General features: G+C 71.9%; 106 protein-coding genes and 1 pseudogene (1 of these 107 cut by a window edge). 64 read left to right on the top strand and 43 right to left on the bottom strand.

Annotated elements, in window-relative coordinates; translation table 11 throughout:
- The 11 genes from AMY39116_RS0321435 to AMY39116_RS0321385 all read left to right on the top strand — a co-directional run.
- A protein-coding gene (locus AMY39116_RS0321435) for an anthranilate synthase component I (RefSeq protein ID WP_020419685.1) crosses the window boundary here: on the top strand, positions 1 to 379 show its 3' end. It extends 1184 nt beyond the left edge of the window; 379 of the gene's 1563 nt are visible here — the last part of the coding sequence; its start codon lies beyond the left edge, outside the window; it ends in the stop codon at positions 377 to 379.
- Positions 357 to 908: a Trp biosynthesis-associated membrane protein gene (locus tag AMY39116_RS0321430; protein ID WP_020419684.1), complete on the top strand. Its 552-nt coding sequence runs from the start codon at positions 357 to 359 to the stop codon at positions 906 to 908. Before AMY39116_RS0321435 ends, AMY39116_RS0321430 begins: the two co-directional genes overlap by 23 nt.
- Positions 909 to 1053: 145 nt before the next feature.
- Complete coding sequence (trpC, locus tag AMY39116_RS0321425) at positions 1054 to 1863, top strand: indole-3-glycerol phosphate synthase TrpC (RefSeq protein ID WP_020419683.1); 810 nt, start codon at positions 1054 to 1056, stop codon at positions 1861 to 1863.
- Positions 1842 to 3077, top strand: coding sequence for a tryptophan synthase subunit beta (gene trpB, locus AMY39116_RS0321420; protein ID WP_020419682.1), 1236 nt, complete (start codon positions 1842 to 1844; stop codon positions 3075 to 3077). Before trpC ends, trpB begins: the two co-directional genes overlap by 22 nt.
- Positions 3074 to 3865 carry a tryptophan synthase subunit alpha gene (gene trpA, locus AMY39116_RS0321415; RefSeq protein ID WP_020419681.1) on the top strand — a complete coding sequence of 264 codons (792 nt, stop codon included), beginning with the start codon at positions 3074 to 3076 and terminating at the stop codon, positions 3863 to 3865. The genes trpB and trpA overlap by 4 nt, the downstream gene beginning before the upstream one ends.
- Before the next feature lie 52 nt (positions 3866 to 3917).
- Complete coding sequence (locus AMY39116_RS0321410; protein ID WP_020419680.1) at positions 3918 to 4421, top strand: DUF3291 domain-containing protein; 504 nt, start codon at positions 3918 to 3920, stop codon at positions 4419 to 4421.
- Positions 4418 to 5095 carry an MOSC domain-containing protein gene (locus AMY39116_RS0321405; RefSeq protein ID WP_020419679.1) on the top strand — a complete coding sequence of 226 codons (678 nt, stop codon included), beginning with the start codon at positions 4418 to 4420 and terminating at the stop codon, positions 5093 to 5095. The genes AMY39116_RS0321410 and AMY39116_RS0321405 overlap by 4 nt, the downstream gene beginning before the upstream one ends.
- Positions 5096 to 5152: 57 nt before the next feature.
- A complete protein-coding gene (locus AMY39116_RS0321400; RefSeq protein WP_039791676.1) occupies positions 5153 to 5704 on the top strand; it encodes a Uma2 family endonuclease in 552 nt (183 codons plus the stop codon).
- Positions 5705 to 5727: 23 nt separating this feature from the next.
- Positions 5728 to 5895: a hypothetical protein gene (locus tag AMY39116_RS46850; RefSeq protein WP_020419677.1), complete on the top strand. Its 168-nt coding sequence runs from the start codon at positions 5728 to 5730 to the stop codon at positions 5893 to 5895.
- A gap of 37 nt (positions 5896 to 5932) precedes the next feature.
- The gene (gene lgt / locus AMY39116_RS43365; RefSeq protein WP_235716186.1) at positions 5933 to 6874 is read left to right on the top strand and encodes a prolipoprotein diacylglyceryl transferase; all 942 of its coding nucleotides are present in this window, start codon (positions 5933 to 5935) and stop codon (positions 6872 to 6874) included.
- A gap of 45 nt (positions 6875 to 6919) precedes the next feature.
- Positions 6920 to 7234 carry a hypothetical protein gene (locus AMY39116_RS0321385; RefSeq protein WP_020419675.1) on the top strand — a complete coding sequence of 105 codons (315 nt, stop codon included), beginning with the start codon at positions 6920 to 6922 and terminating at the stop codon, positions 7232 to 7234.
- Here the strand turns inward: AMY39116_RS0321385 and AMY39116_RS0321380 are convergent.
- The 6 genes from AMY39116_RS0321380 to AMY39116_RS0321355 all read right to left on the bottom strand — a co-directional run bounded on the left by AMY39116_RS0321380 (position 7227) and on the right by AMY39116_RS0321355 (position 12417).
- On the bottom strand, positions 7227 to 8294 hold the full coding sequence (locus tag AMY39116_RS0321380; RefSeq protein ID WP_020419674.1) for a diacylglycerol kinase: 1068 nt from the start codon (positions 8292 to 8294) through the stop codon (positions 7227 to 7229). The genes AMY39116_RS0321385 and AMY39116_RS0321380 overlap by 8 nt on opposite strands.
- The gene (locus AMY39116_RS0321375; RefSeq protein ID WP_020419673.1) at positions 8291 to 9073 is read right to left on the bottom strand and encodes an SDR family oxidoreductase; all 783 of its coding nucleotides are present in this window, start codon (positions 9071 to 9073) and stop codon (positions 8291 to 8293) included. Before AMY39116_RS0321375 ends, AMY39116_RS0321380 begins: the two co-directional genes overlap by 4 nt.
- Before the next feature lie 20 nt (positions 9074 to 9093).
- Complete coding sequence (locus AMY39116_RS44755; protein ID WP_020419672.1) at positions 9094 to 9507, bottom strand: hypothetical protein; 414 nt, start codon at positions 9505 to 9507, stop codon at positions 9094 to 9096.
- A gap of 192 nt (positions 9508 to 9699) precedes the next feature.
- Complete coding sequence (locus AMY39116_RS0321365; protein WP_020419671.1) at positions 9700 to 10476, bottom strand: ABC transporter ATP-binding protein; 777 nt, start codon at positions 10474 to 10476, stop codon at positions 9700 to 9702.
- Positions 10473 to 11501, bottom strand: a complete 1029-nt coding sequence (locus tag AMY39116_RS0321360) for an iron ABC transporter permease (protein ID WP_020419670.1) — start codon at positions 11499 to 11501, stop codon at positions 10473 to 10475. Before AMY39116_RS0321360 ends, AMY39116_RS0321365 begins: the two co-directional genes overlap by 4 nt.
- A complete protein-coding gene (locus AMY39116_RS0321355; protein ID WP_235716185.1) occupies positions 11494 to 12417 on the bottom strand; it encodes an ABC transporter substrate-binding protein in 924 nt (307 codons plus the stop codon). The genes AMY39116_RS0321360 and AMY39116_RS0321355 overlap by 8 nt, the downstream gene beginning before the upstream one ends.
- A 521-nt stretch (positions 12418 to 12938) precedes the next feature.
- Here AMY39116_RS0321355 and gltB point away from each other — a divergent pair.
- From gltB to AMY39116_RS0321335, 4 genes are all read left to right on the top strand, one after another.
- On the top strand, positions 12939 to 17513 hold the full coding sequence (gene gltB, locus AMY39116_RS0321350) for a glutamate synthase large subunit (protein WP_020419668.1): 4575 nt from the start codon (positions 12939 to 12941) through the stop codon (positions 17511 to 17513).
- Positions 17506 to 19014, top strand: coding sequence for a glutamate synthase subunit beta (locus tag AMY39116_RS0321345; protein WP_020419667.1), 1509 nt, complete (start codon positions 17506 to 17508; stop codon positions 19012 to 19014). The genes gltB and AMY39116_RS0321345 overlap by 8 nt, the downstream gene beginning before the upstream one ends.
- A 134-nt stretch (positions 19015 to 19148) precedes the next feature.
- Complete coding sequence (locus AMY39116_RS0321340) at positions 19149 to 20078, top strand: serine protease (protein ID WP_020419666.1); 930 nt, start codon at positions 19149 to 19151, stop codon at positions 20076 to 20078.
- Between the two features lie 47 nt (positions 20079 to 20125).
- Positions 20126 to 20662, top strand: a complete 537-nt coding sequence (locus AMY39116_RS0321335) for a GNAT family N-acetyltransferase (RefSeq protein WP_020419665.1) — start codon at positions 20126 to 20128, stop codon at positions 20660 to 20662.
- 57 nt (positions 20663 to 20719) lie between these two features.
- Here the strand turns inward: AMY39116_RS0321335 and AMY39116_RS47600 are convergent.
- Positions 20720 to 21296, bottom strand: a pseudogene (locus AMY39116_RS47600) (IS5 family transposase); the annotation flags it as partial.
- Positions 21297 to 21389: 93 nt separating this feature from the next.
- Here AMY39116_RS47600 and AMY39116_RS0321320 point away from each other — a divergent pair.
- The gene (locus AMY39116_RS0321320; RefSeq protein ID WP_020419662.1) at positions 21390 to 23558 is read left to right on the top strand and encodes an MMPL family transporter; all 2169 of its coding nucleotides are present in this window, start codon (positions 21390 to 21392) and stop codon (positions 23556 to 23558) included.
- A gap of 70 nt (positions 23559 to 23628) precedes the next feature.
- Positions 23629 to 25020 (top strand): class II 3-deoxy-7-phosphoheptulonate synthase, encoded by a 1392-nt coding sequence (locus AMY39116_RS0321315; RefSeq protein ID WP_026153352.1) that lies wholly within the window; start codon positions 23629 to 23631, stop codon positions 25018 to 25020.
- 224 nt (positions 25021 to 25244) lie between these two features.
- On the opposite strand, the gene AMY39116_RS0321310 is transcribed toward AMY39116_RS0321315, so the two are convergent.
- The 3 genes from AMY39116_RS0321310 to pknB form a co-directional block, all read right to left on the bottom strand.
- Positions 25245 to 25823 carry a 2'-5' RNA ligase family protein gene (locus AMY39116_RS0321310; protein ID WP_020419661.1) on the bottom strand — a complete coding sequence of 193 codons (579 nt, stop codon included), beginning with the start codon at positions 25821 to 25823 and terminating at the stop codon, positions 25245 to 25247.
- A gap of 32 nt (positions 25824 to 25855) precedes the next feature.
- On the bottom strand, positions 25856 to 27175 hold the full coding sequence (locus AMY39116_RS0321305) for a wax ester/triacylglycerol synthase family O-acyltransferase (RefSeq protein ID WP_255346856.1): 1320 nt from the start codon (positions 27173 to 27175) through the stop codon (positions 25856 to 25858).
- 167 nt (positions 27176 to 27342) lie between these two features.
- Entirely contained in the window at positions 27343 to 29328 is a 1986-nt protein-coding gene (gene pknB / locus AMY39116_RS0321300; protein WP_020419659.1) for a Stk1 family PASTA domain-containing Ser/Thr kinase, read from the bottom strand.
- Between the two features lie 125 nt (positions 29329 to 29453).
- Between pknB and AMY39116_RS0321295 the strand changes: the two genes are divergently transcribed.
- A complete protein-coding gene (locus tag AMY39116_RS0321295; RefSeq protein ID WP_017983985.1) occupies positions 29454 to 29822 on the top strand; it encodes an Rv2175c family DNA-binding protein in 369 nt (122 codons plus the stop codon).
- 45 nt (positions 29823 to 29867) lie between these two features.
- Here AMY39116_RS0321295 and AMY39116_RS0321290 read toward each other — a convergent pair whose 3' ends face one another.
- Positions 29868 to 30653, bottom strand: a complete 786-nt coding sequence (locus AMY39116_RS0321290) for an LLM class F420-dependent oxidoreductase (protein ID WP_017983984.1) — start codon at positions 30651 to 30653, stop codon at positions 29868 to 29870.
- A gap of 109 nt (positions 30654 to 30762) precedes the next feature.
- Positions 30763 to 31833 (bottom strand): polyprenyl synthetase family protein, encoded by a 1071-nt coding sequence (locus tag AMY39116_RS0321285; RefSeq protein ID WP_020419658.1) that lies wholly within the window; start codon positions 31831 to 31833, stop codon positions 30763 to 30765.
- 78 nt (positions 31834 to 31911) lie between these two features.
- Here AMY39116_RS0321285 and AMY39116_RS0321280 point away from each other — a divergent pair, with 78 nt between their 5' ends.
- Together AMY39116_RS0321280 and AMY39116_RS47595 are read left to right on the top strand one after the other, a co-directional pair.
- Positions 31912 to 32706, top strand: coding sequence for a PIG-L family deacetylase (locus AMY39116_RS0321280; protein ID WP_020419657.1), 795 nt, complete (start codon positions 31912 to 31914; stop codon positions 32704 to 32706).
- 396 nt (positions 32707 to 33102) lie between these two features.
- Positions 33103 to 33417 carry a transposase gene (locus tag AMY39116_RS47595; RefSeq protein ID WP_020419656.1) on the top strand — a complete coding sequence of 105 codons (315 nt, stop codon included), beginning with the start codon at positions 33103 to 33105 and terminating at the stop codon, positions 33415 to 33417.
- 20 nt (positions 33418 to 33437) lie between these two features.
- Here AMY39116_RS47595 and AMY39116_RS0321270 read toward each other — a convergent pair whose 3' ends face one another.
- Positions 33438 to 33875 (bottom strand): VOC family protein, encoded by a 438-nt coding sequence (locus tag AMY39116_RS0321270; RefSeq protein ID WP_020419655.1) that lies wholly within the window; start codon positions 33873 to 33875, stop codon positions 33438 to 33440.
- Between the two features lie 9 nt (positions 33876 to 33884).
- Between AMY39116_RS0321270 and AMY39116_RS0321265 the strand changes: the two genes are divergently transcribed.
- A complete protein-coding gene (locus AMY39116_RS0321265; protein ID WP_020419654.1) occupies positions 33885 to 34637 on the top strand; it encodes a helix-turn-helix domain-containing protein in 753 nt (250 codons plus the stop codon).
- Here the strand turns inward: AMY39116_RS0321265 and AMY39116_RS0321260 are convergent.
- The 3 genes from AMY39116_RS0321260 to AMY39116_RS0321250 form a co-directional block, all read right to left on the bottom strand.
- A complete protein-coding gene (locus tag AMY39116_RS0321260; RefSeq protein WP_020419653.1) occupies positions 34634 to 35410 on the bottom strand; it encodes an alpha/beta fold hydrolase in 777 nt (258 codons plus the stop codon). The genes AMY39116_RS0321265 and AMY39116_RS0321260 overlap by 4 nt on opposite strands.
- On the bottom strand, positions 35407 to 35925 hold the full coding sequence (locus tag AMY39116_RS0321255) for a PadR family transcriptional regulator (protein WP_020419652.1): 519 nt from the start codon (positions 35923 to 35925) through the stop codon (positions 35407 to 35409). Before AMY39116_RS0321255 ends, AMY39116_RS0321260 begins: the two co-directional genes overlap by 4 nt.
- Before the next feature lie 806 nt (positions 35926 to 36731).
- On the bottom strand, positions 36732 to 37289 hold the full coding sequence (locus AMY39116_RS0321250) for a helix-turn-helix domain-containing protein (protein ID WP_020419651.1): 558 nt from the start codon (positions 37287 to 37289) through the stop codon (positions 36732 to 36734).
- A gap of 69 nt (positions 37290 to 37358) precedes the next feature.
- On the opposite strand from AMY39116_RS0321250, the gene AMY39116_RS0321245 reads away from it, so the two are divergent.
- Entirely contained in the window at positions 37359 to 38021 is a 663-nt protein-coding gene (locus AMY39116_RS0321245) for an AzlC family ABC transporter permease (RefSeq protein ID WP_027936111.1), read from the top strand.
- Complete coding sequence (locus AMY39116_RS0321240) at positions 38018 to 38329, top strand: AzlD domain-containing protein (protein ID WP_020419649.1); 312 nt, start codon at positions 38018 to 38020, stop codon at positions 38327 to 38329. Before AMY39116_RS0321245 ends, AMY39116_RS0321240 begins: the two co-directional genes overlap by 4 nt.
- Here AMY39116_RS0321240 and AMY39116_RS0321235 read toward each other — a convergent pair.
- Positions 38326 to 39078, bottom strand: a complete 753-nt coding sequence (locus AMY39116_RS0321235; protein ID WP_020419648.1) for a group II truncated hemoglobin — start codon at positions 39076 to 39078, stop codon at positions 38326 to 38328. The two genes, AMY39116_RS0321240 and AMY39116_RS0321235, sit on opposite strands and share 4 nt — an antisense overlap.
- 53 nt (positions 39079 to 39131) lie before the next feature.
- On the opposite strand from AMY39116_RS0321235, the gene AMY39116_RS0321230 reads away from it, so the two are divergent.
- Positions 39132 to 39479, top strand: a complete 348-nt coding sequence (locus AMY39116_RS0321230) for a helix-turn-helix domain-containing protein (RefSeq protein ID WP_020419647.1) — start codon at positions 39132 to 39134, stop codon at positions 39477 to 39479.
- Positions 39480 to 39491: 12 nt separating this feature from the next.
- On the opposite strand, the gene AMY39116_RS0321225 is transcribed toward AMY39116_RS0321230, so the two are convergent.
- Entirely contained in the window at positions 39492 to 40346 is an 855-nt protein-coding gene (locus tag AMY39116_RS0321225; protein ID WP_027936110.1) for a LysR family transcriptional regulator, read from the bottom strand.
- An 84-nt stretch (positions 40347 to 40430) separates the two neighbouring features.
- Between AMY39116_RS0321225 and AMY39116_RS0321220 the strand changes: the two genes are divergently transcribed.
- The 4 genes from AMY39116_RS0321220 to AMY39116_RS0321205 all read left to right on the top strand — a co-directional run bounded on the left by AMY39116_RS0321220 (position 40431) and on the right by AMY39116_RS0321205 (position 45389).
- On the top strand, positions 40431 to 41438 hold the full coding sequence (locus tag AMY39116_RS0321220) for a bile acid:sodium symporter family protein (protein WP_020419645.1): 1008 nt from the start codon (positions 40431 to 40433) through the stop codon (positions 41436 to 41438).
- A 59-nt stretch (positions 41439 to 41497) separates the two neighbouring features.
- Positions 41498 to 42382, top strand: coding sequence for a methylenetetrahydrofolate reductase (locus AMY39116_RS0321215; protein ID WP_020419644.1), 885 nt, complete (start codon positions 41498 to 41500; stop codon positions 42380 to 42382).
- Positions 42383 to 42413: 31 nt separating this feature from the next.
- Positions 42414 to 44075, top strand: coding sequence for a DUF885 domain-containing protein (locus AMY39116_RS0321210; RefSeq protein WP_020419643.1), 1662 nt, complete (start codon positions 42414 to 42416; stop codon positions 44073 to 44075).
- A gap of 420 nt (positions 44076 to 44495) precedes the next feature.
- Positions 44496 to 45389, top strand: a complete 894-nt coding sequence (locus tag AMY39116_RS0321205) for a DMT family transporter (RefSeq protein ID WP_020419642.1) — start codon at positions 44496 to 44498, stop codon at positions 45387 to 45389.
- Here the strand turns inward: AMY39116_RS0321205 and AMY39116_RS0321200 are convergent.
- Together AMY39116_RS0321200 and AMY39116_RS0321195 are read right to left on the bottom strand one after the other, a co-directional pair.
- Positions 45374 to 45943 (bottom strand): GNAT family N-acetyltransferase, encoded by a 570-nt coding sequence (locus AMY39116_RS0321200; protein WP_020419641.1) that lies wholly within the window; start codon positions 45941 to 45943, stop codon positions 45374 to 45376. The genes AMY39116_RS0321205 and AMY39116_RS0321200 overlap by 16 nt on opposite strands.
- Positions 45940 to 46440 (bottom strand): YbaK/EbsC family protein, encoded by a 501-nt coding sequence (locus tag AMY39116_RS0321195; RefSeq protein ID WP_020419640.1) that lies wholly within the window; start codon positions 46438 to 46440, stop codon positions 45940 to 45942. Before AMY39116_RS0321195 ends, AMY39116_RS0321200 begins: the two co-directional genes overlap by 4 nt.
- Before the next feature lie 170 nt (positions 46441 to 46610).
- Here AMY39116_RS0321195 and AMY39116_RS0321190 point away from each other — a divergent pair, with 170 nt between their 5' ends.
- Complete coding sequence (locus AMY39116_RS0321190; RefSeq protein ID WP_020419639.1) at positions 46611 to 47195, top strand: DUF5134 domain-containing protein; 585 nt, start codon at positions 46611 to 46613, stop codon at positions 47193 to 47195.
- A 43-nt stretch (positions 47196 to 47238) separates the two neighbouring features.
- Positions 47239 to 48141 carry a DUF2268 domain-containing protein gene (locus tag AMY39116_RS0321185; RefSeq protein ID WP_020419638.1) on the top strand — a complete coding sequence of 301 codons (903 nt, stop codon included), beginning with the start codon at positions 47239 to 47241 and terminating at the stop codon, positions 48139 to 48141.
- Here AMY39116_RS0321185 and AMY39116_RS0321180 read toward each other — a convergent pair.
- Entirely contained in the window at positions 48110 to 48664 is a 555-nt protein-coding gene (locus AMY39116_RS0321180; protein ID WP_020419637.1) for a copper resistance CopC family protein, read from the bottom strand. The genes AMY39116_RS0321185 and AMY39116_RS0321180 overlap by 32 nt on opposite strands.
- Positions 48665 to 49087: 423 nt before the next feature.
- On the opposite strand from AMY39116_RS0321180, the gene AMY39116_RS0321175 reads away from it, so the two are divergent.
- The 4 genes from AMY39116_RS0321175 to AMY39116_RS0321160 all read left to right on the top strand — a co-directional run bounded on the left by AMY39116_RS0321175 (position 49088) and on the right by AMY39116_RS0321160 (position 52325).
- Positions 49088 to 49597 carry an SAV_6107 family HEPN domain-containing protein gene (locus AMY39116_RS0321175; protein ID WP_020419636.1) on the top strand — a complete coding sequence of 170 codons (510 nt, stop codon included), beginning with the start codon at positions 49088 to 49090 and terminating at the stop codon, positions 49595 to 49597.
- The gene (locus AMY39116_RS0321170) at positions 49594 to 50358 is read left to right on the top strand and encodes a maleylpyruvate isomerase family mycothiol-dependent enzyme (protein ID WP_020419635.1); all 765 of its coding nucleotides are present in this window, start codon (positions 49594 to 49596) and stop codon (positions 50356 to 50358) included. Before AMY39116_RS0321175 ends, AMY39116_RS0321170 begins: the two co-directional genes overlap by 4 nt.
- A gap of 44 nt (positions 50359 to 50402) precedes the next feature.
- Positions 50403 to 51131 carry a VOC family protein gene (locus AMY39116_RS0321165; RefSeq protein WP_020419634.1) on the top strand — a complete coding sequence of 243 codons (729 nt, stop codon included), beginning with the start codon at positions 50403 to 50405 and terminating at the stop codon, positions 51129 to 51131.
- Between the two features lie 117 nt (positions 51132 to 51248).
- Positions 51249 to 52325, top strand: a complete 1077-nt coding sequence (locus AMY39116_RS0321160) for a GNAT family N-acetyltransferase (RefSeq protein ID WP_020419633.1) — start codon at positions 51249 to 51251, stop codon at positions 52323 to 52325.
- A 284-nt stretch (positions 52326 to 52609) separates the two neighbouring features.
- Here AMY39116_RS0321160 and def read toward each other — a convergent pair whose 3' ends face one another.
- Both def and AMY39116_RS0321150 read right to left on the bottom strand, forming a co-directional pair.
- The gene (gene def, locus AMY39116_RS0321155; RefSeq protein WP_020419632.1) at positions 52610 to 53110 is read right to left on the bottom strand and encodes a peptide deformylase; all 501 of its coding nucleotides are present in this window, start codon (positions 53108 to 53110) and stop codon (positions 52610 to 52612) included.
- 81 nt (positions 53111 to 53191) lie between these two features.
- Positions 53192 to 57808 carry an ATP-dependent helicase gene (locus AMY39116_RS0321150; RefSeq protein WP_020419631.1) on the bottom strand — a complete coding sequence of 1539 codons (4617 nt, stop codon included), beginning with the start codon at positions 57806 to 57808 and terminating at the stop codon, positions 53192 to 53194.
- A gap of 112 nt (positions 57809 to 57920) precedes the next feature.
- Between AMY39116_RS0321150 and AMY39116_RS0321145 the strand changes: the two genes are divergently transcribed.
- On the top strand, positions 57921 to 59771 hold the full coding sequence (locus AMY39116_RS0321145; protein WP_020419630.1) for an Hsp70 family protein: 1851 nt from the start codon (positions 57921 to 57923) through the stop codon (positions 59769 to 59771).
- On the opposite strand, the gene AMY39116_RS47875 is transcribed toward AMY39116_RS0321145, so the two are convergent.
- Positions 59772 to 59897, bottom strand: a complete 126-nt coding sequence (locus tag AMY39116_RS47875) for a hypothetical protein (RefSeq protein WP_020419629.1) — start codon at positions 59895 to 59897, stop codon at positions 59772 to 59774.
- 42 nt (positions 59898 to 59939) lie between these two features.
- Here AMY39116_RS47875 and AMY39116_RS0321135 point away from each other — a divergent pair, with 42 nt between their 5' ends.
- The 3 genes from AMY39116_RS0321135 (at position 59940) to AMY39116_RS0321125 (ending at position 61919) form a co-directional block, all read left to right on the top strand.
- Positions 59940 to 60134, top strand: coding sequence for a DUF3046 domain-containing protein (locus AMY39116_RS0321135; RefSeq protein ID WP_017983957.1), 195 nt, complete (start codon positions 59940 to 59942; stop codon positions 60132 to 60134).
- A 204-nt stretch (positions 60135 to 60338) separates the two neighbouring features.
- Positions 60339 to 61379 (top strand): recombinase RecA, encoded by a 1041-nt coding sequence (gene recA / locus AMY39116_RS0321130; protein ID WP_017983956.1) that lies wholly within the window; start codon positions 60339 to 60341, stop codon positions 61377 to 61379.
- A 3-nt stretch (positions 61380 to 61382) separates the two neighbouring features.
- Complete coding sequence (locus AMY39116_RS0321125) at positions 61383 to 61919, top strand: regulatory protein RecX (RefSeq protein WP_020419628.1); 537 nt, start codon at positions 61383 to 61385, stop codon at positions 61917 to 61919.
- Between the two features lie 375 nt (positions 61920 to 62294).
- Here AMY39116_RS0321125 and AMY39116_RS47590 read toward each other — a convergent pair whose 3' ends face one another.
- Entirely contained in the window at positions 62295 to 63893 is a 1599-nt protein-coding gene (locus tag AMY39116_RS47590; protein WP_020419627.1) for an ArsR family transcriptional regulator, read from the bottom strand.
- A 66-nt stretch (positions 63894 to 63959) separates the two neighbouring features.
- Here AMY39116_RS47590 and AMY39116_RS0321115 point away from each other — a divergent pair, with 66 nt between their 5' ends.
- The gene (locus AMY39116_RS0321115; protein ID WP_020419626.1) at positions 63960 to 65102 is read left to right on the top strand and encodes an MFS transporter; all 1143 of its coding nucleotides are present in this window, start codon (positions 63960 to 63962) and stop codon (positions 65100 to 65102) included.
- Here the strand turns inward: AMY39116_RS0321115 and AMY39116_RS0321110 are convergent.
- The 5 genes from AMY39116_RS0321110 to edd all read right to left on the bottom strand — a co-directional run bounded on the left by AMY39116_RS0321110 (position 65091) and on the right by edd (position 71668).
- Complete coding sequence (locus AMY39116_RS0321110) at positions 65091 to 66140, bottom strand: pyridoxal phosphate-dependent aminotransferase (protein WP_020419625.1); 1050 nt, start codon at positions 66138 to 66140, stop codon at positions 65091 to 65093. The two genes, AMY39116_RS0321115 and AMY39116_RS0321110, sit on opposite strands and share 12 nt — an antisense overlap.
- Entirely contained in the window at positions 66082 to 67599 is a 1518-nt protein-coding gene (locus AMY39116_RS0321105) for a PLP-dependent aminotransferase family protein (RefSeq protein WP_020419624.1), read from the bottom strand. The genes AMY39116_RS0321110 and AMY39116_RS0321105 overlap by 59 nt, the downstream gene beginning before the upstream one ends.
- A 10-nt stretch (positions 67600 to 67609) precedes the next feature.
- Positions 67610 to 69046 carry a lipase maturation factor family protein gene (locus AMY39116_RS0321100; protein WP_020419623.1) on the bottom strand — a complete coding sequence of 479 codons (1437 nt, stop codon included), beginning with the start codon at positions 69044 to 69046 and terminating at the stop codon, positions 67610 to 67612.
- A 121-nt stretch (positions 69047 to 69167) separates the two neighbouring features.
- Positions 69168 to 69791, bottom strand: coding sequence for a bifunctional 4-hydroxy-2-oxoglutarate aldolase/2-dehydro-3-deoxy-phosphogluconate aldolase (gene eda, locus AMY39116_RS0321095; protein WP_027936108.1), 624 nt, complete (start codon positions 69789 to 69791; stop codon positions 69168 to 69170).
- A gap of 8 nt (positions 69792 to 69799) precedes the next feature.
- Complete coding sequence (edd, locus tag AMY39116_RS0321090; RefSeq protein ID WP_020419621.1) at positions 69800 to 71668, bottom strand: phosphogluconate dehydratase; 1869 nt, start codon at positions 71666 to 71668, stop codon at positions 69800 to 69802.
- A 235-nt stretch (positions 71669 to 71903) separates the two neighbouring features.
- Here edd and AMY39116_RS0321085 point away from each other — a divergent pair, with 235 nt between their 5' ends.
- The 4 genes from AMY39116_RS0321085 to AMY39116_RS0321070 are packed head-to-tail and all read left to right on the top strand — an operon-like array spanning position 71904 to position 75698.
- Positions 71904 to 72194, top strand: coding sequence for a hypothetical protein (locus AMY39116_RS0321085; protein ID WP_017983947.1), 291 nt, complete (start codon positions 71904 to 71906; stop codon positions 72192 to 72194).
- Positions 72191 to 72997 (top strand): hypothetical protein, encoded by an 807-nt coding sequence (locus AMY39116_RS0321080; RefSeq protein WP_020419620.1) that lies wholly within the window; start codon positions 72191 to 72193, stop codon positions 72995 to 72997. Before AMY39116_RS0321085 ends, AMY39116_RS0321080 begins: the two co-directional genes overlap by 4 nt.
- Before the next feature lie 38 nt (positions 72998 to 73035).
- Positions 73036 to 74946 (top strand): fumarate reductase/succinate dehydrogenase flavoprotein subunit, encoded by a 1911-nt coding sequence (locus AMY39116_RS0321075; protein ID WP_020419619.1) that lies wholly within the window; start codon positions 73036 to 73038, stop codon positions 74944 to 74946.
- The gene (locus tag AMY39116_RS0321070; RefSeq protein ID WP_020419618.1) at positions 74943 to 75698 is read left to right on the top strand and encodes a succinate dehydrogenase/fumarate reductase iron-sulfur subunit; all 756 of its coding nucleotides are present in this window, start codon (positions 74943 to 74945) and stop codon (positions 75696 to 75698) included. Before AMY39116_RS0321075 ends, AMY39116_RS0321070 begins: the two co-directional genes overlap by 4 nt.
- On the opposite strand, the gene AMY39116_RS0321065 is transcribed toward AMY39116_RS0321070, so the two are convergent.
- Together AMY39116_RS0321065 and AMY39116_RS0321060 are read right to left on the bottom strand one after the other, a co-directional pair.
- Complete coding sequence (locus AMY39116_RS0321065; RefSeq protein ID WP_020419617.1) at positions 75699 to 77411, bottom strand: P-loop NTPase fold protein; 1713 nt, start codon at positions 77409 to 77411, stop codon at positions 75699 to 75701.
- 16 nt (positions 77412 to 77427) lie between these two features.
- Positions 77428 to 78591, bottom strand: coding sequence for an ROK family transcriptional regulator (locus AMY39116_RS0321060; protein ID WP_020419616.1), 1164 nt, complete (start codon positions 78589 to 78591; stop codon positions 77428 to 77430).
- Positions 78592 to 78669: 78 nt separating this feature from the next.
- Between AMY39116_RS0321060 and AMY39116_RS0321055 the strand changes: the two genes are divergently transcribed.
- Genes AMY39116_RS0321055 through AMY39116_RS0321035 form a run of 5 tightly spaced genes read left to right on the top strand, consistent with a single transcriptional unit; the run spans position 78670 to position 84207 of the window.
- Positions 78670 to 79989: an ABC transporter substrate-binding protein gene (locus AMY39116_RS0321055; RefSeq protein WP_020419615.1), complete on the top strand. Its 1320-nt coding sequence runs from the start codon at positions 78670 to 78672 to the stop codon at positions 79987 to 79989.
- Position 79990: 1 nt separating this feature from the next.
- Positions 79991 to 80884, top strand: a complete 894-nt coding sequence (locus AMY39116_RS0321050; protein ID WP_020419614.1) for a carbohydrate ABC transporter permease — start codon at positions 79991 to 79993, stop codon at positions 80882 to 80884.
- Positions 80881 to 81729 (top strand): carbohydrate ABC transporter permease, encoded by an 849-nt coding sequence (locus tag AMY39116_RS0321045; RefSeq protein ID WP_020419613.1) that lies wholly within the window; start codon positions 80881 to 80883, stop codon positions 81727 to 81729. Before AMY39116_RS0321050 ends, AMY39116_RS0321045 begins: the two co-directional genes overlap by 4 nt.
- Positions 81730 to 81738: 9 nt before the next feature.
- Entirely contained in the window at positions 81739 to 82815 is a 1077-nt protein-coding gene (locus tag AMY39116_RS0321040; RefSeq protein WP_020419612.1) for an ABC transporter ATP-binding protein, read from the top strand.
- Positions 82816 to 84207 (top strand): glycogen debranching protein, encoded by a 1392-nt coding sequence (locus AMY39116_RS0321035; RefSeq protein WP_020419611.1) that lies wholly within the window; start codon positions 82816 to 82818, stop codon positions 84205 to 84207.
- A 5-nt stretch (positions 84208 to 84212) separates the two neighbouring features.
- Here AMY39116_RS0321035 and AMY39116_RS0321030 read toward each other — a convergent pair whose 3' ends face one another.
- The 5 genes from AMY39116_RS0321030 to AMY39116_RS0321010 form a co-directional block, all read right to left on the bottom strand.
- Positions 84213 to 85619 carry a hypothetical protein gene (locus AMY39116_RS0321030; RefSeq protein WP_020419610.1) on the bottom strand — a complete coding sequence of 469 codons (1407 nt, stop codon included), beginning with the start codon at positions 85617 to 85619 and terminating at the stop codon, positions 84213 to 84215.
- 123 nt (positions 85620 to 85742) lie between these two features.
- Positions 85743 to 86603, bottom strand: coding sequence for an amino acid ABC transporter permease (locus AMY39116_RS0321025; protein WP_020419609.1), 861 nt, complete (start codon positions 86601 to 86603; stop codon positions 85743 to 85745).
- On the bottom strand, positions 86600 to 87247 hold the full coding sequence (locus AMY39116_RS0321020) for an amino acid ABC transporter permease (RefSeq protein WP_020419608.1): 648 nt from the start codon (positions 87245 to 87247) through the stop codon (positions 86600 to 86602). The genes AMY39116_RS0321025 and AMY39116_RS0321020 overlap by 4 nt, the downstream gene beginning before the upstream one ends.
- Positions 87248 to 87333: 86 nt before the next feature.
- Entirely contained in the window at positions 87334 to 88245 is a 912-nt protein-coding gene (locus AMY39116_RS0321015) for a glutamate ABC transporter substrate-binding protein (RefSeq protein WP_020419607.1), read from the bottom strand.
- A 57-nt stretch (positions 88246 to 88302) separates the two neighbouring features.
- Positions 88303 to 89031: an amino acid ABC transporter ATP-binding protein gene (locus AMY39116_RS0321010; protein WP_193354374.1), complete on the bottom strand. Its 729-nt coding sequence runs from the start codon at positions 89029 to 89031 to the stop codon at positions 88303 to 88305.
- Between the two features lie 258 nt (positions 89032 to 89289).
- On the opposite strand from AMY39116_RS0321010, the gene AMY39116_RS0321005 reads away from it, so the two are divergent.
- From AMY39116_RS0321005 to AMY39116_RS0320995, 3 genes are all read left to right on the top strand, one after another.
- Complete coding sequence (locus AMY39116_RS0321005; RefSeq protein WP_020419605.1) at positions 89290 to 89526, top strand: hypothetical protein; 237 nt, start codon at positions 89290 to 89292, stop codon at positions 89524 to 89526.
- Between the two features lie 482 nt (positions 89527 to 90008).
- A complete protein-coding gene (miaB, locus tag AMY39116_RS0321000; RefSeq protein ID WP_020419604.1) occupies positions 90009 to 91493 on the top strand; it encodes a tRNA (N6-isopentenyl adenosine(37)-C2)-methylthiotransferase MiaB in 1485 nt (494 codons plus the stop codon).
- On the top strand, positions 91490 to 91951 hold the full coding sequence (locus AMY39116_RS0320995) for a membrane protein (protein ID WP_020419603.1): 462 nt from the start codon (positions 91490 to 91492) through the stop codon (positions 91949 to 91951). The genes miaB and AMY39116_RS0320995 overlap by 4 nt, the downstream gene beginning before the upstream one ends.
- Here AMY39116_RS0320995 and AMY39116_RS45575 read toward each other — a convergent pair.
- Positions 91838 to 92833, bottom strand: a complete 996-nt coding sequence (locus AMY39116_RS45575; RefSeq protein WP_084506130.1) for a LysR family transcriptional regulator — start codon at positions 92831 to 92833, stop codon at positions 91838 to 91840. The genes AMY39116_RS0320995 and AMY39116_RS45575 overlap by 114 nt on opposite strands.
- 688 nt (positions 92834 to 93521) lie before the next feature.
- Between AMY39116_RS45575 and AMY39116_RS0320985 the strand changes: the two genes are divergently transcribed.
- Both AMY39116_RS0320985 and AMY39116_RS0320980 read left to right on the top strand, forming a co-directional pair.
- Positions 93522 to 94706 carry an MFS transporter gene (locus AMY39116_RS0320985; protein WP_051123576.1) on the top strand — a complete coding sequence of 395 codons (1185 nt, stop codon included), beginning with the start codon at positions 93522 to 93524 and terminating at the stop codon, positions 94704 to 94706.
- A gap of 4 nt (positions 94707 to 94710) precedes the next feature.
- Positions 94711 to 95442 (top strand): DinB family protein, encoded by a 732-nt coding sequence (locus AMY39116_RS0320980; RefSeq protein WP_020419600.1) that lies wholly within the window; start codon positions 94711 to 94713, stop codon positions 95440 to 95442.
- Here the strand turns inward: AMY39116_RS0320980 and AMY39116_RS0320975 are convergent.
- On the bottom strand, positions 95415 to 95993 hold the full coding sequence (locus AMY39116_RS0320975; RefSeq protein WP_020419599.1) for a TetR/AcrR family transcriptional regulator: 579 nt from the start codon (positions 95991 to 95993) through the stop codon (positions 95415 to 95417). The genes AMY39116_RS0320980 and AMY39116_RS0320975 overlap by 28 nt on opposite strands.
- Positions 95994 to 96055: 62 nt before the next feature.
- On the opposite strand from AMY39116_RS0320975, the gene AMY39116_RS0320970 reads away from it, so the two are divergent.
- A complete protein-coding gene (locus tag AMY39116_RS0320970) occupies positions 96056 to 97060 on the top strand; it encodes a hypothetical protein (protein WP_020419598.1) in 1005 nt (334 codons plus the stop codon).
- 70 nt (positions 97061 to 97130) lie between these two features.
- Here AMY39116_RS0320970 and AMY39116_RS0320965 read toward each other — a convergent pair whose 3' ends face one another.
- On the bottom strand, positions 97131 to 98441 hold the full coding sequence (locus tag AMY39116_RS0320965; RefSeq protein ID WP_020419597.1) for a DUF349 domain-containing protein: 1311 nt from the start codon (positions 98439 to 98441) through the stop codon (positions 97131 to 97133).
- A 247-nt stretch (positions 98442 to 98688) separates the two neighbouring features.
- Here AMY39116_RS0320965 and AMY39116_RS0320960 point away from each other — a divergent pair, with 247 nt between their 5' ends.
- The 3 genes from AMY39116_RS0320960 to dapF are packed head-to-tail and all read left to right on the top strand — an operon-like array spanning position 98689 to position 101111.
- Positions 98689 to 99372 carry a class III extradiol dioxygenase subunit B-like domain-containing protein gene (locus AMY39116_RS0320960; RefSeq protein WP_020419596.1) on the top strand — a complete coding sequence of 228 codons (684 nt, stop codon included), beginning with the start codon at positions 98689 to 98691 and terminating at the stop codon, positions 99370 to 99372.
- Positions 99369 to 100268 carry a tRNA (adenosine(37)-N6)-dimethylallyltransferase MiaA gene (miaA, locus tag AMY39116_RS0320955; RefSeq protein ID WP_020419595.1) on the top strand — a complete coding sequence of 300 codons (900 nt, stop codon included), beginning with the start codon at positions 99369 to 99371 and terminating at the stop codon, positions 100266 to 100268. Before AMY39116_RS0320960 ends, miaA begins: the two co-directional genes overlap by 4 nt.
- A 9-nt stretch (positions 100269 to 100277) precedes the next feature.
- Positions 100278 to 101111, top strand: a complete 834-nt coding sequence (gene dapF / locus AMY39116_RS45570) for a diaminopimelate epimerase (protein WP_084506129.1) — start codon at positions 100278 to 100280, stop codon at positions 101109 to 101111.
- Here the strand turns inward: dapF and AMY39116_RS0320945 are convergent.
- A complete protein-coding gene (locus tag AMY39116_RS0320945) occupies positions 101017 to 102336 on the bottom strand; it encodes an MFS transporter (protein WP_020419593.1) in 1320 nt (439 codons plus the stop codon). The genes dapF and AMY39116_RS0320945 overlap by 95 nt on opposite strands.
- Before the next feature lie 103 nt (positions 102337 to 102439).
- Here AMY39116_RS0320945 and AMY39116_RS0320940 point away from each other — a divergent pair, with 103 nt between their 5' ends.
- From AMY39116_RS0320940 to AMY39116_RS0320930, 3 genes are all read left to right on the top strand, one after another.
- Positions 102440 to 102895 (top strand): transcriptional regulator, encoded by a 456-nt coding sequence (locus AMY39116_RS0320940; protein WP_084506133.1) that lies wholly within the window; start codon positions 102440 to 102442, stop codon positions 102893 to 102895.
- Positions 102896 to 102938: 43 nt separating this feature from the next.
- Entirely contained in the window at positions 102939 to 104378 is a 1440-nt protein-coding gene (gene hflX / locus AMY39116_RS0320935; protein WP_020419591.1) for a GTPase HflX, read from the top strand.
- 76 nt (positions 104379 to 104454) lie between these two features.
- A complete protein-coding gene (locus AMY39116_RS0320930; protein WP_020419590.1) occupies positions 104455 to 105426 on the top strand; it encodes a hypothetical protein in 972 nt (323 codons plus the stop codon).
- A gap of 25 nt (positions 105427 to 105451) precedes the next feature.
- Here AMY39116_RS0320930 and lexA read toward each other — a convergent pair whose 3' ends face one another.
- The gene (gene lexA / locus AMY39116_RS0320925; protein WP_017983913.1) at positions 105452 to 106153 is read right to left on the bottom strand and encodes a transcriptional repressor LexA; all 702 of its coding nucleotides are present in this window, start codon (positions 106151 to 106153) and stop codon (positions 105452 to 105454) included.
- A gap of 246 nt (positions 106154 to 106399) precedes the next feature.
- Here lexA and AMY39116_RS0320920 point away from each other — a divergent pair, with 246 nt between their 5' ends.
- The 4 genes from AMY39116_RS0320920 (at position 106400) to AMY39116_RS0320905 (ending at position 111300) form a co-directional block, all read left to right on the top strand.
- The gene (locus tag AMY39116_RS0320920) at positions 106400 to 106864 is read left to right on the top strand and encodes a LysM peptidoglycan-binding domain-containing protein (RefSeq protein WP_020419589.1); all 465 of its coding nucleotides are present in this window, start codon (positions 106400 to 106402) and stop codon (positions 106862 to 106864) included.
- A 259-nt stretch (positions 106865 to 107123) separates the two neighbouring features.
- Entirely contained in the window at positions 107124 to 107606 is a 483-nt protein-coding gene (nrdR, locus tag AMY39116_RS0320915) for a transcriptional regulator NrdR (RefSeq protein ID WP_027936105.1), read from the top strand.
- A 29-nt stretch (positions 107607 to 107635) separates the two neighbouring features.
- Entirely contained in the window at positions 107636 to 110455 is a 2820-nt protein-coding gene (locus AMY39116_RS0320910) for a vitamin B12-dependent ribonucleotide reductase (protein WP_020419587.1), read from the top strand.
- Between the two features lie 80 nt (positions 110456 to 110535).
- Complete coding sequence (locus AMY39116_RS0320905; RefSeq protein WP_020419586.1) at positions 110536 to 111300, top strand: SDR family oxidoreductase; 765 nt, start codon at positions 110536 to 110538, stop codon at positions 111298 to 111300.
- On the opposite strand, the gene AMY39116_RS0320900 is transcribed toward AMY39116_RS0320905, so the two are convergent.
- Positions 111282 to 112109 carry a LysR family transcriptional regulator gene (locus AMY39116_RS0320900; RefSeq protein WP_020419585.1) on the bottom strand — a complete coding sequence of 276 codons (828 nt, stop codon included), beginning with the start codon at positions 112107 to 112109 and terminating at the stop codon, positions 111282 to 111284. The genes AMY39116_RS0320905 and AMY39116_RS0320900 overlap by 19 nt on opposite strands.
- Between the last annotated feature and the right edge of the window lie 185 nt (positions 112110 to 112294).

Genomic DNA, 112294 nt, shown 5'->3' with positions numbered 1-112294 from the left:
GGCCGAGGACAAGACCGCGTTCGACGCGGTGGCCGCGTGCTTCCCGGCGGGCACGCTCTCCGGCGCCCCGAAGGTGCGCGCGATGGAGCTGATCGAGGAGCTGGAGCCGACCCGCCGCGGCCTCTACGGCGGCGTCGTCGGCTACCTCGACTTCGCGGGCGACGCCGACACGGCCATCGCGATCCGCACCGCCCTGATCCGGGACGGGATCGCGTACGTGCAGGCGGGCGGCGGCGTGGTGGCCGACTCGGTGCCCGAGTACGAGGACAACGAATGCCTGAACAAGGCCCGCACGGTGCTCTCCGCGGTCGCCGCCGCGCAGACCATGGCGCCGCCGCGGAAGCTGGACCCGGCCGATGACGTCGCCAGCGTCCAGTAAGCGTCCACTGTGGATCGTCGCGGCCGCGCTGCTGCTGGCCGCGGCCGCGCTGTGGGGTTCCTCGCGGCTGGTCTGGGCGGCCGAGCTGCGTGACGCGGGTGTGCGCGGGATGGTGCTGGACAAGCACACCGGCGAGCAGGAGTCCGTGGCGCTGGTGCCGCTGGCCGTGCTCGCGCTGGCCGGGGTCGCCGGGCTCATCGCCGCGGGCGGCTGGCTGCGGCGCGTGCTGGGCGTGCTGGTCGCGCTGGCGGGGATCGCCGCGGGCTGGATCGCGATCGACGGCTGGCGCTTCGGCGGCTTCCCCGAGGGCGCGCCCACCGGGCAGATCTTCGCCGGGCGCGGACTGGCGCTGCTGGCGGGAATTCTGATGCTCGTCGCGGGGTTGTTGGCGATCAAGGGTGCGGGCCGCATGGCGAAGCTGGGCGCGCGCTACGAGGCCCCGGCCGGCCGGAAGAAGGCCGCGAAGGATCCGGACGCGGAGCTGTGGGAGGCGCTGTCGGAGGGCGAAGACCCGACTACTGATCGGTAGGCGGCGATTTCCGCTGCCGGACAAGGCAAGTCCGACCCGGAACCGGTCCGCACAGGTGGGCGGGTTAGCATCTTTTCTGCGGGAAGGGGAAGGTGTTTGTGAGCCAGCTTTCGAGTGAATGTGCGACAACCGGTGAGGTTGCGCCGTGACCGTTCTCGAAGACATCGTCGCCGGCGTCCGGGAAGATCTCGCCGAGCGGGAGAAGGCGCTCCCGTTCGACGAGCTGAAGCGGATCGCCGCGCAGGCGCCGCCGCCGCGGGACGCCATGTCCGCGCTGCGTGACTCGTCGATCGGCGTCATCGCCGAGGTCAAGCGCCGCAGCCCGTCCAAGGGCGCGCTGGCCGACATCCCCGACCCCGCCGCGCTGGCCAAGGACTACGAGGCGGCAGGCGCGCGGGTGATCAGCGTCCTCACCGAGGAGCGCCGGTTCGGCGGCTCGCTGGCCGACCTGGACGCCGTCCGCGCCGCGGTCGACATCCCGATCCTGCGCAAGGACTTCATCGTCACCCCCTACCAGGTCCACGAGGCCCGCGCGCACGGCGCCGACCTGGTCCTGCTGATCGTCGCCGCGCTGGAGCAGAACGCCCTCATGGCGCTGCTCGACCGGGTGGAGTCGCTGGGCATGACCGCGCTGGTCGAGGTGCACAACGCCGAGGAGGCCGACCGCGCGCTGGAGGCCGGCGCCAAGGTCATCGGCATCAACGCCCGCAACCTGCACACCCTCGAGGTCGACCGGGACGTCTTCGGCCGTCTCGCGCCGGGCCTGCCGTTCGACACGGTGAAGGTCGCCGAGTCCGGCGTCCGCGGCCCCGGCGACCTGATGGCCTACGCCGGTCACGGCGCCGACGCGGTGCTGGTCGGCGAGGGCCTGGTGGCCTCGGGCGACCCGAAGGGCGCCCTGATGAAGCTGGTCACCGCCGGATCGCACCCCGCATGCCCGAGGCCGAGCCGATGAGCGAGCACGAGCAGCACGACGCGCACGACCCCGACGAGCGCGGCTACTGGGGCCCCTACGGCGGCCGGTTCATGCCGGAGGCGCTGATCGGCGTCGTCGACGAGGTGTCCGCCGAGTACGACAAGGCCCGGGTCGACCCGGAGTTCCAGGCCCAGTTCAAGCGCCTGCTGCGCGACTACGCCGGACGGCCGTCGCTGCTCACCGAGGCCGAGCGGTTCGCCGAGCACGCGGGCGGCGCGCGGATCTTCCTCAAGCGCGAGGACCTCAACCACACCGGCTCTCACAAGATCAACAACGTGCTGGGCCAGGCGCTGCTCACCAAGCGGATGGGCAAGAAGCGGGTCATCGCCGAGACCGGCGCGGGCCAGCACGGCGTCGCCACCGCCACCGCGTGCGCCCTGATGGGCCTCGAGTGCGTGGTCTACATGGGCGAGGTCGACACCGAGCGGCAGGCGCTGAACGTGGCGCGGATGCGGCTGCTCGGCGCCGAGGTCATCCCGGTCAAGACCGGTTCGCGCACCCTCAAGGACGCGATCAACGAGGCGCTGCGCGACTGGGTCGCCAACGCCGACACCACGCACTACCTGTTCGGCACCGCCGCCGGGCCGTACCCGTTCCCGATGATGGTGCGCAACTTCCACAAGGTCATCGGCGAGGAGGCCCGCGCGCAGATCCTCGAGCAGACCGGGCGGCTGCCGGACGCGGTCGCGGCCTGCGTCGGCGGCGGGTCCAACGCGATCGGCATCTTCCACGGCTTCATCGACGACCCGGACGTGCGGCTCGTCGGCCTGGAGCCGGGCGGCGAGGGCATCGACGGAAACCGCCACGGCGCCACCCTGACCAAGGGCACGCCGGGCAACCTGCACGGCGCGATGTCGTACCTGCTGCAGGACGAGGACGGCCAGACGGTCGAGTCGCACTCGATCTCGGCCGGCCTGGACTACCCGGGCGTCGGCCCCGAGCACGCGTGGCTCAAGGACAGCGGCCGGGCCGAGTACCGGCCGGTCACCGACGCCGAGGCGATGGACGCGTTCGCGCTGCTGTCCCGCACCGAGGGCATCATCCCGGCGATCGAGTCGGCCCACGCGCTGGCCGGCGCCATCCAGCTCGGCAAGGAGCTGGGCCGGGACGGGCTCATCGTGGTGAACCTGTCGGGCCGCGGCGACAAGGACATGGACACCGCCGCGAAGTACTTCGGATTGGTGGAGAAGTGACCGGGCTGCAGGATCTGTTCGCTCAGACGAAGAGCGAGGGCCGCGCCGCGCTGGTCGGCTACCTGCCCGCCGGGTACCCGACGGTGCCGGGCTCGAAGGACCTGCTGGCGGCCCTGATCGACGGCGGCGCGGACCTCGTCGAGGTCGGCGTGCCCTACTCCGACCCGGTGATGGACGGCCCGACGATCCAGCTCGCCGCGGACGCCGCGCTGAAGAACGGCTTCCGGCTGCGGGACCTGTTCGAGGTCGTCGAGTCGGTGTCGGCCCGCGGTGGCCGCGCGGTCGTGATGACCTACTGGAACCCGGTGCGCCAGTACGGGGTGGAGAAGTTCGCGCGCGACCTCGCCGCCGCCGGTGGCCTCGGGCTCATCACGCCGGACCTGATCCCGGACGAGGCGGGCGAGTGGATGGCCGCGTCCGAGCAGCACGGCCTGGACCGGATCTTCCTGGTCGCGCCGTCCTCGTCGGAGGAGCGGATCGACCTGACCGTCAAGGCGTCCTCCGGGTTCGTGTACGCGGCCGCGGTCATGGGCGTCACCGGCGCGCGGGACCAGGTCAGCAGCGGCGCGGCCGAGCTGGTGGCCCGCACCAGGGCGCACACGGACCTGCCGATCGGCGTCGGCCTGGGTGTCCGGTCGCGTGAGCAGGCGGCCGAGATCGCCGGGTTCGCGGACGCCGTGATCGTGGGGTCGGCGCTGGTGTCGGCCGCCGCGGGCGGCACCGAACCGGTGCACGCGCTGGCGGGTGAGCTCGCCGAGGGCGTGCGCCAGGCCGTCGCCACGGCGTGAGCCCGGGCTAAAACACGTGGCCGCCGGGCCCGCTGATCGGCAGACTGGCGGCATGGCCTATGAACTCGCGCAGGTGAACGTCGGCCGCTTGGTCGCCCCGCTGACGTCGCCCCAGCTCAAGGACTTCGTGGGCGCGCTCGACCCGATCAACGCCCTCGCCGACGCCGCCCCCGGTTTCGTGTGGCGCATGCAGACCGAGGACGGCAACGCGACCGCGATCCGCGCCTTCGAGTGGGACACGGGCACCAGCGCGGGGGTCATCGTCAACATGTCGACCTGGCGCTCGGTGGAGGACCTGGCCGCGTACGTGTACTCGGGCGAGCACCGGGCCGTGCTGAAGCGCCGCCGCGAGTGGTTCGAGCGGATGCCCGAGGCGTTCACCGCGCTGTGGTGGGTGCCCGAGGGGCACCGGCCGGGCACCGCCGAGGCCGAGGACCGGATCCGGCACCTGCGGGCGCACGGGCCGACGCCGTACGCGTTCACCTTCCGCGAGACGTTCCCGCCCGGCGGCGCCGTGCCCGAGCCCGGGCAGGCCGACTGGTTCTGCAAGGCATGAGCATGGCGAAGGTGCTGTCGGTCAACATCGGGTCGAAGCGCGAGGTGCGGGAGGCCGATCTCGGGGTCACCGGGATCGACAAGCGTCCCGTCGACGGGCCGGTGGCGGTGGCCGCGCCCGGCCCGCGCGGGGTCGGCGCGAGCGGCGTGGCCGGTGACGTGATCTGCGACCTGCGCCACCACGGCGGCGACGACCAAGCGGTGTACGCGTACGCGCGGGAGGACCTGGACGTCTGGGCCGCGGAACTGGGCCGCGACCTGCCGCCGGGCGTGTTCGGCGAAAACCTGACCACGGTGGGCGTCGACCTGACCGGGACGCTGATCGGGGAGCGGTGGCGGGTCGGGTCGTCGCTGGTGCTGGAGGTGACGTCGCCGCGCATCCCGTGCCGCACGTTCGCCGGCTGGCTCGGCGAACGCGGCTGGGTGAAGACGTTCACACAGCGTGCGCTGCCCGGCGCGTACTTCCGGGTGCTGGAGCCGGGCCCGGTCCAGGCCGGCGACGCGGTGACGGTGCTGTCGCGGCCGGACCACGGGGTGACGATCGGGACGGCGTTCCGGGCGTTCACCACGGAGCCCGCGCTGCTGCCCGACCTGGCCGCCGTGGAGGCCCTGCCGGAGTACGACAAGCGCAAGGTACGCCGCGCCCTCGAGCGGCGAGGAGCGTCCGCGGGCTAGGGCGGCCGGCGCCGGGTGGAAGGGTGCCCTCGCGTTTCGGATGAACCGGGGGACGATATGCCACACTGGCCTGCCGAACCGGGCCACCTCGTGTTGCGGGTCGAGCCGTGGACGGTCGAGGACGTGCTCGACTTGCCCGAGGATCGCGGCTGCCGGATCGAGCTGGTCGATGGTGCTCTGCTGGTGAGTCCGGCACCCCGGTCCGGACACCAGCGCCTCCTGCAACGGTTGCTGATCGGATTCCCGCCGGTGCTTCCGGCGGGAACCGAACTGCTGCCGGGGGTGAACGTCCGGTTGGGCGGGCAGCGGTTGCTCATCCCGGACTTCGTCGTCATGAACCGGAGCGGGCACAGCGGCCTGTATTGCCAGGCTCAGGATTTGCTGCTGGCGGCGGAGATCGTCTCGCCGTCGAGCCGGGTGCAGGACCGGGTGCTCAAGCGGCAGCTCTACGCGGAGGCGGGCGTCCCGTTCTACCTTCTCGTGGAGACCGACGGCCCGGCGGTGCTGTTCGAGCTCGCCGACGGCGAGTACCGCGAGAGCGCGCGCAGCGAGGGCGGCAAGCTCACCTTCTCCCAGCCCTTCGCGGCCACCCTCGACCTCACCCGCTGATCGGGGCATGGCAGGCTGTCCGCATGGCCCGGCCTTCTCCCCTGCAGGTGCGCAGTCTCGTCATCGCCGTGGTGGCGGCTCTCGTGGCGGTCTGGAACGTCACCCAGGGTGGCCCGTGGTACCTCACGGCCATCTTCGGCGTCGGGTGTGTGCTCGCGATCGGGTCGGCCGTCCTCAACCGCGCGGGCTGACCCACGCACTTCACACCGCGCACGTTACGGTGAGCGCGTGAATTCCGCCTCGGCTGTGTTCCTCGCGACGATCCCGAGCCCGGACCGCGGCGTCTGGCACCTGGGACCGATCCCGATCCGCGCCTACGCGCTGTGCATCATCGCCGGCATCATCCTCGCCATCTGGTGGGGCGACCGCCGCTGGGTGCAGCGCGGCGGCACCAAGGGCACGGTGGTCGACATCGCCGTGTGGGCCGTGCCGTTCGGTCTCGTCGGCGGGCGCCTCTACCACGTCATCACCGACTGGTGGCGTTACTTCGGCGAGGGCAAGGACCCGGTCAAGGCGCTCTACATCTGGGACGGCGGCCTCGGCATCTGGGGCGCGATCGCCCTGGGCGCGGTCGGCGCGTGGATCGGCTGCCGTCGCAAGGGCGTGCCGCTGCCCGCCATGGCCGACGCGATCGCCCCCGGCATCATCGCCGCGCAGGCCATCGGCCGCCTCGGCAACTACTTCAACCAGGAGCTCTACGGCGCGCACACCACGCTGCCCTGGGGCCTGGAGATCTACCAGCGCTTCGACCCGAACAACCCGACGATCCCCGACCAGGGGCCCAACGGCATCGCGTTCGGGCACATCCCGCTCGCCGACAGCCCGGTGCACCCGACGTTCCTGTATGAGCTGATCTGGAACCTGCTCATCGCGGCGCTGGTCGTCTACGCCGACCGCAAGATGCGCCTCGGCCACGGCCGCGCGTTCGCCCTGTACGTCGCCGGGTACACGCTGGGCCGCTTCTGGATCGAGCTGATGCGCAGCGACGACGCCACCCACATCCTCGGCCTGCGGGTCAACACCTGGACGTCGATCCTGGTGTTCGCCGGCGCGATGGTGTACTTCTTCCTCGCCAAGCGCCGGGGGCCGCGCGAGGCGCCGGAAACGTTGCGCAGCAAGGACGACGATTCGGCCGACGACACCGAGAAGGTGTCCCCGGAACGCGAGTAGTTCTACTCAGGCGCGCGACCGGCCGGGCGCGGCAGACTGGCGATCATGACCGCGCCCGACCCGCTCCGGCCCCGGCCGGGAGTCGCCTTCCTGGGGTTCGCGCTCGCGACCGGACTGCTGATCGGGGTCGTGGTCGCCCTGGCCCGGGACGCGATCACCGGCTGGCACGCCGGCGAATACACCTACGCGTTCATCGGGGTCACCTTCGGCGCGATCATCGGCGGGTGCCTGTGCCGGCTCGCTCGGCCGCCGTGGCGTTCCCTGGGCAGCGGACTGCTCCTCGGCGGCGCGCTCGGGTTCGCCGCCCTCGCCGCGGTGGGTGTGGTGCTCTACATCGGCTTGACGCAGTGGTCTAGCTGACCAGGCCGCGCCCCGTCACCAGCGGCAGATCCAGCGCCGTCAGCAGCCCGGGCGGTGCCGCGACCACCGCGGGGATCGCGTTCACCAGGCGCATCGCGGTCGCCTTGAGGCCGGCCGTGTTGTGGTCGCCGTCCGTGCCCACCAGCCGCAGGTCCAGCGTGTAGTTCGGCTCGCCGGTCACCTGCACCCGGTAGCAGCCCTGCCCGGACGGCTGCGGCCAGTCCGGCCCCAGGTCCGGCCGCAGCCGCGTCACGTGTTCCAGCACGCACACCGGCCGTCCGCCACGCATGCCGCGCACCTCGAACCGCAGCGCGGCCGCCGTGCCCTCGGCGATGGTGCCGCACGAGATGTCGAACGTCGCCGGCGCGGGAAGCCGTTCGTAGCTCTCCTCGACCGCGTCCAGCTCCACGCCCAGCCCGGCCGCCAGCTGACGCACCACGCTGCCCCACGCCAGCGACAACACGCCGGGCTGCAGCAGCATCGGCTTCTGGTCCAGCGGGCTGCCGAAACCCATGATGTCGAAGACGACCTTGCGGTTGTCGTAGGTCGAGTAGTCGAGGATCTCGAAGCAGCGCACCTCGTCGATCCGCTCGCACACGCCGGTCAGCACCAGTGGCAGCCAGTCGTTGGCGAATCCGGGGTCGACGCCGTTCACCCACAGGGACGCGCCGCCCTCGGCCGCGGCCGCACGCACGGGCGCGGACACCTCCTCGGGCACCACGCCGTCCGGGAACTGCAGGAACACCGGGCTGCTCGACACCACGTTGACGCCCGCCCGCAGGATCCGCTGCAGGTCGGCCAGCGCTTCCATCAGACGGTCGTCCGCCATCGCCGTGTAGACCACGCAGTCCGGCTTCAGCGCCAGCAGCGCGTCGGCGTCGGTGGTCGCCTCGACGCCCAGCGTCCGGCCAAGGCCGGCCAGCTCACCGGCGTCGCGGCCGGCCTTGTCCGGGTTCGACACCCAGACGCCGGCCAGTTCCAGCTCCGGATGCGCGTCGATGCCCGCGATCGCGTGCCGCCCCACGTTGCCGGTGCTCCACTGCACCACCCGGTGGGTCACAGGTCCGGCAATCCGAGTTCGAGGTTGGGCGCCTGCAGCCCACCGTCCACTTCCAGCACCTTCCCGGTGACGAACGAGCCGGCCGGGGAGGCCAGGTAGACGATCGCGGCCGCGATGTCCTCGACCTCGCCGAGCCGGCGCAACGGCGTGTCCGCCTCCATCTTCCCCTTGATCTCCGGGTTGTTCACCACCACTTCGAGCGCCGAGGTCGCCACCGACCCGACGGCGATCGCGTTGACCCGGATCCGCGGCGCGAGGTCGTAGGCGGCCAGGCGCGTGTAGTGGGCGAGCGCGGCCTTGGCGGTGCCGTAGGCGGCGAACCCGCGCCCGGCGACACGGCCCATGTTCGACGAGATGTTGACGACCGCGCCGCCGTCGGTCATGAACGGCACGGCCGCGGTGGTGAGGGCGTGCGCGGTGGAGACGTTGAAGCGGAAGGCTTCCTCCAGGAACTCGGGTGTGGTCTCCAGCAGCGGGCGGGGGTAGGTGCCGCCGACGTTGTTGACCACGATGTCCACGCGGCCGAACTCGCCGACCGCGGCCTGCGCGAGTGCGGCGGCCGCGGCGGGATCGCTGAGATCGGCAGGCACGACGTGCGCGCGCCGCCCGGCGTCGGCCACGCGCGCGGCGACGGCGTCGAGGTCGGTCTTCGTGCGGGAGGAGATCACCACGTCCGCACCGGCTTCGGCCAGCGCCACGGCGGCTCCCGCGCCGATGCCGCGCCCGGCCCCGGTGACCACGGCGACCCTGCCGGTCACGCGGAAACGATCGAGGATCATGCGCCCGACTGTAACAGGTTCTAGTTCTGTGCGGGGTGGAAGAACCGGTCGATCCAGGGGCCGAACTCCCGCGTGCAGTCGGCGCGCAGCGCGTCCACGAACGCGTCGATCGCCGAGTCGATCTCCGCGAGCGGGCGAAGGGCGCCTTGCGCGCCGGTCACGTCGTCGACCACCCGCCAGCGGTCCCCGGCGGCCACGATCCGGACCTGCCACCGGTCCTCCAGCGACAGGGACGTGAGCTCGAAGTCGCCCCGCGCCGGGCTGGTCTGCCATTCGCGCAGGGCGGCGGCGAGCTCGACCACCGGGAAGGCTCCCTCGGAGTAGATCTCCGCGCCGTCGCGCACCACGAGGTCGGCTTCGACCTGCACGAACACCTCGGCCTCCGAACGCCCGTGCAGGTCGGGCGCGGCCAGCGCCGAATACCGCAGTTCCACCACGTTCTCCCGTCTGGTCCCGGCCGGGACGGACCGGGAGCCACCGCCAGTTCACCATGGTCGCCGACGCGGACTTCCGCTGCCGTGCCAGCGCTTCCCCGGGTCAGGGTCGCGTCGGGCGGATCGGCAGTACGGCTAGTTCGCCATGGTCGCCGACGCGGACCTCCGCTGCCGTGCCAGCGCTTCCCCGGGTCAGGGTCGCGTCGGGCGGATCGGTAGCACCGCCAGTTCGCCACGATCGCCGACGCGGACTTCCGCCGCTGCGCCGTAATGCCGGGCCAGCGTCTCCGTGGTGAGCACCTCCGCGGGCGGCCCGGCGGCGACCGCCCGGCCGTCGTCGAGCAGGAGGAGCTGCTCGGCGTACTGCGCGGCGAACGTCAGGTCGTGCAGCGTCGACACCACGGTGATCCCGTCCTCGTGCCGCAGCCGGTCGATCAGCTCCAGCAACGCCTGCGCGTGCCCGATGTCGAGGCCGGTGGTCGGCTCGTCGAGCAGCAGCAGGCTCGCCCGCTGCGCCAGCACCCGCGCGAGGACCGCCCGCTGGCGTTCGCCGCCGGAGAGCATGTCCATTCGCCTGCCCGCCAGCGCACCCAGATCGAGCCGGGCCAGCACGTCCTCCACAATGGACAAGTCCGCGCGGCTTTCCCGTGCCAGCAGGCCCAGGTGCGGCGTCCGGCCGAGCAGCACGTAGTCGGTCACCGTCAGGCCCGCGGGCACGGCCGGGTCCTGGGGCGCGTAACCGACCACGCGCGCCAGTTCCTTGCGCGGCAACCCCGACCTGCCGTCGATGAGCACTTCCCCTTGCGGCGGCAGGAGTCCCGCCACCGTTTTGAGCAAAGTGGACTTCCCGGCGCCGTTCGGGCCGACGATCGCCAGCCACCCGCCGGGCGGCACCTCGACCGACACCCCGTGCACCACCGGGCAATCGCCGTAGCCTGCCCGCACCGAGCGCAACGACAACGCGGTCACGAGAACCTCCTCCGCGACGAGCGCAGGATCCAGGCGAAGAACGGCGCCCCGGTGAACGCGGTGACCACGCCCAGCGGCAGCTCGCCCGGCATGACCGTGCGCGCCAGCTGGTCGGCCAGCACCAGGAACGCCGCGCCGCCGACCAGCGACAGCGGGATCACCACCCGGTAGCTGGCCCCGGCGAGCATCCGCACCACGTGCGGCACCACGATCCCGACGAACCCGATCAGCCCGCTCACCGACACCGCCGCCGCGGTCGCCAGGGACGCCGCCGCCAGCACGACCAGCCGGATCCGGCCTGGCCGCAGCCCCAGCGACGCCGCCTCCGCGTCGCCGAGCGCGAGCACGTCCAGCAGCCGCGCCGACAGGCACAGCACGACCGCGGCGACCGCCACGTACGGCACCGCGATCAGGACCTCCCGCCACCCGCTCACGTTCAGCCCGCCCAGCATCCACGTGTAGACCTGCCGGATCGTCTCCGTGTTCAGCTGCTGCGCGAACGTCTGGATCGCGGTGAGGAACGACGCCACCGCGACCCCGGCCAGCAGCAGCGTGCTCGTGCTGCCGCCGGCCGAGCGGCCGACCAGCCAGCTCAGCCCGACACCGCCGAGCGCGCCGGCGAACGCGGCCAGCGGCAACGGGCCGACGACCCAGCCGCTGACCGCCGGGGCGAACACCACGACGAGCGTGGCCGCCATGCCCGCCCCGGCCGCCGCGCCCAGCAGGTACGGGTCGGCGAGCGGGTTGCGGAACACGCCCTGGAACGTCGCCCCGGACACCGCGAGCGCCGCGCCCACGATCCCGGCGAGCAGGACCCGCGGCACGCGCAGCTGCCACACGATCGCGGCCTCTCGCGCGGACAGCGGCGACTGCCCGCCGGTGACCTGCGCCCAGATCTCGGCGAGCACCCGCTGCCAGCCGAGGTCGCTCGCCCCGACGAGCACGGCGAACAGCAGGACGGCCACGAGCACCACGAGCCCGGCGACCAGGACCGGGGCTCGCAGCCGCGTGCGGGTGTCAGGCACCGGCCTTGGTGATCACGTCGGCGACCGTGCGGACGAGCTCGACGATCCGCGGGCTCCAGCGCGAGGCGATGTCGTCGTCGAGGGCGATCACCTGTCCGCGTTGCACAGCGGTCAACGTGTTCCAGCCCGGCCGGGCGGCGACGGTCTGCGCGTTCTGCCCGCAGCACTTGCTGTCCGCGAGGAAGATCAGGTCCGGGTTGGACTGCAGGATGCGTTCGGCCGACAGCTGCGGGTAGCCGCCGGAGGCGTTCGGATCGGTCCCGTCGGCGATGTTGGTAAGGCCGAACCGGGTGAGAACCTGCCCGACGAACGTCGCCGAGGTCACGCTGTAGAACGTCTGGTCCAGCTCCCAGTAGTAGGTCAGCGACCGCTTCGGGGTGTCCGCGACGATCTTGTCGATGTCGTCGCGGGTCTGCCGGGCCAGGCTCTCGCCCTCGGCCTGGTGCCCGGTCGCCTTGCCCAGCACCTCGAACTGCGCGTAGGCGTCGTCGAGCGTCTTCGCGTCGGGCATCACGAGGGTCTTGGTGCCGGTCCTGGCCAGCGCGTCGGCGAGGCCGGTGGTGTCGGCGTAGACCACGACGAGGTCGGGCCGGTAGGCGGCGATCGCCTCCGGATCCGGGCTCAGGCCGGACAACTGGGTCCGCGGCGCCTGCTCCGGGAAGTTCGACGCCGAGTCGACGGCGACCACCTGCGGTCCCGCGCCGAGCGCGAACAACGTCTCGGTGGCGGCGGGCGACAACGACACGATCCGCTGCGGCTGCCGGTCGAGCGTCACCGCCGGTGCGCCGGGCGCGGCGACCGTGACCGGGAAGGCGCCCTGCGTTTCGGGCGGGGCGGTCGAATCCTCGGACGGCCGGGTGGCGCACCCGGCGAGTACGAGTAGAACGGCGAACAACGGTGCGATACGACGGAACACGGGAAGACCTCGGTTTCCGGCCGGCGTCCCGGGGCCCCGTCCCGCACCCAGGCGTAACGGACGCCGCACCCCTGAGCCGGAGGCGAAAGGCGTCGGCGCGGCGGCAGGCGACCTGGCTCGACCGGGTGAGCACGGAGCGCACCCGAGTCATCACAGTTGCGGCACAGCACCGGGTTCCCACCGGTTTCGCGGCCGCCGCGTCACTGGTCGGCAAGCCGCTGACCAGCGTGAGGAACGCTACCACCGCCGAATCTGGCCGCCGGGCGGGATCCTCGCGTAATCTTGATGGGATCGCGCGACGCGTATGCTCGGTAAGCAGAACCGAACCAGCCCATCAAGAACGACGTCGTTCCTCGCAGCCAGATCGTTACCGATCGGATGAGAAAATCCACACTCCGAGAGGGTGCCGTCATGTTTCCTGGGTGTTAAGGTCGCGCTAATCCAAGGGCCATCGTCGTCCCTGCAGCAGTACCGGGGGAACTTTCCGAACTGAGCATTGAGACGACGAAGGAGGTCCCCGCATGATCTTCTCCGCCAACCCGGGCAAGCAGGGCCTGTACGACCCTGCCATGGAGCAGGATTCCTGCGGTGTGGCGATGGTGGCCGACATTCAGGGCCGGCGCACGCACGCCATCGTCACGGACGGGCTGACGGCGCTGATCAACCTGGACCACCGGGGCGCCGCGGGCGCCGAACCGACTTCCGGCGACGGCGCCGGGATCCTCGTGCAGCTGCCCGACCAGCTGCTCCGCGAGGAAGCCGGCTTCGAGCTGCCCGAACCCGACGCGCAGGGCCACCACCGCTACGCGGCCGGCATCGCGTTCCTGCCCGCCGAGGAGGAGGCGCGCGGCAAGGCCGTGGCGCTGATCGAACGCCTCGCCGACGAGGAGAGCCTCGAGGTGCTGGGCTGGCGCGAGGTCCCGGTCGACGCCGACGGGGCGGACATCGGCCCCACCGCGCGTTCGGTGATGCCGCACTTCGCCATGCTGTTCGTGGCGGGCAGGCCGGACGCCGAGGGCGTGCGGCCCTCCGGCCTCGCGCTGGACCGGCTCACCTTCTGCCTGCGCAAGCGCGTCGAGCACGAGAGCGTCGTGGCCGAGTGCGGCACGTACTTCCCGTCGCTGTCCTCGCGCACCTTGGTCTACAAGGGAATGCTCACGCCCGAGCAGCTCCCCGCGTTCTTCGGCGACCTGCGCGACCCGCGGCTCACCAGCGCGATCGCACTGGTGCACAGCCGCTTTTCCACCAACACGTTCCCGTCGTGGCCGCTGGCGCACCCGTTCCGGTTCGTCGCGCACAACGGTGAGATCAACACGATCCGCGGCAACCGCAACCGCATGCGGGCCCGCGAGGCGCTGCTCGAATCGGGCCTGATCCCGGGCGACCTGACCCGGCTGTACCCGATCTGCTCGCCGGAGGCGTCCGACTCGGCGTCCTTCGACGAGGTGCTCGAACTGCTGCACCTGGGCGGTCGCAGCCTGCCGCACGCGGTGCTGATGATGATCCCGGAGGCGTGGGAGAACCACTCGACCATGGACGCGCAGCGCCGCGCGTTCTACCAGTTCCACGCCAGCCTGATGGAGCCGTGGGACGGCCCCGCGTGCGTCACCTTCACCGACGGCACGCTCGTCGGCGCGGTGCTGGACCGCAACGGCCTGCGCCCGTGCCGCTGGTGGCGCACCGCCGACGACCGCGTCGTGCTGGCCAGCGAGGCCGGCGTCCTGGACGTGCCGCCGGACCAGGTGGTCGCCAAGGGCCGCCTCAAGCCGGGCCGCATGTTCCTGGTGGACACCGAGGCAGGCCGCATCGTCGCCGACGACGAGGTCAAGTCGGAGCTGGCGAAGCAGCACCCGTACGAGGAGTGGCTGCACGCCGGCCTGCTGCAGCTGGCCGACCTGCAGGACCGCGACCACGTCACGCAGAGCCACGACTCGGTGCTGCGCCGCCAGCTCGCCTTCGGCTACTCCGAGGAGGAGCTGAAGATCCTGCTCGCGCCGATGGCCGAGAAGGGCGCCGAGCCGCTGGGCTCGATGGGCACCGACACCCCGCCCGCCGTGCTGTCCAAGCGCTCGCGGCAGCTCTACGACTACTTCAAACAGGCCTTCGCCCAGGTGACCAACCCGCCGCTGGACGCGATCCGCGAGGAGCTGGTCACCTCGATGAGCCGGATCATGGGTCCCGAGCGCAACCTGCTCGACCCTGGCCCGGCCTCGTGCCGGCACATCCAGCTGCCGTACCCGGTCATCGACAACGACGAGCTGGCCAAGCTCATCCACATCAACGACGACGGTGACCTGCCCGGCTTCGCCTGCACCGTCCTGTCCGGACTGTTCGAAGTGGACGGCGGCGGCAAGGCGCTGGCGGAGGCGATCGAGCGGGTGCGCCGCGAGGCGTCCGAGGCGATCGCGGCGGGCGCGCGCACGCTCGTGCTGTCCGACCGGGACTCCGACCACAAGATGGCGCCGATCCCGTCGCTGCTGCTGGTTTCCGCGGTGCACCACCACCTGGTGCGCACCAAGGAGCGGCTGCGCGTCGCGCTCGTCGTCGAGACCGGTGACGCCCGCGAGGTGCACCACATCGCGCTGCTGCTCGGTTACGGCGCGGCCGCGGTGAACCCGTACCTGGCCTTCGAGACGATCGAGGACATGATCGCGCAGGGCGCGATCACCGGCATCGAGCCGCGCAAGGCCGTGCGCAACTACGTCAACGCGCTCGTCAAGGGCGTCCTGAAGATCATGTCCAAGATGGGCATCTCGACCGTCGGCGCCTACACCGCGGCGCAGGTGTTCGAGTCCTTCGGGCTGTCGCAGGAACTGCTCGACGAGTACTTCACCGGCACGGTGTCCAAGCTCGGCGGCGTCGGTCTCGACGTGCTCGCCGAGGAGGTCGCCGTCCGGCACCGCCGGGCGTACCCGGACAACCCCACCGACCGGGTGCACCGCCGCCTGGACAGCGGCGGCGAGTACGCCTACCGCCGCGAGGGCGAGCTGCACCTGTTCACCCCGGAGACCGTGTTCCTGCTGCAGCACGCCAGCAAGACGCGCCGCGACGAGGTGTACCGCAAGTACACCGAAGAGGTGCACCGCCTGTCCCGCGAGGGCGGTGCGCTGCGCGGGTTGTTCAAGTTCCGCAAGGAAGGCCGCGCCCCGGTGCCGATCGACGAGGTCGAGTCGGTCGAGTCGATCTGCAAGCGGTTCAACACCGGCGCGATGTCCTACGGTTCGATCTCGGCCGAGGCGCACCAGACGCTCGCGATCGCGATGAACCGCATCGGCGGCCGCTCCAACACCGGTGAGGGCGGCGAGGACCCGGAGCGGCTCTACGACCCCGAGCGGCGCAGCGCGATCAAGCAGGTCGCCAGCGGCTGGTTCGGCGTGACGAGCGAGTACCTGGTCAACGCCGACGACATCCAGATCAAGATGGCGCAGGGCGCCAAGCCCGGCGAGGGCGGCCAGCTGCCGCCGAACAAGGTGTACCCGTGGATCGCGCGCACCCGGCACTCCACGCCGGGCGTCGGCCTCATCTCGCCGCCGCCGCACCACGACATCTACTCGATCGAGGACCTGGCGCAGCTGATCCACGACCTGAAGAACGCCAACGAGCAGGCCCGCATCCACGTGAAGCTGGTCAGCTCGCTCGGCGTCGGCACGGTCGCGGCCGGCGTGTCCAAGGCGCACGCGGACGTCGTGCTGATCTCCGGCCACGACGGCGGCACCGGCGCCTCGCCGCTGAACTCGCTCAAGCACGCGGGCACGCCGTGGGAGATCGGCCTTGCCGAGACCCAGCAGACCCTGATGCTGAACGGGCTGCGCGACCGCATCACCGTGCAGGTCGACGGCGCGATGAAGACCGGCCGCGACGTCGTGGTCGCCGCGCTGCTCGGCGCCGAGGAGTACGGCTTCGCGACCGCGCCGCTGATCGTGGCCGGCTGCATCATGATGCGCGTCTGCCACCTCGACACCTGCCCCGTCGGTGTCGCCACCCAGAGCCCGGAGCTGCGCAAGCGCTACACCGGGCAGGCCGAGCACGTGGTGAACTACTTCCGGTTCGTCGCGCAGGAGGTCCGGGAACTGCTGGCGGAGCTGGGTTTCCGCACCCTGGACGAGGCGATCGGCCGGGCCGACGTGCTGGACACCGACGACGCCGTCGACCACTGGAAGGCCAGCGGCCTGGACCTGTCGCCGATCTTCCAGATGCCGACCGACACCCCGTACGGCGGCGCCCGGCGCAAGATCCGCGAGCAGGACCACGGCCTCGAGCACGCTCTGGACCGCACGCTGATCCAGTTGTCCGAGGCGGCGCTGGAGGACGCGCACCCGGTCCGGCTGGAACTGCCGGTGCGCAACGTCAATCGCACCGTCGGCACACTGCTGGGCTCGGAGATCACCCGCCGCTACGGCGGGGAGGGCCTGCCCGACGGCACGATCCACATCCGGCTCACCGGGTCGGCGGGGCAGTCGCTGGGCGCGTTCCTGCCGCGCGGCGTCACGCTGGAGATGGTGGGCGACGCCAACGACTACGTCGGCAAGGGCCTGTCCGGCGGCCGCATCATCGTGCGGCCGCACCCGGACGCGACGTTCGCCGCTGAACGTCAGGTCATCGCCGGCAACACGCTGGCCTACGGCGCCACCGCGGGGGAGATGTTCCTGCGCGGGCATGTGGGCGAGCGGTTCTGCGTACGCAACTCGGGCGCCACCGTCGTCGCCGAGGGCGTGGGCGACCACGCCTTCGAATACATGACCGGTGGCCGTGCCGTGGTGCTCGGTCCGACCGGCCGCAACCTCGCCGCGGGCATGTCCGGCGGTATCGGCTACGTCCTCGACCTCGACCAGGGCAGCGTCAACCGCGAGATGGTCGAGCTGCTCCCGCTCGAGCCCGAGGATCTGAACTGGTTGAAGGACATCGTGACCCGTCACCACGAACTCACCCGCTCGGCGGTCGCCGCCTCGCTGCTCGGCGATTGGCCGCGCCGGTCGGCGAGCTTCACGAAGGTCATGCCGCGCGACTACAAGCGCGTGCTGGAGGCGACCAAGGCCGCGAAGGCCGCGGGCCGCGACGTCGACGAGGCGATCATGGAGGTGGCGTCTCGTGGCTGACCCCAAGGGCTTCCTGAAGTACGAGCGGGTCGAGCCGCCCAAGCGCCCCAAGGAGCACCGCGCCGAGGACTGGCGCGAGGTCTACGTCGACCTCGAACCGGCCGAGCGCGACCAGCAGGTGCGCACCCAGGCCACCCGCTGCATGGACTGCGGCATCCCGTTCTGCCACTCGGCCGGTTCCGGCTGCCCGCTCGGCAACCTGATCCCGGAGTGGAACGACCTGGTGCGCCGCGGTGACTGGACCGCGGCCAGCGACCGGCTGCACGCCACCAACAACTTCCCGGAGTTCACCGGGAAGCTGTGCCCGGCGCCGTGCGAGGCGGGCTGCACGCTGTCCATCTCGCCGCTGTCCGGCGGCCCGGTCGCGATCAAGCGCGTCGAGGCGACGATCGCGGAGAAGTCGTGGGAGCTGGGCCTGGCCCAGCCGCAGGTCGCCGAGGTGGCCAGCGGTCAGCGCGTCGCCGTGGTCGGGTCCGGCCCGGCCGGTCTCGCCGCCGCCCAGCAGCTCACCCGCGCCGGGCACGACGTGACCGTCTTCGAGCGGGACGACCGGCTCGGCGGGCTGCTCCGATACGGCATCCCCGAGTTCAAGATGGAGAAGAAGCACCTCGACAAGCGCCTGGCCCAGCTCAAGAAGGAGGGCACGCAGTTCGTCACGGGCTGCGAGGTGGGCGTCGACATCACCGTCGAGGAGCTGCGGGCCCGCTACGACGCGGTCGTGCTCGCCGTCGGCGCGCTGCGCGGCCGCGACGACACCACCACGCCCGGCCGGGAGCTCAAGGGCATCCACCTGGCGATGGAGCACCTGGTGCCGGCCAACAAGCAGTGCGAGGGCGACGGCCCGTCGCCGGTCCACGCGCACGGCAAGCACGTGGTGATCATCGGCGGTGGTGACACCGGCGCCGACTCCTACGGCACCGCGATCCGCCAGGGCGCGGCCTCGGTGGTCCAGCTGGACCAGTACCCGATGCCGCCGACGACCCGCGACGACGAGCGGTCGCCGTGGCCGACCTGGCCGTACGTGCTGCGCACCTACCCGGCGCACGAGGAGGGCGGCGAGCGGAAGTTCGGTGTCGCCGTGCGGCGGTTCGTGGGCGACGAGAACGGGCACGTCCGCGCGATCGAGCTGCAGCAGGTCAAGGTCGTCAAGGACCCGGAGACCGGGCGCCGCGAGGTGCTGCCGGTGTCGGACGAGATCGAGGAGATCCCGGCCGACCTGGTGCTCTTCGCCATCGGGTTCGAGGGCGTGGAGCACATGCGGCTGCTCGACGACCTGGGCATCCGGCTGACCCGGCGCGGCACCATCTCGTGCGGCCCGGACTGGCAGACCGAGGCCCCGGGCGTGTTCGTCTGCGGTGACGCCCACCGCGGCGCGTCGCTGGTCGTGTGGGCGATCGCGGAGGGCCGCTCGGTGGCCAACGCCGTCGACGCCTACCTGACCGGCGCGTCGGACCTGCCGGCCCCGGTGCATCCGACGGCTCTGCCGCTCGCTGTGGTGTAACTCTCCGGGTAACGCAACCAAATAACGCGCATCGGCCGTTCGGGCTCACCCTGGGCCCGAACGGCCGATTGTTCACCCCGTCGCGCCCGCCTAACTTTCGGTGACAACGGATCGACCGGCAGACGGGTGGCGTCATGAAGCGAACAGGTATCCGGGCACTGGTCCTCGCGGCGGTCGCCGCGGTCACCACGGCCGTGTTCAACGCGCCGGCCACGGCGGCGCCCGGCCCGGCGGTCCACTTCCACGGCGCCGGTGCCGCGGAGTACTGGACGCCGGAGAAGATGCGCTCCGCCAAGCCGCTCGACGGCCTGGTGACCGCCGCCCGCGACCTCGGCGCCGACGTCCGCGCCGCGGTGCCGCGCCTGCTCCCGTCGCGGACCTCGAAGGTCAGCACCGGCGACCCGTGGGCCGGCGGCGGCGCGGTCACGCGCACCGCGGGCCGGGTGTTCTTCACCTTCAACGGTTCCCCAGCCTCGTGCAGCGGCGACGCGGTCACCAGCGCCAACCGCAGCGTCGTCATCACTGCCGGGCACTGCGTGAAGTTCGAGGGCAGCTGGCACACCAACTGGGTCTTCGTGCCGGGCTACGACAACGGCAACGCCCCGTACGGCGAGTGGGCCGCCACCACGACCCTCACCACGCCGCAGTGGCAGGCGAACGAGGACCTCAACTACGACGTCGGCGCCGCGGTGGTGGCCCCGCTCAACGGCCAGTACCTGACGGATGTCGTCGGCTCGCAGGGAATCGCGTTCAACCAGCCGCGCGGCCAGGCGATGCACAGCTTCGGCTACCCCGCCGAGCCGCCGTACGACGGCAGCGAACTGACCTACTGCGCCGGCCGGACCTTCAACGACACGTTCGGCAGCAACGACCTCGGAATGCGCTGCGACATGACCGGCGGTTCCAGCGGCGGCCCGTGGTTCCTCAGCTTCGACGAGGCGACCGGGACCGGCATCCAGAACTCGGTGAACAGTTTCGGTTACACCTTCCTGCCCGGCGTGATGTTCGGCCCGTACTTCGGCGCGGACGCGGAGGCGCTCTACAACGCGGCGGTTGCGCGGTAGTTCATATTCGGTTGCCGCGGCCCGGCCCGGTCGGATAGGAAGCCCGCATGCTGAAGGGCGAGAAGGTCGGGCTGCGGGCCCGGTACGAGGAGGACATCCCGATCCTGCGGACCGAGCTCTACGACGACGTGGAGGGCGGTTCCCGGGCGGAAAGCCGGCCGTGGCGGCCGATCTCGCCGAGCTCGAAGGACCGGCGGCTGCACGTCGACGACAGCGTGGCGGAACACGTCCCGTTCTCGATCGTGGAGCTGGCGGGCGACACGCTGATCGGCACCGCGAACCTGTGGGGCATCGACACGCACAACCGCACCGCGCACATCGGGCTGGGACTGCTGCCGTCCGCGCGCGGCAAGGGTTACGGCAGCGACGTGGTCGCGGTGCTGTGCCACTACGGCTTCGTGGTGCGCGGCCTGCAGCGGCTGCAGATCGAGACGCTGGCGGACAACTACGCGATGCTGCGCGCGGCGGAGCGCAACGGCTTCGTGCGGGAGGGCGTGCTGCGCAAGTCGGCCTGGGTGATGGGCGAGTTCCTCGATGAGGTGCTGCTCGGGCTCCTGGCTCATGAGTGGAAAGCGATGTCCTAGGACGTGTCCTCAAATCCAGATGAGCAGTGTGGCCAGGTCGATCATGCTCCGGTAGGGGGTGGCGGTCTTGCCTGGGCCTGGCCGGTGGAACTCGATGCCCGCCATGACATGCGTGAACATGGCGCAGTCGTTGACGTTGCCGCCGGTCAACAGGGTCGACAAAGGGCCGTCCGTGGCCGTCGCGGGCGAGGTGGATCTTGGTGGTTGGTCCGCCGCGGGACCGGCCGATGGCATGATCATGTGGTTCGCTGTGTCCGCCGCACGAGTGCGCTTCCCCCTGTGTGGGGCGCGGTCATGCGGCGGGCGCCGGCAGCGTCCTGATGCGCCCGCGCGATGCTGGAATCGACCGAGACTTCGCGGTCGAGTTCGTCGATCGCCTCGGCGATCACACGAACCGTGCCACCAACGCGGACAGAGTGCCGGTACGTGACCAGCGCCAGAACCGGTTGTAGACCGTCTTCCACGGCCCATACCGCCCCGGCAAGTCACGCCAAGCCACCCCGGTCTTGGCCTTGAACAACATCCCGTTGATCACCCGGCGGTCATCGACCCGCGGACGTCCCTTCGTCCCCGACGCCGGCAGCAATGGCTCGATCACCTGCCACTGCTCATCAGTCAGCTCGTGCCTACGCACCGCAACCCAAGATCAAACCAGGTCGAATCTCCAACTTTGAGGACACGTCCTAGGGCTCTTCCCGGTTCTCAGCTTCGCGGGGGTTGAATGGGCATGACCTCCGCGAGGCAAGAACCCGTCATCGAACGTGGCGTCTTCGCCCGGCTGGGGCGGTTGGTCGTACACCGGCCCTGGTGGGTGATCGCCGCCTGGGTCGTGCTGGCCGTGGTGGTGATCTTCACCGCGCCGGCGCTGCCCCGCAGCACGGACGAGAGCGACGCACTGCCCAGGGACTACGAGTCCATCCAGGCGATGACCCTGGGCCAGGAAGCGTTTCCCACCGCGTTCACCCCGTCGATGCTCGTCGTGTTCTACCGCGGCGACAACGCTCCGCTCACCGCGGCGGACACCCAGAAGACCGGCGAAGTACTGGCCGGCCTGACCGCGAAACGCCTGCCGGACGTCGAGCTGATCTCGCCGCCCACCCCGGCGCCCAACAACGTCGTGCAGATCTCCGCGGTGAAGATGCCGCAGCTGTCGTCCGGCAACGCCGAGCAGCTGACCGCGTCGGCCAAGCAGTTCCGCACGGAGCTGCAGGCGTTGCTCGGCGGCGGCGACCTGAAGGCCGCCACCACCGGCACCGTCGCGCAGCAGCTCGACGTGCAGGAGGCGTCGGGCAGCGCGGACGCCGTGGTCGGCATCGCGACCGTGCTGCTGATCCTCGTGCTGCTGCTGGTGATCTTCCGCAGCCCGGTGATCGCGTTGCTGCCGATCGTGCTGATCGGCATCGTGTCGCAGATCGCGAACGGCCTCATCTCCTGGGTGGTGAAGCTGTTCGGGATGCAGACCGACGCGTCGATCTCGTCGATCCTGATCGTGGTGCTGTTCGGCGTCGGCACCGACTACATCCTGTTCCTGATGTTCCGGTTCCGCGAACGCCTGCGCGCCGGGGACGAACCGAAACAGGCGATGGTCACCGCGGTGAGCCGCGTCGGCGAGGCGATCACGTCCGCGGCGGCCGTCGTGATCATCGCGTTCCTGTCGATGGCCCTGTCGTTGTTCGGGTTCTTCCGCTCGATGGGCCCGTCGTTGGCGATCGCGGTCGCGGTCACGCTGCTGGCCGGGCTGACCCTGGTGCCCGCCGTGGTGTCCCTGCTGGGCGCCAAGGTGTTCTGGCCGTCGAAGTCGTGGCGCGCCGAGCCGAAGGGCGCGCGGTTCGCCGCGATCGGCCGGGGTCTCGGGCGCAAGCCGGCGATCTTCGCGGCCGTGTCCGGCGTGGTGATGGCCGCGCTGGCCGCCGGGCTGGTCAACTTCAACCCGACCTTCGACCTGGCGTCCGGCTCGATGCCGGACACCGCCGAATCGCAGGTCGGGCTGCGGCAGCTGGAGCGCGGCCTGCCACCGGGCACGACCTCGCCGACGAACGTCTACCTGCACAGCGACAGCGGGGCGCTGGACGTCTCGGCGCTGCCGTCGTTCGGGGAGCGGCTGCGAGCCGTGCCGAGTGTCGGGCAGGTCGGGCAGCCGCAGGTCAGCGCCGACGGCGCCACGGCCAACTTCGCGGTCACCCTGACCGACGACCCGAGTTCGGACGCCGCGATCGACACGGTGTCGGGCCCGCTCCGGACGGCCGCGCACGACGGCGCCCCGCCGGGCGCGCGGGCGCTGGTCGGCGGCGAGACGGCGGTGTACGTCGACATCCAGGACACGATGAACCGCGACTACCGGGTGGTGTTCCCGGTGGCGGCGGTGCTGATCATGCTGGTGCTGGCGTTGCTGCTGCGCAGCGTGGTGTCGCCGTGGTACGTGATGGCGTCCGTTGGCCTCGGCTTCGCGGCGACGCTGGGCGCGACGACGCTGCTGTTCCAGAACGCGATCGGCGAGACCGGGCTGATCTTCATGATCCCGCTGATCATCTACATGTTCGTGGTCGCGCTGGGGACGGACTACAACATCCTGATGATGGCCCGGCTGCGGGAAGAGGCGAAGAACGGTCATTCCCCGCGTGAGGCGGCGGCGCTCGCGGTGCGTCACACGGGCCCGACCATCGCCGCGGCGGGCGTCATCCTGGCGGGTTCGCTGGGTGCGCTGATGCTGGCCGGCAACGCGCTGCTGGCCGAGATGGGGTTCGCGTTGTCGTTCGGGATCCTCGTCGCGGCGTTCGTGATGGCGATGTTCTTCGTGCCCAGCCTGACGGCGCTCATCGGCCGCGCCGCGTGGTGGCCGGGCCACGGCGACCGCGCGAAGCCGGAACCCGAGCCGGAGCGCGTGCAGCAGGGCTGAGGGCGCCGCCCCGGGGTGGCCCCCACCACCTCGGGGCGGATCGTCCCAGCGCACCCCATATCCTGGGGTGGTGAACTGGACCGTGGACGTGCCCGTCGACACCCTTCCCGAGCTGCCGCCCCTGCCGCCGGAACTGCGTGCCCGGCTGGACGACGCCCTGTCCCGCCCCGCCGCCCAGCAGCCGGAGTGGCCCGACGCCGACGCGGTCGGCCGGGTCCGCCACCTGCTCGAGGCCGTGCCGCCCATCACCGTGCCCGCCGAGATCGACCGGCTCCAGGACCGCCTCGCCATGGTCGCCCGCGGCGAGGCCTTCCTGCTCCAGGGCGGCGACTGCGCCGAGACGTTCGAGTCCAACACCGAGCCGCACATCCGCGCCAACCTGCGCACGCTCCTGCAGATGGCCGTCGTCCTCACCTACGGCGCCAGCCTGCCCGTCGTGAAGGTCGGGCGCATCGCGGGCCAGTACGCCAAACCGCGCTCCAACAGCACCGACGCGCTCGGCCTGCCCGTCTACCGCGGCGACATCGTCAACTCGCTCGTCGCCAAGCCCGAGCTGCGCGTCCCCGACCCGGGCCGCATGATCCGCGCCTACGCCAACTCCGGCGCGGCGATGAACCTGGTCCGCGCCCTCACCGGCGCCGGCATGGCCGACCTCGCCCAGGTGCACGACTGGAACAAGGACTTCGTCCGCACCTCGCCCGCGGGCGAGCGCTACGAGGCGCTGGCCGGCGAAATCGACCGCGGCCTGCGGTTCATGTCCGCCTGCGGCGTCAGCGACACCTCGCTGCACTCCACCGAGATCTTCGCCAGCCACGAGGCCCTGCTGCTCGACTACGAGCGCGCCATGCTGCGGATGGACAACGCCAACGCGGCCAACCCGAAGCTGTACAACCTCTCGTCCCACTTCCTGTGGATCGGCGAGCGCACCCGCCAGCTCGACGGCGCCCACATCGCCCTCGCCGAACTGCTGGCCAACCCCATCGGCGTGAAGATCGGCCCGACCACCACGCCCGAGCAGGCCGTGGAGTACGTCGAGCGCCTCGACCCGCGCAACCAGCCCGGCCGCGTCACCCTCATCTCCCGCATGGGCAACGGCAAGGTCCGCGACGTCCTGCCCGCCATCGTGGAGAAGGTCGAGGCCACCGGCCACAAGGTGATCTGGCAGTGCGACCCGATGCACGGCAACACGCACGAGTCGTCCAGCGGCTACAAGACCCGCCACTTCGACCGCATCATCGACGAGGTCCAGGGCTTCTTCGAGGTGCACCACAAGCTCGGCAGCTACCCCGGCGGCATCCACATCGAGCTCACCGGCGAGGACGTCACCGAGTGCCTCGGCGGGGCGCAGGAGATCTCCGACTCCGATCTGGCCGGGCGGTACGAGACGGCCTGCGATCCGCGGCTGAACACGCAGCAGTCGCTGGAGTTGGCGTTCCTGGTGGCGGAGATGTTGCGGGGTTGATTTCCGGCCCTCCCGAACCCGATCTTTCAGTGTTCGGTTGCCGAGAAGCGGCGTCAAGGCGGGAAAGAGTACCTTGACCCCGCTGCTCGGCAACCGATTTGGCTGGGGATCGGGTTGCGGGAGAGGGGTGGCTCGGGGGTTGGTTGCGTTTCGTTGCCGGGTGGCGGTTGGGGTGCTCCGTGCTGGTGCTCTGCGTTGCCGGGTGGCGGTTGGGTGGTTGGCTGCTAGCTAGCGAAGTAGTCTTCGGCGGCTTCCCGGGGCCGCTGTAGCGGCGCCGGCAGCTCGAAGGCCGCCACCGTGCGCCACGGGCCGTGTTCGTCCTCGCCCGCCACCAGGTGCACGCGGTCGATCCACGCCCGCACCGGGAGCGCCGCGGCCAGTTCTGCCGCCGCGCGTCGCCGGGTGTGGGCGTCGCCCGTTCGGTGGTCCACCACTGTCAGGTGGGGGACCGTGTCCGGGTGCTCGCCGCCGTAGGGTGGGTGCGCCGGGAAGCGTTCGCACACCGCCTGCGTCAGCGCCCGGAAGTGCTCGTCCGGCTCCGGCGCCAGCCACACCACCTCCGAGCCGAACCACCCCACCTGCGAAAACTCGCACTCGAACGCCTCGATGCCGACCAGCGCGGCCTCCAGATCGGCCACCGTCCCGGCGTCGATGTCCCGCGGCGCCACGAACGGGTACAGCACGGTCACGTGCGCCGGCACGGTCCGCCGGTGCCGGGTGACCAGGTGGTCCGTCTCGGGGACGGGGACGACGATGGCACTCTTCGTGGCACGGCGAAGCCACTGCGCGTCGGGGACCGGCATGGCTTCATCATGACTGAAGCCGCGCCGGATGTTTAGATCGACCGCTCGTACAGAGCAGCGGCGGACTTCAGCACGGCGTCCCGCAGCGAACCGGTGTCGGACACCGCGTCGCCGTTCATCTGCAGTCCGATGTGGACGTGGTCGGCGTACGTGGCCGCCGCGATGCCCACCGCGTGCCGCGGCGCCAGCGGCACGAACGGGTAGATCTCGCACAACCGCGCGCCGTCCAGGGTCAGGTCCAGCTTCGGCAACGGCACGTTCGTGATCACCGTGTCGAACAGCGCCCCCGCGGCCTTCCCGGCCACCTTCGTCGCCAGCCGGTGCAGCCCCGGCGGCAACCGGTCGGCCAGCACCGGCAGCGCACCCGCCCCGCGCTGTGGCCCCGCCGCCTTGTTCCGGTTCATCGACCAGCGGATCTCCCGCAACCGCCGCACCGGATCGTCCAGGTGCACCGGCAGGTCGCACAGGTAACCGGACAGCTGGTTGGCGCCCCAGCCGCCCTCACGCGCCCGCATGCTCACCGGGATCAGCGCCCGCAGCGTGCGGGCGTCCGGCCGCTGACCGCGGTTGATCATCCACTCCCGCAGCGCGCCAGCCAGGACGGCCAGCACGACGTCGTTGGGCGTGCCGCCGTGCGTGCCGCGGATGGTGCGGATGTCGGCGAGCGGCAACCGGACGAACCCGAGCCGCCTGCTGGCCGAATCCGGCGCCCCCAACGGGGAGAACGGGTACGGCCGCGCGGCACGCAGCACCGCCGCCGCGATCGCCGCGTTCTCCCCGGCCTGGCTGAACGCCTCCGCGACCCCGTCCCGCAGCGCCTCCAGCGGCGAACGCGGATCGGCCGGCCGGTCGGCCGCCTCGATGAGCATGCGCGTGATCGGCAGCTCGTCCAGCAGCCCGGCGGCCACCGCGAACGCGCCGGCGCCGTCGGTGAACGCGTGGTGCAGCTTGAGCAGCAGCGCGAACCGGCCGTCCGCCAGGCCGGTCACCACGTGCAGGTCCCACAGCGGCCGGTCCATCGGCAGCGGCTGCTCCATCCACTCGGCCGCGTGCGTGGCGAGCGGGTCGTCGGCGTAGAACCCGGCCAGCCGGTGCACGTGGATGTGCCGGCGCGGATCGAATTGCGGGTCCTCCACCCAGGTCGCTCCGCCCGGCGGGAACAACGACGAACGGAACCGCTGGCGCAGGCGCGGGATCCGTCTCGCGCGCCGGGCGAGCAGATCGGCCAGCCGGTGCGGATCAACGGGGTCATCCGGTTGGAAGATCACCGCCGCCCCCATGTGCATGGGGGTGGATTCCCCTTCCAGGCAAAGGAAAGCCACGTCCAGCCCACTGAGCTGACGGCCAGCCATAGACGACCCCTCTACGGTCGGTGACACGGGATTGCCTGCTACTTGAGCAAACGGACGTGACGAAACGGTAGTCCATTTGTTTCCGCAGCGCTAACGGCTCCCGATTCTCACTCGAATGGGGTATCGGTCCTTTGTGGACGTGAAAATCGCGCGGATCTCCTTGTCGATCAAGGAAATACTTGCAATTTCACCTTCTTGCCGCGTTCGACCTGCTCGCCGGGCTCGGGATCCTGCCCGACGACGATGGAGAAGTTCCGCGTGCGGCCCTGCACGTCGGCCTGCAGCCCGGCGTCGGTGAGCAGCTGGATCGCGTCCTGCACCGGCCGTCCGAGCACGGACGGGACCTGGACCGCGGTGGAGGTGAACACGCCGACCCGCTTGTCGCCATGGCCGTCGATGGTGGTCCCTGCTGCCGGCGTGGTGCGGGTGACGCTGCCGCTCGGCACGTTCTCGGAGAACTCGGTGCCGGCATCGTAGGGCTCGAATCCGGCCTCCCTCAACCGCTGGAAGGCCTCATTCCGGCTCAACCCGACGACGCTGGGCACCGGCGACGGCGGCGGGCCCTGCGACAGGCCGATCCGCACCGGCGAGCCGATGGTGAGCTGCGTGCCGGGCTTCGGGTCGACCACGAGCACCTTCCCGGCAGGCACCGTGCTGCTGTAGGTGTCGATGCTCTCGTCCCGCCGCGGCGTGAGCCCGGCCGCCTTGACGGCCGCCTCCGCCTGCGCCAGCTCGGTGCCCGGGCTGATGTCGGGCACCGTCGGGCGGCCCGAGGACAGCACCAGGGTGACCGAGCTGCTCTTCTGCACCGACGTCCCGGCTTGCGGATCGCTGCCGATCGCCTTGCCGGCCGCGACGGTGTCGCTGAACTGGCGGGTCACGGTCACCGACAGGCCGGCGTCGTGCAGCGTCTTCTCCGCCGTGGCCTGGTCCAGGCCGGCCACCGGCGGGATCGAGATCGAGTCCGCGGCGTCCTCGCCGACGCTGAACCACCACACGCCGGTGCCGACCAGGGCCACCACGAGCGTGGCGATGACGGCCCACAGCACCACCGGGCGGCGCTGCACGAACGTCTTCAGGTCCTCCCGCGGCGGCGCGGGCGGGGGCGGCGGTACGGGCGCGGCCTGCGGGCGGACCATCGCGCGGGTGCCGCGCGGGCCCGCGATCGGGTCCGTGGTCGCGACCGGCGCGAACGCGGGCACGGTCTTCTCCGGGTCCACGGGCGGCGCGGGCGCGGCGGGCACCTCCTTCGGCGGCAGCACCGGGATCGGCGCGGGCGCGATGCCCAGCGCCGCCCGCACGCGGCGCAGCTCCTGCAGGAACGCGGCGGCATCCGCGGGCCGCGCTTCCGGGTCGCGCCGTGTGGCGCGCAGCACCAGGTCGTCCAGCACCGCGGGCAGGCCGGGCTCGACCGTGCTGGGCGCCGGGACGTCGTCGTTCACGTGCCGGTAGGCGACCGAGATGGCGGTGTCGCCGGTGTAGGGCACCTGGCCGGTGAGCATCTCGTAGAGCACGATGCCGGCCGAGTAGACGTCGCCGCGCTCGCCCGCCATGCCGGTGGTGACCTGCTCGGGCGCCAGGTAGGAGACGGTGCCCAGGATGATGCTCGAACTGGTCGTGCCCGCGCTCGCGACGGCACGCACGAGGCCGAAGTCGGCGACTTTCACCACCCCGGTCGGCGGGTGGCCGGTGGCGCCGATCAGCACGTTCTCCGGCTTCACGTCGCGGTGCACCAGGCCGGCCTGGTGCGCGGCCGACAACGCGGCGAGCATCTGCTCGGCCACGCTCAGCGCCAGCGGCACGTCGAGCTTGCCCCGCTGCTCCAGCAGGTCGCGCAGCGTGCCGCCGTCGACCAGCTCCATCACGAGGAACACGTGCGAGCGGTCGCCTGCCACGTCGACGCCCTGGTCGTGCACCGTGACCACGTTCGGGTGGTGCAGCTTCGCGGCCAGCCGCGCCTCGCGCTCGAAGCGCTCGACGAACGACCGGTCGTCGGCGAAGCGCGGGTCCATGACCTTGATGGCGACCGGACGGTCCAGCCTCGTGTCCGACCCCCGGTAGACGGCCGACATGCCGCCCCGCGCCAGGAGGCCGTCGACCCGGTAACGCCGCTCCAGTAGCGTCCCGGCCAGGCTGGTTTCCGTGCTCGTCACGCGCCCGATCGTACGGACTTTGCCGGAGTCCGTGGAGCCGCCCCGGGACTGCCGTGGTGGAGCTTTCGTTACGCCGTTCGCGCGACATTGCGGACAACCAGGCCTGATGTGGCACCCTGTCTTGCGTGAGTGCGATCCCAGTCGCTGATGACATCCTCGACGCCGACGTGGCCGTGCTGTCGCTGGCGCAAGTGGCGGAGCAGATCGGCCTTTCGGTGAACAAGGTCCGGCAGCTGCTGCGGGACGGTCAGCTGCTCGCCGTGCGGCGCGACGGCGACCTGATGGTCCCGGCGGACTTCTTCGTCGGCGGTCAGCCGGTGAAGGGGCTGACCGGACTGCTGACGGTGCTCGCCGACGCCGGGTTCAGCCGCACGGAGATGCTGCGCTGGCTCTACGAGGCGGACGAGACGCTGCCCGGCAGCACCCCGATCAACGCCCTGCGCACCAACCACGGCACGGAGGTGAAGCGCCGCGCCCAGGCCATGGCGTTCTAGCGAAGAGGCGGGTGCGGAGTCGCACCCGCCTCCGCCCGGCAGGTGTCAGCCGTTCTGCGCGTCGCGCCAGGAGATCCACTTCTTCAGCAGGCCCAGGTCGTAGTCGGGGCCGCCGACGCCGACGGTGAACAGGCTCACGCCCAGCCCCCGCAGCTTCGGGCCCAGCTCATCCGGCTCGCCCTGCACGCCGGTGGAGATCTCGATCTCGCCTGCGTCGCGGCCGACGTCCGCGCAATGCTGCTTCAGGATCCCGACCTTGCGCTCGACGGTCTCCGGGTCGCCGAAGCCGTGCCAGATGTCGGCGTGCTTAGCGACCAGCTTCAGCGTCTTCTTCTCGCCGCCGCCGCCGATCAGCACCGGGATCTTGCGGGTGGGCGCCGGGTTGAGCTTGCCCAGCCGCGACTCGATGCGCGGCAGCGCCTCGGCCAGGTCGTCCAGGCGGCCGCCCGCGGTGCCGAACTCGTAGCCGTACTCGTCGTAGTCCTTCTCGAACCAGCCGGAGCCGATGCCGAGGATCAGGCGGCCGTCGCTGATGTGGTCGACCGTGCGCGCCATGTCGGCGAGCAGTTCGGGGTTGCGGTAGCTGTTGCAGGTGACCAGCGCGCCGATCTCGACCCGCGACGTCGACTCCGCCCAGGCGCCGAGCATGGTCCAGCACTCGAAGTGCTTGCCGTCGGGGTCGCCGTAGAGCGGGTAGAAGTGGTCCCAGTTGAAGATGATGTCGACGCCGAGGTCTTCGGCGGCGGAGGCGGTTTCGCGGATGGTCCGGTAGTCGGCGTGCTGCGGCTGGAGCTGCAGCCCGATCCGGATCGGCCTGGTGGTGTCGGTCATACCGCCAGCCTAGCCACACTCAGGACCCTCGCGCAGGGCGGCGGAAGTGCTTGCCCCGCATGGACTTCCACCTGGATCGCACTCCAGGTGGAAGTCCACTGTGTACGACTCAGAAGGTGCGCTGGGTGGCGAGCTCGGCCAGCTCGGCGAGCCGGGTCGCCGCGGGTTCGGCCAGGCGGGCGCGCTCCAGCGCGGCCAGCGCGGTGCCGGTGAGCGCGGTGATGCGCTGCTCGACCGCGTCCACGGCGCCGACCTCGGTCAGCGTCCGGCGCACCGTGTCCACCTCGTCGTCGGCGAGGTCGGCGCCGATCGCGTCGGCGATGAGCTTGTGCTGCTCCGGGTCCTCGGCCAGCTGCAGGCCCAGCGCGACCAGCAGCGTGCGCTTGCCCTCGCGCAGGTCGTCGCCCGCCGGCTTGCCGGTGACCGACGGGTCGCCGAACACGCCGAGCAGGTCGTCCCGCAGCTGGAACGCCACGCCGAGGTCGTCGCCGAACTCGCGCAGCGTCGCGATGCGCTGCTCGTCCGCGCCGGCCAGCGCGGCGCCCAGGTGCAGCGGGCGCTGCACGGTGTAGGCGGCGGTCTTGAGGCGCGACACCCGCAGCGCGGCCTCCGGCGAGGTGTCGCCGGTGGCCTGCGTGCGCACGTCCAGGTACTGGCCGGCGAGCACCTCGGTGCGCATCGCGCGCCACGCCGGGCGCGCGGCGTCGAGTGTCGCGGCGGGCAGCGGGGCGCTGTTGAACATGTCGTCCGCCCAGGCCAGCGCCAGGTCGCCGATCAGCACGGACGCGGCCAGGCCGAACGTCTCGGGGGCGCCGAGCCAGCCGTTCGCCCGGTGCTCGCGGGCATAGGAGACGTGCACGGTGGGGCGGCCGCGGCGCGAGTCGGAGGAGTCGATGAGGTCGTCGTGGATCAACGCGCACGCCTGCACCAGTTCGAGGCTGGCGACGGCCTGCAGCACGCCCTCGGCGTCGGGGCCGTCCGGGTCGCCGCCCGCGCCGCGCCAGGCCCACCACGCGAACGTCGGCCGCAGCCGCTTGCCGCCGCCGAGCACGAAGCCGGTGAGCGTGTCGACGCCGGAGCCGAACACGGGCTGGGCGGCCCGGACGGTCGCGCCCGCCTCGGTGAGGAACGCGGCCAGGTGGCGTTCCAGGTGCTGGGGCAGGTGGGCGTCGAAGTCCATGCGCCTATCGTCGACGACATGCGCCGGGCGCGCTTGGCGGGGTGGCCGCGATGTGATCGGCGCCCGTAGGCTCGGCTCGTGGCGACCTTGGTGACGTTTCACGCCCATCCCGACGACGAGTGCATCGCCTGCGGCGGGATCATGCGCAAGGCCTTCGAGGAGGGGCACCGGGTGGTGCTCGTGGTCGCGACCCGCGGCGAGCACGGCGAGGTGCCGCCCGGCTTCCTCGCCGACGACGAGCCGCTGTGGCGGCGCCGGGTCGAGGAGACCAGGGCGGCGGCCGAGATCCTCGGCGCGAAACGGCTGGAGTTCCTCGGCTACACCGACTCCGGGATGATGGGCACGCCGGAGAACGACCTGCCCGGCTCGTTCTGGCGGGCGCCGGTGGAGGAGGCGGCGGCGAAGCTCGCGGCGATCCTGCGCGAGGAGCAGGCGGACGTGCTGACCGTCTACGACGACCACGGCACCTACGGCCACCCGGACCACATCCAGGTGCACCGCGTCGGGATGCGCGCGGCCGAGCTGGCCGGCACGCCGCGGGTGTACCAGAGCACGGTCAACACCGACCACATGCGGGCCGGGCTGGCGGAGTACGCCGCACGGGCCGCCGAGTCCGGCATCACGATCCCCGGTGTCGACGGCCTCGCCGAGCTGGGCAAGCCGGCCGCGGAGATCACCGCCGCGGTCGACGTGCGGCCGTGGCTGGAGACCAAGCGCGCGGCGATGCGCGCGCACGCCAGCCAGATCAGCGAGCAGTCCCTGTTCCTGGCGATGCCCGACGACGCGTTCACCCACGCCTTCGGCACCGAGTGGTTCATCCGCGCGGGCCAGGGGCCGGGCATCACCGAGACCGACCTGATGGCGGGGCTCTAGACGAGTAATGCGGAAGTCTGGGTGGTGTCTGGAGACGGACGAAGGGTGTTCAAGATCCGTTTGTGACGACAGACCTGAACACGACCGCTTGGCTGGCCGGCGTCGGCTGGCCGGCCACCGAAGCTGACCGACGCCGAGTTGGTCACCCTGTCCGTGGCTCAGGCGTTGCTGGGGTTCACCTCCGAGGCCCGGTGGTCGCGGTTCCTGCCCGCCCGGATGCCCGGCGTTCCGGTACTTGCCCGGCCAGTCCGGCTACAACCGTCGCCTGCGTGCCGCGTCGCCACTGGTCAAACAGGTGATGCGCTGGTTGGCGGCGGACACCGACCTGTGGACCGACACCACTTGGATCGTCGACTCGACCCCGGTGGAGTGTGGCCGCTCCCTGCCCAGGTACTCATGGCGATCTGCGACCACGAACCCCACCTGCTCGCCGAGGGCCCCGGACTGCTGATCATCGCCGGCAAGGGCTACGTCTCCCGCGAACTCGACCACTACCTCACCGAGCGCGGCGTCCGGCTGATCCGCCAGCTCATCGAATCGGTCAACGACACCCTCAAAGGCCAACTGAACCTGGAACAGCACGGCGGACGCACCATCGAAGGCGTCGGCATCCGCATCGCCCAACGCCTCCTGGCCCTCACCGCCGCCATCTGGCACCACCGCGCCACCGGCCAACCCACCACCCGCTCCCTGACCGCCTACGACCACTGACCGAGTTACGCATCGCTCGTCTAGGCGTCGATGAGACCGATCCGCACCGTGCCGTCGGGGTCCACGGCCCAGCCCGAGTTGTGCGCGATCTCCCAGATGAGGCCGATCGGGTCGCGGAAGTGGCCGTGGTAGCCGCCGAACGCGGCCCGCTGGCCGGGTTTCAGGATCTCCGCACCGGCCCGCTCCGCGGCCTCCAGGCAGCGGTCCACCGCGTCCGGGCCGGGCAGGTTGTGGGACAGCGTCAGCCCGGCCGGGCCGGTGACGTCGGTGGTGTTGAGGTCCTCGGCGAACTTCACTGCGTCGAACAGGCCGAGCGCGACCCCGTGGGCGACCTGGAAGAACAGGATCTCGCCGGGCACGTCCAGCAGGGGCTTCCAGCCGAGCCCGTCCACGTAGAACGCCCTCGCGGCGTCGAGGTCCCGGGTGGACACCGTGATGATCTGCAGGCTTTGTTCCATACTCGGAGCATGGCAGCCGAGCCCGGGGAGGGCTTGAACGAAACGGACACCTACCGCGAACGGGTGGGTTCCGGTGTCGTGCGCTGCTGGTGGGCGCAGCGGGTGCCGGGCGAGTTCGTGCAGCGGGTGGTGCCGGACGCGGCGGCGGACGTGATCGTCGCGTCGACCGGCGCGGCCTACCTGGTGGGGCCCACGCTGGCGCCCGCGCTGCACCTGCTGCCGCCCGGCGCGGAGCTGCGCGGGCTGCGGCTGCGCACCGAGGCGACCGCGGCGGTGCTGGGCCTGCCGGGCGACGAGGTGCGGGACGCGGTGGTGCCGTTGAGCGCGGTGCTGCCGGACGCGGCCGCCCGCACGGTCGCGGAATCGGTGTGGCGCGGTGTTTTCCCGTCGGAGCTGCGGCCTCGGCCGGGTGATCCGCGGGTGCGGCACGCGGTGAGCCGGATCTGGCGGGGCGCGCCGCTGGACGCGGTGGCGGACGAGGTTTCGCTGACGGGCCGCCAGTTGCGTCGGCTGTTCACCGAGCAGGTCGGCCTCGGGCCCAAGGCGCTGCAGCGGATCGTGCGGTTCCAGCGTTTCCTGCGCAGCGCGGACGCCGTGCGCCCGTCGTCGCTGGCCGACTCCGCGGCGGCCGCCGGGTACGCCGACCAGGCCCACCTGACGCGCGAGACGCGTGACCTGGCCGGGGTCACGCCCGCGGTGCTGGTCCGGGAACGACACGGCCTGGCCGCGCCGGACGCCGCGGGCGCGGTGGCCGTCTTCTAACGCGCCGGGAGGAGCCGCGGGTCGGTGGCGCCGTCCAGCCAGGCCCGCAGGACGTCGTTGAACAGGACGGGGTCCTCGACGTTCCAGACGTGGTGCATGCCGGGCGCGAGCCGGACCTGGGCCTGTGGCGCGATCCGCGCCAGCGTCGCCAAGGAGCGCCGCACCACCGGGTCTTCCTTCTCGCCCGCGACGGCCAGCAGCGGTCCCGTGTAGCGGCCGAGTTCCACCGGCACGCCGCCCGCGTACACGTCGGCGAACATCGCGGACGCGGTCTCGCGGCGCACCGACAACCCGTGCGCCACATAGCGTTCCCGGGCGTCGGCAGGCAGCCCGAAGCTCGTGGCCAGCGCCCGCCAGAACCACGGCGCCCGCCAGAACACCAGTTGCAGCCGGGCGATCAGGCGCACCGCGGCGCCGGGCCGCGCGAGCGGCGCCCCGGTCAGGAACGCCGAGCGGACGCGGCCGGGATGCCGGGCCAGCACCCGCACCGCCGTCACCGCGCCCAGCGAGAGCCCGACCAGGTCGAAGGGGCCGTCCACGCCACACGCGCGCACCCGGTCCACCACGTCGTCGGCCACCGCGTCCAGCCCCGGCCAGTCCTCGTGGACCCGCTCGCCGAAACCGGGCAGGTCCGGCGTGAGCACGGTCCGGTCGGTCAGGGCGGGCACCTGCGGCTCCCACATCCAGTTCGCCGCGTTGCCGCCGTGCAGCATCACCAGCGGCGGGTGCGCCGCGGCCGTCCGCGCGTGGTGCACTTCGGGGAAGCCGGTCACGCGAACTCCTCCTCGACCTCATCCAGCCAGGCGAGTTCGGCGCGCAGGTGCGCGAGGCCGTTGTCCAGCGTGGCCAGGCGGAGCCGGGCGGCGCGGTCGGGCGCGGCGGCCTCGGACCGCATGCCCTCGAACCGCTCCAGCCGCGCCTGCACCTCGTCCCGGCGCCGGGCGAGCAGCGACCGGAGGCCGTCGTCGTCGAGGCCGTCGCCGAAGAACACGCGCGCCAGGAACGGATCCCGCTCGACGTGGCGCTCCGGCTCGCCGGCGAGCCATTCGGCGAGAGCCGCCCGGCCCGCCGCGGTGATGCGGTGCTCCTGCCGGTCCGGCGCCCGTTCCCCGGGCACCTTCTCGACCTCGGCGTGGCCGTCGGCGACGAGCCGGGCCAGCGTCCGGTAGATCTGCGCCCGGTCGGCCGACCAGAAGTGCCCGACGGTCGAGTCGAAGTGGCGTTTGAGGTCGTAACCGGTCATGGGCGCGATGGCGAGCAGGCCCAGGATGATGCGGGAGAGAACCACGCACCTAGCAGACAACTCACCTATTCGACTTGTCAAACTAGGGCGTGTCTGGCAAAGGTGCTGGCTGGTTGCTGGAATGGTGGACTTGCTGCCGGTGCGGACCGGTAAACCGGGGCGGCCGTTCTCCGACGCCCGGCGATGGCGGAGGGAATCATTTACCGCTACCGGTGCGGGATCGCGTGGCGGAATGTGCCTGCGGTGTTCGGGCGCCTGGCAAACAACCTGGACCTGGCACCGCCGCCTGGCCGCCCAGGGCGTCTGGGATGCGGTGCTGGCCCGGCCGCTGGCCACCCGCGGACGCGGCCGGGCAAGATCGACTGGGCGATCTCGGTGGATTCCACGATCGCCCGCGCCCACCAGCGCGCCACCACCATCACCCGCCACGCAGGGGGCTGGATCGAACTACACGAAACCCGGGATCGAGCCGCCCGACCACCAAGATCCACCGGCTGGCCGACGGCCACGGCCGCGCCTTGGTCACCCTGCTCACCGCCCGGTCGGCCGGGGACTCGCCGATGTTCGAACCGCTCATGGCCCACCTGCAGGTCCCCCGGCTGGGCGGCGGCCGACCCCCGCACCAGACCCGATCTCGTGCGCGGCGACAAGGCCTACTCCTCCCGCGCCATTCGCCAACACCTGCGCCGCCGCGGAATTCGCGCGATCATCCCCGAACCCGCCGACCAGATCGGGCGCCGCAAACGCCGCGGTTCTCGCGGCTGACGCCCACCCACCTTCAGCGCCCACGACTACCGCGGCCGCAACGTCATCGAACGCTTCGACGAACTCGCCACCCGCTACCGCGCCGCCTAGGTGTGCTCGGAGATCAGCACCGCGCGGGTGCCCGGCTCCAGGGCCTGGAAGATGTGCTCCACGTCGCCCGGGTAGGCGATGTAGTCGCCGGGGGCGAGTTCCACCGGCTCGTCGGTCAGGCCCACCAGGGCGCGGCCCGCGCTGAGCACTACATGCTCGACCACGCCGGGCATGTGCGGGTCCGAGCGGCGCGGCGGGCCCGGCTCGGCGGCGATGCGGAAGATGTCGCGGCGCGCGTTCGGTGGACAGGATGCCACGAGCGTTGCCACGTAGTCCGAGCGCTCCGAGTAGAACGTCGGCCCCTCGTCGGCGCGGATGACCTGCACCTGCGGCCGCACCGGTTCGACCAGTCGCGCGAACGGCACGTCGAGCACCACGCTGAGCGCCCACAACGTTTCCACGCTCGGGTTGCCGCTACCGGATTCCAGCTGGGACAACGTCGACTTGGCGATACCCGCCCGCTTGGCGACCTCGCTGAGGGACAGCCCGGTGCGGGCGCGTTCCCGTCGCAGGGAAGCCGCGATGACGTCCAGTGGTGCGCCGCGCTCAGCCATGCGTGTTCGCTCCAGAAGTCCGGTTGTTCGCCTTGACGAACGCTTTGTCGGTGTTCAGCATGGAAGGTGATGCGTACGATATACCGAACACTCGACCGTCGCCTGCTGCGTGACGTCGCCCTGGTGGCGCTGGCCGACGGGGTCGTCGGCGTCTCCTACGGCGCCATCAGCACCGGGTCCGGCTTCGGCGCCTGGCTGCCGGTGGTGATGTCGTTGCTGGTGTTCGCCGGCGCGGCCCAGTTCCTGTTCGTCGGGCTGGTGGCCGCGGGCGGCAGCCCGTTCGCGGCCGCGGTCGCCGGGCTGCTGGTCAACAGCAGGCACCTGCCGTTCGGCATGGCGGTCAGCGAGGTGCTCGGCCGCCGCGGGCGCATCCTGGGCAGCCACCTGATGACGGACGAGAACGTGGCGTTCGCGCTGGCACAGGAGGACGCCGCGCGTCGTCGCACCGCCTACTGGGCCTGCGGGATCGCCATCTTCGTGGCCTGGAACCTTGGCGTGGTCGCGGGCGCCTTCGCGGGCACGGTCATCGGCGACACCGACGCGTTCGGGCTGGACGCCGCTTTCCCGGCCGTGCTGCTCGCGCTGGTGCTGCCGTCGCTGAAGGACCGCGGCACCCGGCACGCGGCGCTGGCCGGCGCGGTGGTCGCGCTCGCGGCCACCCCGTTCCTGCCCGCGGGCCTGCCGGTGCTGCTCGCGCTGGCCGGGGTGCTGGTCCTGGTGGTGCGGCGATGACCCTGCTGATCGCGATCGCGGTGCTCGCCGCCGGCACTTTCGCGTTCCGGTTCGCCGGGCCGTTGCTGCAGTCGAGGATCCAGCTCTCGCCCAGGGTGCAGAACCTGATGGCGGTCTCGGCGACGGTCCTGCTGGTCGCCGTGGTGGCGACGAGCGCACTCGCGGAGGGCCACGGTTTCGCCGGGTTCGCCCGCCCGATCGGGGTTGCCGTCGGCGGCGTGCTCGCCTGGCGGAAGGCGCCGTTCCTGGTGGTGGTCGTCGTCGCCGCGGCGGTCACCGCGCTGCTGCGGCTGGCCGGCGTGCCCTAGCCCTGCCAGGGACGCACGGAACCCCAGCCCCACACCGGCATCGGCTCGTCGACGGCGGGGCGCGCGCCGGGACGCGAGAAGAACACCGCCAGCCGGGTGCCCCACTCCAGGTAGGCGACGAACGCCGAGCGGAACTCCGGGTCCGACGGCAGGCCCACCTCGTCCGCGGTCTCCAGCAGCAGGTCGACCCAGCGGCGGCGCTGCTCTTCGGTGATCGCCTTGCCGAGGTGCTTCGACACCATGTGGCGGTGACCGCCGCGGCGCGTGCTGTAGTCCTTCGGACCGCCGAACACCTCGCCGACCCACTGCGCGACGTGCTGCGCGTGCTCGGCGTCCATGCCGGCGAACAGCGGCGCGAGCAGGTCTTCCGCAGGCACTTTCCGGTAGAAGGCGGTGAACAGCTTCTCGAACGCCTCGGCGCCGCCCGCCCACTCGTACAGGCTCGGCAGCGGACTGCCGATGTCGACGGGTTCGTAGTGGCGCATTTCCTCGATGGCGTCGACGAAACCGCGGACCTCGGCGAAGAAGGGCGGGAAGTGCGGGCCCTTCCGGAAGCCGGTCAGGTGCGCGTCGGCGGAGGTCCAGGTCAGCCGGACGACGTAGCACTGCGGTTCGTCCACGCAGCGGGTCATCTCGAAGTCGTGGCACTCGGGAGCGGCGGCCAGGTGCGCGGACGCGCGCCGGTAGGCGTCCTCGAATTCCGCGCCCTGCCCGGCGGGAATCCGGTACCGGATGTATTCGGTGAGCATCGGTCAAGTCGAGCACCTGTGCGGTGGCCCGGCAAGTACGTACTTTGTGGTGCGTGGACACGACTCGCACGCGCTACCACTGCCCGGTCGAACTCGCCGTCGACGTCATCGGCGGCAAGTGGGCCGTGGTGGTGCTGGCGTACCTGAAGGAGCGCGACCACCGATACGGCGAGCTGCGCAGGCGGATGCCGGGGATCAGCGAGAAGGTGCTGACGACGCGGTTGCGGGAACTGGAGGCGGCCGGGCTGGTGGAGAGGTTCGTGCACGACGGCGGGGTCCGTTCGGTCACCTACCGGCTCTCCGCGGAGGGCGCCGAGCTGGCTCCGGCGCTGCAGATCCTGCACGACTGGGGACAGCGCCGGGCCGAACGGGAGGGGGTGCGCATCGAACCGGCCGGGTAGCGGCGGTTCCGGTCAACCGTGCAGCCGGTTGGCCTCCGCGCGGATCGCTTCCGACAGCGCCGCCGTGGGGCCGCGTGGTGTGGTCGAGCGGGTGGTCAGCAGGAACTGCACCTCGCCCGGGTCGGGCAGTCCGTGGCCGGCCGGCAGCTCCACCAGCCCGGCCGGGATCAGGCTCCGCGCGAACACCACGACACCGAGACCGGCGAGCGCCGCGGCGCGGAGGCCGTTCAGGCTGCCGCTCGTGCAGACGATGCGCCACGGCTTTCCGTTGTCCTGCAACGACTCCAGCGCTCTGGCGCGGGTGATGCTCGGCGGCGGGTACGCGATCAGCGGCACCGGCGCGCCGGGCTCCAGCTCGAACCCCTCGCGCCCCACCCACACCAGCGGGTCCGTCCACAACGGACTTCCGGCCTCGTCGCCCGCGCGGCGCTTGCCCAGCACCAGGTCCAGCTCGCCCGCGCGCAGCTTTTCGTAGAGCACACCGGACAGATCCACCGTCAGTTCGAGGTCGACCAGCGGGTGCAGCCGCCGGAATTCGCGCAGGATCTCCGGCAGCGGCCCGACCACGAAGTCCTCCGAGGCGCCGAACCGCACCCGCCCGCGCAACTCCGGCCCGGCGAAGTAGGCCAGCGCCCGCTCGATGTCCTCCAGGATCGTCCCGGCGAACCCGATCATCGCCTCACCGTCCGGCGTCAGCGACACCGAATGGGTGTCGCGCAGCAGGAGTTGCTGTGAGGTCGCCTCTTCGAGCTTGCGCACGTGCTGGCTCACCGTCGACTGCCGCAGCCCGAGCCGCTGCCCGGCGCGCGTGAAGCTGTGCGTCTCGGCCACCGTCAGGAACGTCCGCAGCCACACGGGATCGAGCACACCGGCCTCCATCGCGAATCGCGATAGCAGTTATGCCCTTCATCATACTTCACAATCGGCCCGGTCCGGCGGACCATCGAGAGCGTGAAAAGCCCCGCCGCGCTCCTCGCCAAGCTCCGCATCGACCCGTTCATCATCGGCATCCTCGCCGCGGTCGGAGTCGCCTGCCTGGTGCCGGCGCGCGGCCAGGGCGCGGAGATCGCCTCCTGGGTCACCTCGATCGGCGTCGGCGCGCTGTTCTTCCTCTACGGCGCGCGCCTGTCCACCGCCGAGGCCGTGGCCGGCTTCAAGCACTGGCGGCTGCACCTGGTGATCCTGGCCACGACGTTCGTGCTGTTCCCGTTGCTCGGCCTGACCACCAAGCTGCTCGTGCCGTCCGTGCTGACCCCCGCGCTGGCCGCCGGCGTGATCTTCCTGTGCACGCTGCCCTCGACGGTCAACTCCTCGATCGCGTTCACCTCGATCGCCAAGGGCAACGTGGCCGCCGCCATCTGCGCCGCGTCGTTCTCCAGCCTGCTGGGCATCGTCATCACCCCGCTGCTGGTCGGCCTGCTGCTGCACAGCACCGGCAACGGCTTCTCGCTCGACGCGGTCACCTCGATCGTGCTGCAGCTGCTCGTGCCGTTCGTCGCCGGGCAGATCGCGCGGCGCTGGATCGGCGGGTTCATCACGCGCCACAAGAAGGTTCTCGGCCGCGCCGACCGCACCGTCATCCTGATGGTCGTCTACGCGGCGTTCAGCGAGGGCGTCGTGGCCGGGATCTGGCACCAGCTGACGCCGCTCGCGCTCGGCGGGCTGGTGGTCGTCAACCTCGCGTTGTTCTACATCGTGTTCTGGACCCTCAAGGTGGTCACGCCGAAGCTGGGCTTCGGCCGTGCGGACCGCGTGGCGATCATCTTCGCCGGGTCGAAGAAGAGCCTCGCCAGCGGACTGCCGATGGCCGCGGTCCTGTTCCCGGCGCAGACGGTCGGCCTGATCGTGCTGCCGCTGATGCTGTTCCACCAGGCCCAGCTCATGATCTGCGCGGTGCTCGCCAGGCGGTGGGGCGCCAAGGCGGGCGCGGACCAACCCGCTGCGGCCGCGGTGCGTTAGCCCTTCCCAGGTGGCGGACCTCATTTCCCACCTTTCGGACACCGGTTACCATTGCCCGCATGACGTCGGTGATCGAGCGCCTGCGAGGGGAGTCCCCGGCGTTCTCCATTGAGTTCTTCCCGCCGCGCGACGCGGCCGACGAAGCCGTGCTGTGGCGGTCGATCCGCGAGCTGGAACCGCTGGACCCCGCCTACATGTCGATCACCTACGGCGCGGGCGGGTCGAGCCGGGACGGCACCATCCGCAGCATCGCGCGGGTGGCGACCGAGACCACGCTGGTGCCGATGGCGCACCTGACCGCGGTGGACCACTCCGTCGCGGAGCTGCGCAACGTCATCGGCTGGTACGCCGCCGTCGGCGTGCGCAACATCCTCGCGCTGCGCGGCGACCCGCCGGGCGACCCGTACGGCGAGTGGGTGCCACACCCGCAGGGCCTGAGCTACGCCGAGGAGCTGGTCGCGCTCGTCCGCTCGCTGGGCGACTTCTGCGTCGGCGTCTCCGCGTTCCCCTACGGCCACCCGCGCTCGCTCGACCTGGACACCGACACGAAGTACCTGGTGCGCAAGTTCCGCGCGGGCGCCGACTTCGGCATCGCCCAGCTGTTCTTCGAGGCCGAGGACTTCCTGCGGCTGCGCGACCGGGTCGCCGCCGCGGGTTGCGACGCGCTGGTCATCCCCGGCGTGATGCCGCTGACCACGCCGCGCACCCTGCACACCACGATCCGGCTGTCCGGCGCGCCCGCGCCGCAGCGGCTGCTGGACCGCCTCGAACCGCTGGCCGGCGACCCGAAGGCGTTCCGCGCCGAGGGCCTGGACGTGGTCACCGAGCTGTGCGAGCGGCTCATCGCCGAAGGCGTGCCGGACCTGCACTTCTACACCTTCAACCGGTCCAAGGCGACCCGCGAGGTGGTCCACCGGCTCGGCCTGGTGCCCGCTCGCGCGTAAACCCGGTTGCCGCGCCAGGTAGGTTGCATCCATGGGCGTGCACCAGATCTGTGACCAGTTCGTCGAGGACTTCGCCGCCGCGCACCCCGTCGCGGCGACCGAGATGGGCATCCCGGGCTACGACGACCAGCTCACCGACTACTCGCCGGAGGGCTACGCCGCCCGCGCCGCGCTGGCGCGGCGGGCGCTGGAGGCCGTCACCGCCGCCGAGCCCGCCGACGCCGGGGAGCGCGCGGCCAAGGCCGTGTTCACCGAGCGGATCGGGCTGGACCTGGAGATCCACGACGCCGGCCTGGACGTCGCGTCGCTGAACGTCATCGCGAGCCCGGTGCAGGACCTGCGCATGGTGTTCGACCTCATGCCCACCGACACGCCCGAGCAGTGGGCGACCATCGCCAAGCGCCTGGCGAAGGTCCCGGACGCGGTCGACGGCATCCGCGCCTCCCTGCTCGCCGCCGTCGAAGCCGGCAACGCGCCCGCGCTGCGCCAGGTCACCAAGGTCGCCGAGCAGGCCGAGACGTGGGCCGGGCTGTCCGGGGAGACCGGCTTCTTCCAGAACATGATCGCCGGCGCGCCCGACGGTGCGCCGCGCGCGGACCTCGACCGCGGTGCCCGCGCCGCCCAGGAGGCCTACGCCGAGCTCGCCGGGTTCCTGCGGGCCGAACTGGCGCCGAAGGCCCGCGCGAAGGACGCCGTCGGCGAGGACGCCTACCGGCTCTGGTCGCGGTACTTCATCGGCGCGAAGCTCGACCCGCGCGAGTCCTACGAGTGGGGCTGGGCCGAGTTCCTGCGGCTGGAAGCCGAGATGAAGGCCGTCGCCGAGCGCATCGCGCCGGGCGGCACGCTCGCCGACGCCGCCGCGGCGCTGGACGCGAACCCGCGCTACCAGGTGCGGGGCCGGGACGCGTTCCAGCGGTGGATGCAGGAACTGTCCGACACCGCGCTGGCCGACCTGCGCGGCAAGCACTTCGACATCCCGGACCCGCTGATGGCCCTGGACTGCCGCATCGCCCCGCCCGGCGGCGGCGCCGGCGCGTACTACACGGGCCCGAACGAGGACTTCACCCGTCCCGGCACCATGTGGTGGTCGCTGCCGCCGGGCCGCGACGAGTTCACCACCTGGCGCGAGGTCAGCACCGTCTACCACGAGGGCGTGCCGGGTCACCACCTGCAGATCGCCACCGCCGTGCACGAGCAGTCGCTCAACCGGTTCCAGCGGCTGCTGGCGTTCACGTCCGGGCACGGCGAGGGCTGGGCGCTCTACGCCGAGCGGCTGATGCAGGACCTCGGCTACCTCGCCGACGACGGCGACCTGCTCGGCATGCTGTCCGAGCAGCTGTTCCGCGCCGCGCGGGTGATCGTCGACTTCGGCATGCACCTGGAGCTGGAGATCCCGTCCGGCACCGGCTTCCACGAGGGCGAGCGGTGGACGCCCGACCTCGGCCTGGAGTTCATGCTGACCCGCACGATCACCGACGAGCCGCTGGTGCGCGACGAGATCAACCGCTACCTCGGCTGGCCCGGCCAGGCCCCGGCGTACAAGCTGGGGGAGCGCCTGTGGATCGAGGCGCGTGAGGACGCGCGCAAGCGCCAGGGCGACGCGTTCGACCTCAAGGACTTCCACACGAAGGCCCTCCGCCTGGGCGGCATGGGCCTCGACACCCTCCGCGAACAGCTCGCCGAACTCGACTAGGGGAGTTTCAACCATGGCTTGCGTGGCGGTGCGGGTAGCGGCCCCTCCCGCCAGCCCACCACCACCCTCAACGGGCGCGCTCCGCGCGACTGGCTCGATTCCAGGCGGCCCCTGGCTGTGGGATCGCCTCCTCATGAATGCCGATTCACCACGTCGGCGCTGTCCTCGCCAGGAACCACCTCAGAACCCGCGGCGGTGCCGGCTGACGGCCCCACCGCAAGCGGCTCCGCCGCTTAGGAACAACGACTGAAGGACATCGTGATGCACCGGGTCTTCCTCGTCACCCCGCCGCCCCCGGCCTAGCGGGGCGGTCGCTTCTCGCCGCACTTCTGCGGCGCCACAAGGCATCACGGGTTTCGTGATGCCGCATCGCCCCGCGTCCACGGCATTGTCCACATCAGACGCAGGAGCGAATTTCCCATGTCCGTTTCCGTCGAGGCGCCCGCGCGCGCCCGATCGTCGTTGACCCTGCTCGTCGCCGGGGTGCTGTGGGGCACCGGTGGGCTGTCCGGGTCGCTGCTCGCCACCCGCGGTGGTCTCTCCGCGATTTCCGTTGCCACATACCGGTTGCTGCTCGGCGGCGCCGCGCTCGTGGTCTTCCTGTGGCTCTCCCGCGGCCTCCGCGGGATGGTCTGGACCAAGCCGGTGGTTCGCCGGATCGCCCTGGCCGGCGGCCTCCTCGGCTCGTTCCAGGCGGCGTACTTCGCGGCGGTCACGCTGACCTCGGTCGGCACCGCGACGATGGTCACCATCGGCAGCGTGCCGGTCTTCGTCACCGCCGCCACGGCCGTCCGCGCCCGCCGCCTGCCCGGCCCGCTGACCCTGCTCTCGGTCGCGCTCGGGCTGGCCGGGCTCGCGCTGCTGTCCGCCACCCCCGGCCAGGGCGGCTGGCGGCTGCTCGGCGGCGTGGCGTTCGCACTGGCCGCCGGCGCCGGCTTCAGCGTGCTGACGCTGGCGCTGCGCCGTCCCGTCGAAGGCCTGGACTACCAGCGCACCACCGCGTTCGGGCTGCTCACCGGCGGGCTCCTGCTGCTGCCAGCCGGGCTGGTCCTCGGCATGGCGCTGCCGCTGCGGCTGGACGTCCTCGCGGTCGCGCTGTACTTCGGCGTCGTGCCGACCGGCCTGGGGTACGTGCTGTACTTCCGCGTCCTCGGCGCCGCGCGGCCCGTCGTGGCGGCGCTCGCGACCCTGCTGGAACCCCTCACCGCGGCGATCCTGTCCGCCGTCGTCCTGCACGAGGACCTCGGCGTCCAGGGCTGGTGCGGCGCCGCACTGCTCGGCGCCGGACTGCTGGTGGGCTACCTGCGGTCCTGAGGCTCCAGCGGCAGGGTGCGGCCGAGGATGGCGAACGGGCGTGGATCACCGGCGAAGTGGTAGTCGCGCAGCGCGTCGACGAAACCCAGGCGCCGGTACAGCTTCCACGCCCGGCTCGGCCCCTCCGGCGTGGACAGCAGGACGTGCCGGTTGGGCACGCCGTCGAGCAGGCGGCGCATCAGGTCCTCGCCGATCCCGCGGGCCTGGCTCGCCGGGCGGACGTGGATCTCGGTCAGCTCGAAGTAGTCGGCCAGCCACTGCTGGGCGAGCTGCTCGCCGCCCGCGGAGGTCAGCCCGCGCCGCACCTGCTCGTGCCACCACTGGCCGGGCGCGCCCCGGTAGCCGTAGGCGATGCCGAGCATCGTGCCCTCGGCGTCGAACGCGGCGATGCAGCGCCAGCCCTCGCGCAGGGCGTGCGTGAGCCACATCGGGGCGCGCTGCTCGGCCGTGCCCGGCGGGTAGCGCATCGCCTCGACGTAGATGGCGAGCGCTTCCCGCAGCCGGGTGCGGAAGTCGTCGGCGGACAGCTGGGTGTAGTGCAGGGACGTGGTCATGACGCGACGTCCGCGGGCTGTCCGCCGGTGACGGCGACGAGGTCGGCGAAGGTGGTCGGGAAGACCGACTTGGCGTGCCCGGCCGCCGCCCACACCGTGTCGTAGGCCTGCAGCGCGGTGTCGACGAGGGTGAGCACCGGGGCCGGGTGCCCGACCGGGGCGACGCCGCCGATGGCCTGCCCGGTGTGCTCGCGCACGAACGCCGGGTCGGCCTTCTCCACCGACTCGGCGCCGACCAGCGCGGCGAGGGTGTCCGTGTTGGCCCGGTGGGCGCCCGAGGTCAGCGACAGCAGCGGGACGGTGCGGTCGGCGAACACCGCGCGGAAGACGAGGCTGTTGGCGATCGCGCCGGTCTCGACGCCGAGGGCCTCGGCGGCCTGCGCGGCCGTGCGCACCTCGGCCGGCAGGATGCGGATGCCGGCAGCGGCGTCGTGCTTGCCCGCCTCGGCGAGCGCGGCAGCGACCTTGGCCACCGCCGGATGGTCCAGGCTGCTCATACCGATATGAGATCACGGGCCGCGGCCGGTGGCGACGCGTATCCCCGCCCAGTCGTCCGGAGCGGCCCGGGAGTTCCCGGCCGTGGGACTTTTCACGCCCGCCCGTCGAGCGTGTTTTTCCTTGTCCGCCAACGATATCGTGAGCCGATCCGTGCGAAAGGTGGCCCCGCATGTTCTCCTCCCCGGCATGGCTCGGCTGGTCGCTGGCCGGCCTGTTCACGGTGCTCGCGGTCTTCTCCCTGATCCAGGTCCTCGCCCCGGCGGCCCGGTCGTGGGCGGCGTGCTGCGACGGGGTGACCGGCGACCGCGAGTCCGCGCTCGCGCACTCGGTGATGGCCGTGGCGATGGCGCTGATGTTCGTGCCGTGGGGCAACTCCGTCCCGGCAATCGCCTGGAACGTCGTGTTCGTGGCGATGGCCGCCTGGTTCGCGGCCACGCTGTTCCGCGCCGCGCCCGGCCTGCCGCGGTGGCGCTCCGCGGCGACGCACCACTTGCTGGGCGCGGTGGCGATGCTCGCGATGGTCAGCGCCATGGGCGGCGCGCCTGCCGCGAGCGGTGACCACGGCGGCCACTCCAGCGCGTCCGCCGGGTTCCTGCTGCCCGCCGTGATGGCCGGTCTGGTCGTGTACTTCGCTGCCGACACCGCCTTGTCCGGCTGGCGCGCGGTGCGGGGCGGGCCCGGCGGTCGTGGCACGGGCGCCGCGCGGGCCGTGATGGGCGCCGGCATGGCCGCGATGCTCGTGCCGATGCTCTGAACGGGTTGAGTCTCCCCTAGCTGGAGGCTTTAGCGTCGCGCCCATGACGATCACGGTTCTGGACACCTACCCCGCCATGCGGCGGATCCTGCGCGCCCCGCGGGAGGAGCGGGCCGCGCTGCTCGAAGCGATGCTGCGGCCCGCCGCCGGCATGTACCGCTACTTCCCCGGCGAGGTGGACCTCGTCGCGATGCACCGCATGGGCTCGGGTTTCCCGCTCGACCGCGACGAGGACAAGTGCCTGGAGGCGCTGGAGGCGCTGCACGACGCGGATGCGTGGGGCCGGATCGAGCGCGCGCTGCGCGAAGCCGTCGCCGTGCAGCTGGAGGCCACCCCGGAGCTCGCGGTGCCCGACATCACCGTCCTGATCGTCCTCGGCGACCCCGGTGACGAGCACTTCATGGGCACGAGCCTGGGCATGACGGCCAACGGCAGCGTGTCCGGCTACCTGTTCCTCAACTTCTGGCCGTTCCCGGAGAACCTGGCGCGGCTGGAGGCGACCGCGGTCCACGAGCTGAACCACAACCTCCGCTACTCCAGCGGCGGCGTGGTCTGGGACCCGGCGACGGTCACGGTGGGGGAGCAGGTGGTGTCCGAGGGCCTGGCGGACGCGTTCGCCCGCCAGTTGTACGGCGACGAGCTCGGCTACGCCCGCGTCGGCGTGCCGCACCTGCACGACGACGCGGTGTTCGCCAAGGTCGTCTCCGGCTTGGAGGTGACCGGCATGCAGAACTTCACCGCGTGGGTGCACGGCGACGCGCACGCGATCCGGTACGGCGCCACGCCGGTCGGACTGCTCACCGGCGCCGGTTACGCCGTGGGCAACCGGCTGGTCGACGCGTACCTGGCCGCGACGGGGCGCACCGCGGCGCAGGCGCTGCTGGTGGACAGCCGGGAGGTCATCGACACCGCCCTCAGCTCGATGAACGCCGCCCCCGGACGATGACCGCGGCGACGGCGGCGACCACGACCACGGCGAGGACGATCCACGCCCAGGCCGGGAAGCCGCCGTCGTCCGATGGCTCGGCCGCCTGCGGGGTGGCCGGGCTCTCCGTGGCGGTGAACGAGTGCGTGACCGCAGTCGGCGATGGCGTGGAGGCGGGCGCCGTGAGCGAGAAGTTGATCCGGCCGCTGATCGGGTCGCCGTCGGCCGCGACGATCGACCAGGTGAGCACGTAGGCCCCGGCGGGACCGGACGGCTGGACCGGCGCGGTGAGGGTCCGCTCGGTCACCGTCGCCGGGCCGACCTGCCACTGCGCGCCGTCCGGGCCGGTGATCCGGATCGGGTCGGCCGGGAGCGTGAACGCGCCGCCGAACTTGAGGCTCACCTGCCGCGGCGCGGTGGACAGCGCCGCGCCTTCGGCCGGGTCGCTGCTCTGCAGCGTGGTGTGGGCCGATGCGGCGGGCGCGGCGGCCAGCAGCGCCGTGCCGGCCAGTGCGAGCGCGACGGACAGACGCCGGACGAGCATGGGCGCACCTTCCTGGGGGAGTCGGGTGTGGGAGGCCCGTGATCCACGTCGTCCGCGAACGCGGGAAAGTTCCCGCGGCATTGAACCACTTTCCCGCGCGTTGTGCGGGGGGTGTGTGACACCGGGCAGGTGGGCTGGGCGGCGGACCGGCCCGGCGTGACGTCGTGCAGGTCGCCGGGTCCCCGGGGCGAGTTCCGCGGAATTTCCGTTCTGACCCGATCGTGTGATCGAACGCGCTGGAGTGCGGCACACCACGTCATTCGAGGACTTGAACGAACAGGTGTTCGAAGCTACGCTGGAACTCGCTCGAACAAGAGTTCGACATCCGGTGAGCGCTCGCCGGTCAGGCCACCCGGTGCCGGAACGGGGGAAGCGTTTCGGCACCGGGGGCCGCCACCAGCACGTTGTTCCGAGGGAGGGGCAATGTCCATTGCCATCGCATCCCACGCCGAGGAGAGGCAGCCGGCGCTGCCGCTACCGGTCCGTCCTCCGGCGGCACCCGCCGCCACGGCCCTGCTCGCCGACGCCCGGCGGGGCCTCGCCGAGGCCCGGCACGCCGCCCAGCCGGCGCCCAGGTTCATCGCGGCGTACCTGGCCGCGCTCCGCGCGGGCGCCGCGGTGCTCGCGGCGAGCGGCCGTCCGCACCGCGGCCGGGCCCGCCCGGCCAGCGTCTGGGTGCTGCTCGAGACGGCGGCGCCCGAACTGACCGACTGGACGGCGTACTTCGCCGCGCACTCGGCGGCCCGCGCCGCCGCGCAGGCGGGCAACACTCGCCGGATCACCCCCGAACGGGCCGACGAGCTGCTGCGCCAGTCCGCGTTGTTCGTCGAGCTGGCCCGCGACCTCGTCCACGGGCGGACGCCCGTGACTCCGAGCCGGGTGCGGCAGTGCGACGCGCCGCCGACCCTGAGGAAGGCGTCCCGAAGGCGATGACCGGGCAAGCACTCGTCGACCACGGCCGCCTGCTGGACGTGCTGGGCGCCGAGGTCGACCGGCTCACCGCGACGGCGCGGGAGGCGGCGCCGGACACGCCGGTCCCCACCACACCCGGTCTCACGATCGGGGAGGTGGTCCGGCACGTCGGCGGCGTCTACCGCGTCGCCACGGGTTGGATGACCGAGGGCAGGCGCCCCTCGGACTGGCAGCGGGACCCAGCGGACGGCCAGAGCGGTGAGGAGTACCTGCGGGAGGGGTTCGCGGCGCTGTACCGTGAGCTGACCTCGCACGACCCCGCCGAGCACGCGGCCAGTTGGTGGCCTGCCGACCGCACCTACGGGTTCTGGTGCCGCCGCATGGCGCACGAGACCACGGTGCACCGGATCGACCTCCAGAACGCCGCGAACCGGATCGTCACCGAGGTCGACGAAGACGTGGCGATCGACGGCATCGACGAGATCCTGGCGCTGTGGTTCGGGCAGCGGCTGCCGATGCTCGGACTGTCCGGCACGTTCACCGGATCGGTCGGGATCCGCACCGGTGGCCACGACTGGATCGCCCGCGCGGGGCCCGGTGAGACGGTCGCCTGGCGCTGTTCGGCCGCCGACACCGACCGGGCGAACGGACTGGTCACCGGTCCGCCGATGGCGGTCTACCAGTGGCTGTGGGGCAGGCTCGGGCACGGGTCGGTCACCTGGGAGCGGAGCGACGATTCGATCGGGCAGTTCTGGGCGCTGCTGCGCCTGGCGACGAAGTGAAAATTCCAGGACGTGGGGAAGCGTTGCTGGATATCGTCCCGGGCATGGCGACACGACTGGACAGCCTCGTGATCGACGCGAACCGGCCCCGGGAGCTGGCGGAGTTCTGGGCGCAGCTGCTCGGCTGGACGATCACCTTCGCCGACGACGAGGAGATCGACGTCGAGGCGCCCGGGGACGACGGCCTCCTGCTGGTCTTCGGCACCGTGCCGGAGGCCAAGGACCCGGCCGTGAAGAACCGGGTGCACCTCGACCTCGCCAGCACGTCGCCGTCGGACCAGGCGGCCAAGGTGGACCGGGCCCTGGCCCTCGGCGCGCGCAAGCGCGACATCGGCCAGGGCGCGGTCCCCTGGGAGGTGCTCGCCGACCCGGAGGGCAACGAATTCTGCGTGCTCGAACCGCGGCCCGGCTACACCACGACGGAGGCCATCGCGGCGGTCGTCGTGGACGCCCGCGATCCCTTGGCGCTGGCCGGTTTCTGGGCCGAGGCCGCGGGGTGGCGGATCGGCAACCAGGAGCCGGTGATCGTCGGGCTGCGCGCGCCGACCGGGCGCGGGCCGTGGCTGGAGTTCCTGCGCAGCGACGAGGCGAAGGCCGGCAAGAACCGGCTGCACCTGGACGTCGCGCCGTTCGCGGACGGCGACACCGCGGCCGAGGCGGACCGGTTGTGCGGGCTCGGCGCGCGGCGGATCGACATCGGTCAGGGCGACGTCCCGTGGGACGTGCTGGCCGATCCGGAGGGCAACGAGTTCTGCGTGCTGTCGCCACGCTGAGTGTTTCGGCGCCGTTGCGGCGGCGGCCGGAGCCTGACACGGGCGAAACACACGCGTCCACGCTCGGCAACAACCGTGGGCGATCGTTATGGGATGTTGATTCGCACGCGAAGAGCGGTGCCGCAGCCGGTCGTCGAGGACGAGGTCTCGTCGGCCGTCTGGCGGGTCCGCATCCGGATGGACGACCACCCCGGCATGCTGGCGCGCATCGCGATCCGGATGGCCGACCTGGAGTGCAACATCCTGGGGCTGAACGTGCTCCCGGTGCCGGGCGGGGTGCTCGACGAGGTGGTGATCCGGCCCGCGACCGGGCTCACCAAGGAGCAGCTCGTCGCGGCGATCCAGGCCGAGGGGTGCGAGTGCTCGTGCATCACCGACGCCGACGTGCGCGAGCTGGTGGACGCCTCCGCCGCGACGCTCACCGCGGCCGCGCGGGCGGTCGACGACCCGTCGCGCCGGGCCGAGGTGCTGCGTGAGGTGCTGACCGCGGATCTCGTCACGGTCGTGCCGCTGGCCGAGGCCAACCCGGCGCGTGTCGAGGGCGGCCACCGGGTGGTGTTCGCGGTGGACGGGGAGACCGCGCTGGTGGCCCGGCGGCGGTGGGCCCCGTTCGTGCAGCTGGAACTGACCCGCGCGGAGGCGCTGCTGGGACTGCTGGACGGCGCGCGGCGCAACGTGTCCAGCCCGCTGGCCCTGACCTGCGCCGACGGCGCGGCGGTCGTGCTGCGCGAAGGCAAGCCGGCCGACGCCGAGGCGGTGTCCGCGATGCACGCGCGGTGCTCGATGACCACGCTCTTCGCGCGCTACCACACGGGAATGCGCACCATGCCGCGCCGCTGGCTGCACCGGCTGCTGGTGCCGCCGCGGGGGATGAGCCTGCTCGCGGTGTGCGGGCGCGAGGTGATCGGCGTCGGGCAGCTCATCCCCGGCCCGACGGGCGAGATCGCCGAGGTGTCGCTGCTCGTCGAGGACGGCTGGCAGCGCAACGGCGTGGGCACCGCGCTGATGGGCCGCCTGGCGGAGATCGCCGCGGCGCGCGGCTGCCGCAGGCTGGTGGCGGTGTCACTGCCCGGGCGGGACGGCATCTACCGGACCGCGCGGCGGGCGGGACTGGCGCCGGAGCCGCCGGAGGAGGAGGGGCTGATGCGGATCGATCTGGAGGCCGCGGGTGCTCGCGTGCTGAGCGAGCTGTAGCCCGCGGCGACGGTCGCCGCAGTAATGGCTTCCGCGCGCTGTCGGCGCGGAAGCCGCGGGCGCGCCGCGAGATCGCTTTCCCACAACGCGCTGGGTCGCCCAAGAGCGCCGCGCGGGGCGGCTCGGGGCCGCGCTCGTCGCGGCCCTCACGACGCCCGGGGAGTGCCCGCCGAGGCGGTCGTGTCGTTGGCGGAGCTTCGCAGCCTTCCGGCGATGCCCAGCGCAGCGCCCACCGCGGCTCGCGGGCCACGCTCACCGGGCTCGCGGCCGCCTCTGCGCGGAGGTCAGCGGTTCCAGAACCAGTCCTTGTCACGCGCCTGCTTGAGCGCCTGCCGCTTCCGGTCCTTCTCCAGCCGGTCGAGGTAGAGCACGCCGTCGAGGTGGTCGGTCTCGTGCTGGAGGCACTGCGCCAGCACGTCCTCGCCCTCCACGGTGACCGGCTCGTTCCGCAGGTCGACGCCACGCACCACCGCGCGCTTCGCCCGGCGGGTCGGGAACCACAGCTCCGGCACGGACAGGCAGCCCTCGTTGATCTCGTGCGTCTCCTCGGACAGCTCGACGATCTCCGGGTTGATCACGTACCCGAACAGGTTGTCCACCTCGTAGCTGAACACCCGCAGGCTCACCCCGATCTGCGGCGCCGCCAGCCCCGCCCGCCCGTCCGGCCGCACGCTGTCCAGCAGGTCGGTCACCAGCTGCTCGAGCTTCTTGTCGAACGTGGTCACGGGATCGCAGACCGTCTTGAGCACCGGGTCGCCGAAGTACCGCAGCTCCCGCAACGCCATCAGGGTTGTCCTCTCACTCGTTCGGGTCACGAAAAGTAAATCGTGCTCGCCCGGAGTGAGCCAACGGAGGGTGACGTGATCTCAAGCTCGTAGCCGGAGCCCCTTCGGGGTGGCGCGGAAGCCCGCGTCCCGGAGGACGTCGGCCAGCGCGGAGGTCAGGGCCTGCTCGCCGTCCGCCCGCTGGACCGCCAGCTGCCCCAGCCAGCCCTCGCGGACGGCGCGGGACAGGGCGTGCGCGGCCGCCTTGAGCGTCGGCTCGTCCTCGGTGAACGACAGCAGCGACCGGCCGCCCCGTTCGACGTACAGCGCGGGCACGCCGTTGACCAGCACCACCAGCGCGCCTGCTTTGCGTGCCGGGCGGTGTTTGGTGTCGCCGAGCGCCGCGGGCCACGACAGCGCCGCACCGTACGGCTGGGCCGGGTCCGTCGCCGCCAGCACGACGGCGTCGGTCATCGCGTCCGGCCGCCGCGTGCCGCTCGGATCGGACATCGCCCGCAGCCGGTCGACCGCGCCACGCGCCGCGAACTGCGCCGCGCCCAGGCCCTCCACGACGTAGCCGCGGATCACCTGGCCCGAGTCCTCCATCGCACGCAGCACCTTGTAGATCCCGGAAAACCCGCCGGTGACCCGCTCGGTCTCCAGCGCGCCCCGCGTCAGCACCCCGTGCCGCTCCAGGAACGCCTCCGTCCGCGCGTGCGTGCGCCGCGTCGGGTCGGACTCGCGGATCGGCGTGAGCGCCCACCGCCCGGCCACCGTCGGCGGCCCGGTGCGCGACGGCATCGCAGGCCGCCCCGCGCGCATCCGCCCGTACCGGCTGTGTGGCGTCGCCTGGCGGGGTTTGTGCGCCGCGCCCTTGCCCGACACCAACGCCCGCAGGGGCGAGAGCGTGTCGCCGGTGACCGTGCCCGCCCACACCAGGTCCCACAGCGCGCCCACCACGTCGGCGTCGTTCGGCGCGCTGTCCAGCAGCGGCGTCACCCGGTCGACGAGCTGGCGGAAGAACAACGCGCCGCCGTCCAGCGCGGCGAGGATCGCCTCGTGCAGCGGGCTGGTTGACGCCTCCTCGTCGGCCTCCGGCAGCAGCAGGTCGGCGACGTCGGCGGGCGCCAGCGACACCCACCCATCGCCACCGGCCAGCGCCCCGGCGCCGCACCACACCACCTCGCCCGCGGTCATCAGCTCGTCCATCAGCGCCGGGTAGTACCCGGGCAGGCGGCTCGGCAGGATCAGCGACTCCAGCGCGCTCGCCGGCAGCGGCGCCCCCGCCAGCTGCTCGACCACCGACAGCACGTCGTCGACGCTCGGCGCCGCCCGCATCCGCGCCCCGATGCCGTGCCAGGACGGCAGGAACCGGCCCAGCGCCGCGGGTTCCACGGGCTCGACCTCGGCCCGCAGCCGCGCCAGCGACGCCCGCCGCAACCGCCGCAGCACCGCCGCGTCGCAGTACTCGGTGCCCGCGCCGTGCGTTTCCGGATGTCCGACCGGCCGCAGCTCGCCGCGCACCAGGCGGCCTTCGGCGGTGAGCCGGTCGAGCACACCCGTCACCACCGCGGGCCCCAGCCCGAACCGCTCCGCGGCCTGGTGCGCGGAGAACGGCCCGCGGGACCGCGCGTACCGGGCCAGCAGATCGCCGAGCGGATCGGCGACCGGTTCGGTGAACGCCTCCGGCACCCCGATCGGCAGCGCCACGCCCAGCGCGTCCCGCACCCGGCCCGCGTCCTCGATCGACAGGTTGCGGTCCACGCCCGCGATGCGCACCCGGATGACCCGCCGCTGCGCGACCAGCTCGTCCAGCCACTCCCGCCGGACGCCGCGCGCCGCGGCCTCCTCGTCGGACAGATCACCCAGGAACCGCAACAGGTCCGCGGTCTCCTCGGCGTTGCGCGCGTGCCGGTCCGGCTCCAGCCGCTGCAACGAGCGCTCGACCTCGTCGACCACTTCGGCGTCGAGCAGCTCCCGGATCGCCTCGGTGCCCAGCAGCTCGGCCAGCAGCGTCGAGTCCAGCGACAGCGCCGCCGCCCGCCGCTCGGCCAGCGGCGCGTCCGTCTCGTACAGGAACATCCCGACGTAGCCGAACATCAGGCTGCGTGCGAACGGCGACGGCGACGGCGTCTCCACCTCGGCGACCTTCACGCGCCGCGCCCGCACGTCGGCCATCAGCTCACGCAAGCCACCGACGTCGTAGACGTCCTGGAGGCACTCCCGCATCGCCTCCAGCACCACCGGGAACCGCTCGTACTTCGCGGCCACCGACAGCAGTTGCGAGGCCCGCTGGCGTTGCTGCCACAACGGGGTGCGCCGCCGCGGATCGCGCCGGGGCAGCAGCAACGACCGCGCCGCGCACTCCCGGAACCGCGCGGCGAACAGGGCCGAGCCGCCGACCTCGGCGACGATGATCTGCTCGACCTCCTCCGGGTCGATCAGCACGTCGTCGGTGCCGATCGTGACCTCCGCGCCGTCGCTGTCCAGCGCTTCCGGCAGGCGCAGCACGATGCCGTCGTCGGAGTGCATGACCTGGGCGTCCACCCCGCGCTGCTCCCGCAGCCGGGCCGCGATCGCCAGCGCCCACGGCGCGTTGACCTGCGCGCCGAACGGCGAGTGCAGCACCACCCGCCAGTCGCCCAGCTCGTCGCGGAAGCGTTCGAGCAGGATCGTGCGGTCGTTGGGCACGTGCCGCGTCGCCGCCTTCTGCTCGGTCAGGTAGGTCAGGAGGTTGTCACACGCCAGCTCGTCCAGACCCGCCTGACGCGCCCGCTCGCGGGCCTTCTCGTCGTCCGAACTGGACAGTTCGCGGACGAACGCGCCCAGCGCGCGGCCGAGTTCGAGCGGCCGCCCCGGCGCGTCGCCCTTCCAGAACGGCATCCGCGCCGGCTCACCCGGCGCGGGCACCACGATGACCCGGTCGTGCGTGATGTCGGTGATCCGCCACGACGACGTGCCCAGCAGGATCGTGTCGCCCACCCGCGACTCGTAGACCATCTCCTCGTCGAGCTCGCCCACCCGGGAGCCGGGGCTGCCGTCGCCGCCCGGCGTCATCACGGTGAACAGCCCGCGGTCGGGGATCGTGCCGCCGGAGGTGACCGCGAGCCGCTGCGACCCCGGCCGCCCGCGCAGCTCGCCCGACACCCGGTCCCACGTGATGCGCGGGCGCAGCTCGCCGAACTCCTCGCTGGGGTAGCGCCCGGCCAGCATGTCCAGCACCGCCAGCAGCGCGTCGTCCGGCAGCGCGGTGAACGGCGCGGCCCGCCGCACCGTCGCCGCGAGGTCCTCGACCGACCACGGCTCCAGCGCCACCATCGACACGATGTGCTGCGCCAGCACGTCCAGCGGGTTGCGCGGGTAGCGCACCGCCTCGATCGCGCCCGCCGTCATCCGCTCCGACACCACCGCGCAGGACACCAGGTCGCCCCGGAACTTCGGGAACATCACGCCGGTGGACACCGCGCCCACGTGGTGGCCGGCGCGGCCGACGCGCTGCAGCCCGGACGCGACCGTCGGCGGCGCCTCGATCTGCACCACCAGGTCGACCGCGCCCATGTCGATGCCCAGCTCCAGCGACGACGTGGCGACCACGCACGGCAGCAGCCCGGACTTCAGCTCCTCCTCGACCCGGGTGCGCTGCTCGCGCGACATCGAGCCGTGGTGGGCCTTCGCGACCGTCGCCGCCGCGCCCGTGGTGAGCCCGGACTCGCCGATGGCCTCGGCGGGGAACCGCTGGTCGGCGGCCAGTTCCGTCTGCTCGGCGGCCAGCTCGTTGAGCCGCGCCGTCATCCGCTCGGCCAGCCGCCGCGAGTTGGCGAACACGATGGTCGACCGGTGCTGCCGGATCAGCTCCAGCACCCGCTGCTCCACCGACGGCCAGATCGACGGCCTGCGCACCGCGGCCGGCTCGTCCGGCGGGCCGTCGTCCGGCAGCATCGCGTCCAGCCGCTCCAGCGGGCTCGGCGCGGGCGCGTCCAGGTTCGCCATGTCCTCGACCGGGACCTCGACCCGCACCTCGATCGTCTTCGCCGTCTTCGGCTGCACCACCCGCACCGGGCGGCCGCCGGTGAGGAACGAGCCGACCTCGTCGATCGGGCGCACGGTCGCGGACAGCCCGATGCGCTGCGCCGGCTTCGGCAGCAGCACGTCCAGCCGCTCCAGCGACAGCGCCAGGTGCGCGCCGCGCTTGCCGCCGGCCACCGCGTGCACCTCGTCCAGGATCACCGTCTCGACGCCGCGCAGCGACTCGCGCGCCGACGAGGTGAGGATGAGGAACAGCGACTCCGGCGTGGTGACCAGGATGTCCGGCGGGGTCTTGAGGAACGTGCGGCGCTCGGCGGCGGACGTGTCGCCGGTGCGCATGCCCACCGTGATCTCCGGCGGCGTCTGCCCCAGCCGGTGGCTGGCCTGCCGGATGCCCGCCAGCGGCGCCCGCAGGTTGCGCTGCACGTCGACCGCCAGCGCCTTCAGCGGCGAGACGTAGAGCACCCGGCAGCGGCGCTGGGCGTCCGCCGCCGGTGGCCCGGCCGCCAGCCGGTCCAGCGCCCAGAGGAACGCCGCCAGCGTCTTGCCCGAGCCGGTCGGTGCCACGACCAGCGCGTGCTCACCCGCCTGCGCCGCGCGCCACGCACCCGCCTGCGCCTCGGTGGGCGCGGCGAAGGCACCCGCGAACCAGCCGCGGGTGGCGGGCGAGAACAGGTCGAGCACGTCGGTCACGCATCCATCATGACCGGGGGGTACGACAATTTCTCGCGGGTGCCGCACGCGCGGTCCCGGGCAGCGTGGCAGCATCACGTCCTGGCCTGGGTGGATCGTGAGGGGAAGAGCTGTGCGCATCCTGTCGGTGGATCTCGGTACGTCCAACACCGTGGCGGTGCTGTCCGCGCACGGGCGGCCACCGCGCGTGGTCGAGGTGGACGGCTCGGCCACCATGCCGTCCGCGGTGTTCGCCGAGGAGGGCGGCACCCTCGTGGTCGGCCGCGACGCCGAGCGCCGGGCCCGCCTGGACCCCACCCGCTTCGAGCCCAACCCCAAGCGCCGCGTGGACGAGCAGACGCTGCTGCTCGGCCAGGACGTCGTGCCGGTCAACGAGGCGCTGGCCGCGGTGCTGCGCCGCGTGCTAGACGAGACCACCCGCCAGCTCGGCGGCGACCTGCCCGACGAGGTCCGCCTCACCCACCCGGCGCAGTGGGGACCGACCCGGCGCAACGTGCTGCTGTCCGCGGCGCGGCTGGCCGGCCTGACCGGCCCGCTGCTGCTCGTGCCCGAGCCGGTCGCCGCGGCCGCGCACTTCGCGTCCTTCCCCGGCCGCTCGCCCGCGCCCGGCCAGGCGCTCGCGGTGTACGACCTGGGCGCGGGCACGTTCGACGTCGCGGTCGTCGGCGCCACCCAGAACGGGTTCACCGTGCTGGCCGAGGACGGCCTGCCCGACCTCGGCGGGCTCGACGTCGACCAGGCGCTGATGGTGCACGTCGGCCGCGAGGTCTCGCACTCGGACCCGCAGCGCTGGCAGCGGCTGCTGCGCCCGGAGTCCACCGCGGACCGGCGTACCCGGCGCGCGCTGCAGGAGGACGTCAAGGCCGCCAAGGAGGCGCTGTCCCGGCTGCCGCAGACCGAGGTGCCGATGCCCGAGCCGTTCAACGACGTCCTGGTGACGCGTGGCGAGTTGGAGGCGCTGGTGCGCCCGGCCCTGCTGCGCAGCGTCGAGCTGCTGGGCCGCACGGTCGCCGCCGCCGGGCTGTCCCCGGACCGGCTGGCCGGCATCTACCTCGTCGGCGGGTCGAGCAGGCTGCCGCTGGTCGGGTCGATGATCGCGGAGAAGCTCGGCATCGTGCCCACCAGCCTGGACCAGCCGGAGACCGCGGTCGCGCTGGGCGCGCACCACGTGGCCCGCGACGGCATCAGCATGCGCACGCAGAACGTCGAGGGGCAGGTCGCCGCCACCGGGACGCCCCCGGGGTTCCCGCCGCCCCCGGTCGCGACCGTGCCGGGCACCCCGCCGGGGGGCTACCCTGGCGCGTCGCCGTACCCGCAGGCCGGGTACCAGCCGGCGCCGTCGAACTTCCCCAGCATGCCCCCGGCCGCGCCGCCGAAGAAGGACCGGAAGAAGCTGGTCGCCGGCGTCGCCGCGGTCGTCGTGGTGGTGCTGGCCGCCGTCGCCACCTACCTGTTCTGGCCGTCGTCCAGCTCGTCGGCGACCACGTTCAGCGCCGCCGAGTGCCAGCAGCCCGGCGCCGCCGACCCGTCCGGCTTCACCGGCTGCCTGCGCCAGCTGGCCGGGACGATCGCCGACGGCCAGTGCGCGCCGGGCGCGGGCACCGGCGACATCGCCCCGCCGGAGAACGAGAACATCGGCGTGCTGACCACCTGCTCGGCGCCCGCGCTGGCCGGGGCGCAGGTGACCTACCTGCACGGGGTGTCCGCGGCGAAGGTGAAGGAGTACACCGACCGGCTGCTCGGCGCGGTCGGCGGCAACCAGGTGCGGGCCGGGTGGAAGGGCAACGGCCTGGACGGCAGCTACTCGTCGGCGTCCGCGCGGAGCTCGGCGGTGCTGGTGTTCACGGTCGCCGACCGGCCGCTGGCCGGGGTGGTCTACCAGAAGGCGGGCACCGGGCAGGCGCCGCTCTCGGCCGGCGACCTGGCCACCTACTTCGAGCAGCACGTGCAGCCCGGGGAGTAGCTACTTCCGGTTGCGCATGTTCCACAGCGCCCGCAGCGCCACGACAAGGGCGGCGACCAGGACGGCCGCCGAGGCCACGGTCATCGCGGTGGGGCCCCAGGACGGCATCTCCTGCGCGGAGGTCATGCGGACACGGTACCCGGCGCGCCGGTCGCTACCCTGGGTTCGATGCGCATCACCGTGTTCCGCCAGCTGATGGCCGACGAGTTCGGGCCCGGCAGGGCGGAGATCCTGGCGAAGGACCACGTCTTCAGCGGCCTCGGCGGCCGCACCGTCGAGCAGGCGCTGGCCGAGGGCACCCCGGCGAAGGAGATCTGGCGGGCGGTGTGCGCGGAGTTCGACGTCCCGCCGGAGCGCCGGTGACCGATTCCCGGAAAATCCGCGCTCGCGGGTGTGTCGCTCTTGCCTCGAACACGTGTTCGGCTATTGTGTTGTCCACATCGGGGTCAACGATCCACAGCCTCGTCTCGGCGCCCGGAATTGTCGGACCCCGCCCGTAGTCTCGGGCCACAGCGAAAACAAACTCGAACACCAGCCCCACAGGCTCTGACGACGAGGTGGATTTCCATGCCAGCAGCACCCGACAAGGACAAGGCGCTCGAGCTCGCCCTGGCCCAGATCGACAAGCAGTACGGCAAGGGCTCCGTCATGCGGCTGGGCGAGGAGACCCGCCCGCCCATCGGCGTGATCCCGACCGGCGCCATCGCGCTCGACATCGCACTCGGCATCGGCGGCCTGCCGCGCGGCCGGGTCATCGAGATCTACGGCCCGGAGTCCTCCGGTAAGACGACGGTCGCCCTGCACGCGGTCGCCAACGCCCAGAAGGCGGGCGGGATCGCCGCGTTCATCGACGCCGAGCACGCGCTCGACCCGGAGTACGCCAAGGCGCTCGGGGTGGACACCGACGCGCTGCTGGTGTCCCAGCCGGACACCGGTGAGCAGGCGCTGGAGATCGCGGACATGCTGATCCGCTCCGGCGCGCTCGACATCCTGGTCATCGACTCGGTGGCCGCGCTCGTGCCGCGCGCCGAGATCGAGGGCGAGATGGGTGACTCGCACGTCGGTCTGCAGGCCCGGCTGATGAGCCAGGCGCTGCGGAAGATCACCGGTGCGCTGTCCAACTCCGGCACCACGGCGATCTTCATCAACCAGCTGCGCGAGAAGGTCGGCGTCATGTTCGGCTCGCCGGAGACCACCACCGGTGGCAAGGCGCTGAAGTTCTACGCCTCCGTCCGGCTCGACGTGCGCCGCATCGAGACGCTCAAGGACAGCGGCGAGGCGGTCGGCAACCGCACCCGCGTGAAGGTCGTGAAGAACAAGGTCGCGCCGCCGTTCAAGCAGGCCGAGTTCGACATCCTGTACGGCGTCGGCGTGTCCCGCGAGGGCTCGCTGATCGACATGGGTGTCGACCAGGGCATCCTGCGCAAGTCCGGCGCCTGGTACACGTACGAGGGCGACCAGCTCGGCCAGGGCAAGGAGAACGCGCGGAAGTTCCTGCGCGACAACCCGGACATCGCCAACGAGATCGAGAAGCGCATCAAGGAGAAGCTCGGCATCGGGCCGCAGGTCGACGCCGAGGCGGCCGAGCCCGCCCCGGTCGACTTCTGATCGATGCCCAGGTTCGACCCGAAGGAGCTGTCCCGGGACGAGGCGTGGAAGAAGGCCAAGGAGGTCTGCTTCGACCTCCTGGCCATCCGCGCCCGCACCAAGGACGAGCTGCGGCAGGCGTTGCGGCGCAAGGGTTTCGACGACGAGATCCGTGAGCAGCTGCTCGGCAAGCTGGACGACGCCGGCCTGATCGACGACGCCGCGTTCGCCGAGCAGTGGGTGCGTTCGCGCCACGCCTACCAGGGCCTGGCGCGCACCGCGCTGGTCGCCGAGCTGAAGCGCAAGGGCGTCGACGCGGAGGTGGCGGCCCAGGCGGCGGGCGAGATCGACCGCGAGTCGGAGGAGCAGCGGGCGCGCGAGCTGGTGCGCAAGCGCCTCCGCACGATGACGACGCTGGACGAGCAGACCGCGACGCGCAGGCTGCTCGGCACGCTCGCCCGGAAGGGCTACCCGCAGGGCCTGGCGTACACCGTGGTGCGCGACGAGCTCCGCAACGCCGGCGCGGACGCCACCCCCCTGGACGACGCGACACTGGACTGAGCCCGCTCTTCCCGGACCCAAGACTGAGCCCACCGCAGATTCCCGCGGTGGGCTTTGTCGTGGGTGCGCCGTGTGTGGGACGGCAGCGGCCGGCTGCGACGCAGCTGGCGTGTGCTGGTCACTGCCGCGGCCGTCGGTCGAGCCCTGCCGCCCCGCTGCACAGGAGTACGGGTAGGCGAGGCCTAGGGCGGTCGAGTGACTGATCGGCCCGGCCTCGCCCTCTTCACAATCCGGGGCAACCAGCGAACGGCGGTCCCACGGCCCGCCGCATGACAGGCTGTTCTCCGCGAGAATGACTTTTCGTGCGGTCGCTGTGGACAACTCACGCCACGAAATGCGTTCCTGACAGCCGTACGAAATGGCGACTTCGCGCGCTCACCGCTGGTTCTCTCGCCCACCCGCGACACGGATCAGTGCCTCGCCGAGGGGCGTGATCACGTACAGGACACTGCGGCCGGACCGCTCCCGCGTCACGAGACCGTTCTCGCGCAGGATGCGGAGGTGCTGGGACACCGCACTGGGCGTCACGGCGAGCGCGCGGGCCAGATCGGTGGTCGTCGCGGGGGAGTGGAGTGCCGCCAGCAGTTCGGCGCGGGCGCGGCCGAGCAACCGCACCGCGCTGGCCGACGGTGGCCGCGCCGCCCAGAGAATGTCGGCCTCACGTGTCGACCCGCGAACGCCTGCTACCCCCGATGCTGCGCCCCGGCCGGCTGGTGGCTCGGAGCGGTGCGCTGAATTGCGAATGCCCGCCACCCGCGACGCGGCTTGCCTCCCGGGCTGTCGCGCGGACAGGTCCGCCGACCCGCGGTCGTTCCCTGCCTGCGGCGCGGCTTGGCTGGCCGGTTGGGATGTGGGCTGGTCTGCCGTGCTGCGGCCAGTCACCGATTGCGGTGCAGTGTGGGGCTGATCTGCCGGGGCCTGATTAGTCGCCGCCGGTGGTGCGGCTCGCTTGGCGGGCTGGGGTGTGGGTTGGTCTGGCGCGTTGGGGACAGTCGCCGGTGGTGGTGCGGTGTGGTTGGTGGGTTGGTCCGCCGCGCTGCGGGCGGTTGCTGCCGGTGGTGTCGTGTGGTTGGCCGGTCCGGGCGCAGGCTGGTCCGCTGAACCAGCCGCCTCCGGCGCGGCGTGGTTCGCCGGCCGGAGCGTGGATCGGCCAGCCGCACCGCGCCCGGGAGCAGCCAGCGGCCCGGCTCCCCTCTGCGCGGACCGGCGAGCCGGGGCGCGAACAGGGGGCACCGGCGCCATCGCCGCGGACCAGAGGGCCCCTACTCCACGCGCCGGGTAGCGGATCGTCGTCTGGGTTGTCGTGTGGCGCTTGATCATCACGTGCGCCGGGGCGAGTGCGACGGGCATCAGCACCAGCCCGCCCGGCCCCAGCTCGACCGCCCGGTCCGCACCAGCCAGCACCAGCCGGCCCGCGCGCCAGCTCAGGTCCGGGTGCAGGCCGCCGAACAGCCGCGCCGCCCCGCCCGCCGCGAGCTGCCGTGCGCGGTACGCCACGTCTGCCTCCAGCACCGCGCGAATCCGCGGCCAGTGCGGCTCGATCAGCCGCGCATACGCCTCCCGCAGCTCGTCCGTGATCGCTTCCAGGCCCGCACTCGGGTGCGCAGCCAAAGCGGCCACACCGTCCGGAAGATCAGCACCGAAAACGCGGCCCAGGCTCGCGCGCACCTGGCCGGCCGTGGTCCGCCGCACCACCGCCAGATCGTCCTCGAGCGACGGACCCGCTCCGCGCGGCGCCGGGATCAGGAACGACGGCCAGCTCGCCCGGTCACCGGCGATCAACGGCCACAACCCCGGCAGGTCCAGCGCCTCCCGCGCGAGTTCGGCCTCCGCCCACCGCACCCACGGCAGGTGCACCGCCCGCCGCACGTGCCCCGCCAGCTGCTGCAACCCCGCGACCGTCTCCGACAGCGGCGAGATCGCGAACCGCGTCGCCGCCAGCTCGGACACGTCCAGTTCGACCGTCAGGGGCATGATCCGAGTATGTAGCCCACCGCTCAACGGTGCCGCACTGCGACCCGGGCCCGACACCCTCACCGCATGACCGGTACCTACTGGCGGCTGTGGTGGGCATCGGCCGTCGACGCCCTCGGCGACGGCGCGTTCATGGCGGCGATCCCCCTGCTGGCCACCACGCTGACACCCGACCCGCGGCTGATCGCGGTCCTGTCCGCCGTGACCTACCTGCCGTGGCTGCTGTTGTCCCTCTCGGCCGGCGCGCTCGTCGACCGCTGCGACCGGGCCACCCTGATGTGGCGCACCCAGACGGTGCAGGCGCTGCTGACCGGCACCGCCGCTGTCCTCGCCGCACTGCACGCACTGACCCTGCCCGCACTGGCGACGATCGCCTTCGGCCTGGGCGCGTGCGAGGTCCTCTTCGGCAACGCGGCACAGGCGATCCTGCCCGACCTCGTCGCGAAACCGTTGCTGCCCAAGGCGAACGGCTACCAGCAGGCGATCACGACCACCGGCCAGCAGTTCGCCGGGCCACCCCTGGGCAGTCTCCTCTTCGCCGTCTCCGCCGCGCTGCCCCTCACTCTCGACGCCGTGACCTTCGCCGTCTCCGCCGCGCTCCTCGCCACGCTGCCCCGCCACCGGCGCACCGCGCACACCAGCTCGACGGCCACCGGAGGTCTGCGCTGGCTGCTCCGGCACAAGCTGCTGCGCACCCTCGCCGCGCTGCTGGCCGTCAACACCTTCTGCGCGCAACTCGGCAACGCCACCCTCGTCCTGCTCGCCACGCAGACGCTGCACCTGAGCACCGGCGGCTACGGCCTGCTTCTCACCGGCGCCGCCGTCGGCAGCCTCCTCGTCGGGGTGCTCGACATCCCCGCCCGCCTCGGCGCCCGGCGCACCCTGCGCCTCGCGCTGGTGGCGAACTCCTTGATCTTCATAACCATCGGCCTCAGCCCGACCGCACTGGTGCTGGCTCTCCTGCTGGCCGCCAACGGGTTCGTCACCACCCTCTGGAACATCGTCACCGTCAGCCTCCGGCAGCAGCTCGTCCCGGCCGGGATCCTCGGCCGGGTCAACAGCGTCTACCGGATGCTCGGCTGGGGGCTCATGCCGTTCGGCGCGCTCACCGGCGGGCTCGTCGCGCACCTCTTCGGTCTCCGCGCGCCCTACCCGATCGCGGGGCTGCTGCGCGGCCTCGCCCTGCTGGCGTTCCGGTCAGGGCTGTAGCGCCTGGCTCATCAGCTCCAGCGCTTCGCGCAGGCGCTCGACCGGTTCGTGGGCGAAGCCGAGCCGGAAGACGGCCGGGTCGTCACCGAACCAGTCGCCTGGGGAGACTGCCACCCCGGCCGTCGCCAGGTGTTCGTAGAACTCGGGTGCGCCGGAATCCACGCGCAGGCAACAGAAAGCTCCCGCGTCGGGGCGGAGCCAGGTCACCCGGCCGTTCTGCCGCGGCACCCAGGCGGCCACCTCGGCGAGCCCGGCGCGCATCCGTGCCCGCTTCCCGGCCAGCACCTCGTCGGCGCGCCGCAACAGTTCCAGCGCCAGGAACTCGTCCAGCGTGCCGCACGACACCGAGCTCGTGAACTTCGTCCGGCGCAGCTCCTCGTACCACGCGGGGTCCCGCGCGGTGAGCCAGCCGATCCGCAGCCCGGGCGCGCCGTGCGCCTTCGAGAACGACCCGCACGTCAGCACCCGCGGCGAAACCGAGGCGAACGACTCGATCTCCGCATACGCCGCCTCCCGGTACGTCTCGTCGACCAGCACCACCGCCTCCGGGCACACCTCGGCCGTCGCGCACAACACCGCGTCGATCTCGTCCCTGGTGAACGCCACCCCGGCCGGGTTCTGTGGCGTCGCCAGCATCACCAGCCGCGTCCGCGCGGTCAGCGCCGTCCGCAGCGCCGCCACATCCAGGCGGTACCCGGTCTCGAACCGCAGCCGCACCGTCCGCACCCGTTCCGCGAGCCCCCGCGCCAGCCCGAGCATCGGCGGGTACCCAGGCTGCACCACCACGATCGCCCCGTCGGCGACCAGCCCGACGAGGAACAACGCGGCTCCGGCGCCCGCCGTGATCAGCACCTCGTCCGCGGACACCCCGAGCCGCGCGCCCAGCAGCGCCCGCAACTCCTCGTCACCGGCGGAAGTGCCGTACCCGAGCGGGAACTTCGCCAGCCTGCCGACATCGACCAGCTCGGCGACCGTCAGGTCACCGCAGGTGCTCTCGGCCAGGTCGTACCGGGGACTCTCGTCCAGCAGACTCGTCATCGCGCTCGGCGGGAAACGTCGCATGCCGATCACCCTCGCCGGTCGCGGCCGCGCCGGACAGGGCCAATCCCGCGTCATTGGCTCCCGGATAGTCGTCCCACGCCTTCCGCAACCGCCGCACCGCCTCCGACAACGCCTCCGGCGGCAGGGTGAACGGCACTCGGATGTGCTCGCCGCTGGACTCGTGCGCGGCCAGCGACGTGCCCTCCAGCAACGCCACGCCGTACCGCAATGCGAACTGCGCGAACCGCCGCGAATCGGCCCCAGGCAACCGGATCCACAGCGTCTGGCCACCCGGTGGCGTCCGGAACTCCCACGACGGCAACGCCGCCCGCAGGTCCCGCACCACCTGGTCCCGCCGCGCGCGCAGTTCCGCCTGCCGCTCCGCTCGCAACCGTCCGAGCCGCGCGAACAATGCGACCCCGATCGCCTGCGCGACGACGTCCGTCCCGAGGTCGGCGACCGCCTTGAGCCGCGCCAGGTCGGCCGCGGTCCGCGGATCGGCCCGGACCCAGCCGATCCGCACCCCGCCCCAGATCAGCTTGCTCAATGACCCCACGCTGATCACCCCGCTCCCGTGCCGGGCGAGCGGCGCCGGCCGTGGACCGTCGAGCGTGAGGTCGGCGAGCACGTGGTCGTCGACCAGCGGCACCCCGTGCGACTCGCACAGCGCCACCACCCGCCGCGCCGCGTGTGGCGGCAGCACCGAGCCGGTCGGGTTCTGGAACGCCGGCACCAGGTACACCAGTTTCGCCCCGCCGACGACCTCCGCGAGGTGCGGCACCGACACCCCGTCGGCGGTCAGCGGCACCCCGAGGATGCGCGCCCCGCCGCCGCGGAACGCGTCCAGTGCGCCCGGGTACGTCAGCTCCTCGACGGCCACCGCGTCGCCGGGCCGCAGGAACAGCTGCGCCAGCAACGAAATCGCCTGCTGCGCGCCCGAGGTGACGACGATCTGCGCGGGATCGGTGGGCACACCCTGCGCGGCGTAGTGGTCCGCGATCGCCTGCCGCAGCGCCGGGATGCCGGACGGGTGGTAGCCGATGCCGAAGTCGCCCACCGCGGCCTCGGCGACGACCTCGGCGAGGTACGCGGGCTGCGGCGGCGCGGCGCAGGTGAGGTCGATCAGGTCCGGCACCGGGTCGAGCAGGTGCAGGAACATCGGGTTGAACTCGGCGACCACCCCGCGCCCGGGCCGCGGCGGCCGTCGCACGAACGTGCCGCTGCCGCGGCGGCGCTCGACCAGCCCGCGGTCACGCAGCACGTCGTAGGCGGCGACCGCGGTGTTGCGGCTGACCGCCAGCTCCGCGGCCAGCGCGCGCTCGGTCGGCAGGCGCCCGTCGGCCGGGATCTCACCCCGCTCGACCAGCCCCTCCAGGCGCGCGGCCAGCTTCAGGTAGAGCGGCTCGCTGCCGCTGGACCACCGGCCGAGCAGCTCCGCGAGCCGGCCAGCGTGCATCCCGTCCTCCTCAGTCGACGGCGACCACCGCGCCGTGCGGCCCGAGCTTCGTGGTCGGCAGCACCGGGCCCCGCGGTTCACGCACCCACCACGCCCCAGTCTCCCTGCGCTCGCGCGGGGTCGTGAAGCGGTACCGGTAGAGCCGCGTCCGCAGGTAGGCCGGCCGCCTGCCGTCGAACGGGTCGCGCCGCAACAGCTTCAGCGTGCCCGGATCCGCCGCCAGCAGCTTCTCCGCCAGACCGGGCAGCCACGATTCGGCGTACCGGGTGGACAGCGCGGCGAACCACATCAGCCAGTCCAGCCGCAGGTGGTAGGGCGCGAACTGCGGTGGCCGCCGCCGCGGGTCGCCGGGCTTGCCCTTGAACTCGTACTCGCGCCACACCGTGTTCTCGTCGGGCGCGGGATCGTCGGTCGCCTCGATGACGATCTCGTGCCGCACCTTGGTGACGCTGCCGAACGCGCCGTAGGTGTTGACCAGGTGCAGCCGGTCGAAGCTGGTGTTCATCACCTGCTCGCGCGACACGAGGTTGCGCGCCGGGCGATAGCTGAGCACCGCGACGAGCACGGTCAGCCCGATCACGAGAACGTGCTGCCACACCGGCGGTGGGGCCAGTTCCGGCACCGGCGCCGGGATGATGTCCACAACGGACAGCGCGATGGCGATGGTGAGGAAGTTCAGCCAGGAGAAGTTCCCGCTGGCGACCAGCCACAGCTGGGTGAGGATCATCAGCAGCGCGGCCGCGCTCGCGGCGGGTTGCGGGGCGAAGAGCGCGAACGGCACCACGAGCTGGGTGAAGTGGCTGGCCGCGGCCTCGACCTTGTGCAGGGGCTTGGGCAGGTGGTGGAAGTGCCAGCTCAGCGGCCCGGGCATCGGCTGGGTTTCGTGGTGGTGGTAGAGGCAGGTCAGGTCGCGCCAGCACGCGTCGCCGCGCATCTTGATCAGCCCGGCGCCGAATTCGAGCCGGAACAGCACCCAGCGCAGCAGCCACAGCACGAGCACGGGCGGCGCGGTGTCGGCCGGGCCGAGGAAGATCGCCAGGAACCCGGCCTCGAGCAGCAGCGACTCCCAGCCGAACGAGTACCAGATCTGGCCCATGTTGACGATCGACTGGTACAGCAGCCACGGCACCAGCCACGCCAGCATGGTCGCCCATACGGGGGTGTGGTCGAACAGGCCGAGGACGAGCGCGGCCGAGATGACGACGCCGGTCCACGCGACGCCCGCGAACAGCCGGTCCGAGTAGCGCCAGTGGAACAGGCTGGGCGCGCGGCGGAACGGCACGCGGCGGGTGAACCGGGGCACCGGCAGCAGGCCCCGCTCGCCGATCAACGGCCGGAACTGGAGGGCGGCGCCCAGGAACGCGACGAGGTAGATCGCGGCGAGCGCCCGCTGGAACAGCAGCCGGGGCGCCCAGTAACCCGGATCGGCGAGCCACTCCCATCCCACGGCGATCTCCCCTCGCCAGACGAGTGCCGTGAGGCTAGTACCCGGGCGGCCCGGCCCCCAATCGGGAGCTGAATTCGCGACCGCCGCCCGCGCCCCCCACGGGCGGCGGTCGCGAAACCGTTCAGCGCAGCGCCGCGGCCTCGCGCGCCAGCTGCTCGATCCGCCCGAAATCGCCGGCCCGCACAGCGTCCTTCGGGGTCAGCCAGGTTCCGCCGACGCAGCCCACTGTGGACAGTGCGAAGTAGGACGGCGCGTTCTGCACCGTGACACCACCCGTAGGGCAGAACCGCAGCTGCGGCAACGGCCCACCGAGCGCCTTCAGGTACGCGACCCCTCCGCTGGCCTCCGCCGGGAAGAACTTCAGCGCGGTGATGCCGTGTTCGGCGACGCGCATCGCCTCCGAGACGGTGCTCACGCCGGGCAGGAACGGCAACCCCGTCCCGGACACGGCCTCCAGCAACCGGTCCGTGCAGCCCGGCGTCACCAGGAACGCCGAACCCGCGTCCGCCGCCTGGCGAGCCTGCTCCGGCGTCACCACGGTGCCCGCGCCGACCACGATCTCCGGCACCTCGGCCGCGACCCGCTCGATCGCGGCCAGCCCGGCCGGCGTCCGCAGCGTCAGCTCGATCGCCCGGATCCCGCCCGCGACCAGCGCCTTCGCCAGCGGCACGGCGTCCGCGGCGTCGTCCACCACGACCACCGGCAGCACCGGCGACAACTCGAGCACGTCATGCCCTGTCTTCACGTCTCTCCTCACACTCGCGCGGGCGCACCGAAGTGCCCCGGGGTCATCGGCCCGAACACGCCGGCTCCCTGATCGGCCGGCCCGACCGCGCGGCGCAGCGCGGTGAACAACTCCCGGCCGGTGCCGACCCAGGATGCCTCATCCGGCGGCGCGTCCCGCAGCGGCCGGGCCGCCAGCGTGACCTCGTCCACCAGCACGTCCAGCCGCCCGGCGACCGCGTCGACCACGACCTCGTCACCGTCGGCGACCCGCGCCAGCGGACCACCCGCCGCGGCCTCCGGCGTCACCTGGATCGCGGCCGGGATCTTGCCCGACGCGCCCGACATCCGGCCGTCGGTGACCAGCGCGACCCGGTGCCCGCGGTCCATCAGCACGCCCAGTGCGGGCGTCAGGCCGTGCAACTCCGGCATGCCGTTCGCCTGCGGCCCCTGGTTGCGGATCACCACGACCACGTCCCGGTCCAGCTCACCGGCCCGGAACGCCTCGGTGAAGCCCTCCTGCGAGGTGAACACCCGCGCGGGCGCCCGCACCACGCGGTGCTCGGGCGCGACCGCTGACACCTTCATCACCGCGCGCCCGAGCCTGCCGGACAGCATCCGCAGCCCGCCGTCGGGCGCGAACGGGTTGTCCACCGGTCGCAGCACGTCCTCGTCCAGGCTGCGCGCCGGCACCTCGCGCCAGGTCAGCGAGCCGTCTTCCAGCACCGGCTCCGACCGGTACCGCGACAGCCCGTCCCCGGCCACCGTGCGGACGTCCTCGTGCAGCAGCCCGGCGTCCAGCAGCGAGCCGATGAGTACCTGCACCCCGCCCGCGGCGTGGAAGTGGTTGATGTCCGCGCTGCCGTTCGGGTAGACGCTGGCCAGCAGCGGCACCACCGACGACAGGTCGGCGAAGTCGTCCCAGGTCAGCTCGATCCCGGCCGCCGCGGCGATGGCGACCAGGTGCATCGTGTGGTTGGTCGACCCGCCGGTGGCCAGCAGCGACACCACACCGTTGACCACCGAACGCTCGCTGATCACCTCGGCCAGCGGCGTGTACCCGGCCTCCCGCGACAACGCGACCACCCGTCGCGCGGCCTCTTCGGTCAGCGCGCGGCGCAGCGGCGTGCCCGGGTGCACGAAGCTCGCGCCGGGCAGGTGCAGGCCCATCACCTCGACGACCAGCTGGTTGGAGTTCGCGGTGCCGTAGAACGTGCAGGTGCCCGCCGAGTGGTACGACGCCGACTCGGCCGCCAGCAGGTCCTCCCGGGTCGCGCGGCCCTCGGCGTAGAGCTGCCGCACGCGCGCCTTCTCCTTGTTCGGCAGTCCCGACGTCATCGGCCCGGCCGGGACCAGGATCGCGGGCAGGTGCCCGAAGGCCAGCGCGCCGATCAGCAGGCCGGGCACGATCTTGTCGCACACGCCGAGCAGCAGCGCGCCGTCGAACATCTCGTGCGACAGGGCGATGCCGGTCGCCATCGCGATGACCTCGCGGCTGAACAGGGACAGCTCCATCCCGGCGCGGCCCTGGGTGATGCCGTCGCACATGGCGGGCACGCCGCCGGCGAACTGGGCGACCCCGCCGGCCTCGCGCGCGGCGTCCTTGATCCACGCCGGGAACTCGTCCAGCGGCTGGTGCGCGGAGAGCAGGTCGTTGTAGGCGGACACGATCGCGATGCCGGGCTTGCGCAGCCCACGCAGGGCGATGCGGTCTTCGCCGCCGCACGCGGCGAAGCCGTGGGCGAGGTTGCTGCACGCGAGGCCGGCCCTGGCGGGCCCCTCGGCGCGGGCGGCGGCCATGCGCGCCAGGTAGGCGCTGCGGGTGGCGGCACTGCGCGCGGCGATGCGCTCGGTGACTTCCTCGACGACGGGGTGGACGGGTGTTCGGGCTTTTCGCACGGGAGAACCACCTGGAACTCGTCGGCTGGTCCGGCTGACGACTTCGCTGGCGTCGCACGGTCGTGACAGTGGACACAGTAGCTGCCGGATCGGCCGGATCAAAATCGATAAAGAAGATCGTTTCAGGTGACCCCGATCACAACATCAACCTACTGTGTGCTACTTGTCACATTGCACGCCGAACGGCAGAGTCGGTACCAGCCCCGGCTCGCCGCCGAACTGACCGGAGGTAGTCATGACCACCACCGAACTCGCCGAACTCCGCCGCACGATCGGGCAGCTCAAGCAGTGCGTCGGCGCCCTGCGATCGCGCTACGGTGACGCCTCCGCGGTCCGCCGCCTCGCCAACGACGTCGACCGCCTGGACATCGACGCGAGCGACCTGGAGCAGCCCAGCGTCCCGGTCCAGCCCAAGCCGCTGGACCCCTCGGCCGTCGTGAAGATCCCCGACGGCCCGTACGACCCGGCCCTGTGGCAGGGGGCCGACGACGAAGGGGTCGGCGGATACCACCGTGACCAGCGGTGAGCGCGCCCGCTACCAACGCCGCTAGCGGGCGCGCCCGGATCACCGCACGCACCCTGCGCACCGACCGGTGGTGGGTGCCGCCGCTGTTCACCACGCTCGGCCTGGCCACGTTCGTCATCTACGCGGGCATCCGCTCGTTCGTCCGCACCGCCTACTACGTGCCGGAGTACGGCTACCTGACGCCGTTCTACTCGCCGTGCCTGAGCGACTCCTGCGTGCCGGGGTCGGCCCACTTCGGCACGCCGTTCGGGGAGCTGCCGGGCTGGATCCCGCTGGCGTTCCTGTCGCTGCCGTTCCTGCTCGGCTTCCGGCTGACCTGCTACTACTACCGCAAGGCCTACTACCGGTCAGTGTGGTTCTCGCCGCCTGCGTGCGCGGTCGCTGAACCGCACGGCAAGTACACGGGCGAGACCCGGCTGCCGCTGATCCTGCAGAACGCCCACCGCTACTTCTTCTACGTGGCGGTGCTGATCTCGGTGATCAACACCTACGACGCGATCGTCGCGTTCCACGGCGAGACCGGCGGGTTCGGCTTCGGGCTGGGCAACCTGGTGCTGCTCGGCAACGTGATCATGCTCTGGGCCTACACCCTGTCCTGCCACTCGTGCCGCCACGTGGTCGGCGGGCGGCTGAAACACTTCTCCCGCCACCCGGTGCGGTACTGGCTCTGGACCCAGGTCACCAAGCTCAACAACCGGCACATGCTGCTGGCCTGGATCACCCTGGGGACGCTCGTCGTCACGGACCTCTACGTGATGCTCGTGGCGAGCGGCGCCATCCCCGATCTGCGTTTCGTGGACTGACAAGGACGTCAAGGACTCCAAGGACTAGGTGGCAGGCGATGGAAGTCGAGCGGCACAGCTATGACGTGGTGGTGATCGGCGCGGGCGGCGCCGGTCTGCGAGCGGTGATCGAGGCGCGGCAGCGCGGGCTGTCGGTGGCGGTGGTGTGCAAGTCGCTGTTCGGCAAGGCGCACACGGTCATGGCCGAGGGCGGGTGTGCCGCCGCGATGGGCAACGCGAACGAGCGGGACAGCTGGCAGGTGCACTTCCGGGACACCATGCGCGGCGGCAAGTTCCTCAACAACTGGCGCATGGCGGAGCTGCACGCGAAGGAGGCGCCGGACCGGGTCTGGGAGCTGGAGACCTACGGCGCGTTGTTCGACCGCACCGCGGACGGGCGGATCAGCCAGCGCAACTTCGGCGGGCACACCTACCCGCGGCTGGCGCACGTCGGCGACCGCACCGGGCTGGAACTGATCCGCACCATGCAGCAGAAGATCGTCTCGCTGCAGCAGGAGGACCTGCGCGAGTTCGGCGACTACGAGGCCAAGCTGAAGGTCTTCGCCGAGTGCACGATCACCGAGCTGCTCAAGGACGGCGACCGCATCGCGGGCGCGTTCGGGTACTGGCGCGAGAGCGGCCGGTTCATCCTGTTCGAGACGCCGGCCGTGGTGCTCGCGACCGGCGGCATCGGCAAGTCCTTCAAGGTCACCTCGAACTCCTGGGAGTACACCGGTGACGGGCACGCGCTCGCGCTGCGCGCCGGGGCGGACCTGATCAACATGGAGTTCGTCCAGTTCCACCCGACGGGCATGGTGTGGCCGCCGAGCGTGAAGGGCATCCTGGTCACCGAGGGCGTGCGCGGTGACGGCGGCGTGCTGAAGAACTCCGAGGGCAAGCGGTTCATGTTCGACTACGTGCCGGACGTGTTCAAGGGCCAGTACGCCGACTCCGAGGAGGAGGCCGACCGCTGGTACACCGACCAGGAGAACAACCGCCGCACGCCGGACCTGCTGCCGCGCGACGAGGTGGCGCGGGCGATCAACTCGGAGGTCAAGGCGGGCCGCGGTTCGCCGCACGGCGGGGTGTTCCTGGACATCGCCAGCCGGCTCACGCCCGAGGAGATCCGCAGGCGGCTGCCCTCGATGTACCACCAGTTCAAGGAACTGGCCGATGTGGACATCACCGCCGAGCCGATGGAGGTCGGCCCGACCTGCCACTACGTGATGGGCGGCATCGAGGTCGACCCGGACACGGCCGCGTCGAGCGTGCGCGGCCTGTTCGCCGCCGGGGAGTGTTCCGGCGGGATGCACGGGTCGAACCGGCTGGGCGGCAACTCGCTGTCGGACCTGCTGGTGTTCGGCCGTCGCGCTGGTCTCGGCGCCGCGTCCTATGTGGAGGGTCTGGAGACCCGTCCCGCGGTCGCGCAGTCCGATGTCGACAAGGCGGCCCGGACCGCGCTGGTGCCGTTCGACCCGCCTGCCGAAGGCGTCGAGGAGAACCCGTACACACTGCACAACGAGCTGCAGCAGTCGATGAACGACCTGGTCGGGATCATCCGCAAGGCCGAGGAGATCGAGCAGGCGCTGGCCAAGCTGGACGAGATCAAGAAGCGGATCCGCAACGTCACCGTCGAGGGGCACCGGCAGTTCAACCCGGGCTGGCACCTGGCCGTCGACCTGCGGAACATGCTGCTGGTCAGCGAGTGCGTAGCGCGGGCCGCGCTGATGCGCACCGAAAGCCGTGGCGGGCACACCCGCGACGACTACCCGCGGATGGATTCCCACTGGCGCAACAAGCTGCTCGTGTGCAGCGCGTCCGGGGACGATCCGCTGGCGCTGGAGGTCACGGTCACGCCGAAGGACCAGGAGCCGATGCGGCCCGAGCTGCTGGAGCTGTTCGAGCTCAGCGAGCTGGAGAAGTACTACACCGACGAAGAGCTGGCCGACCACCCGGGGAGGCGGGCATGAGCTACAAGGCTTCGTTCCGGGTCTGGCGCGGGGACGCGAACAGCGGCGGGCTGCAGGACTTCACCGTCGAGGTCAACGAGGGCGAGGTCGTGCTCGACATCATCCACCGGCTGCAGGCCACGCAGTGCTCGGACCTGGCGGTGCGGTGGAACTGCAAGGCGGGCAAGTGCGGGTCGTGCTCGGCGGAGATCAACGGCCGCCCGCGGCTGCTGTGCATGACGCGGATGTCGGTGTTCGCCGAGGACGAGGTCGTCACCGTGACGCCGATGCGGACGTTCCCGGTGATCCGCGACCTCGTCACGGACGTCTCGTACAACTACACGAAGGCGCGGGAGATCCCCGCGTTCACCCCGCCGGCCGACCTGAAACCGGGCGAGTACCGGATGAAGCAGGTCGACGTGGAGCGCTCGCAGGAGTTCCGCAAGTGCATCGAGTGCTTCCTGTGCCAGAACACCTGCCACGTGATCCGCGACCACGAGGAGAACAAGGAGAACTTCGCCGGGCCGCGGTTCCTGATGCGGATCGCCGAGCTGGAGATGCACCCGCTCGACGTGGCCGACCGCCGCCACGCGGCGCAGGACGAGCACGGGCTCGGGTACTGCAACATCACGAAGTGCTGCACCGAGGTCTGCCCGGAGAACATTTACATCACCGACAACGCGCTGATCCCGATGAAGGAGCGCGTGGTGGACCGCCGCTACGACCCGGTGGTCTGGCTGGGCAGCAAGATCTTCCGGCGGAAGGCGGACTGATCACCCCTCGTCCGCGAGGGCGGACAACCAGGCGGCCAGCTCGCGCGGCGAGGTGGTGATCCCGTCCGCGCCCACCTCCCTGGCCTTCTGCAGGCGGGACGGCGTCACCTGCCCGCAGTAGAAGAACGCGGGCCCGGTGTAGTTCCCGTGCTCACGCAGGTGGCGCAGGTCGGTGAACCCGGCCTGCGGATCGCCGTCCCGGCTGACGTCGGAGATGATCACCGTCGGGTTCAGCCGGGTGAGCGTCGCCATGGCCTCGTCCCGGTTCGTGGCGGTCTCGACGCGGGCGCCGGCCGCGCGGAACAGGTCGGGCAGCGATCCGGTGTCCGCCGGGTTGTCGTCGATCCACAGCACCCGCATGCCGAGCAGTGACCCGGCCGGGGGCGCGCCGTGGGCCCGCGCGCCGGTGTGCAGGGGGCGGCGCAGCCACCGCCCGTCCCGCGGCAGGCTGCGCACCAGTTCGACGAACTCCTTGTCCATGGCCAGTTCCGGGAAGCCGACGGGCAGTTCCTGGGTGACGCTGTCCAGGTCGGCGGCGGTGCCCGCCGGCGTGACGCCGGTGGCCGCGAACAGCCGGTCCCGGGCGGCCGGGTCCAGCTCCGCGCCGCGCCGGACGTGTTCGCGGAAGTCGTGGTAGTCCAGGAAGCGGGTGATCAGCGCGGGTCCTTCGAGCGCGACCATGGTGTGGAACTCGGGGTAGAAGTGCCGGAGCAGGACGACCTTGACCAGCGTCGCCGCGTCCAGGTCGTCGCTGCCGCGGCCGAGGTGGTGCTCCAGCACGAAGCTGTTGATCAACCGCTTGATGCGCCGCGGGTTGCGGCCGGTGCGCTCGATCAGGAGCCTCTTCATGGCGTCGTCGAAGAGGTGCGCGGTGCCGGAACGGCTCACGTAACCGTCCACCAGTTTCCGCGCCAGCGCCTCGCTCGGCGGCGGCACGGGGTAGCTGACCTGGATGATCTTCTCCAGGTACCGCACGCCGGTGCCGGGGTCGTCGTGGCCGACGGCGCGCCAGAGCACGGCCTGGTCGCAGGCCAGCACGAACACGATCCCCGGCGAGTCCAGGTAGAGCTTGATCGCCTCGCAGACCTCGAAGATCCGCTCGTCCGAGCAGCGGTCGAGGTCGTCGACGAAGACCACGAGCAGGCGCTGCCCGGAGCCGCCGCCCCGCTCCAGCCAGTCGGCCGCCATCTCCCGGACGACCGTGTTGATCTCGTTGCGCGCCTTGGCGTCCACGCTCAGCGCGCGCCAGACCGCATCCACCACCTGGCCGAGCCCGAAGACGCTGGACACGACGAGCGAGGCGGCGCGCAGCCCGCCGACGACGTGCGTGCGCCGTAACGCGCCGCGGATGACGCGCCGCACCACGTTGCGGTCGAAGCTCAGCAGCACGGACTTGATCAGGCCCTCGACGGCGCCCGCGCGCTCGGCGGTCCAGGCGTTGAACCACACCGTGCTGACCGCCGGGTCCGCGCTCAACGCGGTGTCGAGGCCGCGCAGCAGGCTGCTCTTGCCCATGCCCCACCCGGCGTCGACGGTGACGGTGAACGGCGCCGCGTCCCGGGAGGCGAGGATCAGCTCCGCGAGGTTGCCCGCGATGACCGTCGACTCCAGGAGGTCGGTGTTGCCGCCCTCGCCGACAGGGGAGTCGTTGAGGACCGAGTAGCCCCCGGGCGGCTCGGTGACGGTGAACCCGTCGTCGTCGAAAGCGGTCACCCCTGGTTTATACCGGTCACCGCGACGCCATCGCGTCGACCGCGGCCGGGTCCAGCACCTCGTCCGCGACGAGGCCGGCCACGCCGGTCAGCGTGGTGTTGACCCCGATCGTGCAGGGCCCGATGTCGAGGCCGTCCAGCGAGCTCGTGTGCGCGCCTGCCAGCACCACCTCGCTCAGCCCCTCCAGGAACGGCGGCAGCACCCCGATCGCCCCGCCCACCCGCAGGTAGCGCGGGTTCACGATGGTCACCACGGTCGCCAGCACGGTACCCACCAGACGGCCGGCCTCGCGCGTCACGCGGACCGCCTCGGGGTGTCCGGCACGCACCCGGCGCAGCACGTCGTCGGCGCTGCGCACGCCCGTCGGCCGCAGCGTCCGGATCACCGCCTGCCCGCTCGCGATCGCCGAAACACAGCCCCGCCGCCCGCAGTCGCAGCGCAGGTCGGACCCCTCGATGCGGATGTGCCCCACCTCGCCCGCGCACCCGGTCTCGCCGCGGTGCACCCGTCCCGAGATCACCATGCCCGCGCCGATCCCGGTGCCGACCTTCACCCCGACCAGCGCCGCCCGTGGCCGGTCCATGTCGCAGTACGCGCCGAACGCCAGCGCGTTCGCGTCGTTCTCCAGGAACACCGGCACCGACAGCGCGTCGGCGAAGGTGTCGCGCAACCGCACCCCGAGCCACTCTGACATCGACGGCGGCGCGATCGTCGTGCCGGCCTCGTGGTCGATCTGCCCCGGCACGCTCAGCCCGAACGCGCACAGGCTGTCCGCGCGCCCGGCCTCGGCCAGCAGCTTGCGGCCCGTCTCCAGCAGGAAGGACAGCGTTTCCGCGGGCCGGTGCCCCACCGGCAACGGGCGGTGGACCTGGCCGAACACGGTCCCGCGCAGGTCGACCACGGCGATCGTCGCGTGCCGCTGGCCGATGTCGCCCACCAGCGCGGTGCGGCCCACGTCGTCGGCGGTGAGCATCTCGGCGGGACGGCCGCCGCTGGAGGCCCGGTGCCCGACCTGCCGCAGCAGCTTCAGCCGCTGCAGCACGTCGAGCCGCTCGACCAGGGTCGGGCGGGACAGACCGGTCCGATCCTGCAGTTGCTGCCGCGTCAGCGGCCCCTCGCTGCGCAGGATCGCGAGGATGTGGCCCGGCGAGGTGGGCGAGCCGGTGCGTGCCGGGGGCATGTTGACAGGGTCTCCCGCGAGGACTTATGTTCAATGACCTGACAGAAGTGTAGACGGCGAAATCTGGGGTGGAAAAGAATGCGCGCGGCCCGCCTGACCGGCAGCGGCCCCACCCGTCGTACCGTCCTCCGGGGTCTTTTCCTGGCCGGCGCCGCGTCCACGGCCGCCGGGTGCGTCGGCTTCGCGACCACGGGCGGCGGCGGCATGGTCTTCCTGTCCACGCAGTTCCGGCCGGTCGCCGAGGCCGAGCGCTTCCGCTCGTTCCTGGCCGGCGCGGTCCCGGGCTCGGTGAGCTACGTCACGATTGAAGAAGGCCCGTTCGCCAGCCAGGTGCAGAGCCAGGTCGGCGCCGGGCGCACCCAGGTCGGCCTGCTCGGCGGCTCGCACAGCGACCTCGCGCCACTCGCGGGGGAGTACCTCGAAGACGTCTCCGCGGTGCCGTCCGGCCAGGGGATTCCCGAGGAGTTCCGGGCGCTGGCCAGGGCGGGCACTCAGCAGTCCTGGTACGTCCCGTGGGCGCAGGCCAGCTTCGTGCTCGCCGCGCACGAGGACGCGCTGGCGCACCTGCCGCCGGGCGCCGACCCGGAGACGCTGACCTACGACCAGCTCCTGGACTGGGCCATCGCCGCCCGCCGCGCCAACGGCAACCAGCCGGTGCTGGGCCTGCCGTGCGGGCCGAAGGGGCTCATCCACCGGTTCCTGCAGGGCTACCTGCTGCCCTCGTTCACCGGCGGCCAGATCACCACCTTCCGCTCGCCGGAGGCCGTCACCGCGTGGCAGTACCTCAAGGAGCTGTGGGCCAACACCAGCCCGTCCAGCACCACCTACGACTTCATGCAGGAGCCGCTGCAGGCCGGTGCGGTGAAAGTCGGCTGGGACCACGTCGCGCGCCTGGTCTCCGCGCCCGGCGACGAGCCGCGGCGGTGGCGCATGCTGCCCGCGCCGCGCGGCCCCCGCGGCCTCGGCTACATGGCCGTCGTGCTCGGTCTCGCGATCCCGAAGGGCAGCACCGACCGCCGCCAGGCCGAGCAGGTGATCCAGGCCCTGTCGACCCCGCAGGCGCAGGTCGGGCTGCTGCGCTCGAACGGGTTCTTCCCGGTCGTCGACGCGCAGATCCCCGCGGATCTGCCGCCCGCGCTGCAGATGGAGGCCGGCGCGGTGCAGCGCCAGCGGGACGCGCCGGGCTCGGTCCTGTCGCTGCTGCCGGTCGGCCTCGGCACCCGCGAGGGCGAGGTCACCAAGGCGTTCAAGGACTCGTTCCAGGCGATCGTCCTCGGCGGCGCCGACATCCAGTCGACTTTGGACAGTCAGGCGCGGGTGCTGCAGAAGGTGTTCGACGACCTGAAGGTGCCGTGCTGGGCGCCCGATCCGCCGTCCGAGCGTTGCGAGGTGGGCTGACATGGCCGTGACCACCGCACCCGCGCCGGTCCAGACCCCGGTGGCGAAGCGCCGCCGCCTGTCCGGCTCGCCGTGGCTGCTGCTCGCGCCGTCGATCGTCTTCATGCTGGCCCTGTTCGGCTGGCCGGTGATCCAGGCGCTGATCTCCGCGTTCACCGACGATTCCGGCTTCACGCTCGCCGCGTGGGAGCGGCTCTTCGGCGACCCGTACTTCCTGCGGGCGCTGCGCAACACCCTGCTGCTGATCGTCATCGTGGTGCCGGTCCAGCTCGTGCTGGCCGTCGCGATGGCGCTGCTCGTGCAGGCCCGGCCGAAGTTCCTGTCCGGCCACTTCTACCTGTGGACCATCCCGCTCGCGGTGTCCGAGCTGGCCGCCGGCCTGGTGTGGCTGTCGGTGTTCGACAGCCGCGGTTACCTGAACTCGCTGCTGGTGTCGTGGGGCGTCTCGGACACCGGCGTGCAGTGGCTGACCTACACCAACACCGGCACGATGCTGCTGGCCGTGGTGATCGCGGAGATCTGGCGCGCCACGTCGCTGGTGTTCGTCATCGTCGTGGCCGGCATCCAGATGGTGCCCAAGGACTTCGACGAGGCCGCGCAGGTGTTCGGCGCGAGCGCCTGGCAGCGGCTGTGGCACGTGACCCTGCCGCAGCTCAAGCCGAGCCTGCAGGTGGCGCTGATCCTGCGCACGATCCTGGCGCTGCAGGCGTTCGCGGTGGCGCAGGCCCTCACCGGCCGGGACTTCCCGCTGCTGGTCGGGGAGACCTACCAGTGGTACGTGAACCTGCAGAACCCGGCGGTCGCCAGCGCCGCGGCGCTCGTCGTGCTGGCGCTGTCCCTGGCGACGGCGTTGTTCTACCTGCGCACCATGCGGCAGCAGGAGGCGGCCAAGTGACCACGACCCTGCCCCCGATCGACCGGACGCCGCTGCGTCGCCGCCGTCGCCGCGCGGTCGCCGTCCAGGTCGCGTGCATCCTGATCAGCCTGTTCATGCTCGTGCCGATGGTCCTGATCGGCCTGGCCGCGGTGTCCTCGCCGCAGGCGCTGCTGGAGTTCCCGAAACCGCTGATCCCGAGCGGGTTCTCCGGGGACACGCTGCTGGCGTTCGTCCAGGCCACCGGCACCATCCCGGCGCTGGGCAACTCGCTGCTCGTCGGCGTCTACACGGTGGTGCTGTCGCTGCTGGTCGGCGCGCCCGCCGGGTACGCGCTGGCGCGGCAGGTGTTCCGCGGCAAGGACGCCTACCAGGTGTTCATGCTCCTGGCCCGCGCGCTGCCGATCGTGGTGCTGTCCGTGCCGCTGGCGACGATGTTCCTGAACACCGGCGTCTACGACACGGTGTTCTCGGTGACGCTGCTGCACACCACGCTCGCGATGCCGACCACCGTGCTGATCAGCGCGAGCATCTTCGTCTCGGTGCCCACCGACGTGGAGGAAGCGGCGCAGGTGTTCGGCTGCAGCCGGTTCGAGGCGGCGCGCCGGGTCGTGTTCCCGATGGCGTTGCCGGGTCTGGCCGCGTCCTCGATCTTCACGTTCGTGTTGTCCTGGAACGAGATCCTCGGCGCCGCCGTGATCACGCTCGGGCACCGGACGCTGCCCGCCCAGGTGCTGGCCTCGCTCGGGGAGGCGCCGCAGGCCTACCGGTTCGCCGGCGGCTTCGCGCTGATCCTGCCCGCGCTGGTGTTCATCTTCGTGATGCGCCGGTACCTGGTGAACATGTGGGGGACCACGCTGCGATGAGGGAGCGCAATGGCTGAGGTCGTCTTGCACGAGCTCGTGAAGACCTACCCGGGCGGCACCGCCCGCGCCACCGACGAGGTGTCGCTGGAGGTGGCCGACGGCGAGTTCATGGTCCTGCTCGGCCCGTCCGGCTGCGGCAAGACCACGCTGCTGCGGATGGTCGCCGGGCTGGAGACCCCGGACGCCGGGCAGATCGTGATCGGGGGCCGGGACGTCACCTACCTGGAACCGCGGCGGCGCAACCTGTCCATGGTGTTCCAGTCCTACGCGGTGTTCCCCAACAAGAAGGTCGCCGACAACATCGGCTTCGGCCTGCGGGTGCACGGCGTGCCCGCGGACGAGGTGCGCAAGAAGGTCGAGTGGGCCGCGGAGCTGCTGCAGCTCACGCCCTACCTGGACCGGTACCCGGCGAAGCTGTCCGGCGGCCAGCGGCAGCGCGTCGCGGTGGCGCGGGCGATCGTGATGGACGCCGACGTGCTGCTGATGGACGAGCCGCTGTCCAACCTGGACGCCCTGCTGCGGCTGTCCTTCCGCGCGGAGCTGAAGAAGCTGGTCAACGAGATCGGCGTGACCACCCTGTACGTGACGCACGACCAGGTCGAGGCGCTGTCGCTGGGCGACCGGGTCGCCGTCATGCGCGACGGCCGCATCGCCCAGTGCGGCGACCCGGTCGCCGTCTACACCGAGCCCGCGGACGAGTTCGTCGGTGGCTTCCTCGGCAGCCCGCCGATGAACTTCCTCACCGGCACCGTCAGCGACGACGGCTCGCGGATCGACTTCGGCGGCCAGACGCTGCCGGTCCCGGGCGCGCTGAAGACGTTCGGGGGCAAGGAGTTGCGGCTCGGCATCCGGCCGGAGTCGATCACGGTGGCGCCCGGCGCGGACGGCCTGCGCTGCGAGGTGCAGGTGTACGAGCCGCTGGGCTCCTCGACGCTGCTCACCACGGAGTTGTGCGGGCAGGTGCTGAAAGTGCAGGCCGCGGCTGGTTTCCGCGCCGAGCCCGGCCAGACCCTGACGCTGGGCCTGCCACCGGAGCAGTGCCGGTGGTACGACCCCGAAACCCAGCTCCTGTTGGAGGCGAAGTAGATGACCGTCGACGTCACCAGTCCCTGCGAAGGAGCCGCCGGCGGCAGAAGACCGGTCCGCTACGCCAGGCCCACCCTGGCCGCGCGGGCCGCACGAGTGCTGAGGGACAACGACACCGGTGCCGTGATCACCGCGGCGCCGCGGCTCTACCCGCACATGTGGAGCTGGGACGCCGCGTTCATCTCGATCGGCCTGGCCCGGCTCGACCTGCCGCGCGCGGTCGCCGAGCTGGAGACCCTGTTCAAGGCGCAGTGGCGCAACGGGATGGTGCCGCACATCGTCTTCACCGACGACGACGCGTACTTCCCGGGCCCGGACCGCTGGGGCACCGACACGGCGGTCGACGGGCCGCGCGACGTGCGCACCTCGGGCATCTGCCAGCCGCCGGTGCACGCGATCGCGGTGCAGCGGATGCTGGAGATCGCGCGCACGTCCTCGCCGGAGGACCGCGCCGACGCCGAGCGGTTCGCCCGCTCGATCTGGCCCAGGCTGTACTCCTGGCACCGCTGGCTCGTCGAGTACCGCACCCCGGGGTCGAGCGGGCTGATCGCGATCGTGCACGGGTGGGAGTCCGGAATGGACAACTCGCCGCGCTGGGACGTGCCCTACGCGGCGGTCAACCCGGGCGACGAGCTGCCGCCGTACGTGCGCAAGGACGTGCGCGTCATCGGCGATCCGAGCGAGCGGCCGACCGACAAGGAGTACGACCGCTACCTGTGGCTCATCGAGGAGATGCGCCGCGCGGGCTACGACCAGAAGGAGATCGTGCGCCGCTCCAGCTTCCTGGTCGGCGACGTGTTCATCACCGCGCTGTTCGCGGTGTCCTGCGACGTGCTGATCGAGCTGGGCACGGAGTTCGGCCAGGCCGAGGACAAGCTCGCGGATCTGGCGCTGTGGGCGTCGCGGGCACGGGACGCGGTGGCGGCGAGCTGCCACGCGGTGTCCGGCATGGCCCGCGACCGGGACCTGCGCGCCAACCGGTGGCTCGACACGCAGACGATCGCCGGGTTCGCGCCGCTGCTGTGCGGCGGCGCGCCGGACGAGGTCCAGTTGCGCCTGCTGTCGCTGCTGGACAGCGACCGCTGGTGCGGCCACCCCGGCCTGCTGGCGCCAGTGCCGCCGTCGGTGTCACCGATGCGGCCGGGCTTCAACCCGCGCCAGTACTGGCGCGGTCCACAGTGGCCGGTGGTGAACTGGCTGTTCGGGTGGGCCTTCGAGCGCCGCGGCTGGCACGAGCGGGCTCGCAAGCTGCGGGAGGCCGGACTGCGGCTGACCGACGACGGCGCGTTCGGCGAGTATTACGAGCCCTTCACCGGCGAACCGCTGGGCAGCACCGACCAGAGCTGGACGGCGGCCGTGGTGCTGGACTGGCTCTGCGCCGACGCCGACTGACGCGGTCACCACCAGGGCGACGTCCGGCGGCCGCCGAGGACGAGGCGGCCGTCCCGCACCTCGAAGGACGCGCCGTCGGTCAAGTTGTCCGGCAGAGCGGAGCCGTGCAGGCGCTCCAGCCGGACCGGCATCGGTTTCGACCAGATGTGCTCGCGCCCGTCGACGCGGAAGCCCAGGGCGATCTCGTACGTGGCCGACTTGACGGAGGCGAGCGCGACGTGGAAGCGCTCCACACCGCCGGGTTCGATCGCCCTGGACAACGCGTAGTCCCGCCGCTGTCCGGGCTCCGCGTCGAGCACCACCGCGTGCACCGTGGACGGGGGTACCGCGTTGTGGCTGACCTCGTGGAACTCGTAGGAGAACCCGTGGTCGCCGAGCCAGAGCACCCCCGGCGAGACCGGTTCGTCGATTGCGCACCGCACGTCGGTGCGGGTGATCTCGTGGGAGTTCCCGTCCTCGGTTTCGTAGCTCCCCGTCACGGTGATGCCGACCGGCACCGCCGCCGTCTCCGGGAGAGCGCCGACGTAGCGGAGGTGCCACTGCTGGCGCGGGCTGTCACCGCGGGGGAGGTTCTCGAAGTACTCGCCGACGTGCCAGCGCTCGTGGTGGGACAGCAATGTCCGGAAGTCTGCCGACGCGCGGATCGAGTCGTCCTCCCGCTGCATCGCTTCGGCGACGTTGCCCAGGAACTCCGCCCGCCGTCGCCTGAGGTCGCCGATCGCGCCGGCGATGGCGGGGTCCGGGTCGAGGCGGAGCACCGGAACCGTCGCCCCCGGCTCCACGACGGGAACCGTCACCTCCGACTGCGCGGGGAACAGGTCCGGCAGAACCGGGTCGACGAGCCGCAGGCGCATCCGCCTGGCCGCACCCCAGCCCGCGTTGCGCGCCGAGACGACCACGGACTGGCCTCGCACTGCGTAGCTGTAGGACAACACCGGCGCCCGGTCGACGGTGACGCCCTTGACGAGCACCGAGAAGGAATCGAGGAACGCCGTCGCGTCCCCGCGGTTGACGAACTTGCAGTCGATCGCGCCGACCTCGAACTTCTGCTCGAGCACCTCGTACCGGTTGTCCGTGGGCGGGTTGGCGGCCGGACTGGACAGTTCCGGGTCGAGCGCGGTGCCCACCAGGGACACCACCGCCTGCTTGGGCCGGGTGCGGCGCGGGAGCAGCGCGGTGAGCACGAATCCGGCGAACCCGAACACCACGGCCACCACGGCCAGCCAGAACACCTTCGACACGATCGAATCGACCAGCGTGAACGTCTCGTTGCCCTGCAGCGGGGACAACACGCTGAGGTTGAGCACCTGCTGGTAGAGCAGGTAGAGGATCACCACGGCCAGGCCGGCGAGCGTGAGCGGCGTCTTCAGCTTGCCGATGATCTTGGCGAACGTTTCGAGGTGGTTTCCCATGTGGCGTCACTTCCCGGCCAGGACCAGCGGATGATCCATGTTATCCGCGGGCACGGCGGTGACGGTGCGGAAACGAAAAGAGGGGCGTGGCGGCAGCCGTCACGCCCCTCGTTCCCGCCTGGTTCAGGCCACGCCCACGACGTCCTCCGTCGTCGGCGGGCGCTGGACTTCCACGTGCTTCTTGCTGCGCCGCTGGCGGCGTTCGATGTAGTTCGCCAGCGCGGTGAGCAGCAGGCACAACGCGATGTACATCGCCGCGACCACCAGCGTGGACGGCACGATCGGGCGGCCGAAGGTGCCCTGCGAGCCGATGTAGCGGGCGTAGTACAGCAGCTCGGGGTAGGTGACCAGGAACCCGAGCGCGGTGTCCTTGAGCAGCACCACGAGCTGGCTGATGATGGTCGGCAGCATCGACCGGACCGCCTGCGGGATCAGGACGAGCGTCATCACCTGCGTCTTGCGCATGCCCAGCGCGTACGCCGCCTCGCTCTGGCCCCTCGGCAGCGCCAGGATGCCGGCGCGGAAGACCTCCGCCAGCACCGACCCGTTGTACAGGGTCAGGCCCAGCACCACGGCGGCGAACGGCGGCAGGGACACGCCCAGCACCGGTGCGCCGTAGTAGAAGAGGAACATCAGGATCAGCAGCGGGATGGCGCGGAAGAACTCGACGACGGCGGTGGAGACGCCGCGCACCCACGCGTGGTCGGACAGCCGCCCGGCCGCGAAGATCGCGCCGAACACCAGCGCCAGGACCGCGCCGAGCGCGAAGGCCTGCAACGTGGCCAGCAACGCGTCCACGAGGTCGCGCTGGACCTGGGCGTACTGGAGCCACTCCCAGCGCCGCGCGGAGAACTGGCCGCTGTCGATGAAGCGCCAGATGATGTAGGCGATCACCGCGGCCACGATCAGGCTGCCGACCACGGCCAGCACCCGGTGGCGGGCACGCGCCTTGGGACCGGGGACGTCGAACAGGACGTTGCTCATCGCGCCACGCTCCAGCGCTTCTCGAGGGTCCGCTGGATGAACGACAGGACCGCGACCAGGATGATGAACCCGAGGGCGACCCACAGCAGGCCGACCAGCTGGTTGTCACCGCGCTCGGACAGGTACTGCCGGATCGCGCCCGCTTCGGCGACGGAGAACCCGGCGGCGATGGTGGTGTTCTTCAGCAACGCGATGAGCATGCTCATCAGCGGCGGCACCACCGAGCGGATGGCCTGCGGCAGCACGATCTGGCCGAGGATCTGGGTGAAGGTCAGACCCAGCGCGCGGGCGGCCTCGGCCTGGCCGACGGGGACGGTGTTGATGCCCGAGCGGACGACCTCGCAGATGAACGCCGAGGTGTAGAGCGTCAGCGACACGACCGCGGCGGTGAAGTAGCTCAGGTCGAGGATGTCGAGCAGCGGGTAGGCGAACACCAGGAACACGAACACCAGCGTCAGCGGGGTGTTGCGGAGCAGTGTCACGTAGGTGGCGCCGACGGCGCGGAACACCGGGACCGGGCTGACCCGCAGGCCGGCCAGGAACGTGCCGAAGATCAGGCTCGCCACACCGGATATCAGGAACAGCTTGATCGTGGTCCAGAAGAACGGACCGTAGAGGTCCAAGTTGTCGAGCAGGACGTCCATCGGGCCTTCCCCGCCGCGGTTCGATTGATGGGTGGAAACGGGTGTGGCCGGTGAGCGCGCTCGCGCTCACCGGCCACAGAGGAGTGTCAGTAGCGCTGGATCGCCGGCGGCGTCGCGGCCGAGCCGGACTTGCCGAGGGTGGCGTCGTAGATCTTCTGCCAGGTGCCGTCGTCGATGGCGGCCTGCAGCAGGTCGTCCACCTTGCCGCGCAGCGCGGCGTCGTCACGGGGCAGGCCGATGCCGTACGGCTCCTGCGAGAACGTCTTGCCGACGACCTTCAGGTTGTCCGGGTCCTGCGCGGCGAAGCCCTTGAGGATGGCGTCGTCGGTGGTGACGGCGTCCACCTCCTTGGTGATCAGCTTCTCGACGCACTGCGAGTACTTCTGGAACTCCACGATGTTCGCGGGCTCGGTCAGCTGCTGGTCGCGCACGCGCTGGATCGGGGTCGACCCGGTCACCGAGCAGACCTTCTTGCCCTTCAGGGTCTCCGGGCCGGTGATCGAGGTGTCGTCCTTGCGCACCAGCAGGTCCTGCCCGGCCATGAAGTACGGGCCGGCGAAGGAGACCTGGCCCTTGCGCTTGTCGGTGATGGTGTAGGTGCCGACGTAGTAGTCGACGTTGCCGTTGGTGATCGCGGCCTCACGCGCGGCCGAGTCGACCGTGGTGAAGGTGATCTTGCTCTCGTCGAAGCCGAGGCCCGCGGCGACCATCTTCGCGATCTCGATGTCGAAGCCCTGGAACTTGCCGGTCGTCGGGTCCTTCAGGCCCAGGCCCGGCTGGTCGTCCTTCACGCCGATGGTCAGCTTGCCTGCGCCCTTGATCTTGGCGAAGGTCGGCGAGCCGGCCACGTCCACGTTCTGGGCCACCGTGTAGGTGGGCAGCGCGGCGGCGTCGGTTCCGGTGTCCCCGGTGCCGCCGGAGGGGGTCCCCTCCTTGCCACAAGCGGTCAGCGTCAGGGCGCCGACCAGCAGGCCCGCTGCCAGGGTGCGGATCTTCATCTGGATTCCTGTTCTCCCGGGATCGAGCGGCGCCTGCCGGGCGCCGCGGGAACTCAACTAGTGCGTCAGGATCTTGCCGAGGAAGTCCTTGGCGCGGTCCGACTTCGGCTTGGTGAAGAACTCGTCCGGCGACGCGTCCTCGACGATCTCCCCGTCGGACATGAACACCACGCGGTTCGCCGCGCGACGGGCGAAGCCCATCTCGTGCGTGACCACGAGCATCGTCATGCCTTCCTTGGCCAGCCCGGTCATGGTGTCCAGAACCTCCTGGACCATCTCCGGGTCCAGCGCCGAGGTGGGCTCGTCGAACAGCATCACCTTCGGCTTCATCGCCAGCGCCCGCGCGATCGCCGCACGCTGCTGCTGACCGCCCGACAGCTGAGCCGGGTACTTCTGCGCCTGGTTCGCGATGCCCACCCGGTCCAGCAGCTGCATCGCGGTCTTGCGCGCCTCGTCCTGCCCGATCTTGCGGACCTTCACCGGCGCGAGCATCACGTTCTCGACGATGGTCTTGTGCGCGAACAGGTTGAACGACTGGAACACCATGCCGACCTCGGCGCGCAGCGCGGCCAGGGCCTTGCCCTCCGCGGGCAGCGGCTGGCCGTCCACCTCGATCTCGCCGGAGTTGATCGGCTCCAGCCGGTTGATCGCGCGGCACAGCGTCGACTTGCCGGACCCGGACGGGCCGAGCACCACGACGACCTGGCCCTTGGGCACCTCGAGGTTGATGTCCTTGAGCACGTGCAGGTCACCGAAGAACTTGTTCACGCCCGCAGCCCTGATCATCGCTGGTGCTGACGTAGCTGTGCTCATCTGCCCTCCATAGCCAGGCTCACTCGGCGATCTAACACCGTGACGCGCCCCCGCGCCCGTAAATCGAATCAAACGCAACCTAGGTGTCATCCGTTTTGGCCGGTTCCGGACGCACGGTGACCCCGGGTGCCGGTAACTGTAGTCAGGCGAGCGGTGCAGTTCGGACGGGGTCGCTTCGCTCGAACGGGGCACGCCGCTGCGCTCGGCGTCGTCACGTTCGATACTCGGTTCGTGACCGCACGCAACCTCCGCAAGACGGCCGCCGCGCTCGTGCTCGGCGCGGGGCTGTGCACGCTCGCCGCGCCCGCCGCGCACGCCGACGGGGTCAGCCTGAAAGCCGGCCCGTACCCGACGCAGGCGGACTGCCAGTCGCAGCTCCCGTCCTGGCCGGGCCACATCTGCACGTTCATCCCGGACCTGCTGCCCGGCCCGATCCCCGAAGGCTGGTACGTAGCGCTGCGAACTTAGGCCTGTCCACACGCCCTGCGTGGCGGTGCGGGTGGTGGCCCCTCCCGTCTGGCCGCCACCAGCCTCAACGGACACGCTGCGCGCGGCGGCCTCGATTCCAGGCGGCCCCTGGCTGTGGGATCGCCTCCGCATGAATTCCCACCCGCCGGCCCGGCCACCACCCCTGACGGACGCGCTCCGCGCGGCAGTGTGAACCACCGCGTCGGCGCTGTCCTCGCCAGGAACCGCCCACCCGTCGCCCACCACCACCCTCAACGGACGCGCTGCGCGCGGCGGCCTCCATCTGCGTCGCCCACCACCACCCTCAACGGACGCGCTCCGCGCGGCGGCGCCGGCTCAAACCCGGGGCGGTGCCGGCTGCGCAGGTGGTGCGGCGGCTCCGCCGCCGGAAGCAAGAACGCTGACGCGCGCGAAGGCGGGCAACCCCGAAGAGTTACGCTGGTAACCGTCATGGCTTGTCTTACCAGCGAACACGGTGCCCGATGAACGGTGGCAAAACCTACCAGATCCGCACGTTCGGCTGCCAGATGAACGTGCACGACTCCGAGCGGCTCGCGGGCCAGCTGGAGGAGGCGGGCTACGTTCCGGCCGGCGCCGACGACGCGCCCGACCTCGTCGTGTTCAACACGTGCGCGGTGCGCGAGAACGCGGACAACAAGCTCTACGGCACCCTCGGGCACCTGCGCCCGGCCAAGGACGCCAACCCGGACCTGCAGATCGCCGTCGGCGGCTGCCTCGCCCAGAAGGACCGCGGCGAGATCGTCAAGCGCGCGCCGTGGGTGGACGTCGTGTTCGGCACCCACAACATCGGCGCCCTGCCGGTGCTGCTGGAGCGCGCCCGGCACAACGCCGAGGCCGAGGTGGAGATCCTCGAGTCGCTGGAGACGTTCCCCTCGACGCTGCCCGCGCGGCGCGAGTCGGCCTACTCGGGCTGGGTCTCGATCTCCGTGGGCTGCAACAACACCTGCACCTTCTGCATCGTGCCGTCGCTGCGCGGCAAGGAGCGCGACCGGCGGCCAGGCGAGGTCCTGGCCGAGGTCGAGGCGCTCGTCGCCGAGGGCGTGCTGGAAGTGACGCTGCTCGGGCAGAACGTCAACTCCTACGGCGTCGAGTTCGGCGAGCGGGACGCCTTCTCGAAGCTGCTGCGCGCCTGCGGCGGCATCGACGGCCTGGAGCGGGTCCGGTTCACCTCGCCGCACCCGGCCGCGTTCACCGACGACGTCATCGACGCGATGGCCGAGACCCCGAACGTCTGCCCGCAGCTGCACATGCCGCTGCAGTCCGGTTCGGACCGGGTCCTGCGCGAGATGCGCCGCTCCTACCGGTCGAGCCGGTTCCTGTCCATTCTGGACAAGGTGCGCGACCGGATCCCGGACGCGGCCATCACCACCGACATCATCGTCGGGTTCCCCGGCGAGACCGAAGAGGACTTCCAGGCCACGCTCGACGTCGTGCGCGAGGCCCGGTTCTCCAGCGCGTTCACCTTCCAGTACTCCAAGCGCCCCGGCACCCCGGCCGCCGAGCTGCCGGACCAGCTGCCCAAGCAGGTCGTGCAGGAGCGCTACGACCGGCTCGTCGAGCTGGTCAACGAGATCGCCTGGGACGAGAACAAGAAGCTGGTCGGGCGCAAGGTCGAGCTGCTGGTCGCCGAGGGCGAGGGCCGCAAGGACACCGAGACCCGGCGGATGAGCGGGCGCGCCCGCGACGGCAGGCTGGTGCACTTCACGCCGACCGGGTCCGCCATCGACGGGTCCGTGCGGCCGGGTGACGTGGTCGAAACCGTGGTCACCTACGGCGCGCCGCACCACCTCGTCGCCGACGGTGACCTGCTTACGCACCGGCGCACCCGCGCCGGTGACAACGTGGAGGCGGGCCGCCGGCCCAAGACCGACGGGGTCAGCCTCGGGCTGCCCTCGTTCGGCCGCCCGGCGCCCCAGCCGGTGACGACGGGCGGGTGCGGGCTGTGAGCGAGAGCGACTACGACCGGTTGGGCACCGACGTCGACGAGGTCGTCACCAAGGCCTCCCGCACCGTCGAGCTGGGCCGCCGCGGGTTCGTCATCGCGGTGCTGGTGTTCGTGTTGCTGGTGGGGCAGCTGCTGCCGTGGGTCGGCCCGCACGTGGGCTGGCAGGTGCTGCTCGGGCAGGGCGGCGGCATCCCGCAGCTGTTCGCGGTCACGTCCACGGTGATCGGCGTGCTGGCCTCCGCGCTGACGCTGATGACGCGCCGCTGGTGGCTGTCCTGGGTGTGCGCGATGGGCGGCTGGTTCGCCTCGGTGGACGGGCTGCTGGCGATCTGGTCGCAGCAGTCCTCAGTCGCCAACGGCGCCACCGGGCGCGGCCCCGGCATCGGCATGGTGATCGCGCTGGTCGCGACCATCCTGCTGGCCGCCCAGTGGATGCGCACCGCCTGGTCCCGCACCTGAGGCGAACCGCGGGGCCAGCGACCGGGCGAGGCCGCGGAACAGCTGCACGTGCGGGTCGCGGTCACCGGTGCGGGTGGCGAGCACGCTGTGGTCCCACGGCGCGTCCACGACCGGCACGCACACCGTGCCGGGCCAGCGGTAGAAGCGCGCGAACGAGCTGAGGGCCGAACCGGCGCCCCGCCCGGCCGCGACGCTCATCAGCACCTCCTGCGGGGTGACCGCGTGGTCCGGTCCCGGGCGTGGGGCCTCGCCGCCGCGGGCCTCGGTGAAGTACAGGTAGTCCGTGAACGGCCGCGGCGTGTGCGGCGGCAGCGCGACGAACGGCAGGTCCAGGACGTCGGCGAGGCGGAGTTCGTCGGCGGCGGCCAGTTCGGAGTGCGCCGGGATGACGACGATGCGGGCCTCCGTGGTGAGCACGTCGACGGTGATGCGCTCGTCGGTGACCGCGGGCCGGACGAAGGCCACGTCGACGCGGTGTTCGAGCAGTGCGCTGGTGTGCTCGGTGAAGGTGAGGGCCTCCAGGGTGAGGCGCACGTGCGGCCGGAGGTGCCGGAACGCGGCGATGACGGCCGGGGTCAGCTCGGCCGAGCCGTGCCCCATCACGCCGACGCGCAGGGTGTCGGTGTGCTCGGCGAGGTCCGCCATGTCGGTGATGGCGGCGTTGGCCGCGTCGACCAGGCCGCGGGCGTGGCCCAGGAAGCGGTGCCCGGCCGGGGTGAGCCGCACCGGGGCGCGCTCGAACAGCGGCACGCCCAGCTCGCGCTCGAGCTGCTGGACGTGGGCGGTCACGGCCGGCGGGGAGAGGAAGAGGCGCGCCGCGGCCCGGCCGAAGTGCCCTTCTTCGGCCACCGCCAGAAACGAGGCAAGGCGGCGCAGGTCCACGCCCCGACGGTAAGCCCACGGCGCGAGGTACGCCAAGGTGATCTACCACCCGCGGTTGCCGTCCCCCGCTTCCATGGCCGACGCCGGCGGTTGCAGCCGCCCCCAAGCAACGCCCGCGAGGCCCCGGCGGCCGTCCGGAACGGTGCCTGCGGTAGCCACGTGCCGCCTGCGGCAGCCATCGCGCCACCCCTCACAGTCACCGCTGCCACCCGCGACGGCTACCGCTGCCTGCGGCAGCACGGCGCCACCCTTGCATCCACCCGCTGCCACCCGTGACGGCCACCGCTGCCTGCGGCAGCACCGCGCCACCCCCACAGCCACCCGCGACGGCCACCGCTGCCACCCCCACTGCCACCCGTGACGGCTACCGCTGCCTGCGGCAGCACCGCGCCGCTTGCCGCAGCCATCGCACTACCCCTCACCACCCGCTGCCCCTCACCACGCGCGGCCGCACGTGCTGCGTGCGGTTGCCATCCGCTGCCGTAGGCACGTGCTGCCCGCCGCCACGCGCTGCGGGCGGCAGCCGCCGCTTCGCCCCACCCACGCCCGCCTGCGGCAGGCGCCGCGGCGCCCGCGGCAGCCAGTGCGGCCACCCGCAGCAGCCACCAGGCCGCCCGGCCCCCGCAGAACCGTTCGGAAATCGTGAACACCCCGCTCCCTCCGAAGCGGTGCGGGTTAGAACCGGGGTATGACGGAGTGTGCCGTGCGGCCCGCGACCTGGCGGGCCTGGCCGCGGGCCGCCTGGTTGATCACCGCCGTGGGGTGGGGCGCCAACCAGTTCTCGCCGCTGCTCGGGGCCTACCGGCGTGAGATGGGGCTCTCCGCGCCGACCGTGACCGGTCTCTTCGCGATCTACGTCCTCGGCCTCGTGCCCGGTCTGCTGCTCGGTGGCCCCGGCGCGGACCGCTACGGTCGGCGGCCCGTGGTGCTCGGCGCGGTCGTCCTCTCGGTGCTCGCGACCGGCGCGTTGCTGCTCGGCGAAGTGGGCGTGCCGTGGCTGGGCGTGGGGCGCTTCGCCTCAGGGTTCGCCATGGGGGCGGTCCTCGCGGCGGGCAGTGCCTGGGTCAAGGAGCTCTCCCACCCGCCGCACGACGACGCGGTCGAGGGGACCGGGGCGCGCCGGGCCAGCCTGTTCCTCTCCGCCGGTTTCGGGATCGGCGGGCTGGTCGCGGCGCTGATCGCGCAGTGGGCGCCGCTGGACGTCGCCTACCTGCCGCACCTCGCGCTGTCCGCGGTCGTCCTCGTCGCGGCCCTCAAGGTGCCCGAGACCGCGCCCCGGACGCAGCCCGGCAAGCGCGTGACCGGCATCCGCGACCCGCGCTTCCGGCGGATGGTCGTCCCGGTGGCGCCGTGGGTGTTCGCCGCGCCCGCGACCGGGTTCGCCGTGCTGCCGTCGCTGGTGGAGTCGCGCCTCGGCGACGCCGAGACGGTCTTCGCGGGCGTCGCGATCGCCGTCGTGCTGGGGGGCGGGCTGCTGATCCAGCCGGTCGGCAGAAGGCTCGCCGCACGCGCGATCCTGCTGCCCGCGCTGATCGGGCTCGCCGCGGTCGGCACCGGGATGCTCCTCGGCCTCGCCGCCGCTGTGTCCGCGCAACCCGCCGTCGCGTTGCTGGCCGACGCGGCACTCGGCTGCGGGTACGGGCTGTGCGTCACCTTCGGCCTCACCGAGATCGCCCGCATCGCCCCGCCCGAGGGCCTGGCCCGCCTGGCCTCGGTGTGGTGGGCGCTGACCTACGTCGGCTTCTGCGCGCCGTACGTGTTCGCGCTGCTCACGCAGGTCACGACACCCCCGGTGATCCTCGGGTGCGCGGCGGCGCTGGCGTTCCTGACCGGCGCGGGCGTGGCGCTGCGGCACCGGACAGCGCAATCATGACCGGGTGGACATCGCCGACACCGACCTCACCGGCTCCACCTTCCGCGCCTGCGACCTGACCCGCCTGAAGATCGTCGACTCGCGCCTGTGGGACGTGTCCATCTCGGGCGACCTGGCGCGGTTCGTGGTCAACGACGTGGACGTGACGGACTACGTGGAGGCCGAGCTCGACCGCCGCCACCCCGAGCGGACCCAGCTGCGGGCGATGGACGGCCCCGCGGACTTCTGCGCCGGTTGGGACATCCTCGAATCGCTGTGGGCGGACACCGTGGCCCGCGCGCGCCGGCTGCCGGAGGAGGCGCTGCACGAACGTGTCGACGGCGAGTGGTCGTTCGTGGAAACCCTGCGGCACCTGGTGTTCGCGACCGATGCCTGGGTGAGCCGCACGATCCTCGACGAGCCGATGCCCTACCACCCGCTGGCCCTGCCGCAGACGTCCTACCCGGACCCGGAGAAGCTGCTCGGCGTCGACACCGGCGCGCGGCCCTCGCTCGACGAAGTACTGGCAGTCCGCACGGACCGGATGGCGCTCGTGCGGCGGATCGTCGACGGCCTGACCGACGAGGAGCTGTCCCGGCCCTGCCACCGCTCACCCGCGCCCGGCTACCCCGAGGAGCCGCAGCCGGTGGGGAAGTGCCTGCGCGTCGTGATGAACGAGGAGTGCGAGCACCGCCGCTACGCCGTGCGCGACCTCGCGGTGCTGGAGGGTCACTTCGACCGCACCAGCGGCAGGTAGACCTCGTCGACGATCTCGACCAGCACCTCGTCCGGCGCGGTGGGCACGCCCCGCACCATGAACTCGTTGCGCAGCAACACGATCGCCACCGTGGCGACGCGGGAGTGCAGCGCGGCCGGTGACACCTCACCGCGTTCGACGGCCCGTTCCAGGATCGTCAGCCACGGCGCGGCCGCGTCCTCCGCCGGGTCCTGCAGTTGTCCCAAGAGTTCCGACGCGCCCCCGGCCGCGGCGATCAGCTCGCGCAGGATCGCGCCGAGCGGCGAGCTCCAGTGCCGGTTCGCGCCACGCAGCAGCGCGAGGGCGTCGTCGCGGAGGTTGCCGGTGTCCGGCACCGGCACGGATCTCGTGAGCCGCTGGTAGGCGGCGACCCCGAGGGGCAGCCGGTTCGGCCAGCGGCGGTACAGGGCGTTCTTGTTGGTGCCCGCGCGTGCGGCGACCTTGTCCATGGTCAGCGCGGCGAACCCGGACTCGGTCAGTTCGTCCGCCGCCGCCTGGAGGATCGCGTCCTCCAGCTCGGCTCCCCGCCTGCGGGTCCGGGACGGCTCCATGGGTACGCACAGTACCTTATCTATGTTAAGGTACGGCCAGTACCCTATTTGAGGAGATGGACATGCGAGCCAAGGGCATCAGCTATGACACCGGCTTCCTGCAGAACGGGAAGTTCTCGCGGAGCCGGTTCGAGCCGGAGGAGGTCCAGCGCGAGCTGCGGACCATCCGCGACGACCTGCACTGCACCGCGGTGCGGATCATGGGCGGAGACCCCGAGCGGCTGGAGGTGGCCGCCACGTGCGCGGCCGAGCTGGGGCTGGAGGTCTGGTTCTCGCCGTACCCGTTGGAACTGACCGAAGAGGAGACGCTGAAGCTGTTCGCGGACTGCGCCGAGCGCGCCGAGCGGATCAGACGGCGGGGAGCCGAGGTCGTGTTCGTGGCCGGGGCCGAGCTGAGCCTGATGAACAAGGGTTTCCTGCCCGGCGACGGCATCCGGGAGCGGATCGCGTTCCTGATGGACAACCGCGACCGGATCCCGGAACTCGGTTCCCGGGTGGGGGATTTCCTCGCCGAGGCGGTCGCCGTCGTGCGGGAGCGGTTCGGTGGCCGGGTGACCTACGCGTCCGTGCAACTGGAGCGCGTCGACTGGGCGCTGTTCGACTTCGTCTCGGTGGACCTGTACCGGACGGCCGAGATCGCCGACCGCTTCGCCGACGGGGTCCGGGCCCTCGTCGGGCAGGGCAAGCCCGTCGCGATCACCGAGTTCGGCTCGGCGACCTACCGCGGCGCGGGCGACCTGGGGGCGAGCGCGCTGGACGCGGTGGAGTACGACGAGGACCGCGGCCCGGTCCGGCTGAACGGCGAGTACGAGCGCGACGAGCAGGGGCAGGCCGCGTACGTGCGCGAACTGCTGGAGACGTTCGACGCCGCGGGCGTGGACAGCACGTTCGTGTTCACCTTCGCGCTGTACGACCACGTGCACCGCCCCGGCGGCGACCCGCGGGAGGACCTGGACCTGGCCAGCTACGGGGTGGTGAAGGTGTTCGAGGACCGCGACGGACGCGAGCTGCCGTGGGAGCCGAAGGCCGCGTTCACGGCGATCGGCGAGTACTACCGGGACCACTGAACGACGGCGGCCCCTCCCCGCACCGGGAAGGGGCCGCCACCCGAACCGAAACCTCAGCGAACCGAAAACCTCAGCGGTCCGCGACCGCCTGCTCCGCCGCCTGCATCCACTCGCGCCACTGGGCCGCCTGCTCCTCGGCCTTCTTGGCGCGCCGCTCGTCGCCGGCGGCGCGGGCCTTCGCGGCCTGCGCCTCGAACTGCTCGACCCGCTCGCGGAACTGCGCGGCCCGCGCCTGGGCCTCCGGGTCGCTGCGGCGCCACTGGCTGTCTTCGACCTCGCGGATCCGGTCCTGGACCGCCTTGAGCCGGCCGTCCAGCTCGCGGATCCGCTCCCGCGGCACCTTGCCGATCTCGTCCCACTGCTCCTGGATCCGCCGCAGCTGCGCCTTCGCCGCGTCGAGGTTGGCGCCCGGGTCGATCTTCTCGGCCTCGGCGAGCAGCTCCTCCTTGCGCGTGGCGTTCGCGGCGAACTCGGCGTCCCGCTCGGAGAACGTCGCCGAGCGGCGGGAGAAGAACGCGTCCTGCGCGGCGCGGAAGCGCTGCCACAACGCGTCGTCGGCCTCCTTGGGCGCCCGCCCCGCGGCCTTCCACTCCGTCATGAGCTCCTTGTAACGCCCCGCGGTCGGGCCCCAGTCGGTCGAGTCGGCGAGCGCCTCGGCCTCCGCGATCAGCTCCTCCTTGCGGGCCTTGGCCGCCGCGCGCTGCTTGTCCAGCTCGGCGAAGTGCGAGCCGCGGCGCCGGTTGAACGCCTCCCGCGCCTTGGAGAAGCGCTTCCAGAGCTCGTCGTCGGTCTTGCGGTCGACGCCCTTGATCGTCTTCCACTCGTCGAGGATCGCGCGCAGCCGGTCGCCCGCGGCCTTCCACTGCACCGACTCCGCGGCGATCTTCTCGGCTTCTTCGGCCAGAGCCTGCTTGCGCCCGACCGCGGCCGCGCGGGCCTCCTCGCGCTCCTGCTTCGCCGCCGCCAGCGCGGTTTCGGCGTGCGCGACGATCTGGTCGATCCGCGCCGACAGCGCCGCGAGGTCGCCGACCACCGCCGCCGTCGGCAGGCTCTCCCGCAGCTGCGTCGCGGTGGCGAGCGCGTGCTTCGGGTCGCCCGCGCCGGACGACAGCCGGGTGCCGAGCAGCTCGACCTCGGTGCGCAGGTCGTCGAAGCGCCGCGCGTAGTGCAGCAGCCCCTCCTCCGGCGAGCCGGCCTGCCACACGCCGACGGCGCGTTCCCCGTCCGCGGTCCGGACGTAGACGTTGCCCTCGTCGTCCACCCGGCCCCAGCGGGAGGGGTGCGGCTCGGCCGGCGGGACCGGCGCGCCGTGACCGGCGGCGGGCGTGTGGCCGTGGGGCACCTGGTGGGGTGCCGGGGTGCCGGTGTTCTCGTCGGACATCGCAGGCTCCTTATCGCCTGTCGGCCCGCCATGTGGCGGGCGCCCCGCTGGCGGGCGGGGCCGGGTCATGCGGGTCTCGTTCCCTCTGGCCGCATTCAAGCAGTTCAGCGCCGCTCGTGGTACTCGGTTGGGGGGTCGGAGCGGGTGATTCTACTTCCGGGCCGCGTGGGATCGCTGTGATCGTCGATCTCGCTGCTCTCCGTGGTCGCGGGTTGCCCGAGAGTGGCTGCCGGTAACCTCGACGGGTGTGATCGTGCAAGCCGTGGTGGTACCGCAGCCCCCGTTGCTCGTGCCCGCGCTGTCCCCGGGTGCGAACGCCGAGCTGGAGGCGTTGCGCGCGGCCTGCCGCACGGCGGTGGAGCGCCTCGCCGCGGTGACCCGGGAGTGGGTCGCGGTCGGCGCCGGTGACCACGAACGGGTCATCGAGCCCGCCACGTCCGGGTCGTTCCGCGGATACGGAGCCGACGTTCCGGTCTCGTTGAGCGCGGCGCCCGCGACCCCGGCCGAACTCCCGCTGCCCGCCCTCGTCGCGGGCTGGCTGCGCGAGCAGGCGGGCGCGGATTCGGTGCGGGTGCACCTCGTGGACGGCGATCCGGCCGAGTGCGAGCGCCTCGGCAAGCTCCTCGCCCACGGCGACCGGACCGGCCTGCTCGTGCTCGGCGACGGCTCGAACCGGCACGGCCCCAAGTCCCCGGGCAGCGAAGACGAGCGCGCCCCCGCCTTCGACGACGCGGTCGCCCGCGCGCTCGCCACCGCCGACACGGCCGCGCTGCGGGCGCTCGACCCCGGGCTGGCCGCCGAACTCGGCGCGGGCGGCCGCGCGCCGTGGCAGGTGCTGGCGGGCGCCGGCGACGACTGGCGCGCCGAACTGCTCTACTCCGCGGCGCCGTTCGGCGTCGGCTACCACGTCGCGGTGTGGGAGCGCGGGTGAACCCGATCGCCGTCGTCGGCCCCACCGCCACCGGCAAGTCCGAACTCGCCATCACGATCGCCCGCGCGGTCGGCGGCGAGGTGGTCAACGCCGACGCCCTGCAGCTCTACCGCGGCATGGACATCGGCACCGCCAAGGTCTCCGCGGCGGAGCGTCGCGGCGTGCCGCACCACCTGCTCGACGTCCTCGACGTCACCGAGACCGCGTCCGTCGCCGCCTACCAGCGCGACGCCCGCGCGGTCATCGAGCGCCTGCTGGCCGAGGGCAAGGTGCCCGTGCTGACCGGCGGATCCGGCCTCTACGTGCAGGCCGTCCTCGACGACCTCCGCTTCCCGGGCACCGACCCGGCCGTGCGGGCGCGGCTGGAGGCCGAGGCCGCCGAGGTCGGCGCCGCGGCCCTGCACAGCCGCCTCACCACGCTCGATCCCGCCGCGGCCACCGCGATCCTGCCGACCAACACGCGCCGGATCGTCCGCGCGCTGGAGGTCATCGAGATCACCGGACAGCCGTTCTCCGCGAACATGCCGCGTCCCGGCCCCGCGCGGTACGGCACCGTGATGATCGGGATCGACCGGGACACCGAGGACCTCGACCGGCGCGTGGAGCTGCGCGTGGACCGCATGTTCGCGGCGGGCTTGGTCGACGAGGTGCGCTCGCTGGTGGAGCGCGGGCTCCGGGAGGGCAAGACGGCGTCCCGCGCGCTGGGCTACCAGCAGGTGCTCGCCGAACTGGACGGCGGCGGGGACTTCGCCGCCGCGGCCGAGGCGACGAAGCAGGCGACGCGCCGATTCGTTCGCAGGCAACGATCCTGGTTCCGCCGGGACGCGCGGATCCGGTGGTTCGACGGAGCCGATCTTGACGTGGCCGAGCGGGTGCTCTCCGTGGTGGCCCAGTAGTCTGATCGTGTGGTTATCGAGTTCCTCAAGGGGCATGGCACCCAGAACGACTTCGTGGTGCTCCCCGACCCCGACGCCCGGCTGGACCTGACGGCGAGCCGGGTCGCCGCGCTGTGCGACCGGCAGCGCGGGCTCGGTGCCGACGGCGTCCTCCGCGTGGTGCGCAAGGAGGCTCTGGACCTGCCCGCCGCGGCCGATTCGGCGGGGGAGTGGTTCATGGACTACCGCAACGCCGACGGGTCGATCGCCGAGATGTGCGGCAACGGCACGCGGGTGTTCGCGCGGTACCTCGTCGAAGCGGGCTTGGTGTCCGGGCGCGAGTTCGTGATCGGCACCAGGGCGGGCGACCGGCAGGTGGTGGTGCACGAGGATCTCTCGGTGACCACGCAGATGGGGCCGGTCGCGATCACCGGCGCCTCGGTCGCCATCGTGGACGGGCACAACTTCTCCGGTGTCGCGGTGAACGTGGGCAACCCGCACTTGGTGTCCATTGTGGACGACGACATCGACGAGCTGGACCTCACTCGCGCGCCCCGCTACGACAGCGACTTCTTCCCCGACGGCGTCAACCTGGAGTTCGTCAACCCGCTCGGCGAGCAGCGCCTGAAGATGCGGGTGTACGAACGGGGAGTGGGCGAGACCCGCGCGTGCGGCACCGGCACGGTCGCCGCGGTCGCGGCCGCGCTGCACCTGGCAGGCACCGACACCGGGAAGTCCGCTGTGGACATCCCCGGCGGCCGCGTCCAGGTCACCGTGGAGCGGGGGGCGTCGACGCTGACGGGCCCGGCGGAGTTCGTGGCGCGGGGTCAGCTGGATCCGCAGTGGTGGGAGCGGGCGGGCTGACCGGCAGGTCGCGCATCCGCCGCAACGGGGAGAACAGCACCGGCAGCATCGTCACCGCCATGAGCGCGCACCCGGCCCACACGGTGGACCGGACGCCGATCAGCTCGCCGAGCAGGCCGCCGGCCAGTCCGCCGAGCGGCATGGTGCCCCACACCACGAACCGCACGGTCGCGTTCATGCGGCCCATCAGCCGGTCCGGGCAGATCGCCTGCCGGTAGCTGACCTGCGCGACGTTGTAGACCACGATGCCGTAGCCGCTGGCCACCATCCCCAGCACGCCCAGCGCCACCGACCAGCCCGGCTGGGACAGCGGCAGCAGCAGCTGGAGCGGCCAGGTGGTCATCGGCACCAGCCAGATCGCCCTGGCCTGCCCGATCACCCTGGTCCAGAACCCGGCGGTGAGCGCGCCCAGGATCCCGCCGGCGCTGGCGACGGCGAGCACCAGGCCGACGCCGGACGGGCTCAGGCCGAGGTCCCTGGTGAGGAACAGGACCTGCATCGAGATCACGATCGTGCCGGCGAAGTTGCCGCTCGCGGTGCACAGCACGATCGCGCGCAGCGCCGGGTTGCCGAACACGAACCGCAGGCCCTCGGCGATCTGCGCGCGCAGGGGCGTGCCGTCGTGCGGTTCCGGCTCCGGTTCGGGCGTGCGGATGCGCAGCAGGAACAGCCCGGACGCGACGTAGCCCACCCCGGTCGCGAGCACCGCGTTGGCCGCGCCGAACAGCTGGGTCAGCCCGCCGCCGAGCCCCGGCCCGACCACCTGCGCGACCGACTGGCTGGCCTGCAGCTTCGCGTTGCCCTCCACCAGGTGCTCCCGCCCGACCAGGGACGGCAGGTAGGACTGGTAGGCGACGTCGAAGAACACCGTCCCGACGCTGACCAGCAACGCGACCACGACCAGCTGGGTCAGGGTCAGCCAGCCGGTCCACCACGCCAGCGGGATCGTCAGCAACAGCGCCGCGCGCGCGAAGTCGGCGCGCAGCATCAGCGGACGCCGCTTCATCCGGTCCACCCACACCCCGGCTGGCAGCCCGATCAGCAGGAAGGCGGCGTTCTCGGCCGCGGTGAGCAGGCCCATCTCGCCGGGCGTCGCGGACAGCACGGTCGCGGCCAGCAGCGGCAGCACGGTGATGCCCACGAACGTGCCGGCCTGGCTGACCGTGTCGCCCGCCCACAGCAGCCGGAACCCGGGGTGGAACCAGAGGGAGTCGCGTCGCGGCACCCCGATAGGGTGACGCAGTGATTGGAATCCGTCAATCACTTCGTCCGACTACGCTGGGCCGGTGCGAGACCGCCGCCCCGCGAGCGAGGCCGAGGCAGCCGCCCTGGCCTCGGGAATACGCCTGCGCATCATCCGGTTGACCTATGCGGAGGCGTTGACGAACAAGGAAATCGCGCAGCGCCTCGGCCGCGACCCGGCCACCACTCTGCACCACGTGCGAAAGCTGGTCGACACCGGATTCCTGGCTCCGCAACCCGCCCGCCGCGGCAACCGCGGCGCGAAGGAGATCCCGTACCTGTCCACCGGCAAGTCCTGGGACCTGTCCGGCGAGGGCGACGAGGCGTTGTCCGAGGCGATGCTGGAGGCCTACCTGGCCGAGATCGCCGAGCTGGACCGCGGCGAACTGGACCAGTCGCGGCTGGTGGTGCGGGTGGACGCCGAGGCCAGGCGAGAGTTCGAACAGCGGCTGGCCGACCTGCTGGACGAGTTCAAGAACCGCTCCACGCCGGAGGGCGCCGAGCAGTTCGCGATCTACGTGGCGGTGTACCCGAGCCGCTAAAGGATTCGGACAATCCCGCGAATCGTGGGACCATGGAAGGACGATGACAGAACTGACCTACACAGACCTCGAAGACATCACCGCAGACCCGTCGACGGGTGACCTGGAACTGTCGGAGCGCGCGTCCCTGCGCCGCGTCGCCGGCCTGTCGACCGAGCTGTCGGACATCACCGAGGTCGAGTACCGGAAACTCCGCCTCGAGCGCGTGGTCCTGGTCGGTGTGTGGACCGAGGGCACCGCGGAGCAGTCCGAGGCTTCGCTCGCCGAACTCGCACGCCTGGCCGAGACCGCCGGTTCCGAAGTGCTCGAAGGTCTCGTGCAGCGCCGCTCCAAGCCCGACCCGGCCACCTACATCGGCTCGGGCAAGGTGCGCGAGCTGTTCGACATCGTCGTCGCCACCGGGGCCGACACGGTCATCTGCGACGGTGAGCTCTCGCCCGGCCAGCTGCGCCAGCTGGAGGAGCGGCTCAAGGTCAAGGTGATCGACCGGACCGCGCTGATCCTCGACATCTTCGCCCAGCACGCGCGCTCGCGCGAAGGCAAGGCGCAGGTCGAGCTGGCCCAGCTGCAGTACCTCATCCCGCGGCTGCGGGGCTGGGGTGAGTCGCTGTCCCGGCAGGCCGGTGGCCGCGCCGGTGGCGCGAACGGCGGTGTGGGCCTGCGTGGTCCCGGTGAGACGAAGCTGGAGACCGACCGGCGGCGCATCAACAAGCGCGTGGCGAAGCTGCGCCGCGAGATCGCCGCGATGGACACCATCCGGGCGACCAAGCGGGGCCGCCGCGTGGCCAACGAGGTGCCCAGCGTCGCGATCGTCGGCTACACCAACGCCGGCAAGTCGAGCCTGCTCAACGCCATCACCGGAGCCGGTGTGCTGGTGGAGAACGCGTTGTTCGCCACCCTGGACCCGACCACCCGGCGGGCGGCCACCCCGGACGGGCGCACGTTCACGCTGACCGACACCGTCGGGTTCGTGCGGCACCTGCCGCACCAGCTGGTCGACGCGTTCCGCTCGACGCTGGACGAGACGGCCGACGCGGACCTGCTGCTGCACGTCGTGGACGGGTCCGACCCGGCGCCGGAGGAGCAGGTCAACGCGGTGCGCCAGGTGCTCGCCGAGATCACCAAGAGCCACGAGAGCCCGCTGCCGCCGGAGCTGATCGTGATCAACAAGGCGGACGCGGCCGACGAGCTGTCGCTGGTCCGCCTCCGGCACCTGCTGCCGGGCGCGATCGTGGTGTCGGCCAAGACCGGCGAGGGCGTCCCGGAGCTGCTGGAGGCGCTGGCCGAGCGGCTGCCGCGGCCTGACGTGGTCGTGGACGCGCTCGTGCCGTACACCCGCGGTGAGCTGGTGGCGCGCGTGCACTCCGAGGGGGAGGTCCTCACCGAGGAGCACCTCGCGGAGGGCACCCGCCTGAGCGCCCGGGTTCGCCCGGACGTGGCATCCGCGCTGGAGGCGTACGCCGTGAACGGATCACCGGCCTGAGATCGGTACCGTGGCTCCAGTGAGCCATGGGAGTTTCCGCAGAGCTGCGCTGGCGCCGGTCCTGTCAGTCCTCGTCTTGCTGGGGCTGGCGGGGCCGGCGCACGCGGCGCAGGCCCCGGAACCGGTGTGCTCGGTGACGGACAAACGCCTCGGCGAGCTGTCCGGCCTGGTGAGCGACGGTTCGCGGTGGTACGCGATCAACGATGGCGGCACGAAGGTGCAGATCTTCGTGCTGGGCCGGGACTGCGCGGTGCAGCGGGTCATCTCCGGCTCGACCGACCCGTACGACGTCGAGGACCTCGCGCGTGCCGCGGACGGCACGTTCTGGCTCGCCGACACCGGCGACAACCGCAAACAACGCGAGACCATCGCCCTGCTGGCCGTGACGCCGCAGGGCAAGGTGACGCTCTACCGCCTGACCTACCCCGACGGGCCGCACGACGCGGAGGCGCTGCTGCTCGACGCGTCGGGAACGCCCTACCTGGTCACCAAGAACCCGCTGGGCGAGGCGGGGATCTACCGGCCGGCGAAGCCGCTGGCGAGCCCGGGCCCGACGCCGCTGGAGCGGGTCGGGTCGATCAACATCAAGTCCACGGACACGCCGGGCGGACCGGTCGCGGGGTTCGGCTCCGTGCTGGTCACCGGGGGCGCCGTGAGCGCGGACGGCAAGGTCGTCGCGTTGCGGACCTACACCGACGCCTACCTGTTCCCGGCCCCCGACCGGGACGTGGCGGCCGCGCTGCAGCGCGAGCCGGTGCGTGTGCCGCTGCCCGACGAGCAGCAGGGGGAGGCGATCGCCTTCGACCCGGACGGCACGCTGTTGTCGGCGTCCGAGGGTGCCGGCCCGATCCGCGCGGTGCGCGGTGCGGCGGCCCTGGTGGCGGACAGCGCCGAGGAGGGCGGCCAGTCCGCGGGTTCCGGCGGGGAGGCGGCCGGCGGGTCGTCCGGCCAGGGCGGCGTGGACACGGTGCCCGGCCTGCTGCTGGCCGTCGTCGTCGCGGGCGGCGTGGTGTTCGCCTGGACGAAGCTGCGGAAGCGGTCCGGCTGATCGTTTCGAACGACCGAACGATCGGCTAGAGACGGCGGATGACCGCCACGACCTTGCCGAGAATGGTCGCCTCGTCACCCGGGATCGGGTCGTAGGCCTCGTTGTGCGGCATCAGCCACACGTGGCCGTCCTTCTGCTTGAACGTCTTCACCGTGGCCTCGCCGTCGATCATCGCGGCCACGATCTCGCCGTTGTTCGCCGTCGGCTGCTGGCGCACGACCACCCAGTCGCCGTCGGTGATGGCGGCGTCGACCATCGAGTCGCCGGTGACGCTGAGCAGGAAGACCTCGCCCTCGCCGACGATGTCCTTCGGCAGCGGGAAGACCTCTTCGATGGACTGCTCGGCCAGCACCGGGCCACCGGCGGCGATGCGGCCGACCAGGGGCACGTACGCGGGCTTCGGCAGCGGCGTGGTCTCGGCCTCGGCCTGCGCGGTCAGCACGCCCACGGCGCGGGGACGGTTGGCGTCGCGGCGCAGGTAACCCTTGCGCTGCAGCGAACGCAGCTGGTGCGACACCGACGAGGTGGAGGTGAGCCCGACCGCCTCGCCGATCTCGCGGACGCTGGGCGGGTAGCCGAAGCGGTCGATCCACGCCTTGATGACTTCGAGGATCTGCTGCTGGCGGGGGCTGAGACCCTCTTCGACGTCCTCGGGGTCGGGGAGGGGATGCACGTCCCCGAACCGGCCGCCTGGCCTGCGGATCGTCTCGCCCGTCTCTTCCGACACCGTGCTGCCTCCCAGCTCTGGAGCGGCCGGGACCGCGCACCCGCGCGACCGGCGCTGTCCGCCTCTGCTGGTCACCCACAGTAGTGCACCCGACAGCAAACATCAAACAACTGTTCGACGACACGCCGGGGCGCGCTCGATTTTGTCGTACCCGGGTGGTACACATTCGCACGGAGGTTCGATAGAACGGTTGTTCGACCGGCGGCGCGCTCGTCGCGGGTCGCGGATCTGCGAGGAGGTTCCGCCATGTCGGTGCTGACGCTTGAGGAGTGGCTGGTCCGGCGCGCGCCGGAGGAGAGCGCGGGCGGGCGCGTGCCGGTGCGGCCGCGTCGCCCCGAGGTGCGCCGTCCGCCGACGCGGGCGCGGGTGGTCGCCGGCCGCCGTCCCGGTCCGGTCGCCGCCTGCCCGCGCCGGATCGCGCCGCGGTGGCCGTGGCTCGGCGCGGTCGGGGTCGCCATCGCGCTCGCCGTCACCGGGTTGGGTGTTTTCGCCGGGTCGTTCGCGCCGGACGTCCCGGAGCGGACGGCCACCGTCGCGGTCGCGCCGGGGGAGACGCTGTGGGATCTGGCGCGGCAGTACGCGCCGGGGAGCGACACGGGCGCCGTGGTCGAGCGCATCGAGGAGCTGAACCACCTGCCGGCCGAGTCGGTCGTGCCGGGTCTGTTGCTCACCGTGCCGGTCGAATCCGCCTCCGTGATCACGGGCTCCTGAAGGCCGTCGCCATACCTCATCACTCGCTCGTGTCGCTTGCGCCCCGCCTGCGCGCGTTCTAAGGTCCACCGCTATATCTAGTAGTTACATGGCTGTAGTTGGTCCACAAGTTGGGGTAGACTGAGGACGAGTTGTCCACAGGCGGTGGGTGTTCACCCACCGGATATCCACATGTTGATCACCAGGTTCGAGCCGTAGCGTGGCGGTGCGGGCCGGGGTGGATGTCGCCCGCGGGACGAGAGGGGAAGGTGTTCGGAAAGTGCGTTGCCCGTTCTGCCGTCACGCCGACTCCCGGGTCGTCGACTCGCGGGAAGTGGACGAGGGGCAGGCCATCCGCCGCAGGCGGTCCTGCTCGGCCTGCGGTCGCCGGTTCACCACGTCCGAGACGATGGTGCTGGCGGTCGTCAAGCGTTCCGGGGTCACCGAGCAGTTCAGCAGGGACAAGGTGGTCCGGGGAGTGCGCCGCGCCTGCCAGGGCAGGCCGGTCGACGACGACGCGTTGCAGCAGCTCGCCCAGCGGGTCGAGGAGTCGATCCGCGCGGCCGGAGTCGCCGAGATCCCGAGTCACGAGGTCGGCCTCGCCATCCTCGGGCCGCTGCGGGAACTCGACGAGGTCGCCTACCTCCGGTTCGCCAGCGTCTACCGCTCCTTCTCCTCGGTCGAGGACTTCGAGAAGGAGATCGCGGACCTGCGCAAGGCCATGGCAGACAAGCACGGCGACGAAAGCGCGGCCGGGGCATGAGCCCGGCGCGCGGCGGGAGGGACGAATCGATGACCGAGACCGTGGGTGCGAGCACGGCGAGCGGCAAGTCGGCGAAGCGGGGCAAGCGGGGGCTGAAGATCAGCCGGGTGTTCACGACCGAGGGCGTGCACCCGTACGACGAGGTCGCCTGGGAGCAGCGCGACGTCGTCATGACCAACTGGCGTGACGGGTCGATCAACTTCGAGCAGCGGGGCGTCGAGTTCCCCGAGTTCTGGTCGATGAACGCGACCAACATCGTCACCAGCAAGTACTTCCGCGGTGCGGTGGGCAGTCCGCAGCGCGAGCGCAGCCTCAAGCAGCTCATCGACCGCGTCGTGCACGCCTACGTGAAGGCGGGCACCGAGCACGGCTACTTCGCGACGGGCGCCGACGCCGAGATCTTCGAGCACGAGCTCACCTGGATGCTGCTGCACCAGGTCTTCAGCTTCAACTCCCCGGTGTGGTTCAACGTCGGCACCTCCTCCAAGCAGCAGGTCTCCGCCTGCTTCATCCTCGCGGTCGACGACACGATGGAGTCGATCCTCGACTGGTACAAGGAAGAGGGGATGATCTTCCGCGGCGGGTCCGGCGCGGGCATCAACCTCTCCCGCATCCGGTCCTCCAAGGAGCTGCTGTCCTCGGGCGGCACCGCCTCCGGCCCGGTGTCCTTCATGCGCGGCGCCGACGCCTCCGCCGGCACCATCAAGTCCGGTGGCGCCACCCGGCGCGCGGCGAAGATGGTCGTCCTCGACGTCGACCACCCGGACATCGAGGAGTTCATCCAGACCAAGGCGCGCGAGGAGGAGAAGATCCGCGTCCTGCGCGACGCGGGCTTCGACATGGACCTCTCCGGCGCCGACATCACGTCGGTGCAGTACCAGAACGCCAACAACTCGGTGCGCGTCAGCGACGAGTTCATGCGCGCCGTCGAGTCCGACGCCGAGTTCGGGCTGCGCGCCCGCCTCACCGGCGAGGTCATCGACACCGTGAACGCGCGGAAGCTGTTCCGCTCGATGGCGCAGGCGGCGTGGGAGTGCGCGGACCCGGGCCTGCAGTACGACGACACGATCAACGACTGGCACACCTGCCCCGAGTCGGGCCGGATCACCGCGTCGAACCCGTGCAGCGAGTACATGCACCTGGACAACTCCAGCTGCAACCTGGCGTCGCTGAACCTGCTGAAGTTCCTCAAGGACGACGGCACGTTCGACGGTGAGCTGTTCGTCAAGGCGGTCGAGTTCGTCATCACCGCGATGGACATCTCGATCTGCTTCGCGGACTTCCCGACCGAAGCGATCGGCGACACCACCCGCAAGTTCCGCCAGCTTGGCATCGGCTACGCCAACCTGGGCGCGCTGCTGATGGCCACCGGGCACGCGTACGACTCCGACGGCGGCCGCGCGCTCGCCGCGAGCATCACGTCGCTGATGACCGGCACGTCCTACCGCCGCTCGGCCGAGATGGCCGGCGTGGTCGGCGCGTACGAGGGCTACAGCCGCAACGCCGAGGCGCACCAGCGCGTCATGCGCAAGCACGCCGCGGCCAACGACGCGATCCGCACGATGCACACCAACGACGTGGCGATCCGCGACCTGGCCACCCGCGAGTGGCAGAAGGGCATCGAGATCGGCGCGAAGAACGGCTGGCGCAACGCGCAGGCCAGCGTGCTCGCCCCGACCGGCACCATCGGCTTCATGATGGACTGCGACACCACCGGTATCGAGCCGGACTTCTCGCTGGTGAAGTTCAAGAAGCTCGTCGGCGGCGGCTCGATGCAGATCGTCAACCAGACCATCCCGCGCTCGCTCAAGACCCTGGGCTACCAGGACGAGCAGATCGAGGCGATCGTCGAGTACATCGCCGAGCACGGCCACGTCGTCGACGCGCCGGGCCTGCGCCCGGAGCACTACGAGGTGTACGACTGCGCCATCGGCGAGCGGTCCATCGCCCCGATGGGCCACGTGCGCATGATGGCCGCGGTGCAGCCGTTCCTGTCCGGCGCGATCTCCAAGACGGTCAACATGCCGGAGACGGCGACGGTCGAGGAGATCGAGGAGATCTACTTCCAGGGCTGGAAGCTGGGCCTCAAGGCGCTGGCGATCTACCGCGACAACTGCAAGGTCGGCCAGCCGCTGTCCAGCGCGAAGAAGAAGGCCGAGACCGCCGACGTCGAGCCGGAGAAGGTCGTCGAGTACAAGCCGATCCGCAAGCGGCTGCCGAAGAAGCGCCCGAGCCAGACCCTGTCCTTCACGGTCGGCGGCGCGGAGGGCTACCTGCACGCCGGTTCGTACCCCGACGACGGGCTGGGCGAGATCTTCGTCAAGCTGGGCAAGCAGGGTTCGACGCTGGCGGGTGTCATGGACGCCTTCTCGATGTCGATCTCGGTGGGCCTGCAGTACGGCATCCCGCTGGAGTTCTACGTCTCGAAGTTCTCGAACCTGCGCTTCGAGCCGGCCGGCATGACGGACGACCCGGACATCCGGATCGCCACCAGCGTGCTGGACTACCTGTTCCGCCGCCTCGCGCTGGACTACCTGCCGTACGAGAAGCGGGCCGAGCTGGGCATCTTCACCGCTGCCGAGCGCGCCGCGCAGGTGGAGACGGGCTACGGTTCGCAGCCGGCCGAGCAGGTCGACCTGGAGGCGCTGCGCAGCACGGTCGACTCGAGCCCCGCGAAGGCCGAGCCGGCGGAGCAGCCCCAGGCGGCGCACAGCACGGCCGAGCTGATGGACCTGCACCTCGGCAAGGCGGCCGACGCGCCGCTGTGCATGACCTGCGGAACGAAGATGCGCCCCGCGGGCTCCTGCTACGCCTGCGAAGGCTGCGGCGCCACCTCCGGCTGCAGCTGATCTGACGATGTGACACAGCGGCCGGGTGCTTTCGCGCCCGGCCGCTGTCACGTTTCGGCGGCCTGCCGAGTCTTTTCAGCATGAGCGAAACGATCCTCGTCACCGGCGGGACCGGTGTTCTCGGCCGGGCCGTTGCCCGACGTCTCCTCGCGCCGGAGCGGGAAGTCCGGGTGCTGAGCCGTCGTCCGGCGCCGGACGGCACGGCCTACGCCTGGCGCACCGGCGACCTCCGCACCCGGCAGGGCGTCGACGCGGCGGTGGCGGGCGCGGACGTGATCGTGCACTGCGCGACCACGCTCGGCGGCAAGGACGTCGCCACCACGAGGACGCTCCTCGACATCGCGCGGCGCCACGGCACGCCGCACGTCGTGTTCATCTCGATCGTGGGCGTCGACCGGGTCCCGCTCCCGTACTACCGCGCGAAGCTCGCCGCGGAGGAGGCGGTCATCGGGTCGGGGCTGCCGTGGACGATCCTGCGTGCCACGCAGTTCCACGACCTGATGTGCCGCATCGTGGAGGTCCAGCGCCGCCTGCCTGCCGTCCTGTACCCCGCCCGGTTCCGGTTCCAGCCGGTCGACGCGAGCGAGGTCGCCGCGCGCCTCGCGGACCTCGCCCTCCAGGACCCCGCCGGCCGGGCGCCGGACATGGGCGGACCCGAGGTCCGGGAGTTCGCCGACCTGGCCCGGAGCTACCTGCGCCACCGGGGCCGCCGGCGCGTGCTCGTGCCGGTCCCGCTCCCCGGCGCCACCGCCCGCGCCTACCGGGCCGGCCACCACCTGACTCCGGACACCTCCGGCCGCACCACGTTCGAGGAGTTCCTGGCCGCTCAGGCCGCCATCGCGTAGAGGACCTCGCGCAGGTCGTCCTCGCGGTCGGTGCGCCACACCACGCGCAACGCCAGCTCGGCGGGATCCGCCATCGGCTGCGCGACGAGTGTGCCGTCCGCGAGGTCGCCGCCGACCGCGAAGTCCGGCAGCAGCGCGACGCCGAGGCCCTGCGCCACCCACGACCGGATTGTCGACACGCTGTCGAACTCCAGCCGCCTGCCGCCCGTGCCCAGCAACCGGTCGGCGGCCATCCGGAACGAGCACCCGTCCGGGGTGACCAGCAGGGCGTCGCCGTCGTACCCGGGGCGGGCGACCAGGTGCAGCCGCACGGTCTCGATGTCCACAAAGGACAGGTCGCCGCCGTCGAAGCCCAGTGTGCCGAGCGCTGTTCCGGTGTCGAGGAGCAGGCCCGCGTCGAGCGAGCCGTCCGCCACCGCGCGCAGCAGCGGTTGCCGCATCAGGGACCGCACCGCCAGGTCGACGTCGGGCCGCCGATCCGCGAGCCGGGCGACGACGGCGGGCAGCCGCGTGGCGACGAGGGTTTCCAGCGCGCCGACGGTGAACCGGGTGCGCTCGTCGCTCACCAGGCGCCGGATCGACTCGGCCTGGTCGAGCAGCCGCCGCGCCTCGGGCAGCAGCAGGCGCCCACGCTCGGCGAGTGCCATACCGGTCGGCTTGCGCTCGAACAGCACCACCCCGAGCGAGCTCTCGAGCGACCGCACGTGCTCCGAAACCGTCGCAGGCGACAGCTCGAGCAGCGAGGCCGCACCGGTGACCGAGCCGGCCGACGCCACCGCCACGAAGGCCCGCAACTGCCGCAACTCCATGAGATCCACTCTAGCCAGGAGGTGTTCGGAAAAACCGAACGCAGCCGGCGGAGGAGGCTGCGCGCTGCCGGGGCACCCGCGCGGCGCCGGGCGTGCGTGCAGTCGGGCGCCCGCGCGGCGCCGGGTGAGGGCGTAGCTGGGCGCCCGTGCGGCGTCGGGTGGGCGCGGAGCCGGGGCACCCGCAT

The organism is Amycolatopsis sp. ATCC 39116, assembly GCF_000231075.2.
Taxonomy (GTDB): Bacteria; Actinomycetota; Actinomycetes; order Mycobacteriales; family Pseudonocardiaceae; genus Amycolatopsis_E; species Amycolatopsis_E tucumanensis.
The sequence above is the reverse complement of the archived record's forward strand: the minus strand, read 5'-3'. Positions and strand labels throughout refer to the sequence as shown.

Bases quoted from the DNA above. Each gene is read 5' to 3' on its own strand.
- AMY39116_RS0321430 (WP_020419684.1), top strand. From the start codon at position 357: ATGACGTCGCCAGCGTCCAGTAAGCGTCCACTGTGGATCGTCGCGGCC.
- trpB (WP_020419682.1), top strand. From the start codon at position 1,842: ATGCCCGAGGCCGAGCCGATGAGCGAGCACGAGCAGCACGACGCGCAC.
- AMY39116_RS0321410 (WP_020419680.1), top strand. From the start codon at position 3,918: ATGGCCTATGAACTCGCGCAGGTGAACGTCGGCCGCTTGGTCGCCCCG.
- AMY39116_RS0321405 (WP_020419679.1), top strand. From the start codon at position 4,418: ATGAGCATGGCGAAGGTGCTGTCGGTCAACATCGGGTCGAAGCGCGAG.
- AMY39116_RS0321400 (WP_039791676.1), top strand. From the start codon at position 5,153: ATGCCACACTGGCCTGCCGAACCGGGCCACCTCGTGTTGCGGGTCGAG.
- AMY39116_RS46850 (WP_020419677.1), top strand. From the start codon at position 5,728: ATGGCCCGGCCTTCTCCCCTGCAGGTGCGCAGTCTCGTCATCGCCGTG.
- AMY39116_RS0321385 (WP_020419675.1), top strand. From the start codon at position 6,920: ATGACCGCGCCCGACCCGCTCCGGCCCCGGCCGGGAGTCGCCTTCCTG.
- AMY39116_RS0321375 (WP_020419673.1), bottom strand. From the start codon at position 9,073: ATGATCCTCGATCGTTTCCGCGTGACCGGCAGGGTCGCCGTGGTCACC.
- gltB (WP_020419668.1), top strand. From the start codon at position 12,939: ATGATCTTCTCCGCCAACCCGGGCAAGCAGGGCCTGTACGACCCTGCC.
- AMY39116_RS0321340 (WP_020419666.1), top strand. From the start codon at position 19,149: ATGAAGCGAACAGGTATCCGGGCACTGGTCCTCGCGGCGGTCGCCGCG.
- AMY39116_RS0321335 (WP_020419665.1), top strand. From the start codon at position 20,126: ATGCTGAAGGGCGAGAAGGTCGGGCTGCGGGCCCGGTACGAGGAGGAC.
- AMY39116_RS0321320 (WP_020419662.1), top strand. From the start codon at position 21,390: ATGACCTCCGCGAGGCAAGAACCCGTCATCGAACGTGGCGTCTTCGCC.
- AMY39116_RS0321310 (WP_020419661.1), bottom strand. From the start codon at position 25,823: ATGCCGGTCCCCGACGCGCAGTGGCTTCGCCGTGCCACGAAGAGTGCC.
- AMY39116_RS0321305 (WP_255346856.1), bottom strand. From the start codon at position 27,175: ATGGCTGGCCGTCAGCTCAGTGGGCTGGACGTGGCTTTCCTTTGCCTG.
- AMY39116_RS0321290 (WP_017983984.1), bottom strand. From the start codon at position 30,653: ATGACCGACACCACCAGGCCGATCCGGATCGGGCTGCAGCTCCAGCCG.
- AMY39116_RS0321285 (WP_020419658.1), bottom strand. From the start codon at position 31,833: ATGGACTTCGACGCCCACCTGCCCCAGCACCTGGAACGCCACCTGGCC.
- AMY39116_RS47595 (WP_020419656.1), top strand. From the start codon at position 33,103: ATGGCGATCTGCGACCACGAACCCCACCTGCTCGCCGAGGGCCCCGGA.
- AMY39116_RS0321270 (WP_020419655.1), bottom strand. From the start codon at position 33,875: ATGGAACAAAGCCTGCAGATCATCACGGTGTCCACCCGGGACCTCGAC.
- AMY39116_RS0321265 (WP_020419654.1), top strand. From the start codon at position 33,885: ATGGCAGCCGAGCCCGGGGAGGGCTTGAACGAAACGGACACCTACCGC.
- AMY39116_RS0321250 (WP_020419651.1), bottom strand. From the start codon at position 37,289: ATGGCTGAGCGCGGCGCACCACTGGACGTCATCGCGGCTTCCCTGCGA.
- AMY39116_RS0321245 (WP_027936111.1), top strand. From the start codon at position 37,359: ATGCGTACGATATACCGAACACTCGACCGTCGCCTGCTGCGTGACGTC.
- AMY39116_RS0321240 (WP_020419649.1), top strand. From the start codon at position 38,018: ATGACCCTGCTGATCGCGATCGCGGTGCTCGCCGCCGGCACTTTCGCG.
- AMY39116_RS0321235 (WP_020419648.1), bottom strand. From the start codon at position 39,078: ATGCTCACCGAATACATCCGGTACCGGATTCCCGCCGGGCAGGGCGCG.
- AMY39116_RS0321215 (WP_020419644.1), top strand. From the start codon at position 41,498: ATGACGTCGGTGATCGAGCGCCTGCGAGGGGAGTCCCCGGCGTTCTCC.
- AMY39116_RS0321210 (WP_020419643.1), top strand. From the start codon at position 42,414: ATGGGCGTGCACCAGATCTGTGACCAGTTCGTCGAGGACTTCGCCGCC.
- AMY39116_RS0321205 (WP_020419642.1), top strand. From the start codon at position 44,496: ATGTCCGTTTCCGTCGAGGCGCCCGCGCGCGCCCGATCGTCGTTGACC.
- AMY39116_RS0321200 (WP_020419641.1), bottom strand. From the start codon at position 45,943: ATGACCACGTCCCTGCACTACACCCAGCTGTCCGCCGACGACTTCCGC.
- AMY39116_RS0321195 (WP_020419640.1), bottom strand. From the start codon at position 46,440: ATGAGCAGCCTGGACCATCCGGCGGTGGCCAAGGTCGCTGCCGCGCTC.
- AMY39116_RS0321190 (WP_020419639.1), top strand. From the start codon at position 46,611: ATGTTCTCCTCCCCGGCATGGCTCGGCTGGTCGCTGGCCGGCCTGTTC.
- AMY39116_RS0321185 (WP_020419638.1), top strand. From the start codon at position 47,239: ATGACGATCACGGTTCTGGACACCTACCCCGCCATGCGGCGGATCCTG.
- AMY39116_RS0321180 (WP_020419637.1), bottom strand. From the start codon at position 48,664: ATGCTCGTCCGGCGTCTGTCCGTCGCGCTCGCACTGGCCGGCACGGCG.
- AMY39116_RS0321175 (WP_020419636.1), top strand. From the start codon at position 49,088: ATGTCCATTGCCATCGCATCCCACGCCGAGGAGAGGCAGCCGGCGCTG.
- AMY39116_RS0321170 (WP_020419635.1), top strand. From the start codon at position 49,594: ATGACCGGGCAAGCACTCGTCGACCACGGCCGCCTGCTGGACGTGCTG.
- AMY39116_RS0321165 (WP_020419634.1), top strand. From the start codon at position 50,403: ATGGCGACACGACTGGACAGCCTCGTGATCGACGCGAACCGGCCCCGG.
- def (WP_020419632.1), bottom strand. From the start codon at position 53,110: ATGGCGTTGCGGGAGCTGCGGTACTTCGGCGACCCGGTGCTCAAGACG.
- AMY39116_RS47875 (WP_020419629.1), bottom strand. From the start codon at position 59,897: ATGACCTCCGCGCAGGAGATGCCGTCCTGGGGCCCCACCGCGATGACC.
- AMY39116_RS0321135 (WP_017983957.1), top strand. From the start codon at position 59,940: ATGCGCATCACCGTGTTCCGCCAGCTGATGGCCGACGAGTTCGGGCCC.
- recA (WP_017983956.1), top strand. From the start codon at position 60,339: ATGCCAGCAGCACCCGACAAGGACAAGGCGCTCGAGCTCGCCCTGGCC.
- AMY39116_RS0321125 (WP_020419628.1), top strand. From the start codon at position 61,383: ATGCCCAGGTTCGACCCGAAGGAGCTGTCCCGGGACGAGGCGTGGAAG.
- AMY39116_RS47590 (WP_020419627.1), bottom strand. From the start codon at position 63,893: ATGCCCCTGACGGTCGAACTGGACGTGTCCGAGCTGGCGGCGACGCGG.
- AMY39116_RS0321115 (WP_020419626.1), top strand. From the start codon at position 63,960: ATGACCGGTACCTACTGGCGGCTGTGGTGGGCATCGGCCGTCGACGCC.
- AMY39116_RS0321110 (WP_020419625.1), bottom strand. From the start codon at position 66,140: ATGACGAGTCTGCTGGACGAGAGTCCCCGGTACGACCTGGCCGAGAGC.
- AMY39116_RS0321105 (WP_020419624.1), bottom strand. From the start codon at position 67,599: ATGCACGCTGGCCGGCTCGCGGAGCTGCTCGGCCGGTGGTCCAGCGGC.
- AMY39116_RS0321085 (WP_017983947.1), top strand. From the start codon at position 71,904: ATGACCACCACCGAACTCGCCGAACTCCGCCGCACGATCGGGCAGCTC.
- AMY39116_RS0321075 (WP_020419619.1), top strand. From the start codon at position 73,036: ATGGAAGTCGAGCGGCACAGCTATGACGTGGTGGTGATCGGCGCGGGC.
- AMY39116_RS0321070 (WP_020419618.1), top strand. From the start codon at position 74,943: ATGAGCTACAAGGCTTCGTTCCGGGTCTGGCGCGGGGACGCGAACAGC.
- AMY39116_RS0321060 (WP_020419616.1), bottom strand. From the start codon at position 78,591: ATGCCCCCGGCACGCACCGGCTCGCCCACCTCGCCGGGCCACATCCTC.
- AMY39116_RS0321055 (WP_020419615.1), top strand. From the start codon at position 78,670: ATGCGCGCGGCCCGCCTGACCGGCAGCGGCCCCACCCGTCGTACCGTC.
- AMY39116_RS0321050 (WP_020419614.1), top strand. From the start codon at position 79,991: ATGGCCGTGACCACCGCACCCGCGCCGGTCCAGACCCCGGTGGCGAAG.
- AMY39116_RS0321040 (WP_020419612.1), top strand. From the start codon at position 81,739: ATGGCTGAGGTCGTCTTGCACGAGCTCGTGAAGACCTACCCGGGCGGC.
- AMY39116_RS0321035 (WP_020419611.1), top strand. From the start codon at position 82,816: ATGACCGTCGACGTCACCAGTCCCTGCGAAGGAGCCGCCGGCGGCAGA.
- AMY39116_RS0321030 (WP_020419610.1), bottom strand. From the start codon at position 85,619: ATGGGAAACCACCTCGAAACGTTCGCCAAGATCATCGGCAAGCTGAAG.
- AMY39116_RS0321025 (WP_020419609.1), bottom strand. From the start codon at position 86,603: ATGAGCAACGTCCTGTTCGACGTCCCCGGTCCCAAGGCGCGTGCCCGC.
- AMY39116_RS0321020 (WP_020419608.1), bottom strand. From the start codon at position 87,247: ATGGACGTCCTGCTCGACAACTTGGACCTCTACGGTCCGTTCTTCTGG.
- AMY39116_RS0321015 (WP_020419607.1), bottom strand. From the start codon at position 88,245: ATGAAGATCCGCACCCTGGCAGCGGGCCTGCTGGTCGGCGCCCTGACG.
- AMY39116_RS0321010 (WP_193354374.1), bottom strand. From the start codon at position 89,031: ATGATCAGGGCTGCGGGCGTGAACAAGTTCTTCGGTGACCTGCACGTG.
- miaB (WP_020419604.1), top strand. From the start codon at position 90,009: ATGAACGGTGGCAAAACCTACCAGATCCGCACGTTCGGCTGCCAGATG.
- AMY39116_RS0320985 (WP_051123576.1), top strand. From the start codon at position 93,522: ATGACGGAGTGTGCCGTGCGGCCCGCGACCTGGCGGGCCTGGCCGCGG.
- AMY39116_RS0320975 (WP_020419599.1), bottom strand. From the start codon at position 95,993: ATGGAGCCGTCCCGGACCCGCAGGCGGGGAGCCGAGCTGGAGGACGCG.
- AMY39116_RS0320970 (WP_020419598.1), top strand. From the start codon at position 96,056: ATGCGAGCCAAGGGCATCAGCTATGACACCGGCTTCCTGCAGAACGGG.
- AMY39116_RS0320965 (WP_020419597.1), bottom strand. From the start codon at position 98,441: ATGTCCGACGAGAACACCGGCACCCCGGCACCCCACCAGGTGCCCCAC.
- hflX (WP_020419591.1), top strand. From the start codon at position 102,939: ATGACAGAACTGACCTACACAGACCTCGAAGACATCACCGCAGACCCG.
- AMY39116_RS0320920 (WP_020419589.1), top strand. From the start codon at position 106,400: ATGTCGGTGCTGACGCTTGAGGAGTGGCTGGTCCGGCGCGCGCCGGAG.
- AMY39116_RS0320910 (WP_020419587.1), top strand. From the start codon at position 107,636: ATGACCGAGACCGTGGGTGCGAGCACGGCGAGCGGCAAGTCGGCGAAG.
- AMY39116_RS0320905 (WP_020419586.1), top strand. From the start codon at position 110,536: ATGAGCGAAACGATCCTCGTCACCGGCGGGACCGGTGTTCTCGGCCGG.
- AMY39116_RS0320900 (WP_020419585.1), bottom strand. From the start codon at position 112,109: ATGGAGTTGCGGCAGTTGCGGGCCTTCGTGGCGGTGGCGTCGGCCGGC.